The sequence below is a fragment of the Acinetobacter sp. YH12070 genome, from assembly GCF_013419625.1.
GTDB classification, from domain to species: domain Bacteria; phylum Pseudomonadota; class Gammaproteobacteria; order Pseudomonadales; family Moraxellaceae; genus Acinetobacter; species Acinetobacter amyesii.
On record NZ_VOZT01000009.1, the window covers coordinates 1 to 92,775 of the forward strand.

Below are 92,775 nucleotides of genomic sequence, written 5' to 3' on the forward strand. Positions count from 1 at the left end.
AAATATATATCGTTGGCAGAAGAAATTATTTAGACCAATTATCAAAAACTTCATTGATGACTTTATTCTCGATAAAAATCATCTGCTACCACAGAGAATCTATAAATGATAGTGCGTAAGTCCTATATAAGTTCAAGATATTTCTTTGAATTGTAAGGTGCTCTGAATGACTGTTCAGCTAAGGTTTTGTTTTTCTATTTAAGTTACTGAATTTATAATTAAATAAGGAGTTTTTTATAAGCATTCCTATTTTTTATTTTGCTAATACGAAACAACTGAATTAATCTTCGCGGATTAAGTTTGAGGTCAAAGTATGATTTCATGGTTTTTTATTGGTCTAGTTATCAGTATTTTGTTAACGCCAGGACCAACCAATACCTTACTCGCATCTTCGGGTATTCAAGTTGGGCTACGTAAATCATTCCGACTCATTCCAGCGGAAGCCTTTGGTTATCTTATTTCGATTAGCCTATGGGGTTTTTTCATTGGTAAAATTTCCGTACATCTCCCTTTACTGCCGATCATTTTGAAATTGTTTAGTGCCGGCTATATTCTATTTCTGGCTATGCGATTATGGCGTACAGCAACTGTCGCTGAAAATTTTAATCAAAAGGGCATTCGTGCACGCGAACTTTTTGTTGCGACGTTATTAAACCCCAAAGCATTATTATTCGCATCTGCGATTTTTCCTGCATTGGCTTGGCAAAATGCGCAGTATTATGTAGCTCACATGCTGATCTTTTTGTTGTTGATTGTTCCTATTGCATTCTTTTGGACCTTCCTTGGTTCAGTTTTGGCCTCGAATAAAATTAGTTGGCTCAATCAAGCCAATTTACAACGAACAGCATCTCTAGTCTTGGTCAGTTTCTCTATTCCACTGAGTTATTCTGCGATTTTAAAACTCTAAAATGATTTGAAAATGACTAAATCCGCTTAGTTCGGCAAAGCTTATTTTCATTAAGTCGGATTTCAGTTAAAGTACCACGCAATAATTGATTTAAGTTTTTGGATAGAGATAAATGGCTATTAAGTCTGATCGTTGGATTCGCGAAATGAGCGAAAAACACGGCATGATTGAACCGTATGCAGAAAACCAAGTCCGTTATGATGAAAATGGCGAAAAGCTTATTTCGTATGGCGTGTCGAGCTATGGTTATGACGTGCGCTGTGCTCGTGAATTTAAAGTCTTTACCAATGTTCATTCAGCAATTGTTGACCCTAAAAACTTTGACGATAAAAGCTTTATTGATATCGAATCAGACGTTTGTATCATTCCGCCAAACTCGTTTGCACTAGCACGTACAGTCGAATATTTCCGTATTCCACGTAATGTGTTAACCGTTTGTTTGGGTAAATCAACCTATGCTCGCTGCGGTATTATTGTCAATGTGACGCCTCTTGAACCAGAGTGGGAAGGTCACGTGACTTTAGAATTTTCGAATACAACCAACTTGCCTGCACGTATTTACGCGGGTGAAGGTGTCGCACAAATGTTGTTCTTTGAATCAGACGAAGTGTGTGAAACCTCTTATAAAGACCGTGGTGGTAAATACCAAGGTCAAACCGGTGTGACTTTACCGAAAGCTTAATCCTTCGGATTTAGTTTAAAAAAAGCGGGCGAATTAGCCCGCTTTTTTGTTGGGTCATTCATCGGAAAATAGACCATTCGGTGGGGAAGTTTTTGCAATTGAGTAATTATTCAGCATAATAAAAAGTTAAGTGACTGGTCTATCACAAGTCTCCATTTAAGGAATAAATGGACAATAACATCAAAGCCAGTTCTCAGGAATAAATATAAGAGAGATGCAGAGCATCTGATAAAAGGAAGGTCGAGATGACTCAATTCACCCAGGCTAAGTTATTCCGCCAGAGTTGCTTAGCAGCCGCAGTCAGCATGTTTGCTGCACCATCTGTTTATGCGCTTCAAGATTTATCAGATGAAGCACTTTCAGCCACAACGGGTGAAGGTGTTGCACTCACTTTAGAAAATTTCAAAATGGTCTTTCAAGGCCCAAATGACCGTTCTGCGGCTTCTAGTTATGCATCTGCTATGGTTGATCCCGGGAAAAATGATACAGGTTTTATTCGAATTATTCCTACAGGTGAAAACTATGAACAATTAGGCCAGCGTGCTTACGATAAAATCTATAAAGCTGCATATGTTGATGCCTATCAGCAAGGCCGAGTTACGGGCTATAACGGTGTTTATGACTCCACTTTCTTAAGTTCTAAAAGCACCTATGAGACCAATAATGCTACACGTATTACCAATGAAACCATAGCAACATATTCAACAGAATATCGTGGCCGATTAGTACAGTCTTATCTTGAATCACCAACGATGCAGGCATATTACAATCAGCGTTATGCAGATTATAAAGATGGTACTATTATTTCGGGCTTAGAAACTGATGGAACAACAAAGAATACGTTGACAGTAGGTCAGGATAATAAATCTAAAGAATATGCACTGCAAAATACGTATGAGATGATTGAGTTACTATACGGTAACAATAGTACGGGTAATTTACCGACCACTTCGACTTTTTATAAAAATTTTGTCTCAGGAAAAATTACCCGTTCAAATATCATAGATACAACAAAAAATGCTCAGTTGAATGCCAAAGCGGCAGAAACCCTCAATCAGTTGGCAACTGACTATGCCAAGCTTGAAGCTCAAAAGGCAAGCGATGCAGCATTAGCAACGGTGAAAAAAAATGCTGAGATTACAGCCAAACAAATTGCATCTACTGCAACCGTATCGAGCCTCAGATCGAAAGCAGATGTATTTATATATGGCTTAGCCCTGTCCAATAGTAAAGATAAAAATGGCAAAAGTTCATTAGCAACACGCTATACCGATCAAGGGTTTAATTGGGGTACAGCAGAAAACCCGTGGCTTTTTCATGCAGGAAATCAAGATGTTGAACAATTTGCGAAAGATAATAAGGGGAATGTTGGTTACTTAGCGATTGAGGCACCATTAAAGAAAATTGCAGCAGATGATGCATCTAACAACATCAAACTTGGTTTGTGGATGGATGTATTTTCACGGTCTTTGAATTCAAGCAATGTTGTTGATGCGATTACCGGTGCGCCGACCAGTGGCTTAGATAAAGACTATCGTTTACGTACTCAAATTGTTGCGAATGGTTTGAGTTTTAATGGTTCACAAGTTCGAATTTTTCAAACCCTAAAATCAACAAATACCAACTATAACCAAACTTTAGGTTTAGCCAGTTTAATTCGTATTAATACCAATGATCGTGCTGAGTCACTGAGTATCAATGATGGAGATTTGGATGCTCGCGGTATGCGTATCAGTACAGCTGCACGCTCCGAATTGGATGATGGAACAGCAGCGACACCAGCGATGGATCGTTCTGCAGCTCCAATCTTTCATGAAACTGAAGGTCTATATTTATATAGCCCAAATATCAATTTAGTTTTAGGAAATATGTATCAGCCCTTTATTGTGGGTTCAGAAGGTCGAAATATTATTTTGGAAGTGACACGTATTCCAAATGTACCTTCTATTTACAGTAAAATTTATACTTACTATACGGATATCGCTGGTAATACCACAGGTACATCGGGTTTAACTGCTGCAGACTTTAAAGGTTCAACCTGTAATGTCTATAGTTGTGGCACGGAGTTAAAAGCAAACTCTTCAGATGCGACAGCACTATATCAAGGGCGTAATGCAACACACAGTAGCATTGCGATCGGTACAGTAGAGCGCTTGCCTGGTAATCTGTTGAATGCAAAAAGTACGGATACTGCGACAGGTGTGGTGTTTAAAGGTGTCAATGGACAAAGCACGAATTTAGGATCTGTTGCCATAGATGGCGTATTGATTCAGCACTTAAAAATAAGAACAACAGGGCTGTAGGAGAAATCACATGTATAAAATTTTATGCGCTGTTGTTTGTGCTGCACTGACACAAACTCATGCAGGTTTAGTGTCTATGGATAATAGGGAACTTACCGCTGCAACCGGTCAAGGCGGTGCAGATCTCAGTTGGACGCTTTCATTAAACCATCAATACGCCAATGATATGTCAAAAAACAACATATCAAACATGGATGCGAATGGTAAAACAACGCAAGCATTTTATGGATATCAATGTTCATCCAATGAGTTTTGTCGCTTAGCACTTGCACCCAATAATCATGTGGATGCAAATGGTAATAAGAAATGGTTGGTGTTTAAACAGTTTCAAGGAACGTTACAGATCGATCAATTTTCACTAGATGGTGTGACGATTATCAATCGTGAAGGTAATCCACAAACGGCTATGCAGTTGACATTTTATGATGATAAGCCATTAAAAATTAGGAATTTAGGCTTTGCTACGTTGGCGGTGGAAACAGGTACGACAGGTAAGGAAGGTTATGAGAATACCAGTACTTATACGACCTATACCGAAAAGAAAGCTGATGGAACAACTTCAACTTTAGCTGTGCCTGATTTTGATCGTGGTTCAGAACAAGGATTTATGGGTGTTAATGTGCATGGCAACATGCACATGAGTGGAAAGTTAAACATCTTCAGTTTTAACTGCACTGGAAATGGTGCAGGTCGCTGTTAATCAGCTGTGACTGAATATAAGGATATAGTGATGAAAAAAATAACAACTTTGACGGCACTCGCAACCAGTATTTTACTTGCTCAACACACCTATGCTTTTGAAGCAATGACCGACGAAAGCTTGGGTGCAGTTACTGGCCAAGATGGTATTTCGATTACCCATGAAGTTTCTAGAGTCAAAGTCGATCAATTAAATTGGGTTGACCCAACCGACCAAAATAAGATGAAAATGGGTTTGCACAATGTACAAATAGATGGCGTTGGACAAAGTACCATTAGATCAAAATTAGATTTTGATGTGGGGACGACGGATGCAGGTGTAGGTATGCGTATTGCAGCCAGTGTCAGCCCATTTACGGCTGTTGCACAAAATATTATGCTGCTCTGTCAAGGTACGACGTGCCAAACGCCTGCGCAAAACTTAGGTTCACTTACGATTGCAACATCTTCACCTTTAAAAGTATTACTTGAAACCAGCAATGGTCTATTTAACCGTAATGATACGGCGTATATGGAATTTCAATTGCAAAATGCCAGTATTAGTCATGGTATGAATGGATATAGCGTAACCTTAAAGGACTTTAACTTTAACTTTGCTGGTTCAGGTTATATGTATGTTGCAGCTGATGAAGGCATTGTTCTCACCACAAAATCTACAGGGAGCAAAGATCATACGGTCAATTTGGGGCGGGTCAAGGACACATCAGATGTGCATAGCTCACGTAGCGATGCCACAAACCCCGGCGTTAATATCGATTTACGATACGGTACCGATGGTGGTGCACAGCGCAATTTAATTCGTATGGGAGCATCGGGTGCTGTCACTAATGCACGAGTGGCCTTAAACGCCAATCAAGAAGGAATCAAAGATTTTGGTCTAGCAACGAAAGCTTCAGGATATGAGTCTGTTGGTTCAGGTGGTTTACATTTAGGAGTGCGCGCGGATTTTACTTCAAAGGATGATCCGAGTCTTGTTGCAGGTCAAGCACCGACAACCTTAGAAATTGGCCATACGGGTATTGGTAGTTATGCCATTGAATTTTCTAATTTAACGTCTTTAGTTGCTGATAAAAATGCCTATATTGATTTTGGCGATATTTATATCAATACCATTCAAGCCAAAAGCCTTGATTTTCTGGTAAATGATAAATTAAAAGCGACATTAGGCTTAACCAATAATGTTTTAACCCAGAATCTGTCAAATCAAACGGCGGGTGGAAATTTTGCACTTGTGGCGATTCGTGGTATGGATTTTCAGTCCATCGCGCGTACCGCACGATTTATTTCTGATAACTCAATTGCTGCAATTGCAAGTAATGACAACAGTTGGGGGATTGGTATCCCGATTTATAATATGAATGCCAATGTTGCATTATCAGAGAAAAAATACAGTTATAAAAATGCGGCTGAAAAATCAGGTATTGGCTATAACCTTGTAATGAGCACAGATGGTTATGGTGTTGATAAAAAAACAGGAACACCAAGTACAACTTCCATTATTTTGATTGATGGTAAAAAAGGTATTAATGGTCAAGAAGTCAATTATTATGCAGGCTTACGAAACATCAATGCCCTTATTCAATCTGATGGTGTGATTGGTTATGAAAATGATGGCATCTATGTACGTGCAGATAATTTATTGATTGCAGCTAATGCCGAGTTAGCGATTGGTCAACTTCCGGGTTCAACCTATAACTGTGCGACTACAGCTTCTGCCAAATGTGGGACTACAGTACCTTTAGATAATTTCTCTAAACGTGATGATGTGTTGACGAATATTGCGTTTAAACTTGATGGTAAAGGTGAGCTATTTATAGTACCGGGCCTAAATGACAGTGCAGAAAATAATTATTTATCTTTTCGTGGAAGCTTTGAATTTAAAGCATTAACAGATGCTGAAAAGAAAGATCAAAAAGTTATGGGAAGCTATTTAAGTTTGATGAATGAAGATGTAAATGCCAGCGGTGTCGTTTCAGCTTCAAGTATCAATATTAATAAAATGCAGGGCGATCTAGGTTTTGATGCTCGAATTAAAATGAAACAAGATTCGGTAGAGTTTGATAATCAGGTGAAATTCAATCCAACCAATAATATGTCTAAAGCGTTTCGTGCAGAAGTATCGATGTTAACAAATGGCAATATGCAAAAGATGGCGGATATAGCCCTAACCGGTGGAACAATGCGAAGCACCATGGGGATTACTCCACGCTAATAATATTAAATCAATAACAAATAAATAAAATAACGAACAGGGAATTTGTTATGAAAAAGAAGTTAATCAGAGGTTTGATCTTCTCGACATTTGCGATGAGTAGCTTATCTCATGCAATGATGGCTTTAGATGATGAAAGCTTATCAAAAGTTGATGGTCAAGCATTACTCTCCATGGAATATACGCAGGGGTATAATTCTGTGGATGAGAGTGGACAAGCCGTAGACCAATCCAATGTCGGCTTTTATAAGCTTGGTTTAGAAGCTGAAATGGAGCTCAATGCCAATATTAAAAAGCTGCAATTGGGTTGTGGTGGTGCAAATGGCTCAGGTGCTTGTGATATTGATATCGATCATATTTCATTGAGTGGATTGCCTGTAAATAGCAATTATACGTCGGATGAACGTGCGGCAACTTCTGCTTTGTTGACCAATCCTTTTATCGAAATTGCAATTAAAGATCCCAAATCAGCTGCAACTCGTGAAGTGATGGGCTTTCGTCTGAGCGCTGAAAAAATTTCTGGGTTAATGACATTAGGTACAGAAAATAGTAATACACCCAATGGTATCAACACCTTTAGTGGGTATATGAAAACCAAAGCGTCTGCGGGTGTTGCAACAACTGCCGAGCGTGTGATGGACTATGCTTCTACGCAGCAATACATTGAAGGGGCTGTTAAGGGGACATTATTTGGTGCTGAAGTTGATCTACCGCTTCACTACAAATCAGATAATTATTCCTTTAATTTAAAATCAACCACAGCACCTTTTACAATTCCAGCCACTGTCGTGAGCGGGAATAGAATTAAGGATAATATTGCGGTATTAAAAGGCACAGGTACAGTTGATCGTCTAGATTTTAGTGGTCCATTAGAAGCTCAGATCTCTCTACTTGGGTTAAATATTAATTTGAATAAAGACGTAACAGGCTATCTTACTGGACTACAAACCGATATTACGGTAAATCAAAGTTTAGGTTTGATCCATGCACTTTATCTAAATAACCCTGCTTCGTTATCCTTACAAGCTCAAAAAATACTCTGGCCTGGTGCTGCAGTTGCAGCAGAAAGAGGTTGGTGGTTGGCGATGGAAGATGAGGTCGATTTGGGGAGTATTACACCTTCAGATAAAGTGGCGATTACGGATGAAGTGTTGAAACAAACGATCGCTGGAATTAACCATGACTTAAGTACCAATGTTCGTAATTGTGGAGATTTAATCTTTGGTTGTGTTGCAGGTTCGGCTTTAGATGTTAAAGAAATTAAAAACCCGTCATTAATTGATTTCCCATTAAACAATTTAAAACTTTCTGGACAGGAGTTTCGTTCTAACTGCTTCGGCGGGCTGAAATTCTGTTAAGGCTTAAAGTATTTAATATAAAAAAATCCCGCACTTAGCGGGATTTTTTTTATATTTAGCGCAAATTATTTTGCAATTTTCGCTAAAAGGTCTTCTTTACTGAGGTTGCTTGATTCTTCATCACGGCGACCTTTGTACTCAAATGTACCAGCATCCAAACCTTTCTCACCAATAACGATACGGTGTGGAATACCTGTTAACTCGATATCAGAGAATTTAACACCTGGACGTTCATTACGATCATCTAGAAGAACATCATAACCAGCAGCAGTTAATTCTGCATACAGTGCTTCAGCTGCTTCTAACGTGCGCGGTGATTTATGTGCATTCATTGGCACAATAGCAACTTCGAAAGGAGCAATTGCAGACGGCCAAATAATCCCTTTGTCATCGAAGTTTTGTTCAATTGCAGAAGCAACAACACGGGTTACACCAATACCATAGCAACCCATAGTCACAACGAGAGGTTTGCCGTCTTCACCTAAGACTTTACAGCCAAGTGCTTCAGAGTATTTTTGACCCAACTGGAAGATATGACCAACTTCGATACCACGTTTAATCAAGATTGTACCTTGACCGTCTGGAGAAGGGTCACCTTCAACAACATTACGAAGGTCATAAACTTCGGTGTATTGTGCATCACGTTCCCAGTTTACACCTACAGCATGTTTATCGACTTGGTTTGCACCAGCAACAAAGTCTGAAAGTACAGACGCTGCACGGTCAACAATAACTGTAATGCCTTTTTCGGTTAAGCCTTGAGGGCCACAGAAACCAGCCGTTAAACCTAAGTCAGCCAATTGTGCTTCAGTTGCAAAGGCCAATGGAGCAGCAATTAATGGGTGTTTTTCAGCTTTAATTTCATTCAGTTCATGGTCGCCACGTAGGAATAAGGCAACCACTGGCGCAGCTTTACCTTCTTCAGCAACACCTTGAACCAACAATGCTTTTACAGATTGAGCAGGTTTTGATTTAAGGAATTCAGAAACATCAGCTATGGTTTTTTGATTTGGTGTATCAATAATTTCAAGTGCTTTAGTCGGAGCAGCACGTTCACCAACTAGTACGGCTTCAGCCATTTCTACGTTAGCAGCATAATCTGACTCTGTAGAGAATGCGATGTCATCTTCACCGCTAGAAGCAAGTACGTGGAATTCATGAGAACCCGAACCACCAATTGAACCTGTATCCGCTTGAACTGGACGGAAATTTAAACCTAAACGCGTGAAAATCTTGCAGTAAGCTGCATACATGTTGTCATAGGTTTCTTGTAAAGAGGCTTGGTCAACATGGAAAGAATAGGCATCTTTCATGATGAATTCACGTGAACGCATCACACCGAAACGAGGGCGGATTTCGTCACGGAATTTGGTTTGTACTTGGTAGAAGTTTGCAGGCAATTGCTTATAGCTTTTCAACTCATTGCGAGCAAGATCTGTAATCACTTCTTCATGTGTAGGGCCAAGTACAAAGTCATTGTTATGACGGTCTTTAAAACGTAAAAGTTCTGGACCATATTGTACGAAACGACCTGATTCTTCCCATAAAGATGCAGGTTGAGTGACAGGCATCAGGACTTGAAGTGAACCAGCACGATCCATCTCTTCGCGGATAATCGCTTCAACTTTATTTAATACGCGAACGCCCATCGGCAGCCAAGTGTATAAACCTGAAGCCAATTTACGAATCATCCCGGCACGAAGCATAAGCTGATGTGAAATAACTTCAGCATCGTTTGGGGTTTCTCTTAACGTTGCAAATAAAAAGCGACTCGCGCGCATGGAAACTGTCCTAAAAAATTAAGCGTTAAAGTGGAGAGTATACAATAAAAAATGAGGTGAACATTTCCAAAGTCACCTCATTTTAGATTTTGTCATTATGACATGATTTTTTTAGCCTGACGTGCAAGGAAGTTTCGGAAATCATCCAAATAGGTAAAAATCACCGGCACAACCACAAGTGTTAGTAGGGTAGAGGTAATCACCCCGCCAATCACGGCATGTGCCATTGGTGCACTTTGTTCACCGCCTTCACCTAAACCAAGTGCAAGCGGAACCATACCCATCACCATTGCACTGGTGGTCATTAAAATGGGACGTAAACGGGTTTTACCTGCTTCAATAATCGCTTCATAACGATCTACACCATGATCCATGGCTTTTTTAATAAAGTCGATGAGTAGAATTGCGTTCTTTGTCACCAAGCCCATGAGCATAATAATCCCGATAATGGAAAAGAGGTTCATGGTTGAATTAAATAAGAATAGGGCTAAGAAAACTCCAATCAATGATAAGGGTAATGAAGCCATAATGGCTGCAGGGTGAATGAAGCTATTAAATTGTGAACCCAAAACAATATAAATAAATACAATAGAGAGGGTAATCGCTGTCATTGCATAACCTGCAGATTCAGCCATATCTTTATTGGCACCTTGCGTGACAAAACTATAACCCGGTGGCAAGTCGAAATTTTTCTCAATCTCATTGATTTCGGCACCAATATCACCCGCGGGACGACCTGCCGTGTTGGCTTCAACCATCACTTCACGTGCTAGATCACGACGGTTAATTTGTGAAGCACCGAGCGTTTCTTCAAAGCTAGCCACACTTGCCAATGGAACCAAGATAGGTAAGCCTACGGCATCGGTTTTTTGTGATGTGATGTACATGCTTTGAATGTCAGTTGGCAGACGACGCTGATCTTCAGTGAGTCGTAAATTTACATCATAGGTTTCGCCTTTATCATCCTTCCACGTTGTTACATTATCCCCCGCAAGAAGAGGGCGTAACACATTGGCGATCTGATTGACGGATAAACCTAAATCACTGGCTAAAACGCGATTTATATGTACACCTAGCGTCGGTTTAGGTTCTTTAAGCGAGCTTTCTAAGTCGACAATACCTTCGACTTTGGCAACTTCAACCAAGAATCGATCTGAAATGCGTTGTAACTCATCCAAGTCGGGGCCTTTAATCGAGATCATGACCGGCTTTTGACCGCCCGAAACTGTTTCATCAGCTGAGGCAATCGAGGTAATGGTAATACCTGCTATATGTTTTAAGCGGGTACGGAATTCATTGTTGAGATCCGTTAATGTTTGACTACGCTCCGTACGTGGTGAAACAGTGACACGAATGCTAGCATGGTTTTTACCCCGATCAGTGGCACTATTAATTGCACCATAAGTGGCTTTGACTTCTGGATGTTGGCGAATGATACGATCTACTTGCTTAAGCTTAGCCTGCGAATATTCAAGGGTTGCATCAACTGGTGTTTCAAATTTGATCCGAATTTCACCTTTGTCTGGTACGGGTACAAATTCAGTTCCGATCATTTTGGATAAAGCTAATGCGCCAAATAGAGACGCGACGGCGATTAAAAGGGTAATGAGCCTAAATTTTAAAGCAAGCTTGAGTAATTTTTCATAATGATGGCTTAGGTTGTCGAGCTTGCCCGAAATCCAGTTAAAAAAACGTTTGATTTTACCCGGCTTTTTATTTGGATCGTGGCGCTCTGCCCAGTGAGCAGACAACATGGGGTCAAGGGTGAAACTCACAAACATTGAAATCAGTACAGCGGTACTGACGGTTACACCAAATTGATAGAAGAAACGCCCAATAATGCCGCCCATAAATGCCACAGGTAAAAATACCGCGACAATGGTCAATGTTGTGGCCAATACAGCTAAACCAATTTCTTTTGTGCCGTCGAGTGCAGCGGTGACGTGGTCCTTGCCCATATCGGCATGGCGGACAATATTTTCGCGTACTACAATGGCATCATCAATCAGGAGACCGATACTCAGTGAGAGAGCCAGTAGGGTCATCATATTGATGGTAAAACCAAAAATCCAAACAAAGGTGAGGGTACCTAGTAGCGAAATCGGTAGGGTTAAACCTGTAATGGCTGTCGAACGAAATGAGCCGAGAAATAACAATACAATGAGTACCGCAAGTACTGCACCTTCAATAATCGTACGTGCCACGTCTTTAATGCTGCCACGAATACCTTTTGAAGAATCAACCACAATTTCTGCGGTCGTGCCTTGCGGCAATTGCTTTTGGATTTTACTTAAGGTTTTACGGGTATTATCAACAACCTCAATCACATTAGAGTCCGAACTTCTCAGAATGTCGACAGCGACGGCTGTTTTACCATTCAGATAAGCACTCGACTCCATTTCAGCTTGGCTATCTTCTATTTCGGCAATTTGTTTGAGATAAATCGGCGCGCCATTTTTATTGGCAACCACTAAATCTCCAAAAGAATTTGGGTGAATAACCCGAGATTTAATTTCGACCACCAATTCTGAGTTCTTTTGTTTTAAGGTTCCTCCCGGAACTTCAATATTTTCAGATTTTAGGGTGTTTATAACTTGATCGATCCCAATCCCGAAACTTTGTAATTTTTGCGGATTTACTTGTATTCGAATTTGTCGCTGCGCATCGCCCAATAAATTGACCGTACCTACACCGGGAACTGTTCTGAGCTGTGGCACAATCCGTTGATTGAGATAGGAACTCAAATCACGTAAAGACATGTCCTTCGATTCAAAAACAATCGACATAATCGCACTGGCAGTAGGGTCGTAGCGTTCTACAATCGGGTCATCAATTTCATCACGAAATTGTGCGGTTACTGGTGCAACTTTATCTCGAATATCTTGTGCAGCTACCGAGGATGAGACATCTAGATTAAATTCGACAATGACCGTGGATAAACCTTCACTGGACTGTGAAATCACTTGCTTGAGGCCAGAAATGGTATTGATCTGATCTTCAAGTTTCTTAGTGATTTCAGATTCGACAGACTCAGGAGAAGCACCTGGATAGTTGGTGTAGACCACAACAAAAGGGAAGTCGACATCAGGAAATTCCTCAACGCCCATACGTTGCCAAGAAGCGAGTCCTAGCACCATCAGACAGAACATCATCATGATGGTGAAAACAGGATATTTCACACTAATTCGGGTTAACCACATAACAACTGTCCTGCCTTATTCTTTTAATTTTGGCTGATACTTACATCTTGTTTGATATCTGAATCATTAAATTTAATTCGGCTGATCAGATCACTATTTTGTAAGCCCTGAACAATCGCGGTGTTATTGCTATAATTCTGATTCAAAATTTGTACAGGCACTTTGGCAATTTTATTTTGACGAATGACCCAGACATAAGGTTGGTCTTTTAGACTTTGAATGGTATCGAGTGGAATTTTTTGGCCTGAAATATTATCGGTACCTAAAATGTGACCTTCGACAAAAGCACCAATACTTAATGATGTAATGGTTTCATTTGGGGCTGCAAAAAATTCAATTTGACGACTAGCCTGATCGGCAATTGGTGAAATCCGACTGATTTGTGCTGTGAGTAAATTGCTATTGCCTTGGATGTTATATTCAATCTTTTGTCCAATTTTCAGCGCTGCTTGCTGATCACTTGGTAATTTGGCTTGAATTTCTAATTGGTCTGGATTGACGATTTCAAAAAGGGTTTGTCCGGCAGCAACCGTTTGTCCCGGTTCAACATCACGCTTGGTAATCACGCCTTGGATAGGGCTATAAATGGTGCCGTCTTGATTGGCTTTACGTGCAATATCGACATTGGCTTGTTGGGCGCGAACATTTTCCATTTGAGCTTGGTAATCGACACGACTTTGTTCAAACTCTACTTTGGAAATAAAGCCTTGATTTAGCAAGCGCTGTTTACGTTCCATCATCAGTTTAGCTTGATTGGCTTGAGCTTGCGTGGATGCGAGGTTCGCTTGAGATTGAGCAAGACGTGCTGCATTGTCTTGATTATTTAAATGCACTAACACTTGGCCTTTGCTGACACGTTGCCCGACCTCTGCATTAACATTGGTTGCAGTCGCAGTGACTTGGGCTTGAATACTGCTCTGATTGACCGCCCGAATGGTACCTGTAAAGGCAGTTTTTGAAATGGCGTTGCCTTGTTCGATCGTCACCAGATCTTGTTGAATTAATTCAATCTTATTTTCTGGTTTTACACTTTGCTGCGGATCTTCTTTTTGACATGCAGCCAAAGTCAGGCTTATGCAAAGCAGGCTAAGCTTTAAAAATGGGGATGATTGCTGTGCAGATTGCATAATGGTCCTTATATCAGCGGTCTACAAAAGCAATTGAATAACAAGTTTATTCCATCGCTTTTAAACGCGTAATAATTCTGTCGTATTCAGCTTCTGTATTTCGATAGCGAGTTTGTAACGATTGAATGTATTCTTTTTTCGCTACCATATTTTTTTGATTATTATCCAACATTGTTTTTAATTTTGCCGGAACGGTTTCACCTTTTCGAAAATGTTCACGTTCTTGGCGAACAAATAATACACGATCATTTTGTAATTGTTTTAATTGTTCTTGTTCAAACACGATCTGTTTACGTATACCAGTCAGTGCATCACGCTTTTTAATGGCCGCAGTTCGGCTATTGGTATAGGCTTTTTTAAGTTTGATATCTGAAGCTTGCTGACGTGCTTGGGCAGCACGCTGAGGAGCTTGTCTAACGTCCGCTTCAGCATTGTAGGGGCGGTTACGTTTAATCACTTGCATATTTTGATCAAGTGCTTCATAACCATAGCGGATGTGATTTGGTGTCACATTGGTACTGATGTTTGCTATGCCTTTACTGTCATAGTAACGATACCAAGTCGCCTTTTGTGGTTGCTGCGTATTGGTTGGTGCAGCAAATAAAAGCGGGGTATAAGCCAGTAAACAAGTCGTCAGAATGACTTTTTTTGAGAAATGTTTAAGGCCAATCAAGTGAATTTTTTTTGTAAACGGACTCAACCTTGTACTCCCCAGTTTAAAGTTGACTAAATTACTTATTTTAAAGTAATAATCTTGCTATAATATGCTTAATTAAGACAATTAAATACTATTCCAAGTTAAAAAAAAATCGTTGGTCATCGGAAAGTGTGAAGCAGTTAATAAAAACAAGAAATCTTGTGTGTTTGCGCAGAAAATGTTCGTTGAAAACGCAAGTAAAGATATGTTAAAAATGTTCACAACTTGTAAATAATAATGCTGCTAACTTAATTGTTTGTACATCCTCAATGGGTAGGGTCAATAAATGGACGATAAATTCCAAAATCTAAAAGTCATGGTAATTGATGATTCAAAAACCATTCGTCGTACGGCCGAAACGCTGCTTCAGCGTGAAGGATGTGAAGTAGTCACTGCTGTAGATGGTTTTGAAGCACTTTCAAAAATTGCAGATGCGAATCCAGATATCGTATTTGTCGATATTATGATGCCACGTCTTGATGGCTATCAAACTTGTGCCCTGATTAAAAACTCTCAAAATTATCAAAATATTCCTGTGATTATGCTTTCAAGTAAAGACGGTTTATTTGATCAGGCGAAGGGTCGTGTTGTGGGTTCGGATGAATACTTAACGAAGCCATTCAGTAAAGATGAATTGCTGAATGCAATCCGTAATCACGTTACAGCTTAATTAGATTTTTTATTTTTGGGGGAAAAAGCATGGCACGTATCCTAATCGTTGATGATTCACCAACAGAAACTTTCCGTTTTAAAGAAATTTTAGGTAAACACGGATTTGAAGTGATTGAAGCTTCAAATGGGGCAGATGGGGTGACAATGGCTCAAGCTGAGTTACCAGACTTGGTCTTAATGGATGTGGTAATGCCGGGTGTGAATGGTTTCCAAGCAACACGTCAAATTGCACGTGGTGCGACCACCAAACATATTCCGATTGTCATTGTAAGTACCAAAGATCAGGCAACTGACCGTGTTTGGGGTAAACGCCAAGGTGCTTCTGATTATCTAACTAAACCTGTAGACGAAAAACAATTAATTGATGTGATTAAGCAACACCTCAATGCAGGATAAAGCTCTATGGCAGCAAATGGATTTATCGAATTACTTCGAATCGCAAAACGAGGAAACAAAAATTATGTTTCCACTGAAAATGAAGTAAACCGATGGTCAGGCATTGCTTTTGAGATGATGGGGCAATATTACGTTGCTCCTTTAGGTGAAGTAGCTGAAGTGATCTACCCACCAAAATATACGCCAGTTCCCAATACCCAACCTTGGGTGATGGGATTAGCCAATATTCGGGGACGCTTACTTTCTTTGTCTGACCTAGCACAATATATAACCGGTCATCGAAGTAGTTTTTCACCCACTCAAAAAGTTTTATGTATTAGTCATAATGACCATTATGTCGGTTTGGTAGTCGATCAAGTTTTGGGTATTCAACACTTTAATAAGAAAAGTTATTTTTCTAAACATAATGAGTTGGATCGAAATTTACAGGAATATTGTCAGGGGTATTTCCACCAGCATAACCAGCAGTGGAATGTATTTCTCTTCAGTCGTTTACTGCAAAATCCAAAATACATGAACGCATCTATAAAATTTATAAATTAATTGTCGCGCACGAACGAAAGAAGGCGTAATCGGGGAGAAGCTGAATGGGCTTTAAACTTAAAAAGAAAAATACGGGTGAAAGCACCAGTGGTCGTAAAGGCGGTAATGCTTTTCTGGCAAAACTGCAATCACAGACAGATCAATTATCTCGAGTTTTTGGTGATAGTGAAAAATCCAAACCATTTATTTATGGTGCGATTGGTTCATTAGTACTGGCAACGATCATTTTATTATACCTATTCTATAGCGTTCCTCGCGGTAACCAATTGACGCAAAGTTTGGGTGAACTCCGTCTTCTTTCGCAAACAATTTCGCGTCAAGCAACTGAAGCAACAGCTTCGGGTACTGAAGATGCAATGAAAAAATTAATTGCTTCTCAAGATTCGTTCAAAGAAAACTTAGAAACTGTAAAAGATATTCATGCAAATACCGATGCGCTGAAATCTGTAGATACGCAGTGGGCTGAAGTTTCAAAAAGTATTGACTTGATTACTTCGCAACAAAAAATCATTAACAAGCTATATGACACGAACATCGCGATTGGTGAAACCATTCCGGGGATTCAGGCGGAATATAACTTGATGGTCGACCAAATGGCACGTCAAGACATGCCTTCGAACCAGGTGGTTATTGCGAAAAACCAAGTATTCATTGCGGAACGTATTTTACGTTCGATCAGTTCGGTGCTTTCAGGTTCTGATAGCTCACGTGAGTCTGCGGATGACTTCAGTGCCGATACTGAAACCTTCGGTTTGTACTTAAATGCTCAATTGGACGGTAGTGCAGAGCTCGGTGTACAGCGTATTGAAAGCCCTGAATTACGTGAATCACTTGAAGGTATTAAAGCCGAATATGACGACGTATTAAAATCAGCTTCAGCGACGATTTTGAAAAACTCAACGCAAATTGTGAACGTACGTAAAGCATCTTCACAAATTTTTGCTGAGTCAGACAATTTGTTGGGTAATTTAAATCAATTGTCTTCTAACACTGGTCTGAAAACCATTTTACCTGCGGTACTGTTGATTCTTGCATTAACTGCCTTCTTGATCTGTGTATTCAAACTTCTTTCTTTACGTGGTCAATCGGATAAATTCCGTGTAACCCGTCTTCAAGAAGAATATGACCGTAACCAGAACGCGATTTTACGTTTACTCGATGAAATTGCCGATCTTGCAGACGGTGACTTGCGTTCGTATGCGACGGTATCTGAAGACTTTACCGGTGCGATTGCCGACTCGATTAACTTCGCAATCGACCAATTACGTGACCTTGTATCGCGTATTACAGAAACTTCTCAAGAAGTTGCACAATATACGGCGAATACGCAGGGTATTACCAACCAGCTTGCAGAAGCATCTGAGCATCAGGCGCAAGAGATTGCTGGTGCATCTGCCGCGATTAACGAAATGGCAATGTCGATTGACCAAGTATCTTCGAACGCTGAAGAATCAGCTGTCGTAGCAGAACGTTCAGTACAAATTGCTGCAAACGGTGCAGATGTTGTAAACCGTTCAATTGAAGGTATGGACACGATTCGTGAGCAGATTCAAGAAACTTCAAAACGTATTAAACGTTTGGGTGAGTCTTCTCAAGAGATTGGTAACATTGTCGCACTGATTAACGATATTGCCGACCAAACGAACATCTTGGCATTAAACGCAGCAATTCAGGCGTCGATGGCGGGTGAGGCAGGTCGTGGTTTCGCCGTGGTAGCGGATGAGGTACAGCGTCTTGCGGAACGTTCAGCGTCTGCAACCAAACAGATTGAAGGCTTAGTAAAAACCATTCAAACGGATACTAACGAAGCCGTAATTTCGATGGAACAAACGACTTCGGAAGTTGTACGTGGTGCGAACTTGTCTAAAGATGCCGGCGTAGCACTGGATGAAATTCAGTTTGTATCGGGTAACTTGGCGAAACTGATTGCAAACATTTCGGATGCTGCAAAACTTCAGTCTGCTTCTGCAGGTCATATTGCGACAACGATGAACGTTGTACAAGAAATTACCTCGCAAACCACCAGTGCAACATTTGATACTGCACGTTCGGTATCTGAATTGGCGAACATGGCTGAATCATTACGTGAATCTGTATCTGACTTTAAACTCCCAGAGTAAGTCAGGCGCAAACCTGCAGTACCTTAGCTACGGCTAGGGTACTGCACCGATTACAGATAACACATCGATAAGGTGAACTTAACGTCACAGTTAAGTCTTAGGTGATGGTTACAATTAAGTTTGAGCAACCTTCTTGGTGGCAAAACATAAGAAGCCTTAGCTATGAAAGAAATATTAAAAAATTTAGTTGAAACAACTACGCTTCCTGAAGATAGTTATCTTGATCAAGATGCAGAAATTTTAGAGATTTTTGTTGAAGAAATAGAAGAAATCTTTGAAGAACTAGCGGGTTTATTTACAACTTGGTTGGAAAATCCACAAGATAAAGACACTTTAACGACGATTCGTCGTCATTTCCATACCCTGAAAGGTTCAGGTCGTATGGTCGGGGCAAAATCGGCGGGTGAATCTGCATGGGCAGTTGAAGATACGCTGAACCGTGTTATTGCGGGTTCAGTACAGTTAACGCCGACCGTTCAAAAGTTTGCACAAACAGTTTTAAATGTTTATCAATATAAGCTCTATCCACGGTTTAAAAATGTTGCCGAATTGGATGTTGACTTACGTCCATTGGTTTTAATGGGGCAACAATTACAACAAAATATTAGCCTTGAGCCTGCACTCGAAGAATTATTAAAACTGGCAGATCAATTAAAATCTGAAGATGCTGTCACTGGTTTAGAGCTGACTGAAGTTGAAACTACAGAACATGTGGAAGTAGTTGAAAGCACGATCGATGCAGTGGCCGAATCAGAAACAAATCTTGAGCAAGTGGATGCAGATGCATCACTGGTCGAAGAGACTGTGAGCATTTTTATTGAAGAAGCTGAAGAACATCTACAAACGATTGATCAGTTCCTCCAATCTGATGATAGTAAATCACAAGACTATAATGGCTTGATTCGCGCGCTACACACCTTACGTGGTAGTTCGTCGATGGCACAAATCGAAGAGATTTTTGAAGCCAGTTCAAAAGTTGAAAATTTATTCAAAACCTTATTGCAAGACGAAATCGTATCGAGCTCGAAAGAAACTGCTTTATTGATTCAATATGCTGAATTTGTTCGTGATTATTTACACGTGCTCCGTTCAGGGGATAAGGCAAATCTTGCGTCTATTTATGAAACCTTCAAAGCCGCTTGGGATGATTATGGTTTTGCAAGCCAAGATCAATTGGCGCCTGAAGATAATCCGCAAGGTTTGGTTTCTAAACTAATCGAATTAAATATTGATCAGTTATTAGATGCTGAATTTGAGTTTGATAAACGTGCTCTAGCTGAATTCCCAGACTATATTCAACAGCTCAGTCAACAAGCTTTAGAGTTGATTGAACATACGGATAATCGTGCGTCTGTTGGTATCCATGATTTCACGACTCAAATGCGTGCAGCGTATCAGTCTTTAATTGAAAAGCCTGAATTGCTCCATGCTGATTATGGCTATGAGTTATTTGCACAAGCGCATCAAGAATTCATTCACTTATTTGACACCTTAGCTGCGGGTCAGCGTGTGGTGTTAAGTGAAGAGGTTCAGCGTTTCTTAAATGAGCTAGCTGCATTTGTTCAACAAGACATTGAAGCAGTTGCAGCAACGACTACACAAGAAGCCAATATCGTTGCCGAACCTGTTGCCACTGCAGAAGATAAAGCCGCTGTTCCAAATACAACAGCAGTAGACTTTGCACAATTAAGTCAGCGTATCCAACTTGATCATCAACAGATGCAAGCGGCGGATGCGAATAATGACTTTGATGAAGATCTTTTAGGGATCTTTATTGAAGAGGCAGAAGAATTATTGGTGGGGATTGACCAAGACCTCAGTACTTGGACACGTGATCAGACCAATACTTCAGCTTTGAATAATTTAATGCGTTATTTGCATACCCTAAAAGGTGGTGCAAATATGATTGCCGCGTCTCATGTGGGTTTAATTTCGCATGAATTGGAGTCGATTTATGAGCGCATTATTCGTCAGCAAATTTCGATTACTCCTGCGTTAATTCAAATTATTCGCTTGGTGCAGGATGATATTTCAGATCGTATTCAAACCATTCGTGACCAAGGGATCGACTACCCAGCGAATAATGTGATCGATATTCTAAGGAATATTCAGTCAATTGTGGCAGGAGAACATTCAGAACCTGTTGCATTGGCTTCGGCTCCTATTTTAGCTGAAACTGAACAAGCAGCAGTAGAACCAGATGTATCGGTGTCAGAGCCGATGAATGTTGTTGAAGACACAGCAGAAGCAGTGGTTGAAGCTCAAACGACTGCTCACACTGAGTCCGCTGTTGAACATCTTGAACATGCGGTTGCTGATCATGTTGAGCATCCAGATGATGATCTACGTTCTGTCATGGAAGAAACCTTCCTTGAAGAGTCTGAGGAAATTCTTGAACAAGCCGTTCAATTATTAAATCAATGGACTGAACAACGTAGTGACCGTAACGTATTGCTTCAATTACAACGTGCTGCCCACAGTATTAAGGGTGGTGCGCGTATGGTTGAAAATGAACCTGTTGCCGCAATTGCGTATCAACTTGAGACGACGTTTGAGCATTTCGCGGTTCATCATTTCAACTCAAATGCATATGACGGCTTACTCAAAACGACGTTGGCATGGTTAAAAGAAGCGATCTTCAACCACGACTATAGTAATTTTGACAGCATCAAATTGAGCTTAGAGTCCATTCAATATGTGGATGTTACGGTTCAACTGCCAAACCGTGTTGCAGAATTGGAACAAGGTATCGTCAGCAAAGGCTTTGAATTTATTCAAGGTGATGGTGTTGAACCGCCATCGATGTTGGGTGAGTGGACTGAAGCCAATTCTTCTGATAACAGCAATGAGATGATTCGTATCTCGGCTGATCTCGTCGAGAAGATGATTGACTTATCAGGCGAAAACTCGATTAACCGTTCACGTATTGAAATGGACTTAGGTCAGCTAGGCAATACCTTGAATGAAATGGAGTTAGCAATTAAGCGACTTGCTGACCAGTTACGTCGAATGGATGGTGAGCTTGAGTCACAAATTATTGCCAAACATGGTTCTGAAAATTCACGCTATGCGGATTTCGACCCATTGGAGATGGACCAATATTCATCGATTAACCAATTGTCAAAATCTCTAGCCGAATCTGCGTCGGATTTGGTTGACTTCAAGAGTACTTTGGCAGAAAAAATCCGTGATGCGGAAGGTTTGTTATTACAACAATCACGTATTCAGTCAGAAATTCAAGAAAGTCTGATGCGTACCCGTTTGGTGCCATTTGATCGCTTGTTACCACGTTTACAACGTATTGTGCGTCAAACTTCTTCGACCTTGAACCGTCCTGCAGAATTGATTGTTCAAAATACAGAAGGTGAATTGGACCGTACGATCTTAGAGCGTTTGGTGACACCATTTGAACATATGCTGCGTAATGCGGTCGACCATGGTTTAGAAGATACTGCTGACCGTTTGGCTTTGAAAAAGCCAGAAGTGGGTAGCATCGTCTTGAACATTAGTCGTCAGGGTACCGATGTGCTGGTGTCTTTCAGTGATGATGGTAAAGGGATTGATGAAGCCAAGATTAAAGACAAAGCCTTAAAACTTGGTTTAATCAAAGCAGATCAGTTCCTCGATAAACAAGAAATCTTGCAATTGATCTTCCATCCAGGTTTCTCAACGGCACAAGCGGTAACGCAAATTTCGGGTCGTGGTGTTGGTCTGGATGTGGTGCAAAGTGAAATTAAAGCCTTGGGTGGTCATGTTTCCGTTGAGTCTGAGTTAGGTAAAGGGACGACCTTTACCATTCGTGTACCAACGACGGTAGCCGTCAGCGATGCCTTGATGGTGAAAGCCGGCGATCAACAATACGCAATTTCGTTAGCGCAAATTGAACGTATTGTCCGTATTGCACCGACGGCACTCGAAACTTACTTCAATAGTAAGGATGACGTGTTTAAAATTGACAACACCAATTACAAACTACGTTATCTATCAGAGTTTGTGGGTAATCAGCCAATTCCACGTTTAAATAATGTCGGTCATTCATTGCCTGTATTGCTAATAAAAGGCAACAGTGGTCAAACCATTGCTTTATTGGTCGATCAGTTGGTGGGTTCACGTTCTCAAATCGTGGTGAAACCAATTGGTCAACAATTTACCAGTGTGGCCGCGATTGCAGGTGCCACGATTCTAGGTGATGGTCATGTATGTTTGATTTTGGATGGGCAAAATATTGCACGTCAAATTCAAACTACGCAGCGTGTTAAACATTCAGCTGAACAGCGTGATTTGGGCCGTCAATCCAATGCACGTCGTTTAGTGATGATTGTCGATGACTCGGTGACAGTACGTAAGGTGACTTCACGCTTACTTGAACGTCAAGGTTATGACATCGTGACCGCGAAAGATGGTGTAGATGCAATTGAGCAGCTTGAAAATGTCCGTCCAGACTTGATGCTACTCGATATTGAAATGCCACGTATGGATGGTTTCGAAGTGACAAACTTAGTCCGTCACCATGACATTCACCGTGACTTGCCAATCATTATGATTACATCGCGTACAGGTGAAAAACATCGTGAGCGTGCATTTAGCTTAGGTGTGACTCACTATATGGGTAAACCATTCCAAGAAGCTGAATTGCTTGCCAATATTGAAGCTTTAATTGCAGAAAAGCAGGGGTAATCTATGAGCCAAAATACTGTTTCTCAGGTTGTCAGCGATAAAGTTGATCAGCAGGAACTGCAACATCTCATTACGGTTTCTACCGGTTTTATCGATGCTTATATCATTGATTGTCATGGTAAAGAGCCAATGTTGTTACCACAAAATATTGTTCTTTCAGCGCTCGATAGTGCAACCAATGTTCCTTTTGTTGAATGGCATGAATTGAAATTGCCTGTTTTCTCAGTCAATGATCCTGCAAAAAATCAGGGTGTGGCTTTGGTCATTGAAGGGGATGATGTTGGACAGCGTTTTGCACTGATGTGTAATGAGATGCCGAAAACCATTCGTTTGCGTATTTCTGAAGTGGTTGATGAAGAAAAAGCCGTGAAAGACGCCAATATTTTCCAATATGTACGCATGGCCGATCAGGTATTTCATATTCCAAATTTAGCCAATATTCAAAACAGCATTGGGCTTCAAGCGGCTTAATATTTGCAAAAACGAGATATAAAAAAAGGAACTCAATGGAGTTCCTTTTTTTGACTATGTGGGGAATATTTAAGCCAACAGGTTTTCTAAAATCTTTTCGTAAATTTCAGAAAGTGGCTCCAACTCTGCCACATTAACGTGTTCATTGATTTGGTGAATCGTAGCATTTAAAACACCCAGTTCAAGCACCTGTGCTCCTGTAGGCGCAATGAATCGACCATCAGAAGTACCACCACTGGTCGAAAGTTCAGTTTCAGTCCCAGTAACTTCTCGTATGGCATCACGTGCGGCATTTACTAACTCACCTACTGGGGTTAGGAATGGCAAACCAGATAACGTCCACGAGATGTCATATTCAACGCCATGACGATCTAAAATTTCCAAAGTACGTGCTTTGAGTTCATCTGCCGTTACTTCTGTTGAATAACGGAAGTTAAAGAGTAAATTCATCGTGCCCGGAACAACGTTGGTTGCGCCTGTACCGGCATTGATATTGGAAATTTGAAAAGATGTTGCGGGGAAGTATTCGTTGCCATTATCCCACACGGTATCGCAAAGTTCAGCCAGTGCCTTTGATGCTGTATGGATTGGATTGACTGCTAGATGTGGGTAAGCAACGTGCCCTTGTTTACCCTTAACCGTTAAATTGGCATTTAGCGAACCACGACGACCATTTTTAACAATATCGCCAAGTGTGTTGGTGCTAGATGGTTCACCCACCAAACACCAAGTCATTTTTTCATTACGCGCTTCTAAAGTTTCAACAACTTTGACAGTCCCGTTGATCGAAGGACCCTCTTCGTCAGAGGTAATAAGAAATGCAATCGAACCTTTATGATTTGGATGCTTTGCAACAAAACGTTCTGAAGCAACAACCATAGCTGCCAACGCGGTTTTCATATCTGCGCTGCCACGACCATACAGTTTACCGTCGCGAATTTCAGGAAGAAATGGGTCAGAACCCCATGCATCCAAGTTACCCGTAGGTACTACATCCGTATGACCTGCAAAGCAAAATACTGGTGCTTCAGTCCCTTTACGTGCCCAAAGATTATCTACATCATCAAAACGCATATTTTCAATGTTAAAGCCAATTTTGGCTAAACGATCCGCCATAATGTTCTGGCAGGTATGGTCAATCGGTGTCACCGACGGTTGGCGCAGTAGTTCTAGGCTGAGATCAAGAGTTGCTGTTGAGGTCATGCTAAATACAGAAGTCAAAAATGTCGCAATATAATAGGCGAATCGACAAGCGAAGGGAAATTTAGACGTGAAAAAACCCTATTTAAAAAATAGGGCTCTTTTATAAATTCTTGGGAAAGAAATTAATTGCGGCGAATTTCTTCCGAAGTTTTCTCAGCAGTATTGGTTACAGCATCTCCAGCTTTAGATACGTCTTTACCAACACCTTTTACTGTATTACAACCTGTCAGTACGAAAGCAACCATAAGTGATGCAGCTAAAATTTTTTTCATTGAATGTAATCTCCATTATGAAAGAATAATTTTTAGAAGACTAAATTATTCTGTTGTGAGATTTAGATTAAAAAATAGCCGTATCAAACAGTAGGTGGTTTTTACGGTGGTTGAGTAAATAAATGTAAATTTCTACTAAATGGTGCATTGAGTCTTAAATTGTTTGCGGCAAAACCAAGCGTGGCTGTCTATACATATAATAGCTTTCATCACTGTCTTTTTTATATAAACCATCTGTCCACCAATGTGCGGTTGCACTCGTCGGTTGCTGCTGCACGCAGATCCATTCATGTCGTTGTAGGCGATAATAGCCTTGACTCCTAGATGGAATGACATGTCCCCATTGACCTATTCTACGCGCAGGATTGACCCAGTTTGGTAATGTGCTGGTACGCTGAATAGGTAAATATAATTGACCCTTTAAAACGCAATAGCGTTGTTGAATCTGCTGCCCAAGTGCTTCATCAAATTGGAATTGTTTTTGGGTGAAATGATTGAGCTTTCGAGCCAAAGTATCACTACGATTTAAGCCATACCAATAAGGTAATTGAAAATCGCGCTCGGCTAGATAGTATTTTAAAGCCACTTCCCAATGTTCAACTTCACCACTTTCGGTATTTTTTAAAACAAAATCGAGTTCACCTACTGTACGAGGGCCGTCAATTTTTTGAATGCTATGTCCGAGTAACTGGTATGGATGGTATTGATGATCGAGGAGCCAAAACCACATAAACATTTCGAAACGTAAACCAAGACGAGTACTTTTTAATTTTTGTAAAAATTCTACTAATGCACTTGGGTGTTGTTCGAGTTGTTTTAAACGGGGTAGGTAGGCTTCAAAATGTTTTTGCCAAAGCTCGCTTGGATGAAAATGAAAGGGATAGCGGATTTCGAGTTCATAGGGAATTTGCTGCAGAATATTTGGGCTGGCAATACAGAAAGCCAATTGGCGAACTAAGGGCTGTTTAAATTGCAACCATGGCTCAAAATAAGACGACGTTGTCGGGGTTACAGCCATATTGAAACCTTTCGAATAATGCAGAATAACAACGGATAATTGTTAAAAACATCTTATACTACCTGAATTGAAAGTTCAGGGTAGCGGTATGAAGACGTTGTTTTGGCGAAGCTTAGTGGTTGTCTTTGTCATTTTAGGCTTTATAGGGGCTTTATTGCCGGGAATGCCCACGACAGTCTTCTTAATATTAGCAGCATGGGCAGCTTCAAAAGGCTGGCCACAAATGGATGCTTGGTTATTGAATCATCCTAAATACGGCCCAACCCTACGCGCTTGGCGCGAAAATGGCACCGTCCCCCGCAAAGCAAAATGGTTTGCATCGATCATGATGTTTGTGAGTGGTCTGATTATGCTTTTTACTTCTGCACCGATTGCCGTCAAGATTTTCACGGACTTAACCATGTTGATCGTTGGTATTTGGTTATGGACACGACCTGAGCCAAATCAGATGCGAACTTCAGAACAATCGCTGCAGACACAACCAGAAGATAAAGATAAGCAGAAAGAGCATGAGCATGTCTGAATATACCCAAGATCAAGCTGATATCCTGATTAACTTGAAAGATCAAACTTTAACATTGCCGAAGCTGAATAAGTTTTACTTAATTTCATCGGGTAAAAATGGCATTGGTGAGCAGGAAAATAGTGGTAAGACTCCACGAGGCTGGCATCAAGTTGCAGAAAAGTTTGGTGGACAACAACCTCAAAATGCAGTTTTTAAAGCACGTCAGTGGACTGGAGAGGTTTACGACGAGCAACTTGCCGCATCACATCCTGATCGGGATTGGATATTATCTCGAATATTATGGCTCAGTGGTTTGGAACCGGGCTTTAATGCAGGTGAGGGCTGTGATACTTATCAACGCTATATTTATATCCATGGCACACCAGATCGCGAGCCTATGGGCATACCGATGTCACATGGTTGTATTCGCATGCGAAACAGCGATGTTGTAGAACTTTATCAATTGATTCCATTAAATGCGCTAGTTTACATCACTGAACATTGAACACGTCGTTAAAAGCACAAGCCATGAAAGCCGAATTTCATGGCATCAAAACAAAGATTTGAAAAATTAAAGTGAGTTTGAAAGGCGTTTTTTTGTCAGAAGTAATGCTCGCAAACTAACAGAAAATCGTGTTTGAATGTATTTTGTACACTAGGTTGTTTTAGAATGCCAAATGTGTGGTGAATTAATCGTCGGTTTGCTGAATGATTAGTTATGAGTCCATCTGAAAAACTGTTTTTTATGTGAATGATGCAGAATATAAGTCCTATTTTTAGTAATAAATTTACAGGTTTATAGCTAAAAAATGTTCAAAAATACTGATTTTTCCGCAATATAACTTATTTTTTAATCACTCAAACAGAAAAAGTGGAAAAGAGTTAGAAAAGCGTTTGACAGACCGTGAGGATTCTCTATAATGCACCTCATCAAACGATGAACATGTTTTGAAAAGGGCGCTTAGCTCAGTTGGTAGAGCGTCTGCCTTACAAGCAGAATGTCGGCGGTTCGATCCCGTCAGCGCCCACCAAACCTTTTCAGCGTTAAGATATTTAGAGTGCAGCGGTAGTTCAGTTGGTTAGAATACCGGCCTGTCACGCCGGGGGTCGCGGGTTCGAGTCCCGTCCGCTGCGCCACTTTAAATCTTAATTCGTTTGAACCACAATAGCGACATTGTGTAAGTGCAGCGGTAGTTCAGTTGGTTAGAATACCGGCCTGTCACGCCGGGGGTCGCGGGTTCGAGTCCCGTCCGCTGCGCCATTTACATGATAGACCTTTTGAGGGCGCTTAGCTCAGTTGGTAGAGCGTCTGCCTTACAAGCAGAATGTCGGCGGTTCGATCCCGTCAGCGCCCACCATGTTTTTTGCGATGCAGCGGTAGTTCAGTTGGTTAGAATACCGGCCTGTCACGCCGGGGGTCGCGGGTTCGAGTCCCGTCCGCTGCGCCATTTCAAAGAATATAATTGTTGTACCCTTTAAGGGCGCTTAGCTCAGTTGGTAGAGCGTCTGCCTTACAAGCAGAATGTCGGCGGTTCGATCCCGTCAGCGCCCACCATATCTTTAAGATATAGGTTGTGTTTCGAAAGAAACTACGTGATGCAGCGGTAGTTCAGTTGGTTAGAATACCGGCCTGTCACGCCGGGGGTCGCGGGTTCGAGTCCCGTCCGCTGCGCCATTTATCTTAAAAATCTCTGTTCAAGAGAATGCCTTTAGAAAAATCTTCGATTTTTCTCTTGCGCTCAGACAAAGCTTCGCTTTGTTGCTCTTCGCTCAGGGCGCTTAGCTCAGTTGGTAGAGCGTCTGCCTTACAAGCAGAATGTCGGCGGTTCGATCCTGTCAGCGCCCACCATATTCTTCTATAGAAACTTCTTTCTCCAAAAGCTTGCCTAAATTTTCTGATTTACATAGAATCCGCTCTATAATAATTTTAATATTGTATGTGATCTATGAGAAATCCATATCAGCGCAAGGCAGCGTCTAAAACTCAAACTACAAATTACAATCCTCAAGAAACCTATAAACAATTTATTGAAAATATGGTCGCTCAAGGTGGCGTGATTGCGTTATATCAAGATGGTTGGGCACTTTGTGCGACACCTACTGGTCAACGTTCCTTTGCCATTTGGCAAAACCGAGGTTTGGCACGTTTATTAATTAAAGACAATTGGTCCAATTATGAAATTCAGGAAATTTCATTAAAAGACTTTATCGAAAAAGTCATTCCGTTTTTACGTAGCGAGAGTACTACGGTGTCTTTAGATTTGACCCCGGAAGGGCAAAATATTTTGGTTGCACCTGAAAAGATGCTGTTAGATATTAAAAATTATTTATATCAAGTCTATCAGCAGCGCCCAGAAATCTTTGAAAACCTTAAAATTCCTTTGCCACGTAGCATTCGTTTAAATTAATTGTTTATTTACAGCATAAAAGCCCTTGTTTACTGATCAAACAAGGGCTTTTTTTAATACTCATTGAGTACAAAACCGCTCAAAAAGGCAAAATATTCACGTAGCCAAGAATTGTAGCGGATGTACAGCGGTGTTGGCGCTGCAATGGTATACACCTGTGTATAGCCTAACTTTCGTGCAATTGCTTTTGCACGTGGCAGATGAAAGTTACTACTGGCAATCACAATGGGGGCATCAAGCGAAATCTGATGTCGTTTTAAAATCATTTTACTATTGATCAGATTGAGTTCTGTACTGGTACTTCTGCTTTCTTCATATATACGTGCCGCTGAAATGTCATAGTGTTGAAGTAAATAGCGCTTCATGACAGAAGATTCGGTCATTTTTTCATTAAAGCCTAAACCACCCGTCATGATCATGATGGCATTGGGCTGTTGCAAGGCATACGGTGCTGCGGCATCGAGACGCGCCTTTAAGGTCGGAGAAGGTTGACCATTTTCAATACCACTACCCAAAACGATGATGGCTTGGACGGAAGTAAATGGCTTGGATTGCTGGCTATTGAAGTGTAAATACGCAAAAAACAGCAAAAGGCTCAATAGCCAAAGCCAAAACAACCACCATGCAGCATGCCAGAGCCTTTCGAGTTTGGGAGATTGATCTAAAATATTGTGGATTTGCGTTGCAAATAGTCCCGATAAAAGAAAAATACACCCAATGACTAAGGGTAAAAGGATGCCTAAATGAATTTTATCTAATGTAAGTAACCAAATGGCATCTACGCAGAGCAGCAAGCCTACACAAAGCAGTAGTATTCTTTTCATTCAAAAAATTAAAGCAGTATCCGTATTTGGCCTAAGTATAGCGTGAAAAAAACCAGACACGAGGTCTGGTTTTGAGTTGGGACTATTTATTAGTAAACATCTTATTAGTAAACATCACGTCGGTAACGCCCAGCTTGACGCAGGTCAGCCACGACATCTTCACCTAGTATATCAATCAATGCGTGGTCAACGTCCGTTGCCATACCATTGATACTACCGCAAACGTATATCACGGCACCTTGTTCTACCCATGATTTTAATAGGGCCGCTTGATCACGTAGCTCATGATGCACATAGCGTTTCTCCGTTTGATCACGAGAGAAGGTGAGGTCTATGCGTTGTACTAAGCCTGTGTTTTGCCATGCTTCAATGATGTCTTGATAGAAGAAATCATGTGCGCGTTGGCGCTCACCAAAAATCAGCCAGTTTTGCGTATAGTCTTGACGAACGCGTGCATGTAATAAGCTGAGTAAACCAGCAATACCTGTACCGTTACCAATACAAATCACAGGACGATTATCGGCGATCAAATGGAATGATTCATTGGTACGAATACGCAGTTGTAGTGTGCTATTGATCGCTGCATGTTGTGTTAACCACCCTGAGCCTAAGCCGAGCTCACCATCCACATTGGATTGCTGACGTACCACTAAGCGTAATACTTGCTGACTTGGAATACTTGCAATGGAGTATTCACGAGTTGGAAGCGGTGGAAGCTGTTCGAGCAAATGATCAAGGTTGGCAAATGGTTCAATATCTGTATTTAGGTTACGATCCCATAATGCATCTTCAATGCGTTGCTGATTCGAATCAACCACTTGCTGACTTTGAATCTGGTACTTTTGCATGAAGTTTGCAATACGTTCAGCACTATTCCCCGGCTGAATCTCTGCAATATCACCCGCTTGCCAGTTGGCTTCATGTTGCGGTTTTAACTCAATATTAAATGCAGGGGCACCTAAACTGTTCGGGTTGAGTAGATCACGTTTGGTCAATGTCCATGCATCAAAAGTTTTTTCAATTTGCATGTGCTGAAGTTCAAGTTTAGTCGCTTTGGCTAAAGCGCTATTCCATGCTTGAATGGCTTGGGTGTCGCCATTATTGACTTCAATTGTGTCAAACAGGGGCTTTGCAGCATTACTTTGCATCCAACGATGAATCGCATGACCAAAGCTACAGAAAGTATCAGGATATTCTTCAGAACCTAAAGCTAATACGGCAAACTGAACATGACTCAAATCGAGGCTTTGTGTCATCAGTTTACGTTCAAAGCTTGAAGCGAGGTCAGGTGCTTCGCCAGTGCCATAAGTACTTGCAACAAATAAAACCTGAGTGGCTTGCGTTAAGTCATCAGCAGAAAGTTGCTGAACAGCTTTCACTGTGACGGGCTGACGAGCCTCTTGTAAGCTTGTTGCTGTACGCCATGCCAATTGTTCAGACTGACCTGTTTGTGATGCATAGCAAATTAACCAAGGCTGTGCGTTTGGGTCGATGGCAACAGGTGCTAAGCTTTGACGAGCTTGCTGTGTCAGTTTTTTCTGTTTACGACGTTTGAGATAGAGCATCCATCCTGTGACAAAGAACAGCGGCATCATGAGGGATGCAATAACCACAAAGAACTGATAAATCGGTCCGAAGAAACTACCACGATGCACAGGTAACATGCTGGTCATGATTTTTTCATTTAATTTTTTATCTTCGTATAACTCGATATCGGTGAGAGCAGACGTTTTGTAGTTATAAGTCGCTTTGTTGCGAGCACGTTCATGTTGAGGGACGGCATCCACAAAGTTAATTTCTAATTCACCATTGGCTTTTTTCGGAATATTAAAAGTGACACTTGAGTATTCACGACCAATATTTTGATTAAAGCCATTCCAACTTTGGGTAAGGGCAATATTCACTTGTTCTGGTTTTAGACCACGTTTTTCTCCGCGACCTTCAGCACCATGTTTGTTTTCTTGAGAGCCGTGTTCAGAGGGACTCGACGTTGCAGGGTTACTTTCAGAACGTGCTTGGTGTTCACCACGAGTTTGTCCTGCTTCAGTGGCTTGTTTTTCAGCGCTTTGCTTTGCACCCGCCTGTTCAGCAGATTGCCTATTCGGTTTTGGACCTTCTTGTAACTGGGGCTGTGGACGTTCAACGCCCATGACTTTAAACATGCCATTACGCCACCAATCATAAGACCAGTACAGACCTGTACATGCCAAAATGAGATAAAAAACAATCACCCATGTGCCGACGACTGCATGTAAATCCCATAGGAAATTACGTCCTTTGAGCTTTGGTTTAACTGCAAGCCATTGTTTTACAGAATGTCTTTTTGGCCAACGTAGATACAAACCACTCAATACAAAATAAATCAGCATGAGTGTACATGCGCCGGTAATTTGTTTACCAACAGGGCCAACAGTTAAATTACGGTGTAGCTGCTGTACAAACTGGAAGAACTTTTGACCTTTGATTTCAGGTAAAACTTCGGCTGTATAGGGGTTAACCATCATGTTATAGCCACGACGAGCACCTTCTTTGACAATATTCACGGTACTTGAGGCGGTAGCATCTGAGGCAATAGAGATGCTGTTAATTTTCATGTCAGGATCAGACTGACTAAAGTGCTGATAAAGCTCAGCAGGGGTTAGTTTAGGCTGCTGTTGAGCCTGAACCACATAACTGTCCTGATTGATTGCTTTAAGTATTTGCTGTTCATAGGAATAAATGGCACCTGTAACCCCCATGAGCGAGAGTATTAAGCCGGCACTAATCCCCAAGAACCAGTGAATCTGGAAAAGGGTTTTCTTAAACATGATGAATTTAATATTGATAAAAGGTTGCTGAATTGCGACAAATTATAAACGATGATTTAGTAGAGAATGTGGAAAAAGTAAGTAATATTCATTCTCATTATTGTAATTATCAATAATTATTCAAAAATTAAACAGATAAAAAAACCTCCAAAGAGAGGAGGCTTTTTATAAACAAATGTCTGTTAGGCTTAAATTGGTTTAGCAGGGCCTACAGTTTCATTTAAATGTTTACGAATGGTCGAAAATGGAAACTTCTTGCTATCCATACGTTTAGGCAAGATGTATGCGCCGTCTTGACCCTTTACTTTAAAGTTCAAAAGGATGAAGTCTTTGGTGTCATACCATTCATGAATGTCTTTCCAACCGACAGTCATCGTCCCCATGTTTGCGCCCATACGTTGCTGCATAGAGATCCCATGCGGCTGAACACCCATACGGATGCCTTTAATTTCTTGAACAGGGACTTCGTTCAGTTTGCGTTTCGCATACCATTCGATACCGAATTTACGCACAAGGAAGTAAATCACGACACAGACAATAGCTACCCAGCAAAATACTGTTGAATAGTTCTTAATAAAGATGAGGCCCAAGAGTGCCAGTGCAAGAATTGCACCCATAATTAGCCATGCTTTTTTGCCAATTTTGAAGTTACTGCGAGACAGAACAAGTTGAGCATAACGTTGTTCTTCTTCAGAAATTTCATAAGCCACTGGCTCTAGCGTGTAGGCGTATAAATTTTTTGCGGTCATAGTGAAAGTAACAGATTTAAAACTGTAAAAAGTTTAGCATTATTTATACCAATTCAGTGAGTATATTGTTCCAAAATCATCCAAATTATAGTGAAGCCAGTTCCGTCGATGCTTGATCATGCTCATGACTGAGATTTTGTTTCAATTGGCTAAATTGGTTCAACACGTTAAACATTAAGGATAGCTGTTGTAGCACAATCAAGGATTTTTGATCTTCCTCACTGTTTTGTGACAAACGCTGACGGATTTCTTGCAACATATTTTGCGCAGATAAGTCTGGAACTTCGTCACGCAGCAATGCACCTTGAATGTCATCCGTGGCTTTATCCAATAAGGTTAAGACTTGTTGATCTTGAATTTTTTCACGGTGTGCACCCAAGGCTGCGATATAACTAATAAAGGTATGATTGAGGCACAAAAACTCAAAGGCTAAAGCTTTTTGAGTCGGATCGGTATCGGGTTCGGTGGCTAAAGTGGAAATCAGTGAAGCCACTTCTGCATCGGTATTATGGGCTGCACGACGGACCACACGATAATTCAACCCGTTATTACGACCAGATTTGTATTGTTCAACCACTTCGGCCAAATAATCACACTGCGCTTGAATCGAACGGCTGATGGTTCGAGGCAGGCGACGGAATTTCCAATCTGGGAAAATGAAACTCACACCAAACCATGCCAAGGCACAACCAATGAGCGTGTCAATCATACGCGGCATAGCTGCGGCAAAACCCATGCCATCTAAGTTAAAGTTGATCAGCGCCAAAATGGTAATAAATGCAGTAGCTTGTGCATATTGCTTACTGCGTAATTCAAAAAACAGTACGCCACTTAAAATGAGCAGTAATAACTGACCTTCGACAGAAGGGACAAAATATAAAATCGCATAACCTAGAATAATCCCGACCAATGTGCCAATGATACGTAAATAGAGGCGGCGCTTGGTGGCGTTAAAGTTCGGCTGGCTGACAAACAGGGCGGTCAATAAAATCCAATAGCCATAACTGATATTGGTCACTTGGACAAAAATATAACCAATAAATAACACGGTCGATAAACGCACAGCATGACGGAACAGCACCGATTCAGGGCTCAAATGTTGTTTGAATCGAATGACGATGTCGTCCCAACCTTTTAAATCATCATCTTTTAAACGATTTTCAATCAGGGCTTGTCGGTCAATATAACGCTCGGTTTCGACATTACGTAATTGCGCATCGATGCCTTTTAGGTTTTGGTATAAAGCAAATAAAGAGTTGATCCAGACTTCATCGTATTTTTGTTCTTCACGCAGCTTTTCGAGTGACAATTTTAGATTGTGGAACGCATGTTTAAAACGTTGATTATGATGATAAGGTTTTCGCTGTAAGATACTGATACTCAAATCTTTACAAGCTTTACCTTGAATCGAAAGCACGCGTTGAAAGCGAAATAAAATATCACTATGTTCAAAAATACGGGTCAATTTTTGATAATCAATATGCGCGGAATCGGCACGTTCATGAATGTCTTGCGCGACAAAATAATATTGCAGGCTACGACGCGTATCTTTTTGTCCACGGTCACCTTTTAAACGCGTTAATAAGGCCGTTTTCATATCGTTGAAAATGCCAATTAATTTGCCATTTTCGAGCGATAGCTCAATCAAACTTTGCTGGTAACTTTCTGGTGTCATATCGACATCAAACAAGTTAGATTTTGCAAATAAGAAGTCACCTAGAGATGAATAGCTTTGCGCCAATTTGTCCTGAACTTGACGTACAGGAAACAGTAGAAAGCTCAAAGTCGAAAGCAGTCCATACCACATCGCACCGATGACCAATAAACCTGCTTGTGTATACCAATTTTCAAAAAGTTCGACCCCTAGCATGGAATACACGGAGATCACCAGACAGCCATAAGAAATAGTGGCATAGCGACGACCCAATGAACCCAAAAGAATCCAACCAATACAAGAAACGATCAGCCCCAATGCAAATAAAATCGGATGCGGGAACAACAGATAAATGGATACCGCAGTAACAAAGAACCCAATATAAGTATAAATTTGATTGAGCACGCGGACTGAAAAGCGGTCATCGATATCACTTAGACCTGCGGCAACCACACCCAAGGTGAGGGGAATGGTCATCAATTGCTGATCTAAAAAATATGGGACAAAGGCTGTTCCTGCGAAGGCAATGACCATGCGCAAGTTATACATAAAGGTCGTGTTATAGGTTGCTTGTTTCAGTCGTGCGAGCCAGGCGTTCAAAATTTTTCCTTTGCTAAAGCGATGGGGCAGTAAGCAATGTGTATCGTGTGAATTTTCACATTGAAGCCAAGAAATAATACTATGTGCAGTGTAAACTTGTCTGCAAAACTTGCTTGCGATAAATGAATTATTCTTATGAAAAGGGTCGAATCACAAAAGGAATTTTCTCAACGCTGGATTGTCTTGTTGGCGTTGCTCACTGCTTTAGGTCCACTTTCAATCGATATGTATTTACCGGCTTTGCCTCAAATGGCTGACGATTTTGGTGTCACAACCCAACAAGTAGCCAATAGTCTTCCAGCGTATTTCTTGGGTTTGGCGATTGGGCAGTTAATTTACGGGCCGGTCAGCGACCGCATTGGGCGTAAAACACCGCTATATTTCGGTTTGGTTTTATATATTTGTGCCAGTTTTCTGTGTGTCTTTGCCAATAGTGAATGGAGCTTGATCGCGGCTCGCGTTCTGCAAGCCTTGGGTGGCTGTGTCGGTGTGGTGATTGCTCGTGCCGCAATTCGTGATCGCTTAAGTATGCAAGCTTCTGCTCAAGCCTTTGCCAGTATGATGATCGTGACAACAATTGCACCAATCATTGCACCTACTTTAGGCGCATGGGTTTTGCAGGTGTTTGAATGGCAATACATATTTGCGGTATTGGTGCTTGTCGGTATTTTTTGTCTTTTCTGTGTACATTTTTTCTTTCAAGAAACCCTGCCCGTCGAGCGACGTTTAAACTTAAGTTTAAAGCAAGTCTTAGGTTTATATGGTGTGATTTTACAGGACGAAACTTTCCGTAAACCGATGCTCACAGGCTGTTTTTCTGGCGCAATTTTATTTTGTTATATCAGTGGCTCATCTGCCATTTTAATGGATGGTTATGGTCTGAGCCAACAGCAATTTGCTTATGTATTTGGTGCGAATGCTTTAGGGATTATGGTGTTTTCGACCCTCAACAAGAAACTTGCAAATCGACTGGATGTTCGCCATCGTTTGCAATTGGGTAATGCACTTCAATTGTGTGGTGTGCTGATCTTATTGGCGGCAGGATTATTTAATCTTTCCTCTATCATTGTTGTAATGTTGGGCATGTTCTTATGTGTTGCTTCAATCGGCTTCACTGGTCCAAATGCGATGGCATTGGCGATGTCTGAACAAGGCTCACGAGCTGGCACAGCCAGTGCAATCATGGGAAGTATGCAATTTGCCTGTGGTCTATTGGCCGGAGTGTTTTTGAACTTTTTAGTATGGTCAGCGCTAATCAATATGGCTCTGATTATGCTGCTATTTGTGGTTGTTGCAATGTTCACCATGCGTAGTTTAAAAGCTTCAGCCATGGGTTGAACTAAATGCAGGTGATGACGTTTAGCAGGTCTGACTTAAACGTCGGTCATCAACGTACGTGTATTATTGATCAAATATCCGCGTCACTCATTATAAATGTTCATCATTCATAACTTTCAATGAGGGCGCTATTTATCGCACCTTGAGCTCAATTGCTGTTTGCTCGAAATTTATCTCTAAACCATCATCCACTTGAAAATAAAAAGTGAAACGGTGGATCGCTGTTGTCCCACTCGAATGAAATAGAGCAACTGATAAATAAGTATTATTTGCATTAAACACAGTGCTTTATGCTGAATCACTATCTATCGAATGCCTCTATCGGTAATGTGTCGGATTTTATCGTTTTTATGACATACCTATAGAGTATGGATTTTTACCTTTAAGGTATGGGTGTTGAGCTTTTTTGCCATCTGAATCGGCTAAGTCTGAATTTTAACTAAATATTTCAGTCTATTTTCAGTGATGGATTCAGCGTTTTTGCTTTTTGCTTTCAAGTATTTCGTTATTAAGGGCTGCAAGTTGGGACTTTAATGCGACTAAAGCACGGATATGCAGCTTGAAATTTGTCCGCTCAAATAGGCGAATAACAAAGCGCCCAGAGTTAGGGCATACAACAATGACAGGACAATAGAGAGCTTAGGATGAAAACTCAAACTGTATTCCACCCAATGAAAACCCTTGTTGTTGCCATGAGTTTGGCTACGGTCTCAATGGCTCATGCAGGCAGCAATACTTCTGAAATTGAACAATTACGTGCAGAAGTCGCAGAACTAAAAAGTTTGATTAAAGCGCAGCAGCAAGTTCAACAACAGCAACAAACAGAGATTCAGCAAGTTAAAGCGCGTCCTGTTGCACCACCGCCACCAGCTACTCCAGCGGCAAGCTTGAAATCTAAAGCAGGTGCAGATGTAAATCTTTACGGTTTTGTTCGTGGTGATGCGAACTACATCATTGAAGGTGCGGATAACGACTTTAACAGCGTACATACATCAACTGGTGCGACAAAAGACAAATTGCGCGCGACTGCTAAAACAACGCGTTTTGGTTTAGATTTTACCGCACCAGTGGGTGGCGATAATAAAGTCGGCGGTAAAATTGAAGTCGACTTTGCAGATGCGAGTGGTTCAAATGATGGACTTCGCTTACGTCACGGTTACTTAACCTTTAACAACTGGTTATTTGGTCAAACGACATCTAACTTCTTATCTAGCCATGCACCAGAAATGATTGATTTCAATACAAACTTGGGTGGTGGTACTACACGTATTCCTCAAGTTCGTTATAACTACAAATTAGCTCCAGATACTCAATTATTTGTTTCTGCGGAAGAAGGGGATAGTAAAGGGACTGTTGCTGCAGATCCGACATATCGCCTTCCAAACTTAACTGCCAAAGTGACTCAAGGTTTTGCAGCAGGTAAAGGCACAGCTTCAGCTCGTGCATTGGTTGAAAACTACAAATCTAAAGTTGCGGATGATACAGAAACAGCTTGGGGTGTAGCAGCGGGTGCATCTTATGCAGTGACTGATCAATTGAAATTGAATGGTGATGTCTCGTATACAGAAGGCAACAGCAACTATTTATATGGTTCTAACTCGGCTTACTCTGTGGTAGATGGCAACATCGAGCAAAACAAATTCACTGCTGTACAAGTGGGTGCAACTTATAAGTTTAATGAAAAACTACGTTCGACTTTAGCTTACGGCGCGCTATTTGCGGATGATGGCAGCGCGTATGCGAAAGATGAATCTAACTCAAATGCGAATGAAGAAGCACAGCAAGCTTGGTTAAATGTGATTTATACACCAGTGAAACCAATTGATTTAGGTGTTGAATATGTGAATGGTAAACGTGAAGCGTTTACAGGGAAAACATATAAAGATAACCGCGTTGGCTTAATGGCTAAATATAGCTTCTAAGCTCAAATCATCGATCAGAATCGATCAAAAAAGCCTGACTTAGTTCAGGCTTTTTTGTTTAAACAGAGGATGTATTAACACAAATGAACTCACAGCACTAAACAGATAGATTCATTAAATCGCCTGAGTCATGATGTCGTACTGGTTAAAGCAGGCGTTGAACCACGTACAGTGTATAGATCACGCTTAAATCTTTAATATTTTATATTTTATATAGATAAAAAATACGAATGCATTTAAATAAAAACAATTGGATATAACTTTAAATTATAGAAAAATTAACTTTTTGTAATAAAAAGTACTGAAATTTTATTGTTCAGGCTGCATAATGTGCGACTTTTCAGAAATAGTGCGAAACAGTACAGACATACACAATGTTCTGTCATTAAATTTGCTTCATTTGAGGCTGTTTCTCAATTTAAAACTTTTAGCGATTTGTTAGTCATTTTGAGTTAATTTTTAAAGCTCAGACTTACTTATTTGAATCAGATGATGAATATTTTTCAAACTCTTTAGCTTGAGTCGTTGAATTGCATTATTGATTTGAAATTACAAAATGTAGTTGTATTTCAGACCATAAAGGCAGCTAATGCTGATAGAAGAGCTTTAAAAATATTCAAATAATTTTGGACAAATTATATGGAATTTAGTTTTAATGCGTTTTATACCTTAATCGCAGCGGTAATTGTGCTTTTGTTGGGACGGTTTCTTGTTAATCGTATTGGTTTTTTAGGCCGATATAACATTCCAGAGCCTGTTGCCGGTGGTTTAGTTGCAGCGATTATTTCTTTAGTAGTGCACAGTCTTTGGGGCTATAGCATTACAACGAGTAGTGAATTACAAACGAGTTTCATGCTGATTTTCTTTGCATCCATTGGTTTAAGTGCAAACTTTGCCAAATTAAAAGAGGGCGGAATCGGCTTGGTCATCTTTATAGTCGCTGTTGCTTCATTCATCATGGTGCAGAACCTCGTAGGTATCAGTCTTGCGACGGTGCTAGGTATTGACCCTCTGATTGGCTTGATTGCAGGTTCTATTACCCTTACTGGTGGTCATGGTACTGCAGGCGCATGGGGTGAAATTTTAGAAGTTCAACATGGCATTCAAGGTGCATTAGCCTTAGGTATGGCAAGTGCGACATTTGGTTTGATTATTGGCGGCATTATCGGTGGTCCACTGGCTAAGCTATTAATTAACCGCTATCAACTTGCAACGCCTCGTACTCATGAACAAATTGAAAAAAGTGATAACACTCCTCTAGCAGATATTAATTCAACAGAATATGTGCCGTTTGAATATCCGCATCGAGTTCGTCTCATTACAGCAGATAATGCGATTACCACATTAGGTTTATTTGCAGGGTGTTTAGCATTTGCGGACTTCATGACCGATTTTAGTAAAGGTACTGTATTTGAATTACCGACATTTGTTTGGGCACTGGCTGGTGGTGTAATTTTGCGAAATGTACTGGAAGGTATTTTCCGTGTACAAATTTTTGACCGCGCTATCGATGTATTTGGTAATGCATCTCTATCTTTGTATTTGGCGATGGCATTGTTGTCATTAAAGTTATGGCAATTGTCCGATCTCGCTGGCCCACTTGTAGTCATTTTGGGTGCACAAACGCTGACGATGGCTTTGTATGCTGCTTTTGTGACTTTCCGTGTCATGGGTAAAAACTACGATGCTGCTGTTTTATCAGCAGGTCACTGTGGTTTTGGTATGGGTGCAACCCCGACGGCTGTGGCAAATATGCAAGCGATTACAAATATGTATGGCCCTTCACATAAGGCATTCTTAATTGTACCGCTATGTGGTGCATTCTTTGTTGACTTAATTAATGCGACGGTTATTCAGTTAATTCTCAAATTTTTCGCTTAATTCTACAAAGGCTCTAAATTAGAGCCTTTGTTTTTTTGTATTCGCATTTTAGGTATTGATTAGGCTTTGTTGCATAAATATGTAAGCATCTGATTTAAATAAATTTAATTTTGGATCAAAAAATAATCAAAACCTTTAAAATCATATAGTTATGAAATCTTTGTGCAACAAAGCCTATTGATTATGGATGAACAATTAAATGCAACTCTCATGGGCTGGGTCAAAGTTTTTAATGATCCGCTTTGGGATTTCTTAGTCGTATTCTTAGTGGCTGTTGGTATTTTCTATACTTTAATCACTGGCGCAGTCCAGATTCGTCTATTTTTTCATAGTATTAAAGTGATGAAATCTAGCCGTAAAGAAGGCGATGATGAACATGGGATTACACCATTCCAAGCCTTTGTGACGGGACTGGCCAGTCGTGTCGGCGTAGGTAATGTCGCAGGTGTTGCAATTGCGATTGCGATTGGTGGGCCTGGTGCGGTGTTCTGGATGTGGTTTACCGCATTTTTAGGCATGAGTTCAGCATTTGTGGAATCTTCACTTGCACAGCTCTTTAAAGTGCGTGATACGCAAAATCAGCAATTCCGTGGTGGACCAGCGTATTACATTACACAAGGTTTAAAGCAAAAGTGGTTGGGTGTGGTTTTTGCCATCGCGCTGATTTCAACCTATGGTTTTGTCTTTAATGCGGTGCAAGCCAATGCGATTACAGGTGCGACCTCACATGCGTGGGGCTGGGATAAAGCCAACATCATTTTAGACTTAGGTGGTTTCGGTTTTGAAATCTCTTGGGTGGGCTTATTCTTGGTGCTCATAACTGCGCTGATTATTTTTGGCGGGATTAAACGGATCGCCAAAGTTGCAGAAAGATTTGTGCCCTTTATGGCTTTGCTTTATCTCGCAGTTGCTTTCTATGTTGCATTTGCTAACTTTGCGATTCTCCCAGATATTTTCCAGTTAATTTTCAGTAAAGCCTTTGAATTTGATGCAGCAGCAGGTGGTTTTTTCGGTGCCATGGTTTCTATGGCAATGATGCAAGGGATTAAACGTGGTTTATTCTCCAATGAAGCCGGTATGGGTTCTGCACCCAATGCTGCGGCAGCATCAGACGTTAAACACCCAGTCAATCAAGGCTTAGTTCAAATGCTCGGTGTATTTGTCGACACATTTGTGGTGTGTACCTGTACGGCCATCATTATTTTGGCGTCCGGTTTGTATGAAAATGCAGGCTTTGAAGGCGTTGCTTTGACGCAAATGGCGCTTGAGAGTCAGATTGGTGCTTGGGGAGATGACTTCCTTGCCATTATCTTGTTCTTATTCGCTTATTCTTCAGTAATCGGTAACTATGCTTATGCTGAAGGTAATGTACAGTTTATCAATAACAATCCTAAAGTGATGTTTATATTCCGCGTATTCGTCCTCATGATGGTGTACTTTGGTTCAATCATGAGTGTGCCCCTGATTTGGAACTTAGCAGACCTCTTCATGGGCGTGATGGCGAGTATTAACCTTTTTGCGATTTTATTGCTGACTCCATTCTTATTGATGTTGATGAAAGACTACACCTCACAGTTAAAACGTGGTGTAAAAGAGCCTGTGTTTAAAATGGATGAACATCCAAAATATAAGGATCGCGTTAATTCCGATATTTGGTAAAGTCAAAAATTAACTTTAAAAAGCTCCGTTGTCGGGGCTTTTTTTGCTAGATAAGAGCTTAAATCCTGATGTGGAAATTCTGCTAGACATTGAAATTTTGACAGCCAATGACTTTCTAGGTTGTATGTCAATATAATGTGCATCGGTCAGAGGCATTAACGAATAATAACAGTGACGTGAATGCGGACTGATTAGACTACTTTTTCTCTTCAAATCTCGAGTTGCATTTGGAATATCTCTCAATGAAAAGCATAACTGTTTTGATGACTGCATTCGCAATCAGCCTTGTGGGTTGTCAAAGTGTGGGCTCAAAAACGGTCAGCGCTGAAACAACCGCACAAATTCGGACTTATACAGCAGCACCTGCACAGGTGGCGAATAACCGCATTGACTTTAAAAAAGTGAAAAAGCAGGAAAAGCGTCCGATTGTTGCTTTGGTTTTAGGGAGTGGTGGGGCACGTGGTTATGCACACATTGGCGCCATTCAGATACTTGAACAGCAGGGAATACACCCAGATTTCATTGTTGGAACCAGTGCGGGTAGCATTGTGGGTTCAATCTATGCATCAGGTAAAAGTGCCAATGAGTTAAGAGATATCGCCTTAAATATGAAAGCCAATGATGTTCGAGAAATACGCTTGGACAAAAAAGGCTTTTTTGACGGTAAAAAAGTTGAAGATTATATCAATGAGCAAGTTGATGACGTGCCTTTAGAGTTGCTAAAAACCCCAATGTATGTGGTGGCAACCGAGTTAAAGAATGGCAAAAAAGTCGTGTTCAACTATGGCAATACGGGGCAGGCTGTTCGTGCTTCGGTGTCGATTCCAAGTATGTTCATTCCCACGATTATTGAAGACACAGAATATGTTGATGGCGGATTGGTCAGCCCTGTTCCTGTGGATGTTGCACGCGATTTAGGGGCAGATATTATTATTGCAGTAGATATTTTGGCACGACCTATTCATACCGAAACGTCTAATGTTTGGGGCTTGTTTAACCAAAATATCAATATTATGCAAAATCGTTTAGCTCAAGAAGAACTCAAGCGAGCAGACATTGTGATTCAACCTGATTTACGTGAAAAAGCACATATATTTGATGTAAAAGGTCGTGAAGCGACGATGCTTGCAGGTGAAGAGGCAACCTTAGAAAAACTTGGAGAGATTTCTCGGGTTTATGCTGAACATCAATATAGCAAGGGACATCATATTCCTTATTTAGCAGCCAAAGACTAGGTTGGTACGATTCGCAAATTTAAATGCATCCTGTTCACCTAGCAGGGTGCATTTTTATTTCAGCAAAGCATTTTAATTTTTGCTCTCAGCTTTTCCCATGCTCAATAGTATCTAGTAATCATTAATATCTTGGATGTTGATTGGTTTTAGGTCTTAATCAAAAGATTTGCCAAATATAAAAATCGTAATAATACGAAAATATACAGTTAATTATTTGAAATTAATTAAAAAAATCATATTAATTGGTTTTACGTAGGTTTTAAGAGTATATACCTATATTAGCGTTTTTATTCATGTGCTTACGTTTACCAATACTGTTGAAGTGTTTAGAATATCATCAGGTTATTAATACTTAAAACCAATAAATATTTTAAAGGTGGCTGTAGATGAAAACGCTTGATGTAGGACAAAAAGTAAAGCTTGCGATGATGGAAGAGAGCGTATTTATTGTCACTCATGTACATGTAGATAACTCTTACACGCTAGAAAGTACCAATGATGGTGGACAAAAAACCAGCTATGACAACGTATCTTTCGAGATGTTAAAAGTCTTAGAAGATTAAGTTTAATGCCGTGCTATGTTGAATCGATGAACAACGCGTTTTAATGAATATGTTTTAAATATAAAACACAGCATAGCTTGGATTAAAAAAAATTGATAGATAGCGCGATAACTACTTGTTTATCGGGTGTATATCGTTATCAATATATATTTTACTGAATGATGGTATGATCACTATAAATAATAATGATGGTTTTTTTGCCGATTTGAACATTTAATTTTGATTAAAATCTATATAATAATCACATTAATCATTGTTATATCACGAGTCTAGAGAAACAAGATGTCCCCATTAGATCAAATTGCGAATGCACTAGACGACCAGTCAGAATTATCGATGTCAGTTTTAATGACTCCTGACATGGCGAATTTTTCGGGTAATGTGCATGGTGGAACGATTCTAAAATTGTTAGACCAAGTCGCGTATGCTTGTGCAAGTCGCTATTCTGGTAGCTACGTGGTGACACTATCAGTCGATAAAGTAAATTTTAAAGAACCAATTCACGTGGGTGAGTTAGTGACTTTCCTTGCAAGTGTGAACCATGTAGGTCGTACTTCTATGGAAATTGGTATTCGTGTTGAAGCGCAGAACATTCAAAAACGTACAGTGCGTCATACCAATAGTTGCTATTTCACAATGGTCGCTGTTGATGATCAAGGTAAACCAAAACAAATTCCAGCATTGAATCTAGATAATGACTGGAAACGTTGTCGCTTCGAAGCTGCGGAACATCGTAAAGTGGCGCGTTTACAGGAAAATCATCATCCTTCTTGCAGTATTTATAAAAAGTCGACACAAAGCTAATCGCTTTGGTGGCTGAATATTTGAAAAGATCGCTTAAGCGATCTTTTTTTATGCTGAAATTCGTCTGGAGAGTGCAGTAGGGATTTGAATTCCGAGTGTGCGACTAAAGTTTTTTTCTTCAAAGCTTAGTTAAAGATAGTCATTCAGTCCAATACCGTTTAATATAAAACGATACGTAGCGTTTCGTTTTTTGAATTATGAGTGAAACTGAAAAAACTTCTCGGCGTAAGCAATGTATCTTACAAGCGGTCACAGATGCTTTGGCGGAAAGTGATTATCGAAGCATGACCATTGAAGACATTGCGGCTCGTGCAGGCGTGGGAAAATCGACGATTTACCGTTGGTGGAAGCATAAGTCCGATCTGGTTTTCGATGCTTTTAAAGCGCACACCGCGTCGGTGTTTGAACTCGATTTATCACAAAGTTTAGAGTTCAATCTAAATCAACAATTGCTCAAACTATCACGGGCTTTAAATCAGCACGTAGGTCGAGCATTGCTGGTTGTATTGGCGGAGCATCGTGAAGCAGCGGGTGAGTTTTTTAAACAGTATTTATTACCTCGACGAGAAGCCACACGTGAGCTGATTCAATTGGCCATTCAACGAGGAGAAATTCGCGCAGATTATCCTTTCGAACTCATGTTGGACATGTTGTACGGCCCGATTCATTATCAGATCATTTTCTTTAATACCCAGCCAGATGAAGACTATATCAAGCGACTGGTGCAGTTGGCGCTAAACCCGATTTTTATGCAGTCCCAAGCCACGCGTAGCAGCGAGACAATGACCTCATGATTACTCAACATCAGGCATCGCTATGGAACAAGTCTTTCGTTTTTTGTCTGTGTAATAACTTGTTTTTATTTAGCTATTACTTTGCACTGCTGACAATATTGCCCATTTATATTATGAAAGAATTGGGTGGTTCGATTCAGCAAGCGGGTATGGCTTTAACGCTGTTTTTGGTGTCATCCATTGCGATTCGTCCCTTTTCCGGCATGATCATTGAGCGTTTTGGTAAAGCCAATTCTGTACGTATTTCAGGCTTTATTTTTGTCGTTTTTGCGCTGAGTTATTTGTGGATTGACAGCATGTGGTCGTTGTTGGTCATTCGTTTTTTACATGGTTTTTGGTTCAGTATATTAACCACGGTCAATGTTCCCATCGTAAATGATTACATCCCAGATCATCGAAAAGGCGAAGGCATGGGTTACTTTGTCATGTCGACCAACTTAGGAGTGGTGATCGGGCCATTTTTAGCGCTGAGTATGATTCAATCCAGCAGTTTTAGTACCTTATTTGCAGTATTAGCCTTATTGGTTGCAGTGGGCTATATTTTTACGTGGTTAGTTCAAATACAAGAATACGTACAGCATAAATCAAGTGATCAAGCGAGCCAATCCGCAGCCATCCAATGGCGTGATGTGATTGAAACACGAGTACTTGCCATCAGTTTTGTGGCACTACTAACTGCGTTTGCATATTCGAGTGTGATGAGTTTTATCACCGCTTATGCAGAGTTGAAGCATTTACTCGCTTATACCAGTATCTTTTTTATTGTCTTTGCTGTGTCGATGTTGATCGTCCGTCCTTGGGTTGGCAAAGTTTATGATCGCAAAGGCCCGAGTGCAGTCATCTATCCATCCTTTATTTGCTTTGCCATTGGTTTGGTGATTGTGAGTTTTCTCACGAATCAATGGGTGCTTTGGATATCGGCCGTTTTTATGGGCATCGGCTACGGTTCAGTTTTCCCATGCCTGCAAACGGTCGCGATTCAAACGGTAGAAAAAGCCCGAATGGGACATGCAATATCCACCTTTTTTGCCTTGTTTGATATTGGCCTTGCTGTCGGTTCGGTCATTATGGGTGTGCTGATTGCATACTTTGGATTTCAGGCAACCTATTTATTTTGTGCAGTGATGGTGCTGTTCACTTTGTGGATGTATCGTCTATTCGTGGCAAACCAATTTAAACGCAGTGCTTTAGGAGCTGAATAATGGAATTACGACATCTACGATATTTTGTTGCGGTTGCCGAAGAGCTAAATTTTACCAAGGCTGCGCAGCGGATGTGTACAGTGCAACCTTCTTTAAGTCAGCAAATTAAAGACTTAGAACAGGAAGTTGGGGTGCAATTATTGATGCGAACCAACCGAAAAGTTGAACTGACTGCAGAAGGTCAGGCCTTTTTAAAAGAAGCGCGTTTGAGTTTAGAGCATGCTGAAAAAGCCATGATAGATGCGCGTCAAATTGCGAAGCTCAGTAAAGAACAACTGAATATCGGCTTTGTTCCTGTGGCTGAAATGAAGGTCTTTCCTTATATCATGCCAAATATTCGAGCTCAGTTTCCTGAGTTAAAAATTCATTTTCATAGTTTAATGGATGTCGATCAGATCAGTGCAGTACGTAAAGGAGAGATTGATATTGCCTTTACCCGTTATGTCGAAGAAAGCCCTGATATAGAATCTGTTCAGATTTTTACTGAGCCTTTGGCGTTGATTGTACCGAAAAATTCGCCTGTAGCAGAACAGCGGCATATCAGCATTAAAAACATGAATAATCAGGATTTTATTATTAGTGATGAACATTCATCACCTGAGCTATACCGAATTATTCAAGATTTCTTTAAGCAAAATAAACTGAATGTGAACTTGGTGCAGCATTCGACCAATATTTTGTTAAATGTCAATTTGGTCGGTATGGGTGTCGGTTGGAGTTTAGTACCGTCTTATGTGATTCCATTGCTCGGTGATAAAATATTGGTTAAAAGTACCGTTGAACCTTTGCCGACCATTGGTTTGTATGCGAGCTATCGAAAAGATCGTAAAAATGATGCAATCGAATTGATTTTAAAAGTCTTAAAAGAGCAGTTCTATATGGGCTTTTTCTAAGCTTTTACATATTGCCGTAAGATCTAAATAACTGATGTTACGCAGTAACATCAGAAGCGCAATTTGATTCAAATATAAAGTACGATACGCGGTAAGGTCATCCGCAAGTGTTTGAGACAGGACAACTTCTAATCAAAAAGTTTTTGCGATACTCTGAATAATTTGACGGTAGTGAACGAGTTTTGCGGTGAGGAGCATTGCTCCGCAAGATGGTTTCCTTGCGAAGCTTCGCTTCTCATTTTGCCGAATGAGAAACAATGTTTCGTAAGAGTACCTCTAGCCGAAGGCTAATCCCTTTATTCAATCCCTAGATATAAGACTTCGTCGAATAGACTTAAAAATGCAAAATTACTTTTACGTGTGTAACATCAGTTAAATAAAAAATTCTGAATTAATAGCTTCGGGATTTTTTTAGTTATCGTATTTTTAATCAAAGACTCAATGATACATAGCCTTTGTCACTCTGATTTATTTAAACCATTTTTGTAAATAGGGTTTCATCACGCGGTAGGCAATCAAACCGATGAGTATAATCAGATAGAGTGGCCAAATCGTAATGAGAACAACCAACAGGCTCAACACAAATTGCCACCCTTTTTGTATACCGTACCATGCTCTTTGCCAGAAACTATCGCCATTTAATTGCGCTACAGCATCAAGGTTAATATCGATATGTTCACGGACAGTGGCAGGTTGAATAAATCCAATCACAATCGTGCTATAGCGGACACGATCTTGAACTTCTAAGCGGGTCAGTCGTAAGATTTCATTGACTTGCGCAGTTGCAACATGGTCGGGCACGACCTGTGTTTGTGACATTTTTTCTTCGAGTAGTTTTAGCTCATAGCGTTTTGCCGAATATTGCTGACGGTTCAAAAAATGCATAAGCGGCAACAGTTGATTGACGAAATGTGCAGCTTTTTCACTTGGCACACGAATGATCATTTCCGCTTGCGGATTTACTTTTTCAAAAATTTTAATTTTGCCGTCAGTAATCGGGTAGGATTGACTCTCTTGCACTATAAAGTCGATATTTTTCTGTTCAATAAAACCGCCTAAACTTAGCGTGAGTTTTTCAATTTCTAAGGCAGTTTAACTACATCTTTCGACTCAAAACTGACATTGGCTTCTCGTACCATTTTACGGGAGGCTTCGGCTGGGTTGACCTGCTCATTTAAAATAGTTTCAGGTTTCTGTGTTGTTGCAGGCGTGGTAGAAGGCTCATTGGATGTGCTTTCCGCTGCTTAATCTTGCTGTGTACTGACTTGAGCAAGTTGTGCATCTGCGCTGGCTTCAGTTGCCATTTCTTCGGTTTTCTTGGAACAGCCTGAAATTAAAATCACCGTTAACATGACAATTAAATATTTATTTTTCATCGATGTAGAACTCAATTGTTTGATTATCAGAAAGTCTGGGTAAATATTTTTTGCTTTAAATATAAATTCAAATTTAGCGTAATTATTAGTCGGGCGTATTGTATCGGAAAGTGTTTAAAGCAGGGATGAACGCAACATAATTCTACATAAAGCCGCGTATAGTCATAGATTGAACAACAAGGATGAAAATAAGGATATCTACAATGAACCCAGCAATCCACGCTCACGCAGTAATACCATTCTGCCTTTATTAAAAGAATTAGACATCGAGTCAGAAGTTGACATTATTGAAGTGCCATATGAAGAGATGCATCAAGCGGCATATCTCAAGATTAACCCCATGGGCAAAGTTCCTTGCTTGGTCGATGGTACTGCCGTGATCAGTGAAACTGCAGCCATCTTTAGTTATTTAGCCGATAAATTCAGTGACAAAGGTTTAGCACCCGCCTTGGATAATCCAAAACGTGGTGAATATTTGAAATGGATGTTTTTCTGTCATGGTCCGCTGACTGAATATATGGACATGAAAAATGTCGGCATTAGCACAGAGTTGATGGATGAAAAACGTGGCAGTTTGAGTTTTGGTAATGAAAAAATACTTTTAGATTTTATTAAAACAGGGCTTGCGCAGGTCCAGCCATATCTGTTGGGGGATAAAATTAGCGCAGCAGATTTGTATTTAGCTTATTGGATGGTGTATGCAATTTCATTCAAAATATTGCCATATTTAGATGAATTTAAACCTTTTATTCAGCAGATTCAGCAACGTGAATCGGTAAAAGATGTGCATTGGTTTCAGTCGGTTTAACTTGGATGCTTATTTGATTGTTGGCTGAACGTGGTATTGCTATATGTCTATTCATATAACTCTTTCTTTGAGAATTAAAAAGAAAGAGTTTTAAATATCAATCACTAAGATGATAAAGCGATTTTAATTATTGCCTAGATAATGTATGGCATATATTGCGCTAAATTAAATAGACTCAATCGTTGTTGGGTCTATTTAAAAAATCATCGGCTTCATCATCAGATAGAGGTGGGCCTAAATCTCTTTCAAGTTTGGCATATATTTCAAGCAGTCTTTTTTGATGTGGATCCATATCTAAGGCACGATGCTGCTGATATGTTAATTGATCATCAATCCAATCATAATCCTGAATCGTAGACCCGGCGAAACTGGTTTTCAAATGGAGTTTGTAATAACCATAAAAGTTGTGTTTCTTGGTATCTAGACAGAGATAGGCGAAGGTAGACCAACCACTTTCGGGAAATTTAAGGCGAGTTCGGCAGGGCTTCTTTTCTAGTGTAAATGTGGGTGAATAGACTTGGCCTTTTAGAATGATATTTTTATCTTGACCAAAATATTGAGTTTGTAATGCAAATAAAGCAAGAATCACTGTGGTGAGAAAAAAGCTGGCAATGACTGCATAAAAAAATGAAATGTATAAATGGAAGGACAAAAAATTAGATTCTTCGTTTTTGTTCACATCTTTTTCTAAGCCTAATAAATAGCAATTCAAAGAAATAAGAAAACAGAGGCAAAAAACGAAAATAGCTAACCAACTATTGGCATGAAAATGATGTATCTCTACGAAAATGAGTGAACAGATAAAAATAAAGCCCAACAAACTATAAATGAATAATTTCTGAAATCTTTTTTGCATTTTGCGAAGCTTATAATTATGTATTGAACGATTATAGCATGCGATGTTTATAGTGATTATAGAAAAAATCACCATGCTTTATGCATGGTGATTTTTAATTCTTGCAGATCTATTTAGATTATTAAGCATGCAATTTTGCAAACAATTGTTGGCTCACGCTGTCTAAAGTTTGTGGAATTGCAATCGCTGCAACAAAACGGTCTGGGCGAAGAATCGTAACAGATTCAGTGGTTTTACCAAACCAACCACGAATATCGGTACCAATATCACCAATCGTAATCACATTGTCGTACTTGGTGCGATTTTCATTGCTAAGCTGAACAGCAGGCAATACTTGGATAAATTTAACGCCCAATTTTTGCCATTTTTTCATGGTCGCATCTGACAGACCCCATTTCGGATCGACGCCCCAAGCAATGATTGCAAAGTCGTTACCGATGACTTCATCAAGTAGGACTTTTTCACCAGATTCAAGTTGAACATGTGGCTGAATGAACATTTTACCTACAGGTGAGTCTTTAACACCGTTATTGATCAATGCACCGTCGTTGTACTTCGGCATTGGTTTGAAGCGCATTTCCAATAGATATTGCTTGATCGGTTTGATGTAATTGAGTGCATAGGCAATACCATCACGGACGAAACCTTGCCATTTTTTCGGTGGAGCAAGGACATGACCCGCCATTACAGAAAGATCAATCATCGCTTTTGCATGATCTTTACGTTCAACTTGGTACGTATCTAAAAGTGCAGGGCCAGCTTTACCTTGTACAACCATTGCAACTTTCCACGCAAGGTTGAATGCATCACGCATACCACTGTTATACCCTTGACCTTGCCATACTGGCATGATGTGCGCAGCATCACCTGCAAGTAAAATACGGTCTACACGGAATTTATCTGCAATACGCGCATTGTGGGTATAAACACGCTGACGAATCACTTCAATACCATCGGTCGTTGGAAGTACTTTCGACAAAAGTTTGGCAATGTTTTCAGGTTTGCTTAATTCTTCTTGAGTCTCCCCAGGCATCACCATAAATTCGAAACGACGAATACCGTGTGGAAGCGCAGCAGATACATAAGGACGCACAGGGTCACAGCATAGGTAAATGTGTGGCGTTGCGAGTGGGTCATTATTGATATCGATCACGATCCATTGGTTCGGTGCAGTTTTACCATCGAAGCCGATGTTGAGGGTACGACGTACCACTGAGTTACCACCATCACAAGCAATCAAATACTGCGCTTGAATTTTTTCAGCTTCACCGTCTTTATTTTGAATATTTAGCGTTACACCATTGGCATCTTGGCTAAAATCAGACAATTGACGAGAGAATAAAACATTTGTGGTTTCGTACTGTTTTAAACCTTGTAGTAGTACATTATCGACTTGCGGTTGAATAAAGGCATTACGACGTGAGAAACCAAATTCACGAGTGAGCGGTTGAATGTCAGCGAAACAACGACCTTTAGGGGTTAAGAAACGCATCGCGTGGTTCGGTGTTGTATGTGGTAATACTTGATCCACTAAACCTAATGATTGGATGGTACGTAATGATTCATCATCAATACCAATCGCACGTGGGTAGTCAATCAGGCTGTCCAGTTGTTCAATCACAGTGACATTGACGCCTTGCTTACTTAAGTAGTTTGCAATGGTTAAGCCGACAGGACCTGCGCCCAGAATGGCAACTTCCGTTGTGTAATTTGCTTTATTGCTCATGCGTAAACATCCAATCACTTCACATATGCCACTATTAAGTTCTAAACAGAGACTTTCAACAAGCTAGGCATAAGTCGAAACGATGAATCGAATTGTCGTGTTTTTTGCAGGGTTTTATTTTAAGTGGATGATATATATTTATTTATATGAAAATCATCAATCATTTTGAATGATTTATCGATCATTAAAATCTATTAATCAGTAGCTTTGAGCATAAAAAAGCCGAACCATTTTTCAATGATCCGGCGACTTTAATTCATTTAGCACAACATTCTATTAGTGAGGGATAAATGTTGAGCAGCAGACTAAATGAATTTAGCGTGTGGAGTACGCTATTCGTCTATTACTGAGCAGGTTGAGCTGGTGCAGAACCTTCAGCATTTGCTTCTGAAGCAGGTTGAGCAGCAGTACCTTCAGCAGCAGTTGTTTCAGTCGCTGGCTGTTCTTGAGTGCTAACCACTACTTTTTCTTGTTCAGGTGCTTCTTGTTTATCTTTGCTCGCAGCAAAACTTGTTGCAGCTGCAGCAGCTAGAGTAGAAGCAAGTAAAATTTGAGTTAATTTCATTTTGAGCATCCTTATATATTTTAGTAAGTCCTGAAAAGATCATCACGTCCATCAGGAGAGAACTCATGCTAAATTGAGAAAACCGAGTGATCAATGCGAGCAACAAAGTGAAACAGACTGGTTAACTGGATGAATACATAACCGTCCATCCTGTGTTTTAAATGTAAAAAAATATCGGAATCTTCATTTAACTTTGCAAGAAAAAATGACCAAATCGACTTCATGATTCATTCATTGTTTACATGATGATTACATCGAAGTCGTAATTAAGCTGAATCCAGAATTTTCACTAAAATCCAAATGTAAGGATTCTTTTCGATATGGCTATTTTTTTAAATATAAGAGTTAACTTTGCCAATAAAATGTGACCAGATATGTCATGCATTCATGCAAATGGAATAAATAGGCTGTTTAACAGCCAGATCATCATTCAATGCCTCGGATACTAGGCTAATCTATGCTTTAGGAAAATGAAGACGGAGAAATGAAGACTAGGCTTGCAGCATTTTTTTGAAATCATTATGGTAAAGGCCATCAATCATTGGCTATTTATTTGAGTGACTCACTTTTGAAATTAGTTTCTACCCACGGTGCGATTCCGGTTTATATTATTTCTGGCTTTTTAGGTGCGGGTAAAACCACAGTTTTACAGCAGTTATTAAAGCAAAAGCCAGCGGGCGAAACTTGGGCCGTACTGATGAATGAGTTTGGGCAAATTGGGGTCGATCAACAGATGTTGCCGCAAGATCAGGGCTTTGCGGTGAAGGAATTATTGGGTGGATGTCTATGTTGTAGCAGCCAACTGCCGATGCAAATTGCGTTGTCACGGTTATTGTCAGAGGTGAAACCCGACCGACTGTTTATTGAGCCGACAGGTTTGGGGCATCCGGGACAACTTTTGGAGCAATTGACTGAGCCACATTGGCATCCGCATTTAGCCATGCGAGCATTGGTGACCGTGGTCGATGGCTCACGCTTACATGATCAAGATTGGACTTCGCAAAACCTGTATGCCGATCAACTCAAAGTGGCACAAATCGTTGTGGTGTCTCATGTCGATTGTATGAGTGATGCCGATCAAGCTGGTTTGGAACGACTCAAACAAGCGTATTTACCGTATCAGCAGCAATGGATCAATGTCGTCAAAGGTGAATTAAAACTGGCAAATATTGATCTCGCCTATGTGGGAAGTCCGCGTAAAATTCAGCCTTTATTGGCGATGCAAAAGCAAACGTTGGTCGATGTACCCACAGAAATTAAACAGTTGCCTTATCATTATGTTGAATCCGCTCAGGGCTATAGTGTCGCAGGTTGGAAACTCCCAAAACGTTGGATTTTCGACTTTTTTGAGCTGTTAGATTTACTCTGTGAGCAGCAAGATTGGCTACGGATCAAAGGTATTTTTCAGACAGACCAAGGTTGGAAAACCTTTAACTTTAATCCTGATCAGTTTAATTATCAGTCGAGCGAGGAAAGTATCGATAATCGTGTCGAAATTATTTACCAAACTGAACGTGAATGGCTTGAATTTGAAGATCGCTTAATGCAGTGTCGTATCGATGCCGATAAAGCGGAGAAATAAGTAAATCAACGCAGCAAAAGCTTGCTAAATCTTATATGCTAAGCGCCAAATTTGAGGACTTTACCATGGCGCTAAAAGCTACAATTTATAAAGCAGATTTGAACATTGCCAATATGGATGTACACCAATATGGTGATTATCAATTGACGATGGCTTTGCATCCTTCTGAAACGATTGAACGTTTGATGGTACGTGTCTTGGCATATGCACGCTATGCAGATGAAGCATTAGAATTTACCAAAGATCTTTTCGAAACAGATGAACCAGCGCTGTGGGAAAAAGATTTAACAGGTCAATTGGTGAAATGGATTGAAGTCGGTTGCCCTGACGAAGACAAAGTCAAAAAAGCCAGTGCTCGTTGCTCACACGTTGCTGTGATTAGCTATGGTTCTTCAGTAGACGAATGGTATAAACGCAACAGCAAACTGAAAACCCTGAAGAATGTTGAAATTTGGCAATTATCTGAAGCGAGTACAGCTGCCATTCAAGAGTTATGCGAACGAACCATGTCTTTACAATTAAACGTAATGGATGGCGAATGGACTTTGATTGGTGATAAAGCTCAAGCGGTGATTGAATGGACACAATTGCAATAAGTTTATCATTTGATTTAACTCTTCATGATGGGTGTGAGTTTAGGCTTGCATCCTTATATATAACAATTTTTTAGTGAATACTATTCTGTTGATTTAAAAGTTGATTTGAAACTCAGTCGATCTAAAACCATCATAAAAATCTAATTTGGGGAAAATTTCCAGGCCTCAATTTATGTAATGCTCATGGATGAATCCTCTTTATTATCATTGTAAATAGCGTTGTTCTTACCGCATAAACGTCTTCATTCAATGAACGTTCAAACTTTTAGAGCGCTTTAAATTTTTTATTCGTTTCTTCCCAATGCATCTTAGTGATAACGGAATACTCCTAAATGTTTCAAGACATGTGAGCTTTACTAGTAAATGTTTATTTGCATGCTGATCTAAATCATTGTGTTCTCAACTTTGAATCGGTAAGTTCTAACGCATTCAAGGGCATCATGTTCAGACTGATTCTGTTTATAATAGTGCTTTATTTAGATTGCGGCATTTGAGGTTGAGAGCATGAGCACGGAATTAGAAATTATTGACTTAGTGGTAGGCGAAGGTAAAGAGGCGGTTAAAGGTGCTTTGATTACAACTCACTATACTGGTTGGTTAGAAGATGGTACTAAATTTGATTCATCATTGGATCGTGGTAATTATTTTGAAACGGTGATTGGTACTGGCCGTGTGATTAAAGGTTGGGATCAGGGCATCATGGGGATGAAAGTCGGTGGTAAACGTAAGTTAATCGTACCATCACATTTGGCTTATGGTGAGCGTAAAATGGGTAATGTAATTCCTGCCAATTCAAATCTTATTTTTGAGATTGAATTGTATGACGTAAAAACTCGCGATTAATAGATCAATAGTTTTAGATCAATGACATGGACGTTATTGATCAATTGGATAAAATAGATGTTGTTATTTTTGTCTTTTACCGTAGATTAGAATAATTACTCGAGTATAAACGCAGGAATCAAAGCCATTGTATTTACAGTTGCCTTGTACCAGATTGTTCTGGGTTTTTACCTTTATTATTTTTACACTGGCATTTACTGTATCGACTGTTCAAGCACAGTATGAAACTGCGCCTAAATCATTTTATTTAAAGCATCAAAACGAAGTTAACCAAATCTACTTCACAGAAGATACCAGTAGCCTATTGCAAGGCAAATGGTTGTTTTATCCAAATCAATTTTTAACGTCTCCAAGTTCAGTTCTGGTCGGTCAAACGGTCTATCTGCCTGCTTCATTTAAAGACATCACAGGGGACAGTAAAGGTTTTGGGACATTTACTGGACATTTCCAAATCCCCAAACAATTTATTGGCCGACGTATCGCGGTCTTGATTCCAAATCAGTACGGTGCGTATCGGGTATTTTTAAATGGTGATGTGATCGTCCGTTTGGGTGAAGTGGGACAAACTGAAGCAGAACAAAAAACGGAAAATGCTCCACGAATTGCCTATTTTGTGGCACAAGATGAATATTTTACTTTAACTATTCAGGCATCAAGTTTTAACAGTATGCATGGTGGGTTTGAAAACCCGATGCGCATTGGTATCGCCAAGACAGTAAACCGCCAATTCCAACAACAAATGATGAGTATTGGAATGGTGTCGGGCGCCGTCTTGGGTGTGGGACTATTTACGATCCTATTTTCTGTTTTCCGAGGTTTACGCGGTCGCAATAGCCGAAGTAACTTGGTGTTTGGCTTTTTTATTGTATTTTTAGCATTCCATAATTTATTTTCAGCACCTTATGCCTATACCACTTTTACCGATATCAATTGGTTGTGGGGCACGCGATTAGAATATTTATTTACTTATTTGGCATCGATTTTCTTTTTAAGTTATATCCACTTGCTCAGTCGTCGCTATTTATTTACCTTAAATTATCAGATCGCGATTTTGCTGTTGTCGTTGAATATTTCAGTGACTTTTGTTTCGACGCCTGAAATTTTTCAACCTTTGGCAACTTACAGTTTTGCCTATGTGATCGTTGTTCTAAGTAATTTTGCTTATGGTTTTTACGTAACACTGAAAAAGAAAGAACCGTATTCAAAATTAAATTTAATCGCGGTTATTTTCCTGTGCATTACCTTTTTAAACGACTTTTTACTGATGATGAATTTGATTGATTCAGTCAATTTATCGTTCATTTCAACCAGTTTGTATGCCTTGTTGATCATGTTTCAGCAATCGCACCATTATGCACAGCAGTCTATGCATACCGAGCAGTTAAATAATAGTTTACTTGAGCTAAACAGTTCACTCGATCAGAAAGTTAAAGAACGCACCTTACAGCTTCACGAGCTGAATACAAAATTAGAGCTACAAATTCGTATTGATGCCTTAACAGGGGCATTTAACCGCCGTGCATTGAATGCTGAAATTCAACGTTTATATTCAGAAGTCCGTTTTCATAGTCACCGAACGTTGGTCTTTGCCATGTTAGATGTCGATTATTTTAAAAATTATAATGACCACTATGGACATCTCAAAGGCGATGAGGTGTTACAGCAGATCGTGAAAACCATGCAAAATACCCTGCCAAGTTCAGCCTATGTGGCTCGCTACGGTGGAGAGGAGTTTGCCATATTGATGCATGATGTTCCGTATGCGATTGCCCAAGAGCAATTGCAATTGGTACTCGAAGCCATGCGTAATGAACAACTTGAACATGTTAATCGGGGTGATGAAAAAAATTACGTCACACTGAGTTTGGGCATGGCATGGATGGATAAGCAAAATGACTTCGAAAGTATCGAAGCTTTAATGAAACATGCAGACTATTATTTATATATGGCCAAACAGGCAGGACGCGATCAACTTAAGCCTTGATACCTAGTCGTAAACGGTTTAAAACTTTGTGGAGGTATCGCTAGTATTCTTTGCCAATCCTTATTTAGATTCATTTATCTTTAAATTCATCTATACAATCATCTTATTTGAAAATCTATCCCTCTACGAACTTTATCTCTCTACTAGCAGAGTTGTTTGACTAATTTAAGAGGTACATCAGCAGGCTCAAAATCCTGATGTGCGACAAAGCCATATTTTTGGTAAAAGGCGAGTGCCGTATGGGTACTTTCTAGACTGATCTCGGTAATATTCTTTTTCCGGACGCAGTGCATCATGTTTAATAATAACGCCTTACCAATGCCTTGGTACTGACGTTCAGGGCAAATATAGTTCAGTAAAATTTGTCCCTGATCACTGACTAAAATAAAGCCGACCACTCGATTGTCACTGACGTAGACCCAACTATCGTTGTAAAGCATCCACATTAAGATATTTGATTGATTTGCCTCCTCAAGCCAAGTTTGAATCACACTTTCATTACGTTGATGGTCCTGGATACATGAACGAATGCTGTTGTGAATCACGTTAATAATTTCGGGTATGTCCTGGATTTGTGCTTCACGTATCATAATTTTTTCTTTTTATAAAAAAACTCCAACAGCCTGCCATTTCAGAAGATATCGCCCTGTGCTTAAAGAGGCTTATTGTTGCGTTTTATGTTTTTTTGCTGCCATTGCGCCGTTGGGTTGGGTTTTTATTTCAAAATTGTTGCAAAATTTACAAATGTATATTTATAAATTAATCATTAAATATGGATAAATAACCACATAAATGCATCTAACTATACTGTTTTTAAAGTAATAATAGATCTTTTAGAAAAGTATACACACTTAATAATTTCAGCAGGTGTAATAGTTTGAAATAAATTAGCAAAGAAAATAGGCCAAATTTCAGCTTTAAAATAATTTTGTATGAATTTTAAACGTTATTGTGCGTTATATTAGTCCATAAAAATATTCGATGATTCAAGATGTGCATGCGCGTCATCGGCAGTAGGTTGTTATTATGGTTAATTTTCTCATTGTGATATGTATTCTGATCGCGTTGTCTGCAGCGGGCATTGTGGTCAAAAAAATCCTAAAAACAGAAAAATATCGTCAAAAATATACGCGCTACCAAGCACCAGAAAAATCGAACAGTATCTCTTTAGCATCGAATGATGATGCTATACGCCAAGTCGATCAGGTCATTGAAGTTGATGAATATGAACAGCAACTTTTTGATGATATTGCGGAAATTTTCTTTCAACAACAATACAAATTAGATTCGCTACAGGCAGCCGAGCAGTTACAAGAAGTCTTTTTACGTCGCATGCCAGTGAATTGTAAAACTCAAATTCGCCAATTAGATTTGAATGAATGGTCGATTTATTGGAATTTTTACAATCAATCACTCGAGTATTATTTAGGCCGATACGGTGAGTTTTATACACATGTCGACCGTTTTGGCGAAGAACATAAAATTGAATATCGCTATCAAGACTCCGCAAGTTGAAGCAAAATGCGATCTTGGACTAAATCGAGATAACTCAAATCATCGGTTATTCGGGCCATTAAAATAGCGCCTTCATAATCCGCCAAGCTGACTTTGGCAAGTTGAGCGGCGTGTTCGATGGTCATGCATCGCTTAAAAAACACTTCAAAGGCGAGTTGCCACTCCTGAAAGATGGACTGTAATTTTGCAAAAATCTCGGCAGGTAAATGTTGCCGCTCCATACTTAAGATCCCGACCAAACAGCCTAATCCACCTTGGCTAAAAAACTGGATGGCCTGTTGATGGATGTGCGAGAAAGCCTGTTGAGGTGATGCAGTGGATTGCTGTAATTGCTGAAAAATACTGTGCTGTAACTTTACATGCGTCAGGTTTAAAATTTCCATCAGCAAAGCGTCTTTATTCGGATAGTCATAATAAAACGCAGCTTTTGAAAGTCCACAGGCTTCAGCCAATTTCCCCATGCTGCAGCCCATATAGCCATAGCGTTTAAAGGCGTGTGCTGACTGTAGTAATAGATGTTCTGAGGTGTTTTTCCGTGGACGCATGTATCTCTCTATCCAAATAAATCACTATGATGTGTATAAAGTAAATTGGTTTAACCGACTAATAGTTCGTCAAACCTTCCAATGACTTCCTGCCATAAGGGTTCAGCACCTTTGCGGAAATATCCCATATGACCAATATGTTTTAGACCATAATCTTGCGCTTCAATATTGATATAGTGCATTGATGCTTGCGCATAATGTTGCATAAAAGCATGTCGTGAATTGGGTAATGCCCAGTCATCATCGAGCGCAGCGACCGCATAAATCGGCGTTTGAACTGCAGCATATTGTTGAGATAGCTCACTCAGCTCAGGGTCGGCAAAGAAATAGGTTGGGTTTTTACACCAACGACGCCATTGCTTATAGACATCGACAGGAAGGTCAGCGCCCATATTGAGTTTGCTCCAAGGCAAATACCCTTTGACGGCAACCATCGGCGGAAAAACGATATTCCACATCACATGAACCTTCATTTTTTCTTTAAAGGGCATATAGCCATGCCAACCTGCGCCAGTGCCAAAACAATACATGGCACGTATCTGATCATGATTTGAGGTGAGGCCTAGTGCTTGACCGCCATAGGAGTGTCCCACTAGAAAAGTTTCCTGACCGTGTTGTTGCATATAAGCTATGGCACCAGAAAGGTCATAACGTCCCCAGTCGAGGTAGGACATCTTAAAGCCTTTAAGTTTTGACGGTGCAGAACGTCCTATACCACGATAATCAAAAGTCAGTACTTGATAACCGAGTCCTGCGGCATACTCGGCAAAACGACGGTAAAATTGTTGAGGTACACCTGTAGCACTTGAAATAATAATATTGGCTTTAGCAGCAGAATTAGGCCGATATTCAACGCCTGAAAGCGTATAACCATCGGTTGCTGGGAAACTCACGGGTGTACTGTGTATTTCTTGCGTTGTTTGTTCTAAATCCGTTGGCATAATTTTTCTCTGAATAGGCAGGACGGAAAGGGTTTACTCAGTTTAAATAAAGGGTTATTTGCCCTGAAAATTGGCTGCGCGACGTTGTAGCATGGCCATCACACCTTCTTGTACATCTTGTGTTTTTAGTAGTGGTTGTAAATGCTGATCTAATTGAGCAAAGGCAGCATCGGCTCCCAAATGCACCCCTTGCTGTGCTGCAGCGAGTGTTGCCTGAACCGCCAGTGGTGCAGCCTGTGCAATTTGTTCTGCAAGTTCTATTGCACGAGATAAGGGCGCTTGGTCGGTGATTTCAGTCACCAAGTTCATGTCATATGCCGTTTGCGCATTGAAACGTTCACCTGTGAGTAAATAGCGCATGGCTTTATTCCAACCCGCTGCTTGCACAAAGCGAACTGTTGCGCCACCAAAGGGAAGAATGCCACGTTGCACTTCCATTTGAGCAAACTCCGTGTGACGCTGTGCGATCACGATATCGGCATTCAGCATGAGTTCAATACCCGCTGTAAAACAGAACCCTTGTACCGCGACCACAACTGGTTTTTTTCGTTGTCGTGAGTTGGTTCCCCACGGATTAATTTGCTGATCAGGAAAATTAAACAGTCCACTGCCAAGTTTTGGTTGTAGTTCGACCAGATCTAGACCTGCAGTAAAATGATCACCATGTGCAAAAATCACTGCACAGCGTAAATTTGGATCATCTTCATATTCAGTGAGTGCCAGTGAAAGGTCATGAATTAAATGACTGTCAAACGCATTTCGTTTATCTGCACGGTCCAAACCGATTAAATAAAGATGACCACGAATTTCTCGACTTACACGACCTTGTTGTTCTGACATTTGGATGATTCCTTCTGATTATTCTTTATGCATAGCTAAGTTTTTAAACGATTGTTAGAAAACTGTCAAAACTGATGCGTTCAAAACATCAAAATCATCGTCTGGTGGATGAGTGGTTTGATTTAAAATTTACAGAGTTGATATGAAATAGTGTGTGATATAGCTTGCCTTTGGGCTGATTTTTTCCATAATAGCTGCAGCTTTTTTAAGGCCCAATCAACCATGTCGAACTTAGAAATATTTGCAGTTATTATTAGCTTAATCGGGGTGAGTTTAACCATTAAGCGAAATATGTGGTGTTGGTGGTTTAACTTTGCAGCTTTTTTGCTGTATGCCTACTTGTTTTATACCTACAAACTTTATGGCGAAACCATTTTGCAGTTTTTCTTTGTGGTGGTGAACTTCTACGGTTTTTATCACTGGTTGAAGGGCAAACAACAAGATCATGACATCCGTATTGAACCGATTGCGACCAAACTCGTGATCTTTCAAATGCTCTTAGCAGCGGTGGGCGGTTTGATTTTTGGTTTAAGTTTGCACTATTTTACCGATGCAGCCGTACCGATTTTGGATGCACAATTGGCCGCGTTTAGCTTACTCGCAACGTATTGGACCAGCCGGAAACATATTGCTACTTGGGTGCTTTGGGTATTTGTCGATATTATCTATGTGGGTATGTTTATATACAAAGACCTGTATCTCACTGCGGCGTTGTATGCTGGTTTTGTGGGCTTGGCGGCATTTGGTTGGTGGCAATGGACACAAGTCAAAAATAAACAGCAGCAACAGGCGATGAAAGCTTTATAAGGATCATTGGGTGATGGCAAAGCTACTTTTAATAGCCGATTCCGAACCCGATGAATAAGTAAAGAGCGTGCAGAGTCATGATTATCGACTTTCAACTTGAGCAGCAACTGCGTTTTGATCGACAAGCTGGGTTTCTATTGCAGCAAAAAGCGAGCTTTTTTCAGTTTGAACAAATAGCAGATGTGTATAACGCTGAATGGCTCAATGCATTTCCACAAGGCACGCAATGTAGCATCAGCGGTTTGGATGATGGTGCAGATGAATACGGCATCCAAATCAGTTACAAACACCAAAGTATCTTGATTGATTATTCACAAGTAATCAAATTGGTACACCGTGATCGGGATGGTGTGGTGCATAGCATGCTTTTAAATTAATAAAATTTTTAAAATCAGCTCTTTAAAGATTCGTTTTAAAAAAGAAAAAAATAAGCGTAAGAAGAAATGAAAAGATATGGAACGTTATTAAAGCAATGACGCAACTTGACCCAAAAGATTCAACATTTAAAATTTTTAATCAGCTATGTTTCGAACTTTTTCATGATTATGGCTCGCACTGCACGTCTTTTGAACCAAGCGCTTTGATAAGTGCAAAACCAATGCAACAGCTTCCTGAACAAGCCAGCTTTGATATTGTAAGCCTCGACTTCGGTCATTGGTACGCAAAGTTGTCCTATGCAGGGATGTATTTAAAAATCGATGCGGGCTGGGAATTTCAGCTCGAGTTTAAAGATCAGCATGGGCAAATCTATTAAAAAGTCCTTTAAGGCAGAGTCCAATGAGTTGCAGTATGGCAATTCTGTTTTTTCAGCTTGGTTTCAGGTCAATGACAGCCATAACGCTTTTCGATTTAATTAAAAGCACAGTTTTAGCAACTGTAGACTGGGCGAAATAAAACAATAAAACCAATATTGACCTGAAGGATTACGAGAATGGCACATCAATTTACCGTCAATGCCACTATTCATGGCGTTTCAATTGAAGATTTTAAACGACTAGCCGCAGATATTAGCTTGCATGAAGCGGTGTGCAAACGCATACCGGGTGAAAATCTAGAAATTTTAGAATCAAAGAAAACAGGCGATATGTATACCTTAAAACGTGCGTATAACCTTGATGTAAATATTCCAGATATTGCCAAGAAATTTTTAAAAGATGCGTTTCGCTTAAAACGTACAGATATTAGTAATTTGGCGGCGTTAACGTCAGATGTCAAACTGGATCCAAACCTACCGCTCGAAGCCAGTTGCAAACGAAGTGTCAGTGGCGATGCGACACAAGTCAGTTTTAATTTGGACTGGACGGTGAAAGTCAAAGTTCCATTGATAGGTGGATTACTAGAAAAACATGCAGAAGGTGAAATTCGTCGTTTTAGTCAGCTTGAGATTGAAATTGTAGAAGATGAATTGCGTAAAAATTTAAAAGCCTGAATTGATTTGAAAGCGAGTTAAAAAAAGCGGTCATTGACCGCTTTTTTTTAGTGAGATGTTTTTTCAAAACGTTGACCATAAAGCATCGCAGTAAAGAAGGTCACCAAACAGACGGTCCAAATATAATACATGGCGCCAATGTTACTGTATAAACTCAACCATTGAACCAATGGCAAGGTGATACCACCAGCGATGGCATAGGCCAAATTGTATGAAAATGAAATGCCCGAGAAACGAATCTGTGCAGGGAACATTTTCACCATACTATAAGACACCATACCAACCGTGCCTGATGCCAAGCCGAGCAGCATATAGAGCGCAAACACGGTCGATGCCGCCACATGGCCCAAGCTGTTATAGAACACACCCGCGATTAGCGCGACAAGGAGGGAGCCGAACAATATCACTTTGCCCGCACCGAAGCGATCTGCCAAAAGACCTGCCAAGATACAACCGACCATTTGCATCACAATAGCGGCACTTTGCATTTTAAAGGCATCGGCACGCTCAAAACCAAAGGCGCCTGTGAGTAAATTTGGCATCGCTAAAATCAGCACAACAACACAGCCGGTTAAGAACCATGTAAACAGCATACCAATCACAACGCCTGTTTTGTGTTGTTGCAGCACTTGTTTTACTGGAAGCTCTTTAGCCAATTGTTTCTTTTCTTGCATGGCTTTAAATACAGGCGTTTCTTTTAAATAACTGCGGAGATAGAGCGCAACAAAACCAAAGATCCCGCCTAGAATAAATGGAATCCGCCATGCCCAGTCATGGATTTCTGACTCTGTAAATTGTAATGAAATAAACAAAGACATCAGTGCGCCCAATAGGATACCTAAAGATAAGCCAGCAGTGAGTAGGCCGTTGGCGATCCCAATTTTTTGCTCTGGCACATGCTCTGAAACAAAAGTCCATGCCGCAGGGATTTCACCACCAATCGCGATGCCTTGAATCACGCGCATCAGTAGGAGCAGAAGCGGTGCTGCATAGCCAATACTTTCAAAAGTCGGCATCACACCGATCATCAGTGTAGGCAGAGCCATGAGTAAAATAGACAAACTAAATAAACGCTTACGACCAATCAAATCGCCAAAATGCGCCATCACCACACCACCCAATGGGCGGAAAAAATATCCGGCTGCAAAAATACCGTAGGTATTCAGCATCGCCCAAAATGGACTGAGTCCAGTGGGGAAAAACAGTTCCGAAATAATTTTGGCATAAAACACATAAATAACGAAGTCATAAAACTCTAAAGCACCACCGAGTGATGACAGTCCGAGGGTACGTTTATCTTGACGAGTCAGGCGTGGCTGAGCTTCCATGCAAATATTTTCCAACAGCAAATAGCATGCGATGATTTTAGTGATTCAAATTTTTATTGAATAATCAAACTTTTTTGCCTTATTAAAAACTTATAGTTATGGAAATATCATTAAATAAGAACAAAATAATATAGATAAAGCCACGTTAATTTAAAAAGTGATAGGCAATGGGCGATGGTGTGCTTTAATTTTAAATGATAAATATCAATCATATAAAGATTTATGATCCGCTATTTTATTCAGTACTCTATATAAACCATAAAAGATTCAAAGCCATAGCACACTGTTGTTTTATACTCAGAACCGATAATAATGAACACAGCATCGTCATTATAGTCAACGTGATTTAAGTCAGTTAGACGAAAAAGGATAAAAACATGAGTCATATTGCTGCTGTTGCACAGCGTGGTGAAGCGATTTTGACGCTCACTGCCGCAGAGGTACAAGCATCTGAAATAGGTTCTGCATGGTTAACTGCACTGAGCGAAACACTTTATGCCACCATGCTTGAACGTCAAGGTGTAGGTATTGCCGCACCGCAAATTTATGTTTCTAAGCGGGTAATTATCGTGGCTTCACGTGCAAATTTACGCTATCCAGACGCGCCTGAAATGGAGGCGATCGTGATGGTCAATCCAGTGATTACATCTCGATCTACGACCACGGTTTTGGGTGAAGAAGGCTGCTTAAGTGTGCCGAATGCACGAGGACAAGTCCCGAGAGCCGAGCAAATTCACGTGCGATATTTGACCCTTCAAGGTGAAGTCAAAGAGAAAACCCTGAATGGCTTTCCTGCACGGATCGTACAACATGAGGTCGATCATCTGAACGGGATCTTATTCACCGAGCGTTTAGAATAATAAACTGTACTATTTCTAAAAGATAAAAGTGACCAATTGAGCTAAAAAAATAGCGGAAAAGTAATTTGAATAGTGGTGTAAGTGAAGTTTAAAGGCTTCAAAGGTTGCACTTTTAACTGTGAAAATAGGCTTTCTTTTTGAAGTTAAAACCTTGTATAACTAGCGAAATAATAAAATAAAAAAGAAGATTAATGGGGAAAAATTGGGGCAATGCTGTCTGTACGAAATGGGGCGTACAATGGCGTAAATTGAAGCATCTTTTATTTGAGTCGGACTATCTCATCATCAATTGGTCTGACTACGATAAAGGGCGTTTACTCCTCATCTTTGGCATGTTGAGTCAAGTCAGCGTGTTGAAGTGGTGCATCATGAATTTTTATTATTCGTCCAATCGGATCTGGTTTAATCCGAGTGCACTCAAGTTGAGGATCATGGTCGCTTGTATAGTCCTACTCAGTTATGGCGTATTGGCCGTACTCAGTCTTTATTTCAAAAAATATTTAAATTTCAGACTGTTTTTTAGCTATTTTGCGCCCGTCCTCTTTGGGATCGGCATGATCTATGGTGGCTATATGATCGGGATCTATAGTCCTGCCACCATGGCGGGGACGGTCAATCTGCTGATGGTCGGTTTGGTTTTTTATCGTCCTGCGATTATGCTCAGTATTACATTTCCGATCACACTGTTTATTGGCTACATTTGCTATCAAACTTCGATTGACCATCTAGAATATGCACCGATTTTCAGCCCAGCTTTAAAACAGAGTGAGTTTTACGACAACGCCTTTTGGCTCATGAGTATGGCGGAGTTGTATTTGCCCATATTGATCGTCAGTGCAGTATTTTTTCAGATTTTGCTTTTACAGTGGCGACACCGTGAACAAAAGATGGAAGTCCTCAGCCGTGTTGATGGCCTGACCAATGTGTTTAACCGTCGTTATGTCAGTCATGAACTTGATACGCTCAGCAAACAGACACGGCCTGAATTTGCAGTGGTTTTGCTTGATCTCGACCATTTTAAATTGATCAATGACCAATATGGACATGATGCAGGAGATGCCGTTTTACAACGTGTTGCTCAAATTTTAAATGACAATACTCGTGTACAAGATGTGGTTGGGCGTTATGGCGGTGAAGAATTCATTTTAATTCTAAAAAATCAGAGTTTAGAGCAGGCGATAGACGTGGCTGAACGCTGTCGATTGGCAATTTTTGAAGCTGAAACCATGATAGCCAACCAACATATGTTGAAGATTAGTGCAAGTTTTGGTGTAGCAACTGCGATCGAGGGGACACCGTCTGCTATGGTCACGCGTATGGCCGATCAAGCGCTGTATATGGCAAAGCAACAAGGTCGTAACCAAGTACGCAGCTTTCGTGAGTTAAACTTGGCAGAAGATTAAATAATTTAAATGATAGTTATGCAGCAATTACAATTTCAGCTCGGATTAGCGCAGCTCCACTTTCAGACCGAGCAAAAGAATATTCATTTTGATCATGGCTTAGCGGCGTGGGTACAAAAATGTGTCCGACATCAGCGCTTCGATGCTTTAGCGATTGAATATTTGATCTATGAAATTGAAGAAATTTTAGAACGATTACAGCTCGATTATCAGACGCAGCGCTATGCTCAGTCGAATGATGCGATGCTGCATATATTGGCGCAAACCTTTTTTGAACATGCGACCCACATTGACCGACAAAGCTTAGAACATGGCTTTAATGAAATGATTGAACATACGGTATATTATCAAAATCTATTTGGTGAGCAGGCAATCATTCAACTCAGTTATTTCGTTTTTATTCGAGAAATGATGCACCATTTGAATATACAGCACATACAGGTTTTAGCTCAGAACACATCTTCACCATAAGGACTTATACAGATGCAGCTCAATTTGTTATAAATAAAAAAGCACATAACAACAAAATAACCCTTATGAAAACGCCTGTTCCAAATTATTTACAGCATGTCCTCAATGCCTGCGATGCCAATCAGCACGGAGCTTTGGCAGATTATATTCCTGAGTTAGCCCATGCCAATCCGAATAGACTGGCTTTGGCACTGTCTACCGTAGATGGCACGATTTATTCTACGGGTGATGACGAAGTCGAGTTCACCATTCAGTCGATGTCTAAACCCTTTGCTTATGCCTTAGCGATTCGTCATCTTGGCTTAGACAGTGTTTTACAAAAAGTCGGTGTCGAGCCATCGGGAGAGGCGTTTAATCAAATTGCGCTCGATCCACAAAGCAATACCCCGAAAAAACCGATGATCAATTCGGGGGCAATCACCACACATTCACTTTTACCGCATGACGAACACAGCACCCGAGCTGAAAAACTCCGCGAATTTTTAAGTGAACTGGCAGGACATGAGGTGGTTGTTCGAGAAGAGTTGGGTCAATATTTACAACGGTTTGAGCGTTAATTGATAAAAATCCATTGTATGATTCATACAAGGTGCTCATAAGTTTAGTGCTTAGATCGGCTATAATTTTCTTTTTGCGTTAAATTTGCTTATGTCTTTTGAGCTAAAAGTCAGTCTACTCCCGAGTGCTGAAGCTTTATCCCCACAGCATAAAAAGCTGAATAAACTGATTGAGCAAATTGAACAGCAAAAGCTGGATTTAGCGCTTTGGCAAAATGCCAAAAGTGAAATTCAGAGTTATATTCAGTTAAAACTTGTGCCGATTTATCGTGATTTGCATGCGGTGTACTACCGACAACTTGCACAGCTTTGGTTGCACATACAGCAAGAAGACTTTGCCAAAGCAGATTTAGCACAGCTCGATGCCAAACTCACCAAATTGGCAAAGCAGCTTAAAAAATCCAATTACCTAAATACAGCCGAACTTGAAAAAGTCACTGAAGTAGATGCTTTTTATCAACAGCATGATGCGCATAATCAAAAGCCAAATAAAAAGGCCAAGTTAGCCCAAACTGAACAGAATAAAGCAGAACGCCATGTTGATATAGAACAAGAAACGACAGAAGAATATGAGTCTTATGAAGAATGGGACCGCGAACAATATCAACGTGAGAAAGAAGAGCATCAGCGTAAACGTCTAGCGCAAAAACGTGAGCAAGCTGAAAAGTTAGTAAACCAATCACTGAAAACCGTGTATTTAAAAATCACCGCCATGATTCACCCAGACCGTGAAGCTGACGAAACTAAAAAAGCTGAAAAAACTGAGTTGCTGCAAGTGGTGAATCAAGCCCATGAAGCACAGGATTTGTTTTATTTATTAAAGCTGCAATTACAGCTTGAAACCAATAAAGGCAAAAGCCCTAAAGCCTTAACGGATGAACATTTAAAGTTTTATCAAATGGCGCTAGAAGCACAAAGCCAACGCCTTGCCAGTCAGATTGATGACATTACAGATAGTTTTCACTGGACTGAAAAACCAAAGCCGAAAAATATGCAGGTGAAAGATGTGTATAAGGTGATTGATGGTGATGTTTCAGTGCTAAAAGAACAAGTGAAGTGGGAAAAAGAACGGCTGAAATATATGGAGAAGATGAAAGGGTTGGAAGTGTTGTTGGGGAATGGGGTGCTTTAGATTTTGCTTTTCTCCCACTCCCATTGGGATGAGAAGCACTGCTTCGCAAGGGGGTGAGGGTTGAAGTTATAATCAAAAATATTTAAAAGCACCTCTCCCTAGCCCTCTCCTAAAAGGAGAGGTAACGTTATCTATCGAATAGTTTTTGAAATTCACAATGGAAATTCTCTTTCCCTTATGGGAGAGGGCTGAGGTGAGGGTTTTAAGCAACAGCTTAAAGCTGAAATATGGGAAAAGAGAGTGGGTTGGAGGTGTTGTTGGAGAATAGAGCTTTGTAATTGAATAACGTTATATTAATATGGCTAAAAATTAGTAAAATTTTAAATGGTATTTTCTTTTGAAATTTTGGGGTAGAAAAGGAGTTCAATGGTTAGTTTACAAAAGGTAGCTTTTGAAAAAGTTCTTCAATTAGCATTCAAATACCCTTGGTTACAGCCAAAAACTGAAGCATTGAGTACATTATTGTTTGAAGATTGTGAAACTGAAGCTCAAACACAAGTAGTGATTGATATTTTAGCTGAACTAAAATATATAACGATGCACGAATATAATGAATGTGTTTGTAATTTAGCTCTAGATATTGCTACATCTCATCTAGATCCGGAAAAATCTTTTATCGTGGCAATGTCAGCAGATTCCACTGCTGACAGTGGTCAAAGTGTAATCTACGATTTAAAACTAGAATTGTCCAAACTAGAATGGACAGGTTATAGATCAGTAAATAGATATGATCAAGCACATAAAGTATATAAAGAATTTAAAAAAAGCAAAGGTGAACAAATAGTTGATTTAGTATTAATTGATAATTTTGTAGGAAGTGGCAGAACTGTAATTAATCGTGTTAAAAGAATTAAACAAATATTTGAAGACTCAGGTTTTCCTCTTCCTAATATATACGTGAAAGTCCTAATATCGACAGTTGGTGGAAGCCAGAGAATCATTAGTGAAAAGATCAATTTTGAATATTACTACTCGGTAAATGATAAAATTTTAGAAAAAATTTATGAGCCTCATCAAGTCGAAATGAAAAAAGAATTAATGAGGAGCTTAGAATCAAAGCTAGCTCCATTTTATAATGATAGACCATTACCTAGTCTAGGTTATGATGAGTCACAAGTTGCAATTTCAATCGAAAATAAAAACACACCAAATAATGTATTTCCAATCTTTTGGTGGAAATATTATTCAGATCAACGAATTAGAAACGTTATATTACATCGGGCTATGGATGATGCATGATGAAAAAAAATATATATTTAAAAAATGAGTTATTAAAAATTTTATTAGCTTCATCAAATCATACCTTACAAGCATTTACTCTGAATAAAAGATTGGGACTAGCATCTAATGTTTTTTTTGATTTGATATTTGAACTGGAGAAGGAAGGATTAATACATATTGATGGGGTGTTTATCAAATTACTTGAACAAGGCATCGTATATATATTGTCAATAATGAATGTTGAGAAAAAAAATAAAAGTAAGATACCAAATAGATTTTTATCTGATAGTACATTGAAAATTAATGAATTTTATATTCCAAAGAGGAGTTTACTTTAGTGTATAGTCGGTTATACTTATTGAGCCTGTAAGGATTAGTATTTTGAAGCGAGTCGCTTCTAATGTTAACGGGTCTTTGACCTATACTCTCTATTAAATCAAAGATTTAATAGAGAGGGGGCGAACAGCTGCTGCTGATTCGCGTAAGAAAATAAGATTTCTTTTGATTGCTATCAAAATAAACTTCTTTTCTTACATAGCAAGTAATTTAAGGTAATCCTTACAGGTCTATTATGACAAAACATATTGCTAAAAATTGGACTAAATATTTTGAAGATATTGGTCTTAAAGATGAATATATAGAAGAATATTCAGAAGTAATAAAAAAACTGGTAGGGAATAATGTACCTGTTATTTTTGAAATAGAACATTTATCTAAATTGGTTGGGATAAATGTTTCTACTCTGTATTCAATGATTTTTTCAACTGAAAAATTTTATAGATCATTTGATATTCTTCAAAAAAATGGAGAAAATCGTCGTATTACCACACCTTTTAAATCATTAAAGAAAGTCCAAAAATGGATATACCAAAGTATATTGAAGCAAGGTTATATTCATAAGTCTGCTCATGGTTTCGTTGAAAAAAAATCCATTATTACTAATGCTAGTGTTCATAAAAGTTCCAAGGTGTTTTTACAGTTAGATATTCGAAAATTCTTTCCCTCTATTCCTTTAAGTTGGGTAATTAATTATTTTCATAAATTGGGATATTCAAAAAAATTATCTTTTTATTTGGCTAAGTTGTGTTGCTATAAGGAGAGTTTGGCACAGGGAGCTCCTACAAGCCCAGCATTATCAAACTTAATTTTCTTTGGTCTTGATAAAAAATTAAACAATTACGCCATTAAAAATAATATTCTCTATACTAGATATGCAGATGATATGGTTTTTTCAGGTACGGAAATTTCTTTAAATTTTAAGAACTTCTGTATTTTTTTAATAAAAAAATATGGTTTTAAAGTTAATTCAGAAAAGACAAGGTTAAAAATTAATGTTAATCAGAATATTATAACTGGAGTACAAATTAAAAATAATAATATTTTTGCACCTAAAAAATATAAAAGAGAGTTAATTCAAGACTTATATTATATTAAAAAATTTGGACTAATTTCTCATGTTTCAAAAAAAAGAATCAAAGACCCTAATTACGTATATTCTTTATTGGGAAAAATAAATTTTGTACTTAGTATTGAACCTGAAAATTTAGAATTTATAAACTATAAGAATATATTAAAAAATATCATCGAATAAAAAATCCCCTCACGAAGAGGGGATTTTTTTGAACCAAACTAACAACACATTAAAGCGCTGCAATTTGCTCCATATTCGCTTTAATCTTCGCTAACTGATCAGCAAATTCAGCAAGTTTCACTTTCTCGCCTTCAACCACAGCCGCAGGCGCTTTCGCGACAAAACCTTCATTGCCAAGTTTAGTCGCAATTTGGTCATGCTGTTTTTGAACCTTGTCTAAGTCTTTCTGTAAACGACCTAATTCCGCTTTAGGGTCAATTAAACCCTTCATTGGAACGAATACAGACACGTGACCCACTACAGAAGAAGAAGACAATGGCGGTTGTTCAGCATCAGCCAAGAAGGTAATGCTTTCAACTTTAGCCAATGCTTTGAACAACGGTTCAATACGTGCGATTTGTGCTTTTTCAGCATCAGTGGTGTTTTGAAGAAGTACAGGCAACAAACGCGCATTACCTAGACCCATTTCACCACGGATGTTACGTACCGCACCAATCAAACCTTGCAGCCATTGCATATCTGCTTCAGCTTGTTCGTTGATTTTCGCTTCATCTGCAACAGGGTACTGAGCCAACATGATTGTTTCGCCAGAAATGTTCAGTTTCGGCGCAAGCGTTTGCCAAATTTCTTCTGTAAGGTACGGCATCAATGGATGAGCCAAACGTAAAGACGCTTCCATTACTGCAAGCAATACACGACGAACTTCAGCTTTACGCTCAACTGATACGTTTTCATCATTTAGAACAGGCTTAGTCAGCTCTACATACCAGTCACAGTATTCATTCCAAATGAACTCGTAAATCGCTTGTGCAGCCAAGTCTAAACGGTAAGTCGCAAATGCTGTTTGCACCGCTTGTTCCGCTTTTTGCAGACGGCTCACGATCCATTGTTCAGGCAATTCCCAAAGGTCTTGATGTACTTCTTGACCAATCACTTGCTCTTCGCAGTTCATCATCACGAAACGGGTAGCGTTCCAGATTTTGTTGGCAAAGTTACGGTAACCTTCAACACGTTTCATGTCGAACTTAATGTCACGGCCAGTGTTCGCAAGCGCACAGAAAGTGAAACGAACCGCATCTGTACCGTAAGACTGAATGCCTTCAGGGAATTCTTTACGGGTAGATTTTTCAATCTTCGCTGCTTGTTTCGGGTTCATCAAACCAGTCGTACGTTTTTGTACTAAAGTTTCAAGATCCACGCCGTCAATCAAATCTAATGGGTCAAGCACGTTGCCCTTAGATTTAGACATTTTCTGACCTTCGCCATCACGTACCAAACCGTGAACGTACACTGTTTTGAACGGAACTTGCGGTGTGCCATCTTCATTTTTCATGAAGTGCATGGTCATCATGATCATGCGGGCAACCCAGAAGAAGATGATGTCAAAGCCAGTCACAAGCACATCAGTCGGGTGGAAAGTATTTAAGAAATAGTTTTCTTTATCTTTCGCCGCGTCGCCAGTCCAACCTAAAGTAGAGAATGTCCAAAGACCAGAAGAGAACCATGTATCAAGCACGTCTTCGTCTTGTTTCAATTCAACTTCAGGCGCAATGCCGTTTTTCGCACGAACTTCAGCTTCGTCACGGCCTACAAATACGTTACCTTCAGCATCGTACCAAGCTGGAATACGGTGACCCCACCACAATTGACGTGAGATACACCAGTCTTGAATGTTATTCATCCAAGCCATGTACATGTTGCTGTATTGCTCAGGGACAAACTTAATTTGACCGTCTTGAACCGCTTTAATTGCAGGCTCGGCAAGCGGTGCAATTTTCACATACCATTGGTCAGTCAATAATGGCTCAACGATTACGCCTGAACGGTCACCGCGAGGTGGCTTAAGTGTGTAAGGTTGAATTTGCGCTAACCAGCCTTCAGCTTCAGCTTGAGCAACCAATTGTTTACGTGCAGCAAAACGCTCTAAACCAATGTAGTCCGCAGGTGCAGGAATGGTTTTAGAAATTTGCTCGCCCGCTTTGGCGATATATTCAAAATCGCTCAACACTTCCGCATTTTTGTTGAAGATGTTGATGATAGGAAGTTCACAGCGTTTGCCCACTTCATAGTCATTGAAGTCGTGCGCAGGGGTGATTTTCACACAGCCTGTACCAAATTCTTTGTCTACATATTCGTCTTTAACGATTGGAACAGCACGGCCTGTGATTGGCAGGATAATGTTCTTGCCAACAAGCGCTGCATAGCGTTCATCATCAAGCGCAACCGCAACAGCGGTATCGCCAAGCAATGTTTCAGGACGTGTTGTCGCCACAACAATGTGATCTTTGCCGTCATGGGTACGAAGTGACTTATCTTCAAAGAAATATTTGAAGTGCCAAAGTGAACCTGCTTCTTCTTTATCAGACTCAACTTCTAAGTCAGAAAGGGCAGTTTGTAGTTTAGGGTCCCAGTTTACAAGGCGTTTACCACGGTAAATTAAGCCTTCTTCATGCAGCTTAACAAACACTTCTTTAACCGCGTTAGAAAGACCTTCGTCCATGGTGAAGCGTTCACGTGACCAGTCTACAGATGAGCCTAGTCGACGAATTTGACGGGTAATGTTGCCGCCAGATTGTTCTTTCCATTCCCACACTTTTTCGATGAACTTTTCACGACCAAGGTCGTGACGGCTAATGCCTTCTGCGCCCAATTGACGTTCAACAACCATTTGCGTTGCGATACCTGCATGGTCGGTACCCGGCTGCCAAAGGGTGTTTTTGCCAGACATACGGTTATAACGAGTCAACGCATCCATAATGGCATTGTTGAAACCATGACCCATGTGCAAGCTACCGGTGACGTTTGGCGGCGGAATCATAATACAGAATGAATCACCTTTTTGAGATGGCTTGAAGTAGCCTCTCTCTTCCCAAGTCTTGTACCATTTTTTTTCGATCTCGGTCGGATCGTAGGTCGTAGCAATATTTTGCGCTGAATCAGTCATAGTCTAAACAGATCAAAAGTGGATAAAAAATTAGATCTATTGTAGCAAAAAAAATGGTGAATTAGGGATGTTGGGCGAATGTTAACTTTTAGGATTTGGCAGTAAATAAAAGAGTCCGTATGATAGGACCTAAGATAAGAAGTATCCATTGATCCCAAAACTAAGATAAAAGGAGCAATATCAAATGACTTATTTTATTTCTTTAAAGATTCAACCTACGACATATCAACGTTTTGAGACGATTCATCAAAAACTCAATGCAGGTGAAACAAAAAGTCAGTCCAAAGCCTTAGGGGATAATTTAGCGGATATTGCATGTGAAATTTTAGATCAAGTTTTTGGCCAAATGGCGCGCATGAATAAGTCTGGAGACAATGAATCCGAAAAAATTATTCAGCAAATACGTGAAACGACCCGTAAATATATGCCGTGGTCGGTGTCTTTTTTCGGCAATGACCGCCTTGTACCGATGGTGAATTATTTATATGGACGTTTTTACAGCGAAGATGGTCAGCATTTTATGCATTACCCGATCGATGCCTCTTTAGCCACCGACTTGCTTGCCTATGTCAGTCAAATGAAAGAAGGGCAGAATCAATATGTCCCACTCGCATTGAAGGCATTTACACAAGTGGTCGATGCCGGGGTGACGCATTTGGTGCGTGAACCGAAAAAAATGCTGAAATTTAATATGGTGGTGGATAAAACTTTAACCGGTGTCATCAATCTCACCACGCAACTCGGATATAAACGCTTCGATAAACTCGGCAAAATTTATGATGCACGGTCGATGAGTCAGTATTTTGACCATTTTATGGTGTTTTTGAACAATGAGCCTGTATTACATAAAGCATAAAATACATATAAATGAATAAATTAGTTATTTAAAAGGATGTCAAAATGGCAAAACGTGATGATTTGAACGGAAAAGTGGTATGGATTACTGGGGCATCTTCAGGTTTGGGTGAAGCTTTAGCAAAAGAATGTGCTTTGCAAGGGGCGCAGGTCATTTTGACCGCACGTCGTTTTGAAGAGTTGGAAAAAGTCCGGGTTTCATTATTACATCCAGATCAGCATCTTTCAGTGTGTGCAGACATTACCAATGAAGAACAAGTTCGCCACGCTTATGAACAAGTCCTTGCGAATAAAGGCCGAATTGATTGGTTAATCAATAATGCGGGATTGAGTCAGCGTGCATTGATTACGGATACGACTATGCAAACTGAACGTGCCATCATGGAAGTAGATTATTTTTCGCAAGTCTATTTAACCAAAACCGTTTTACCGACATTTTTAGCACAAAAGTCTGGTCGAATTGCTTTTGTTTCAAGTGTTGCAGGCTTATTAGGGACACAGTACCGCGCGACCTATTCTGCTGCAAAAGCTGCCATTCATATGTGGGCGAACAGTCTACGTGCGGAAGTTGCGGATCAAGGGGTGGGCGTATCGGTGATATTCCCCGGATTTGTCAAAACCAATGTTTCATTTAATGCACTCAATGGTGCAGGAAAACCACAAGGGCATCAGGATGAAGCTATTGGAAATGGTCTAGAAGCCAATGAGTTTGCCGAAACAGTAGTGCAATCTTTGCAAAGAGGGGAAGAATACATCGTGGTGGGTGGTTCTAAAGAAAAGCTCGGTGTTTGGGTGTCACGTTTATCACCGACAACGTTATATAAAATGATTCGTAAAACCAAAGTGAAGTAAGTTTTATCAAGTTTAAATTGTTTAAAAGTCACTCTTAACAGTGACTTTTTTAATGAGTATCGAGATTATAAGAAATGAAAAAGAATAATTTTAACAAATGGGGAATAGCCATCATTTTGTGCGCAATCATTGGCGCAATCGGTACAGTGGCTTATTTTTATTTTAAACAGAAAACTCAAAAAATTGAGCACAACTCAACACTCGAAAAGCCTGAAAAAGAAATAGGAACTGTATCAGAACCAGTTACTGAATCTGTTGAGATTGAACCTAATGTTGAAGCGGCGAGTGCAGAAGTTGTTATGCGAGAACCAAATGAGGGGTGGTTACCGATCGAAGCACTGTTTGATGAAAAAGGATTATTGAAGTCTGAGTATTACAGTCAAAATCCTCAAGATTCAGATGTTGATAAATTACCTTATAGCTCGAATAAAATTGGTGATTTTAAATGGCGAGCTGAATTTCATCCTGTTGATGATTTTAAAGGCGATCAGGCTAGATTCAAAGATCAATGTTTTGGATATTGTGTTTTAGTGAAAGGTAAGTTGCTGACCAGTGTTGAATCGACTGTATTTACGGGCGCATTTATTGCGAAAGATCATTTGATCGAAGTGATTGCACATAAGGGGAGTGGCGCATATATGCCTGTCAACTATAGCTTTATCAAAATCGATAAAGCTGGTAATGCAGAGTTAATCTCAGATGATCATAATTCTTACAAAGATCAATTGGCTCGTATCAATCATTCGGGACTCGAGATTGACTTAAAACCATTTAGAAAACTTCAATATTTTCTTTTAATGAATGAAAATGGTTTAAATGTGTCGATGCAAAAACCCAATAAGGTGGATGTCGAACCGACTCAGTGTAAAGAGTATTACGAAGGAACATTAGAGGCATGTCCAACTTTATATGGATGTAAAGCTGACATTGTGGTGCAAGATCTGGCACGTGCTTATGCTGGAGATGTTGCATTTAGTTATCATGATCCAAATATTGATGAAAAGAAATTTAATGAAGTTTGCTTTAAAGTTTGTCGCAATGAAAATGTGAGTTATGAAGAGTTTGAAAACACATTGTGTAAAGTAAATTAAATAGTAAAAATGAATTGGGGAGAAGTAGAGAGATCAGATGTCTCTCTTTTGAATTGCTGTTCCATACGCAAAGACTTCGACCATGCCGCCTTGCATACCCAACTCAGTGGTGCTTAAACGCAGGCCCATAATTTGCGTTGCGCCCATCTTTTCAGCTTCTTGCTTTAAACGCACCACGGCTTCACGACGTGCCCGATCGACAATGCTTTCATAACTGGTTAAACGTCCGCCAAAGAAGTTCTGAATATTGGCAATCACATATTTAAAATAATCATGTGAAATCACACATTACTTGAAATCAGTTGTCCGAAATGTTCAGTAGTTTTAAAACGGTTGTTGTCTATTTGAATATGCGATAAACGTTTTTCTTGAGCTTCGAGTTCTTTGAGATGCTTTTGTTCGATATGGCGACCGAAGCCCCAACCAATACAAAAGAGCACCACAAAGATCAGGACTTTAAAAATAAAGGCATCCATGACTTAGTCCTGAGTTGGAAATGGGTCTGGTAGTTTTGCTGAGTTGGCTTCTACGCGAACTGCCGTGCCATATACAAATAATTCAGAGGCGCCTTGAGCAATATTTGAGGTTGAAAAACGGATGCCGACGACTGCATTCGCGCCTAAGGCACGTGCTTTATCAATCATACGGCTCATAGCTTCTTGACGGGATTCTTCGAGTAGTTCTGTATAACCTTTGAGTTCACCACCCACGATATTTTTTAGGCCAGCCATAAAGTCACGACCAACATGTTTACTGCGGACAGTACTGCCATAAACGACATCAAGTTGTTGTGTAATGGTATGACCCGGAACAGATTCAAGATTACTTAAAAGCATTTTTAGTTATCAATATAAAAAGGTGAATTGAAGATAGGAAACTCTTCAGCAAAAAGCAATATCTTCATTTTTATTTTGTAGCTCCGATCTAAAAATGAAAAAGCCCACCGAAGTGAGCTTTTCAAATATAACTGGCTAGGCTAAATCAAATTATTGTTTTGATGCTGCTTTACGTTCGGCAGTAGAAGGTTGGTATTGCACAGCATCAGAAGTGTTGGCTTTGATACCACCACCAAGTGTTTTATACAATTCAACTTGATTGTTGAGATTTGCTTGTTCAAGCAACAACAAACCTTGCTCAGCTGCATAAGATGCACGCTGCGCATCAAGTACAGTTAAGTAGCTATCAATACCAGCACGGAAGCGGGCATTTGACAGTTTGTACGTTGTGTTGGTTGCATCAACTAAACGGCGCTGTGCTGCAATACGGTCACCAATGTTTTGGCGAACTGCAAGCACATCATTCACTTCACGGAAAGCTGACTGAACTGATTTTTCATAATCAGACAATGCAATTTTCTGGTCAGTTTCAGAAACTTTAATATTTGCCTGACGTGTACCCCAGTCGAAAATTGGAATATCTAGGCTAGGGCCAGCAGACCATACAAAGTTGCCTGATTTAAATAGATCACCTAAGTCCGTTGAAGCATAACCCGCTGAACCTGTCAGACTAATCGTAGGGAACAGACGTGCTTTAGCTGCACCAATGTTCGCACCAGCAGCAGACAGTTTATATTCAGCTGCACGTACATCTGGACGGTTGTTCAACAAGTCACTTGGAATACCTGAACCAATGGTATTGGTCGAAGTAATTCGACTGACACGTTGGTTCGGCAGCAAGTTCGCAGGCACTTGTTGACCCACTAATAGATTCAATAAGTTTTGCGCTTGAGCAATTTGAGTCTTGTAGTTTGCAACATCATTACGTGCAGTTTCTACAGAAATTTGAGCCTGACGAACAGGAACTTCACTGTCAATACCGACATCAAAACGCTTTTTGTTCAGGTTGTAAGATTCAAGCTGAGCCTTTAAGGTTTGATCCGCAAGCTTCAAGTTTGAGTTAGCGTATGCATAGTTTAACCATGCTTGAGCCACTTGACCGATCAACGCAATTTGTGTTGCATCACGGGCACTTGCAGTTGCAAGGTAACTGTCTAAAGCATTGTCTTTTAAGCTACGTACACGACCCCAAAAATCAAGTTCATAGGCAGTGACACCTAAACCGACATTATAAGAGGTGATAGGCTTTTGTGTATTCAACGTGTCTTGACGAAGTACACTACCACTTGCACCAATGGTTGGTAATTGACCATTGGCAGTGATTTGATACTGTTGCTGTGCACGTTCAATATTTAAAGCAGCCGTACGTAGGTCACGGTTATTGGCTAAAGCTAAGTCAAGAACTTGTACCAGACGTTGGTCAGCAAAGAAATCTTTATATCCTTGTTCAGCAACAGAAGTACCAGAAGCACTTGCTGTGTAGCTTTCGGGGATATTGGTCTGAACAACCGGCTCTGGACCACGCATGCTTTGGCAGGCAGCCAAAGCAAGCGCAAGTGAAGAAACCGCAATGCTACGACCTGCAATAGACCATACATTTTGCATCACGATAAATGCTCCTGATTATTTTGTTGTTTTGGTTTGTACTTAAAGATACTTCGGATCCATACGTAGAACACAGGAATAAAGAAGATACCAAGTAGGGTAGAACTGATTACGCCACCCAATACACCATAACCTACAGAGTGCTGGCTACCTGCACCTGCACCCGAAGAAAGGGCAAGCGGAAGTACACCAAAACCAAAGGCTAAAGTGGTCATGATAATTGGACGTAGACGCATTTTAGCGGCATGCAATGTTGCGTCAAACAGATCTTCACCTTTTTCTTGAAGTTCTTTGGCGAATTCTACGATCAAGATCGCATTCTTCGCGGACAAACCAATGACGGCAATAATAGCCACCTGGAAGTAAATGTTATTCGCCAAGTTTGGATTTTTGAAGAACACCATTCCAAGGAAAGTCAGTAATAACGCACCCAATACACCTAATGGTACAACCAGTAATACTGAGAACGGAATAGACCAGCTTTCATACAAGGCAGCAAGACATAGGAAGACGATTAACAATGAAAGTGCGTATAGGAATGGTGCTTGTGCGCCAGACTCACGTTCTTCTAGAGATAAACCAGTCCATTCATAGTCAAAGCCTTGAACGCCCATCGAAGGAAGTTTTTGTACAATTTCTTCCATCGCTTTCATCGCGTCGCCCGAACTTACACCCACACCCGGTGAACCTTGAATGTTCACAGATGCGATACCGTTATAACGTTCAAGACGTGGTGAACCATAAGTCCATTCACCAGTAGCGAAGGTCGAGAATGGAACCATTGTGCCTTGGTTGTTACGGACATACCACTGGCTCAGGTCTTCAGGCATCATACGTGCCGCAGCTTCACCTTGTACATAGACTTTCTTCACACGACCACGGTCAACGAAGTCATTGATGTAAGAACCACCCCATGCCATACCCATTGTGGTATTGATTTCAGCAATGCTCACACCCATTGCACCAGCTTGAGCTTGGTCAATCGTGATTTTGTACTGTGGCGTATCTTCTTGACCGTTAGGACGAACACCCATGAGGCGTTTATCTTGAGCAGCCATACCGAGCACCATATTACGGGCATCGATAAGTTGTTGATGAGTTTGACCTGCAGAAGCTTTTAACTGCAAGTTGAAGCCGGCAGTTACACCCAATTCAGGCATTGCTGGTAATTGGATTGGCATGATGTATGAAGCATCCTTCACGATCATGTTCAATGCCATACCACGTTGAATAATCGCACCCACTTGAGATTCAGGTGATGTACGGTCTTCCCAATCTTTTAACTTGATGAATGCAAGACCTGCGTTTTGACCTACACCTGTGAACGAGAAACCGGCAACACTGAATACAGAATCGACATATTTTTCTTCGTTTTTCAGGAAGTAATCGGTCATTGCAGTGACAGTTTTATCCGTACGCTCAAGTGAGGCATTCGGTGGTAACTGTACCAGTGTCATTACAACACCTTGGTCTTCTTCAGGTAAGAATGATGAAGGTAACTTTTGGAATAAAAGCACTAATAACCCGATTACAACTGCATAAATCACACCAGAGAAAATCTTGTGGTGTGTCATGAAGTTCACGCCGCCTTGGTATTTATGCGCAACTTTATCAAAAGAGCTGTTAAACCAACGGAAGAAACGGGCAAAGATATTGTTGCTTTCAGGTTTGTTTGGATCATGTTGTTTCAACATGGTCGCACATAGGGCAGGGGTAAAGGTCAATGCTACAATCAATGACAGAATCATTGCTGTTACCAGCGTGATTGAGAACTGACGATAAATTACACCTGTCGTACCACCGAAGAATGCCATCGGCACGAATACAGCGGTTAACACAGAGGTAATACCGATTAAGGCACCCGAGATCTGTTTCATTGAGATTTCAGTTGCAGTCACTGGGTCAAGATGATCTTCAACCATGACACGTTCAACGTTCTCTACGACAACAATAGCATCATCCACGAGGAGACCAATCGCCAGTACCATCGCGAACATGGTGAGTGTGTTGATCGAGAAACCAAACATGTTAATGACAGCAAAAGTACCCAATACCACTACAGGTACAGCCAATGTCGGAATAATCGTTGCGCGCCAGTTCTGTAAGAATAAGAACATCACAAAGAATACAAGAATCACGGCTTCTACAAGGGTATGTACAACACTTTCAATCGATAACTTAATGAATGGAGTCGTATCAAATGCAAGCGTGTCTTTTAAACCTTCAGGGTAGTTTGGACGTAGTTCTTTTAAACGTGCTTCAACAGCTTCGGCTGTATCTAATGCGTTTGCACCAGTTGCTAGTTTGATCGCTACACCACCAGCAGGTTTGTTGTTGAACTTAGAGTCGAACTGATAGTTGTCAGCACCTAATTCAACACGTGCAACATCACCTAAACGTACCTGAGCACCATCACTACTGTTACGCAGGAAAATGTTTTTAAACTGCTCTGGTGTTTGCAACAAACTTTGTGCTGTAACTGTCGCGTTCAGTACTTGACCTTCAGTTGCAGGCGCACCACCTAACTGACCAACAGCAACCTGAGCATTCTGTGTACGGATAGCCGCAGCCACATCACTCGGTGTAACTTTCAGGTTTGCCATTTTGGCTGGATCTAGCCAAATACGCATCGCATAAGAACCACCGAATACTTGGACTTCACCTACACCTGCCACACGGCTGAGAGGTTCAGAAATATTCGAGTTTACATAGTCCTTAATGTCGTCCGCAGTCAACTTACCCGATGGTGAGTGGAATGCTACAACTTGTAGGAAGCTTGCGCCAGATTTGGTGACTTTTACACCTTGACGTTGTACGTCTTCAGGTAATAGCGCTGTCGCAGACTGGAGTTTGTTTTGGACTTGAACTTGGGCGATATCTGGATCGATCCCTTGTTCAAAGTTCAATGTAATAGATGCCTGACCGTTACCCGCACTGTTTGACGAAATATAACGTAAACCATCCAAACCATTCATTTGTTGTTCAATGATTTGGGTTACGGTGTTTTCAACTGTTTCTGCAGATGCACCAGGGTAAGTCGCAGAGATTGAAACCGTTGGCGGCGCAATGGTCGGATACTGTGCAATTGGCATATTTGATAGCGTGAGTACACCCGCTAGCATAATTACCAATGCAATCACCCATGCAAAAATGGGGCGATGAATAAAGAATTGAGCCATTCAGTCTACTCCCTATGCGTTTGAAGTAGCTTTTTGTTCAGTTTTAGGCGCTGCTTGTTCTGCGGCTTTAGCGTTTGGCTTTGCTGCAGCAGGTTGTTGCGCACCTTGAGGTGCAGCAGCCTGAGGTTGATACGGTTTGGCTACAACTTGTTGCTCTGGCTTAACTTTCGCAATACCGTCAACAATCACTTTATCGCCAGTGTTTAAGCCTTGAGTCACGATCCAATTCGAACCTTGCGTACCAACAGTGGTTACAGGACGAGATTCAACAGCACCTTTTGCATTCACAATCATTGCCATTGCTTGACCTGTAGGGGTACGCGTAATGGCAGCTTGTGGAATCAGGTAAGCGTTTGGAATCACACCTTGAACGATGCGAGCATTGGCAAACATACCCGGAAGTAATAAATGATTCGGGTTAGAAAAAACAGCACGAAGTGTAACCGTACCTGTATCTGGGTTTACACTCGCATCAGAAAATGCAAGACGACCTTCAATAGGGTATTCGCTACCATCTTCAAGACGTAATTTCACTTTGGTGTTATTACTGCTGTCTAAGTTGCCTTTGCTTAACTGTTGGCGTAGACGAAGAAGTTCAGCACTTGATTGGTTAATGTCAACGTACATTGGATCAAGACGTTGAATTGTGACTAATGGATCAGCCTGAGATGCAGTAACTAAAGCACCCGCTGTCACTGTTGAACGGTTGGTTTGACCTGAAATTGGCGCACGTACAGTTGAATAACCTAAATTAATTTCTGCATTTTTAAGTTCTGCCTGAGATGCCGCAACATCTGCTTCAGCCAGTTTAACTTGAGCAACAATATCATCGTATTCTTGTTTTGAAATCGCATTTGAGCCAACAAGCTGACGGTAACGACCTTCTTTAACACGTAACACGTTTAAGTTAGCTTGTTGACGTGTTAAAGCAGCACGAGCACTGTCAGCTGAAGCACGGTTTGTACGCGAGTCGATCTCGTACAAGGCTTGTCCTTCGCGAACATAGCTGCCTTCTGCAAATAGACGTTTCAGTACTACACCACTGGTTTGTGGACGTACTTCTGAAATTTCATAGGCAGATGTACGGCCAGAAAGTTCAACAGATTGTTCAACGCTTTGCGGTTGGGCAACAATGACACCGACTTCAGTTGGTGGCATTTGCTGTGCAGCAGCAGCTTGCTGTGCATCTTTAGGATCTTTGCTACAACCAACAAGTGCAATACTTGTTGCCAATGCGCAAGCAGTCAGGGCAGGAGCCCAAAGCTTTGCAGACATCATTGTTCCACCTCAATTAGATATTTATCTAAATTATTCATTTGTTTACGCTTTACTGATTTTGATGTAACTCAAATAAAGTAGCGCGATCCAAATAAAACTTATGCTCCAACCGGATAAGACATCTGTCGGAAAATGAACCCCAACATATACTCGCGAAACACCCATACACAGCATCCATAACAATGCCAAAATGGTGATCAAGCGATGTTGAGCATGTTGTCGGTAAATCAAGATCATAAGACACGCAAGCGATGCAGCATAACAACTGTGTGCACTTGGGAATGAACTCCCGTAAGACGCTACAAGATGGTACATTTCTGGGGGACGCGGTCTGGTGAACGTAAATTTAAGCAACCATGCAAGGCCGATACTTCCAAAGATCCCTATACTGATAAAAACAATCTCTGTGTATTTTTTATACCACGCAAAGTGTAAACTCCATAGCGTGGTGAAAAATAATACAAAAGGCATGCCCCCTAGCGCGGAAAGTCCGATGGCAATTTGATTAAAAACAGCAATACGGTGCTGACTCATCCATTCCACGATATTTAAATCTAATAGATTTAAATAGCTAGAATAAAGTGACAACACACTGATAATTAATGCAAAAAAACCAACAAACAGTAGCGTTCGTGGCATATTTTATTCCTTGTCATTTTAACCGGTTTGAGCTCGGTTAATTAATGGACTAAAGTGTACTCATCAGTACACTTTATTTCAAGTATGTGTAAATCATACTGATTTTATTTTTTGTGTTCATTTACATCTTACTAAAATAAAACACAAATCTGCTAATGATTGTTCTTACTGGCTTGTGTGCCATCTTCAACTTCAAGTGGGGCTTTCGGTGGCCAGAAAAAGTCACTTGGTCGCGTTAGAAAATGAGTCATCACCAATTTAGCCAGTGGTTTCCATTGTTCAAATCTTACGCGACGTGCCCGTAGTGCCACAATAATGGTTAACGTGAAACTGACGAATAAGTTAGTCAGACCGATCAGAATAACTCCTAAGAATGACACAATGATTAAGCCAATGTCTGGTGAACCATTAATATTGATGAGGCCTTGAATGAAGTTGGCTGAGGCGAAGGCGATATGGCGAATATCTAAAGGTAAACCAAAAATAAATCCAATCGTTCCCATACTGCCCAGCATGATCCCGAATAAGAAGTTACCTGCTAAAGCACCTAAGTTTCGCTCAATGTAAGCGGCAAGCTTATCCAGTCTCTCTTGACCCATGATGCGTTTTAACTTTGGATGTGCTTGAATCCGTGGTCCAACTTTGCGATAGATCGCCATGTTGTCAAAGTATCCAGCAAGCAAACCTGATAAAAACAAACATACCCCAGCAATCGCAGCATGTGGCACAGCCAATGAGGTAAATGGATTGAGGTCGTGTAAGGTTTTAGCTGCTTTTGCATGATTCATTAATGGCTCATGTAAAGCCATGTCCCAACTTAAGGCGATCAATGCTGCAACAGGAATCGCAATACTGATGTTGCCTAAGATTGCAATAAACTGGGTTCGAATGATGTTAATAATTAGCGCGGCAAGTTCGGCAATCTGCGCCATTTTCGAGCCTTTACGATGCTGAACCGTCGAGGCAAGGGCGGCAGCTGTCATCGCAGGCTGTTTAGTGGCAACAGTAAAATGTAAGACATGAATCAGCATAAAGCCGAAAGAGTAGTTCAGACTATATGAAATGGCTTGCATGAGCGGTGCCATGCTGACACGGGCCATCAGCACTTTTAAAGTTGCCATACATGCAATGATCACACCGGCACCTGCCGCAGATCGGTACATGCTCATAAAGCCTTGTTTGTCCGTACTTACATAGTGTTCGCCAGTTTTACTTGCGTTTTCGGTGACTTGTAGGGCAACCAATTCACTATTGGTGGCGAGCAAATCGCGCACACTGCGTTCGTTATAAATCGCTGACGTCACATCACTGAGTAAACTACCCATAGAAACATAGCGGACATCATCTTCTTCAACAATCAGGTTGAGTAAGATTTCTAAGCGATCTAAACACTGTTCTAAAAGCGACAATAAGTAAGTCAGGCTGACACTTACGCCAATTCGTTTGGTCGCACGCCGAATCTTCAGCACCACATCACGACATTGTTCCAGCATTACCAACGCTTGAGAAGCATCTGGCGGTAGCACAGCACTCATTTCTTCAGCACTTTGATGGAGCTTTTTATACTGCTGAATAAAATCATTTATTTCACGGTTTTGCACCAAAAAAGGTGATTCATATTCGGTCAGTTCAGGCTGTGCATTAATAAATTCAGGATATAAGCCAATACCACTCACCCGATAGGACAAAACGGTAATGGCTTTAATTAACTCACGGCGAATTTTCTTTTTTTCTTCCTGATTGCTATGACCTTGATTAAATAGTCGAAATAGCTGCATCCATTGCTGATCATCAATACTGTCCAGCCAATATTTGTCGCTATGACGATAAAAAACTCGACGGACTAAATCTTGTAATTGAGTTTCGTCATTGATCAGAGGAAGAAAATGTGCGCCAAGCCGTTGGAACAGTTGTCCCCAGAAACCATCGAGAGACAAAATACCTGTGTCCGCATATAAACTGGTTTGTTTATATCGGCTAATGAGTTTTAGGACAAAACTTTGCAAGGTAGAGGCTGCATCTGGCGTGATGAGTAAAGCTTGGATGAAAGCCTGAAATTTTTTCTTAATTTCGTCAGTATTTTTTGTATCTTCTGGTCGAATTCGGTTGACCAATTCGATCAGCAAGTTTTCATCCAGCACAGCCCGAGGGGTATCGAGCTGTTGCTGCATGGTCAAAAAGATATCATTGAGTTTTATATGCATAGGCAAGGGGAATTACGATGAATATTGTTAATTATTGAATTCGGTGTAATGCCAAGTTTGCGAGGTTGATTAAAGCTTGACGATATTCAGTATCTGGTAGCGCTGCTAAAGCGGCTAGTGCTGCCTCAGTTTCTTCAGTCGCTCGTTGGCTACAATAATCAAGTGCCCCAGAGCTTTGTACAATCTGAATAACACGCTCTAAATCTGCCGTACCACCTGTGGCAATACTGCGGCGAATAATGTCATGTTCTTCGCCAGTTGTATTCTTTAAGGCAGAGATTAAAGGTAAAGTTGGTTTACCTTCCATCAAATCATCACCAATATTTTTACCTAATGTTTCAGCATCTGAGGTGTAATCTAAAATATCGTCAATAATTTGAAAGGCATTTCCAAAGTGTCCGGCAAATTTTCTAAGCGGTTCACGGTACTCTGGTGTACCAGTCAGAATCGCTGCACCTTCGGTAGCGAGCTCAAATAAACGTGATGTTTTGCCGTGAATAATATCTAAGTAGGTTTGTTCAGTAGTTTCGGGTTGGTGTTGTGATTGAAGTTGTAAAACTTCACCTTCAGCAATTTCACAGGTACCCGTTGAAAAGTCTTTGAGTAATGCTTTGCTGTCTAGATCCACCAATAAATCAAAAGCGCGAGAAATCAAAAAATCACCCACAAGTACGGCAGTTTGATTATTCCATGTCGCATTTGCTGTTGGGCGGCCACGGCGTAAACCCGATTCATCTACTACGTCGTCATGTACCAAGGTTGCGGTATGTAGCATTTCAATAATTGCTGCAAGTTTACGGTGTTTTTCTAAATCTTCTGCACCACAAGCTTTTGCTGCAAGTAAGCACATAATTGGACGCATGCGTTTACCGCCTGCTTCAACCACATGTTTACTGACTGCCATGACCAAGGCAACTTTAGATGTGATCCCTTCATTAATAAATTTGTCCATCGCAGCAAAGTCAGTGGCAACAGGCGCGAGAATATCTTGCTTAAAGTCGATGGTCATATGAAGAGAAACCTCAATAATTTTTGAATTACAGACGTAGTGTAGCAATTTGTTATATGAATAACAGATAAGAACTTACTCAATTGACTTAATCTTAAGTGATTTTTTTCATCAAGCGGAAGTATTGTACTTATTTTTTAACAGACTTTTATCTTTAGCATGTTGTTTGAACAGCATGTTGTTGATGTCAGTCCAGTGTATATTAGCGAATTGTTGCTAAAAATCTATGTCAAACCCTGCCAAAAGCATGATAAGTGAAATAGAGCACTCATTTTAATGGTTTTAATGACACTGTTTATATAATAAACGCATACTCATCTAATATTTTACGGAAATGACTTGTTGTTTTTCGGGTTATCCCTTAAAATCTTTGCCTTTGCAAAACCCCAGTGACGATCGTTTTAAGATCGGTATATCCCTTTACCGGCACGACAACACGGGCATGTTTGGAGTACTTAAATGTACGCAGTAATCCAAAGCGGTGGTAAACAACACCGTGTAGTTGAGGGTGAAACCCTTAAAGTAGAATTATTGAAAGCTGAAACTGGCTCAACTGTTACTTTTGATGACGTGTTGATGCTTGTTAACGGTGACAGCATTCAAATTGGTGCACCAGTAGTAGCTGGCGCTAAAGTAACTGCTGAAGTAGTTAGCCATGGTCGTCACGACAAAATCCGCATCATCAAAATGCGTCGTCGTAAACACTATCGTAAACAACAAGGTCACCGTCAATGGTTCACTGAGTTGAAAATTACAGCTATTTCAGGCTAATTACGAGGAGTAAGTAGACATGGCAACTAAAAAAGCCGGTGGTTCGACTAAAAACGGTCGTGACTCGAACCCAAAAATGTTGGGTGTTAAAATCTACGGCGGTCAATCTGTGACTGCTGGTAACATCATCGTTCGTCAACGTGGTACTGAATTCCACGCTGGTGTAAATGTAGGTATGGGCCGTGACCATACTTTATTTGCAACCGCTGACGGCGTTGTGAAATTCGAAGTGAAAGGCCAATTCGGTCGTCGCTACGTATCTGTTGAAGCGTAAGCTTTAATAGAAAAAAAACCCGCATTTTTGCGGGTTTTTTTTCGTCTGAATAAAATATGAGGTATTTTTTAGATTGTTACAAATAGTGTATAAATCAATAAATCACCATAAATAGTGATTTAAATCACAAAATATAAAGAGCGTAATAGAGGAGTACAAATACAAAAAAGGATAAGGACATGAATAAAATATTGAATACAGTTTTTATCGGTGCTGACTATCAGAAAAGGAATTGTCCTGATAAAAGCCAACAAATTGCATTTTAAAAGACACTACAACTTGGTGAAATAACTTCAATCGCTATTAAAGTTGTACCAAAATTACTAGCTGTGAGTATTTTACTTTCTTAGGTTCAATTGTATGGACTGGTGGGAGTGGCTCGTCATATCCTGAGCATACTTGTAATCGTTGCAATAGTGGTATTCCTGGGCCAGTAGGGCCAATGGGACCTCAAGGTCCTGCTGGTGAGACAGGAGCAACAGGTGCACAGGGTGAGACTGGAGCTAAAGGTGACAAAGGCGATACGGGTGCTACTGGAGCTAAAGGCGATACTGGAGCAACGGGCGCTACAGGTGCGACTGGAGCTAAAGGTGACAAAGGCGATACTGGAGCAGTAGGTGCTACAGGTGCGACCGGGGCTAAGGGTGACAAAGGCGATACTGGTGCAACTGGAGCTAAAGGTGACAAAGGCGATACTGGAGCAGTAGGTGCTACAGGTGCGACCGGGGCTAAGGGTGACAAAGGCGATACTGGTGCAACTGGAGCTAAAGGTGATACTGGCGCAGTAGGTGCTACAGGTGCTACAGGTGCAACCGGAGCTAAGGGTGACAAAGGTGACAAAGGCGCTACAGGTGCAACTGGTAAAGATGGACTCAATGGCCGAGACGGAATCGATGGTAAGGATGGTTTGAACGGTCTGAATGGAAGCAATGGTCTAGATGGTGCAAGTGCTTATCAAGTTGCGGTGAGCAATGGTTATGAAGGCAATGAAGACCAATGGTTAGAAAGTCTACGTGGTGCAGTTGGCGCACAAGGGCTAACAGGTGAAAATGGTTTCAGTGCATATGAACTTGCGATAAAAAATGGATTTGTCGGTACTGAAGTGGACTGGTTATTGAGCTTAAAAGGAACAGATCCGTACATTAAAATTCAATCAAATGTTGCCAATACAGCACCTAAACCAACTGCGAATGGACAAGATGCGATTGCAGTCGGTGCCGGTAATAAAGCTGATGGTAATCAGTCTATTGCCCTCGGTGTAAACAATACCGTCAATGGTGATGGCTCTGGTGCAGTAGGTTCAAATAATACAGTCACAGGTAATAATACCTATGTGATTGGTAACAATATCAACACATCGGCAAATAATGCTGTTGTACTAGGCAATGGTTCAAGCTCTAATCGCAATAATACGGTTTCTGTTGGCTCGGCTGGTGCAGAGCGGCAAATTATTCATGTGGCAGCTGGTACGGCAGACACCGATGCGGTGAATGTGAAACAAATGCGTCAAGCAGATCTAGAAGTGCTAAATAGTTCAAAAGCATATACAGATCAGCATGGGGCAAATGTACTCAATCAAGCTAATAGTTATACCAACCAACGTGTGAATGAATTGAACCATAATTTCAATAAATTTAAAGATAATGTTTACGGTGCTGTTGCTTCAAGTATTGCAATCGCCTCCTTACCGCAACCCACAGATGCTGGATACAACATGTTTAGCGTAGATATGGGGACTTGGGAAGGTTCACAAGGCTATGCAGTTGGTTTTAGTGGAGTGACTGAAAGCAATAAATATGTGTATAAATTGGCTGCAACAGGGAACTCTGAAGGTGACTTTGGCGCTGGTGCATCGATCGGTTGGCAATGGAAATAACTCAATATTGGATTATTAAAATTGCTAAATCGTTGTTTAACTATTTGAAAGGCATTTGAATCAAATCAAGTGCCTTTTTATTTTATAGGACTTACGCACTATCATTTATAGATTCTCTGTGGTAGCAGATGATTTTTATCGAGAATAAAGTCATCAATGAAGTTTTTGATAATTGGTCTAAATAATTTCTTCTGCCAACGATATATATTT

77 protein-coding genes, 8 tRNA genes and 4 pseudogenes are annotated in these 92,775 nt (G+C 40.3%); 58 read left to right on the forward strand and 31 right to left on the reverse strand.

Features of this window, described 5'->3' with window-relative positions:
• The 7 genes and pseudogenes from FTU17_RS03790 to FTU17_RS03820 all read left to right on the forward strand — a co-directional run.
• Positions 1–109 (forward strand): annotated as a pseudogene (locus tag FTU17_RS03790) (IS701 family transposase); the annotation flags it as partial.
• Positions 110–313: 204 nt separating this feature from the next.
• Positions 314–907 (forward strand): LysE family translocator, encoded by a 594-nt coding sequence (locus FTU17_RS03795; RefSeq protein ID WP_180134730.1) that lies wholly within the window; start codon positions 314–316, stop codon positions 905–907.
• A 112-nt stretch (positions 908–1,019) separates the two neighbouring features.
• Complete coding sequence (gene dcd, locus FTU17_RS03800; protein WP_005008040.1) at positions 1,020–1,589, forward strand: dCTP deaminase; 570 nt, start codon at positions 1,020–1,022, stop codon at positions 1,587–1,589.
• Between the two features lie 245 nt (positions 1,590–1,834).
• Positions 1,835–3,892, forward strand: a complete 2,058-nt coding sequence (locus tag FTU17_RS03805; RefSeq protein WP_180134731.1) for a hypothetical protein — start codon at positions 1,835–1,837, stop codon at positions 3,890–3,892.
• Positions 3,893–3,902: 10 nt separating this feature from the next.
• Complete coding sequence (locus FTU17_RS03810; RefSeq protein ID WP_180134732.1) at positions 3,903–4,592, forward strand: hypothetical protein; 690 nt, start codon at positions 3,903–3,905, stop codon at positions 4,590–4,592.
• 30 nt (positions 4,593–4,622) lie between these two features.
• On the forward strand, positions 4,623–6,803 hold the full coding sequence (locus FTU17_RS03815; RefSeq protein ID WP_180134733.1) for a DUF6160 family protein: 2,181 nt from the start codon (positions 4,623–4,625) through the stop codon (positions 6,801–6,803).
• Positions 6,804–6,853: 50 nt separating this feature from the next.
• Complete coding sequence (locus FTU17_RS03820; RefSeq protein WP_180009837.1) at positions 6,854–8,161, forward strand: hypothetical protein; 1,308 nt, start codon at positions 6,854–6,856, stop codon at positions 8,159–8,161.
• Between the two features lie 65 nt (positions 8,162–8,226).
• Here the strand turns inward: FTU17_RS03820 and FTU17_RS03825 are convergent, their stop codons facing one another.
• From FTU17_RS03825 to FTU17_RS03840, 4 genes are all read right to left on the reverse strand, one after another.
• Positions 8,227–9,942, reverse strand: coding sequence for a proline--tRNA ligase (locus FTU17_RS03825; RefSeq protein WP_180048961.1), 1,716 nt, complete (start codon positions 9,940–9,942; stop codon positions 8,227–8,229).
• 95 nt (positions 9,943–10,037) lie between these two features.
• A complete protein-coding gene (locus FTU17_RS03830) occupies positions 10,038–13,142 on the reverse strand; it encodes an efflux RND transporter permease subunit (protein ID WP_180134734.1) in 3,105 nt (1,034 codons plus the stop codon).
• Positions 13,143–13,165: 23 nt separating this feature from the next.
• The gene (locus tag FTU17_RS03835; RefSeq protein WP_180074110.1) at positions 13,166–14,269 is read right to left on the reverse strand and encodes an efflux RND transporter periplasmic adaptor subunit; all 1,104 of its coding nucleotides are present in this window, start codon (positions 14,267–14,269) and stop codon (positions 13,166–13,168) included.
• Between the two features lie 46 nt (positions 14,270–14,315).
• Positions 14,316–14,909, reverse strand: coding sequence for a hypothetical protein (locus FTU17_RS03840; protein ID WP_373683064.1), 594 nt, complete (start codon positions 14,907–14,909; stop codon positions 14,316–14,318).
• Between the two features lie 343 nt (positions 14,910–15,252).
• Between FTU17_RS03840 and pilG the strand changes: the two genes are divergently transcribed.
• The 6 genes from pilG (at position 15,253) to FTU17_RS03870 (ending at position 23,845) form a co-directional block, all read left to right on the forward strand.
• Complete coding sequence (pilG, locus tag FTU17_RS03845) at positions 15,253–15,636, forward strand: twitching motility response regulator PilG (protein ID WP_078191060.1); 384 nt, start codon at positions 15,253–15,255, stop codon at positions 15,634–15,636.
• A gap of 29 nt (positions 15,637–15,665) precedes the next feature.
• Entirely contained in the window at positions 15,666–16,034 is a 369-nt protein-coding gene (locus FTU17_RS03850) for a response regulator (protein ID WP_078191059.1), read from the forward strand.
• Positions 16,035–16,040: 6 nt separating this feature from the next.
• Positions 16,041–16,577, forward strand: a complete 537-nt coding sequence (locus FTU17_RS03855) for a chemotaxis protein CheW (RefSeq protein ID WP_078191058.1) — start codon at positions 16,041–16,043, stop codon at positions 16,575–16,577.
• 44 nt (positions 16,578–16,621) lie between these two features.
• Positions 16,622–18,697: a methyl-accepting chemotaxis protein gene (locus FTU17_RS03860; RefSeq protein ID WP_180134735.1), complete on the forward strand. Its 2,076-nt coding sequence runs from the start codon at positions 16,622–16,624 to the stop codon at positions 18,695–18,697.
• A gap of 162 nt (positions 18,698–18,859) precedes the next feature.
• On the forward strand, positions 18,860–23,374 hold the full coding sequence (locus tag FTU17_RS03865; protein ID WP_180134736.1) for an Hpt domain-containing protein: 4,515 nt from the start codon (positions 18,860–18,862) through the stop codon (positions 23,372–23,374).
• Positions 23,375–23,377: 3 nt separating this feature from the next.
• Positions 23,378–23,845 carry a hypothetical protein gene (locus FTU17_RS03870; RefSeq protein WP_180063259.1) on the forward strand — a complete coding sequence of 156 codons (468 nt, stop codon included), beginning with the start codon at positions 23,378–23,380 and terminating at the stop codon, positions 23,843–23,845.
• Positions 23,846–23,914: 69 nt separating this feature from the next.
• On the opposite strand, the gene dapE is transcribed toward FTU17_RS03870, so the two are convergent.
• From dapE to FTU17_RS03885, 3 genes are all read right to left on the reverse strand, one after another.
• Positions 23,915–25,048 carry a succinyl-diaminopimelate desuccinylase gene (gene dapE / locus FTU17_RS03875; protein WP_180134737.1) on the reverse strand — a complete coding sequence of 378 codons (1,134 nt, stop codon included), beginning with the start codon at positions 25,046–25,048 and terminating at the stop codon, positions 23,915–23,917.
• Between the two features lie 122 nt (positions 25,049–25,170).
• Positions 25,171–25,320, reverse strand: coding sequence for an entericidin A/B family lipoprotein (locus FTU17_RS03880; RefSeq protein WP_078191053.1), 150 nt, complete (start codon positions 25,318–25,320; stop codon positions 25,171–25,173).
• 154 nt (positions 25,321–25,474) lie between these two features.
• Positions 25,475–26,338 (reverse strand): DUF1853 family protein, encoded by an 864-nt coding sequence (locus tag FTU17_RS03885; RefSeq protein WP_180134738.1) that lies wholly within the window; start codon positions 26,336–26,338, stop codon positions 25,475–25,477.
• Between the two features lie 88 nt (positions 26,339–26,426).
• On the opposite strand from FTU17_RS03885, the gene FTU17_RS03890 reads away from it, so the two are divergent.
• The 11 genes from FTU17_RS03890 (at position 26,427) to FTU17_RS03940 (ending at position 29,251) form a co-directional block, all read left to right on the forward strand.
• Complete coding sequence (locus tag FTU17_RS03890) at positions 26,427–26,861, forward strand: YbaN family protein (RefSeq protein WP_180134739.1); 435 nt, start codon at positions 26,427–26,429, stop codon at positions 26,859–26,861.
• Positions 26,854–27,348: a cell wall-recycling L,D-carboxypeptidase ElsL gene (gene elsL, locus FTU17_RS03895; protein ID WP_078192250.1), complete on the forward strand. Its 495-nt coding sequence runs from the start codon at positions 26,854–26,856 to the stop codon at positions 27,346–27,348. The genes FTU17_RS03890 and elsL overlap by 8 nt, the downstream gene beginning before the upstream one ends.
• A 450-nt stretch (positions 27,349–27,798) precedes the next feature.
• Positions 27,799–27,874: transfer RNA gene (locus FTU17_RS03900), tRNA-Val, on the forward strand.
• A gap of 29 nt (positions 27,875–27,903) precedes the next feature.
• Positions 27,904–27,980: transfer RNA gene (locus FTU17_RS03905), tRNA-Asp, on the forward strand.
• Between the two features lie 47 nt (positions 27,981–28,027).
• Positions 28,028–28,104 (forward strand) — tRNA-Asp (locus FTU17_RS03910).
• A 21-nt stretch (positions 28,105–28,125) separates the two neighbouring features.
• Positions 28,126–28,201: transfer RNA gene (locus FTU17_RS03915), tRNA-Val, on the forward strand.
• Positions 28,202–28,214: 13 nt separating this feature from the next.
• Positions 28,215–28,291 (forward strand) — tRNA-Asp (locus FTU17_RS03920).
• Positions 28,292–28,322: 31 nt separating this feature from the next.
• A tRNA-Val gene (locus tag FTU17_RS03925) sits at positions 28,323–28,398 on the forward strand.
• A gap of 43 nt (positions 28,399–28,441) precedes the next feature.
• Positions 28,442–28,518: transfer RNA gene (locus FTU17_RS03930), tRNA-Asp, on the forward strand.
• Between the two features lie 98 nt (positions 28,519–28,616).
• Positions 28,617–28,692, forward strand: a tRNA-Val gene (locus FTU17_RS03935).
• 97 nt (positions 28,693–28,789) lie between these two features.
• Positions 28,790–29,251 carry a DUF2750 domain-containing protein gene (locus FTU17_RS03940; RefSeq protein ID WP_078191441.1) on the forward strand — a complete coding sequence of 154 codons (462 nt, stop codon included), beginning with the start codon at positions 28,790–28,792 and terminating at the stop codon, positions 29,249–29,251.
• Positions 29,252–29,304: 53 nt separating this feature from the next.
• On the opposite strand, the gene FTU17_RS03945 is transcribed toward FTU17_RS03940, so the two are convergent.
• The 4 genes from FTU17_RS03945 to yccS all read right to left on the reverse strand — a co-directional run bounded on the left by FTU17_RS03945 (position 29,305) and on the right by yccS (position 35,885).
• Positions 29,305–30,075 (reverse strand): YdcF family protein, encoded by a 771-nt coding sequence (locus FTU17_RS03945; RefSeq protein ID WP_180134740.1) that lies wholly within the window; start codon positions 30,073–30,075, stop codon positions 29,305–29,307.
• A 104-nt stretch (positions 30,076–30,179) separates the two neighbouring features.
• Positions 30,180–32,882: a sulfite reductase flavoprotein subunit alpha gene (locus FTU17_RS03950; RefSeq protein ID WP_180074111.1), complete on the reverse strand. Its 2,703-nt coding sequence runs from the start codon at positions 32,880–32,882 to the stop codon at positions 30,180–30,182.
• A 188-nt stretch (positions 32,883–33,070) separates the two neighbouring features.
• Positions 33,071–33,631: a YcxB family protein gene (locus tag FTU17_RS03955; protein ID WP_180004995.1), complete on the reverse strand. Its 561-nt coding sequence runs from the start codon at positions 33,629–33,631 to the stop codon at positions 33,071–33,073.
• Positions 33,632–33,716: 85 nt separating this feature from the next.
• Positions 33,717–35,885 carry a YccS family putative transporter gene (yccS, locus tag FTU17_RS03960; protein WP_180023177.1) on the reverse strand — a complete coding sequence of 723 codons (2,169 nt, stop codon included), beginning with the start codon at positions 35,883–35,885 and terminating at the stop codon, positions 33,717–33,719.
• A 135-nt stretch (positions 35,886–36,020) separates the two neighbouring features.
• On the opposite strand from yccS, the gene FTU17_RS03965 reads away from it, so the two are divergent.
• The 10 genes from FTU17_RS03965 to FTU17_RS04010 all read left to right on the forward strand — a co-directional run bounded on the left by FTU17_RS03965 (position 36,021) and on the right by FTU17_RS04010 (position 48,176).
• Positions 36,021–37,223, forward strand: a complete 1,203-nt coding sequence (locus FTU17_RS03965; protein WP_180134741.1) for a multidrug effflux MFS transporter — start codon at positions 36,021–36,023, stop codon at positions 37,221–37,223.
• A gap of 644 nt (positions 37,224–37,867) precedes the next feature.
• A complete protein-coding gene (locus FTU17_RS03970) occupies positions 37,868–39,145 on the forward strand; it encodes a DcaP family trimeric outer membrane transporter (RefSeq protein WP_180063252.1) in 1,278 nt (425 codons plus the stop codon).
• Positions 39,146–39,784: 639 nt separating this feature from the next.
• Complete coding sequence (gene gltS, locus FTU17_RS03975; protein WP_168379287.1) at positions 39,785–41,026, forward strand: sodium/glutamate symporter; 1,242 nt, start codon at positions 39,785–39,787, stop codon at positions 41,024–41,026.
• A gap of 183 nt (positions 41,027–41,209) precedes the next feature.
• A complete protein-coding gene (locus FTU17_RS03980) occupies positions 41,210–42,685 on the forward strand; it encodes a sodium:alanine symporter family protein (protein WP_180005303.1) in 1,476 nt (491 codons plus the stop codon).
• Between the two features lie 242 nt (positions 42,686–42,927).
• The gene (locus FTU17_RS03985; protein WP_180005304.1) at positions 42,928–43,920 is read left to right on the forward strand and encodes a patatin-like phospholipase family protein; all 993 of its coding nucleotides are present in this window, start codon (positions 42,928–42,930) and stop codon (positions 43,918–43,920) included.
• Between the two features lie 386 nt (positions 43,921–44,306).
• The gene (locus tag FTU17_RS03990) at positions 44,307–44,483 is read left to right on the forward strand and encodes a hypothetical protein (RefSeq protein ID WP_171262670.1); all 177 of its coding nucleotides are present in this window, start codon (positions 44,307–44,309) and stop codon (positions 44,481–44,483) included.
• Positions 44,484–44,765: 282 nt separating this feature from the next.
• Positions 44,766–45,287 carry an acyl-CoA thioesterase gene (locus tag FTU17_RS03995; protein WP_078191431.1) on the forward strand — a complete coding sequence of 174 codons (522 nt, stop codon included), beginning with the start codon at positions 44,766–44,768 and terminating at the stop codon, positions 45,285–45,287.
• 197 nt (positions 45,288–45,484) lie between these two features.
• The gene (locus FTU17_RS04000; RefSeq protein WP_111885574.1) at positions 45,485–46,081 is read left to right on the forward strand and encodes a TetR/AcrR family transcriptional regulator; all 597 of its coding nucleotides are present in this window, start codon (positions 45,485–45,487) and stop codon (positions 46,079–46,081) included.
• Complete coding sequence (locus FTU17_RS04005; RefSeq protein ID WP_180005305.1) at positions 46,078–47,283, forward strand: MFS transporter; 1,206 nt, start codon at positions 46,078–46,080, stop codon at positions 47,281–47,283. Before FTU17_RS04000 ends, FTU17_RS04005 begins: the two co-directional genes overlap by 4 nt.
• Positions 47,283–48,176 (forward strand): LysR substrate-binding domain-containing protein, encoded by an 894-nt coding sequence (locus tag FTU17_RS04010; RefSeq protein WP_078192238.1) that lies wholly within the window; start codon positions 47,283–47,285, stop codon positions 48,174–48,176. Before FTU17_RS04005 ends, FTU17_RS04010 begins: the two co-directional genes overlap by 1 nt.
• A gap of 468 nt (positions 48,177–48,644) precedes the next feature.
• On the opposite strand, the gene FTU17_RS17430 is transcribed toward FTU17_RS04010, so the two are convergent.
• Together FTU17_RS17430 and FTU17_RS17435 are read right to left on the reverse strand one after the other, a co-directional pair.
• Positions 48,645–49,196 (reverse strand): DUF4349 domain-containing protein, encoded by a 552-nt coding sequence (locus FTU17_RS17430; RefSeq protein WP_257223135.1) that lies wholly within the window; start codon positions 49,194–49,196, stop codon positions 48,645–48,647.
• 224 nt (positions 49,197–49,420) lie between these two features.
• Positions 49,421–49,552 carry a hypothetical protein gene (locus FTU17_RS17435; protein WP_257227357.1) on the reverse strand — a complete coding sequence of 44 codons (132 nt, stop codon included), beginning with the start codon at positions 49,550–49,552 and terminating at the stop codon, positions 49,421–49,423.
• A 169-nt stretch (positions 49,553–49,721) separates the two neighbouring features.
• Here FTU17_RS17435 and FTU17_RS04020 point away from each other — a divergent pair, with 169 nt between their 5' ends.
• A complete protein-coding gene (locus FTU17_RS04020; RefSeq protein ID WP_218955525.1) occupies positions 49,722–50,360 on the forward strand; it encodes a glutathione S-transferase family protein in 639 nt (212 codons plus the stop codon).
• A 175-nt stretch (positions 50,361–50,535) separates the two neighbouring features.
• Here the strand turns inward: FTU17_RS04020 and FTU17_RS04025 are convergent, their stop codons facing one another.
• The 3 genes from FTU17_RS04025 to FTU17_RS04035 form a co-directional block, all read right to left on the reverse strand.
• A complete protein-coding gene (locus tag FTU17_RS04025; RefSeq protein WP_180134742.1) occupies positions 50,536–51,216 on the reverse strand; it encodes a hypothetical protein in 681 nt (226 codons plus the stop codon).
• Positions 51,217–51,337: 121 nt separating this feature from the next.
• Positions 51,338–52,942, reverse strand: a complete 1,605-nt coding sequence (locus tag FTU17_RS04030) for a bifunctional 3-(3-hydroxy-phenyl)propionate/3-hydroxycinnamic acid hydroxylase (protein ID WP_078192235.1) — start codon at positions 52,940–52,942, stop codon at positions 51,338–51,340.
• Positions 52,943–53,285: 343 nt separating this feature from the next.
• A complete protein-coding gene (locus FTU17_RS04035; protein ID WP_078191424.1) occupies positions 53,286–53,507 on the reverse strand; it encodes a hypothetical protein in 222 nt (73 codons plus the stop codon).
• Positions 53,508–54,075: 568 nt separating this feature from the next.
• On the opposite strand from FTU17_RS04035, the gene FTU17_RS04040 reads away from it, so the two are divergent.
• From FTU17_RS04040 to FTU17_RS04055, 4 genes are all read left to right on the forward strand, one after another.
• Complete coding sequence (locus FTU17_RS04040; RefSeq protein WP_180134743.1) at positions 54,076–55,089, forward strand: GTP-binding protein; 1,014 nt, start codon at positions 54,076–54,078, stop codon at positions 55,087–55,089.
• A gap of 65 nt (positions 55,090–55,154) precedes the next feature.
• The gene (locus FTU17_RS04045; protein WP_180134744.1) at positions 55,155–55,685 is read left to right on the forward strand and encodes a YaeQ family protein; all 531 of its coding nucleotides are present in this window, start codon (positions 55,155–55,157) and stop codon (positions 55,683–55,685) included.
• Between the two features lie 504 nt (positions 55,686–56,189).
• On the forward strand, positions 56,190–56,528 hold the full coding sequence (locus tag FTU17_RS04050) for an FKBP-type peptidyl-prolyl cis-trans isomerase (RefSeq protein ID WP_078191421.1): 339 nt from the start codon (positions 56,190–56,192) through the stop codon (positions 56,526–56,528).
• Positions 56,529–56,715: 187 nt separating this feature from the next.
• On the forward strand, positions 56,716–58,512 hold the full coding sequence (locus FTU17_RS04055; RefSeq protein ID WP_180134756.1) for a diguanylate cyclase: 1,797 nt from the start codon (positions 56,716–56,718) through the stop codon (positions 58,510–58,512).
• 143 nt (positions 58,513–58,655) lie between these two features.
• On the opposite strand, the gene FTU17_RS04060 is transcribed toward FTU17_RS04055, so the two are convergent.
• Positions 58,656–59,102, reverse strand: coding sequence for a GNAT family N-acetyltransferase (locus FTU17_RS04060; RefSeq protein ID WP_180005311.1), 447 nt, complete (start codon positions 59,100–59,102; stop codon positions 58,656–58,658).
• 436 nt (positions 59,103–59,538) lie between these two features.
• On the opposite strand from FTU17_RS04060, the gene FTU17_RS04065 reads away from it, so the two are divergent.
• Positions 59,539–60,027 (forward strand): hypothetical protein, encoded by a 489-nt coding sequence (locus FTU17_RS04065; protein WP_168379275.1) that lies wholly within the window; start codon positions 59,539–59,541, stop codon positions 60,025–60,027.
• On the opposite strand, the gene FTU17_RS04070 is transcribed toward FTU17_RS04065, so the two are convergent.
• From FTU17_RS04070 to FTU17_RS04080, 3 genes are read right to left on the reverse strand one after another with little or no spacing between them, the layout of a single operon-like run.
• Complete coding sequence (locus tag FTU17_RS04070) at positions 60,009–60,572, reverse strand: TetR/AcrR family transcriptional regulator (protein ID WP_180005312.1); 564 nt, start codon at positions 60,570–60,572, stop codon at positions 60,009–60,011. The two genes, FTU17_RS04065 and FTU17_RS04070, sit on opposite strands and share 19 nt — an antisense overlap.
• Before the next feature lie 50 nt (positions 60,573–60,622).
• Positions 60,623–61,513 carry an alpha/beta fold hydrolase gene (locus FTU17_RS04075; protein WP_180005313.1) on the reverse strand — a complete coding sequence of 297 codons (891 nt, stop codon included), beginning with the start codon at positions 61,511–61,513 and terminating at the stop codon, positions 60,623–60,625.
• A gap of 54 nt (positions 61,514–61,567) precedes the next feature.
• Entirely contained in the window at positions 61,568–62,353 is a 786-nt protein-coding gene (locus tag FTU17_RS04080; protein ID WP_180007551.1) for a crotonase/enoyl-CoA hydratase family protein, read from the reverse strand.
• A 222-nt stretch (positions 62,354–62,575) separates the two neighbouring features.
• Between FTU17_RS04080 and pnuC the strand changes: the two genes are divergently transcribed.
• The 4 genes from pnuC to FTU17_RS04100 all read left to right on the forward strand — a co-directional run bounded on the left by pnuC (position 62,576) and on the right by FTU17_RS04100 (position 64,589).
• The gene (gene pnuC, locus FTU17_RS04085; protein WP_180005315.1) at positions 62,576–63,160 is read left to right on the forward strand and encodes a nicotinamide riboside transporter PnuC; all 585 of its coding nucleotides are present in this window, start codon (positions 62,576–62,578) and stop codon (positions 63,158–63,160) included.
• A gap of 77 nt (positions 63,161–63,237) precedes the next feature.
• Complete coding sequence (locus tag FTU17_RS04090) at positions 63,238–63,537, forward strand: hypothetical protein (protein ID WP_180005316.1); 300 nt, start codon at positions 63,238–63,240, stop codon at positions 63,535–63,537.
• Between the two features lie 221 nt (positions 63,538–63,758).
• Positions 63,759–63,914, forward strand: a complete 156-nt coding sequence (locus FTU17_RS04095; protein ID WP_180005317.1) for a hypothetical protein — start codon at positions 63,759–63,761, stop codon at positions 63,912–63,914.
• A gap of 177 nt (positions 63,915–64,091) precedes the next feature.
• A complete protein-coding gene (locus FTU17_RS04100) occupies positions 64,092–64,589 on the forward strand; it encodes a DUF2505 family protein (protein ID WP_180005318.1) in 498 nt (165 codons plus the stop codon).
• Positions 64,590–64,636: 47 nt separating this feature from the next.
• Here the strand turns inward: FTU17_RS04100 and FTU17_RS04105 are convergent, their stop codons facing one another.
• Positions 64,637–65,917, reverse strand: coding sequence for an MFS transporter (locus tag FTU17_RS04105; protein ID WP_180134745.1), 1,281 nt, complete (start codon positions 65,915–65,917; stop codon positions 64,637–64,639).
• Between the two features lie 377 nt (positions 65,918–66,294).
• Between FTU17_RS04105 and def the strand changes: the two genes are divergently transcribed.
• The 8 genes and pseudogenes from def to FTU17_RS04145 all read left to right on the forward strand — a co-directional run bounded on the left by def (position 66,295) and on the right by FTU17_RS04145 (position 73,152).
• Positions 66,295–66,777 carry a peptide deformylase gene (gene def / locus FTU17_RS04110; protein ID WP_180063236.1) on the forward strand — a complete coding sequence of 161 codons (483 nt, stop codon included), beginning with the start codon at positions 66,295–66,297 and terminating at the stop codon, positions 66,775–66,777.
• A 191-nt stretch (positions 66,778–66,968) separates the two neighbouring features.
• The gene (locus FTU17_RS04115) at positions 66,969–68,180 is read left to right on the forward strand and encodes a GGDEF domain-containing protein (RefSeq protein ID WP_180134746.1); all 1,212 of its coding nucleotides are present in this window, start codon (positions 66,969–66,971) and stop codon (positions 68,178–68,180) included.
• Positions 68,181–68,198: 18 nt separating this feature from the next.
• Positions 68,199–68,651: a hypothetical protein gene (locus tag FTU17_RS04120; protein WP_180134747.1), complete on the forward strand. Its 453-nt coding sequence runs from the start codon at positions 68,199–68,201 to the stop codon at positions 68,649–68,651.
• Positions 68,652–68,716: 65 nt separating this feature from the next.
• Positions 68,717–69,178: pseudogene (locus FTU17_RS04125) on the forward strand (glutaminase); the annotation flags it as partial.
• Positions 69,179–69,299: 121 nt separating this feature from the next.
• The gene (locus FTU17_RS04130) at positions 69,300–70,340 is read left to right on the forward strand and encodes a molecular chaperone DnaJ (RefSeq protein WP_180134749.1); all 1,041 of its coding nucleotides are present in this window, start codon (positions 69,300–69,302) and stop codon (positions 70,338–70,340) included.
• Between the two features lie 366 nt (positions 70,341–70,706).
• Positions 70,707–71,579, forward strand: coding sequence for a hypothetical protein (locus tag FTU17_RS04135; protein ID WP_180076719.1), 873 nt, complete (start codon positions 70,707–70,709; stop codon positions 71,577–71,579).
• Entirely contained in the window at positions 71,576–71,899 is a 324-nt protein-coding gene (locus tag FTU17_RS04140) for a hypothetical protein (RefSeq protein ID WP_257227358.1), read from the forward strand. Before FTU17_RS04135 ends, FTU17_RS04140 begins: the two co-directional genes overlap by 4 nt.
• 233 nt (positions 71,900–72,132) lie before the next feature.
• Complete coding sequence (locus FTU17_RS04145) at positions 72,133–73,152, forward strand: reverse transcriptase domain-containing protein (protein WP_180076720.1); 1,020 nt, start codon at positions 72,133–72,135, stop codon at positions 73,150–73,152.
• 49 nt (positions 73,153–73,201) lie between these two features.
• On the opposite strand, the gene FTU17_RS04150 is transcribed toward FTU17_RS04145, so the two are convergent.
• Positions 73,202–76,096, reverse strand: coding sequence for a valine--tRNA ligase (locus FTU17_RS04150; RefSeq protein WP_180134750.1), 2,895 nt, complete (start codon positions 76,094–76,096; stop codon positions 73,202–73,204).
• 184 nt (positions 76,097–76,280) lie between these two features.
• Here FTU17_RS04150 and FTU17_RS04155 point away from each other — a divergent pair, with 184 nt between their 5' ends.
• The 3 genes from FTU17_RS04155 to FTU17_RS04165 all read left to right on the forward strand — a co-directional run bounded on the left by FTU17_RS04155 (position 76,281) and on the right by FTU17_RS04165 (position 78,894).
• Positions 76,281–76,952 carry a hypothetical protein gene (locus tag FTU17_RS04155; RefSeq protein WP_180134751.1) on the forward strand — a complete coding sequence of 224 codons (672 nt, stop codon included), beginning with the start codon at positions 76,281–76,283 and terminating at the stop codon, positions 76,950–76,952.
• A gap of 44 nt (positions 76,953–76,996) precedes the next feature.
• Positions 76,997–77,803: an SDR family oxidoreductase gene (locus FTU17_RS04160; RefSeq protein WP_180039525.1), complete on the forward strand. Its 807-nt coding sequence runs from the start codon at positions 76,997–76,999 to the stop codon at positions 77,801–77,803.
• A gap of 74 nt (positions 77,804–77,877) precedes the next feature.
• Positions 77,878–78,894: a hypothetical protein gene (locus FTU17_RS04165; RefSeq protein ID WP_180039527.1), complete on the forward strand. Its 1,017-nt coding sequence runs from the start codon at positions 77,878–77,880 to the stop codon at positions 78,892–78,894.
• A 33-nt stretch (positions 78,895–78,927) separates the two neighbouring features.
• Here the strand turns inward: FTU17_RS04165 and FTU17_RS04170 are convergent.
• The 8 genes and pseudogenes from FTU17_RS04170 to sdsA form a co-directional block, all read right to left on the reverse strand.
• Positions 78,928–79,370: pseudogene (locus tag FTU17_RS04170) on the reverse strand (YbjQ family protein).
• Between the two features lie 3 nt (positions 79,371–79,373).
• Positions 79,374–79,730 carry a YbjQ family protein gene (locus FTU17_RS04175; protein WP_078192212.1) on the reverse strand — a complete coding sequence of 119 codons (357 nt, stop codon included), beginning with the start codon at positions 79,728–79,730 and terminating at the stop codon, positions 79,374–79,376.
• 150 nt (positions 79,731–79,880) lie between these two features.
• A complete protein-coding gene (adeK, locus tag FTU17_RS04180; RefSeq protein WP_180134757.1) occupies positions 79,881–81,335 on the reverse strand; it encodes a multidrug efflux RND transporter AdeIJK outer membrane channel subunit AdeK in 1,455 nt (484 codons plus the stop codon).
• Entirely contained in the window at positions 81,335–84,514 is a 3,180-nt protein-coding gene (locus tag FTU17_RS04185; RefSeq protein WP_180005072.1) for an efflux RND transporter permease subunit, read from the reverse strand. The genes adeK and FTU17_RS04185 overlap by 1 nt, the downstream gene beginning before the upstream one ends.
• Positions 84,515–84,526: 12 nt before the next feature.
• Positions 84,527–85,792, reverse strand: a complete 1,266-nt coding sequence (locus FTU17_RS04190; protein WP_180134752.1) for an efflux RND transporter periplasmic adaptor subunit — start codon at positions 85,790–85,792, stop codon at positions 84,527–84,529.
• Between the two features lie 42 nt (positions 85,793–85,834).
• Complete coding sequence (locus FTU17_RS04195) at positions 85,835–86,431, reverse strand: phosphatase PAP2 family protein (RefSeq protein WP_180134753.1); 597 nt, start codon at positions 86,429–86,431, stop codon at positions 85,835–85,837.
• 152 nt (positions 86,432–86,583) lie between these two features.
• On the reverse strand, positions 86,584–88,635 hold the full coding sequence (locus FTU17_RS04200; protein ID WP_180117796.1) for a site-specific recombinase: 2,052 nt from the start codon (positions 88,633–88,635) through the stop codon (positions 86,584–86,586).
• 31 nt (positions 88,636–88,666) lie between these two features.
• Positions 88,667–89,644 carry an All-trans-nonaprenyl-diphosphate synthase gene (sdsA, locus tag FTU17_RS04205; protein WP_180134754.1) on the reverse strand — a complete coding sequence of 326 codons (978 nt, stop codon included), beginning with the start codon at positions 89,642–89,644 and terminating at the stop codon, positions 88,667–88,669.
• 459 nt (positions 89,645–90,103) lie between these two features.
• On the opposite strand from sdsA, the gene rplU reads away from it, so the two are divergent.
• The 3 genes from rplU (at position 90,104) to FTU17_RS17650 (ending at position 92,565) form a co-directional block, all read left to right on the forward strand.
• Positions 90,104–90,415 carry a 50S ribosomal protein L21 gene (rplU, locus tag FTU17_RS04210; protein WP_078191390.1) on the forward strand — a complete coding sequence of 104 codons (312 nt, stop codon included), beginning with the start codon at positions 90,104–90,106 and terminating at the stop codon, positions 90,413–90,415.
• A gap of 19 nt (positions 90,416–90,434) precedes the next feature.
• On the forward strand, positions 90,435–90,689 hold the full coding sequence (gene rpmA, locus FTU17_RS04215; RefSeq protein ID WP_067764378.1) for a 50S ribosomal protein L27: 255 nt from the start codon (positions 90,435–90,437) through the stop codon (positions 90,687–90,689).
• Between the two features lie 442 nt (positions 90,690–91,131).
• Positions 91,132–92,565 (forward strand): YadA-like family protein, encoded by a 1,434-nt coding sequence (locus FTU17_RS17650; protein ID WP_306670312.1) that lies wholly within the window; start codon positions 91,132–91,134, stop codon positions 92,563–92,565.
• 101 nt (positions 92,566–92,666) lie between these two features.
• Here the strand turns inward: FTU17_RS17650 and FTU17_RS04235 are convergent.
• A pseudogene (locus FTU17_RS04235) lies at positions 92,667–92,775 on the reverse strand (IS701 family transposase); the annotation flags it as partial.

Bases quoted from the DNA above. Each gene is read 5' to 3' on its own strand.
- FTU17_RS03970 (WP_180063252.1), top strand. From the start codon at position 37,868: ATGAAAACTCAAACTGTATTCCACCCAATGAAAACCCTTGTTGTTGCC.
- FTU17_RS03860 (WP_180134735.1), top strand. From the start codon at position 16,622: ATGGGCTTTAAACTTAAAAAGAAAAATACGGGTGAAAGCACCAGTGGT.
- FTU17_RS04105 (WP_180134745.1), bottom strand. From the start codon at position 65,917: ATGGAAGCTCAGCCACGCCTGACTCGTCAAGATAAACGTACCCTCGGA.
- FTU17_RS03865 (WP_180134736.1), top strand. From the start codon at position 18,860: ATGAAAGAAATATTAAAAAATTTAGTTGAAACAACTACGCTTCCTGAA.
- pilG (WP_078191060.1), top strand. From the start codon at position 15,253: ATGGACGATAAATTCCAAAATCTAAAAGTCATGGTAATTGATGATTCA.
- FTU17_RS04005 (WP_180005305.1), top strand. From the start codon at position 46,078: ATGATTACTCAACATCAGGCATCGCTATGGAACAAGTCTTTCGTTTTT.
- FTU17_RS04195 (WP_180134753.1), bottom strand. From the start codon at position 86,431: ATGCCACGAACGCTACTGTTTGTTGGTTTTTTTGCATTAATTATCAGT.
- FTU17_RS03805 (WP_180134731.1), top strand. From the start codon at position 1,835: ATGACTCAATTCACCCAGGCTAAGTTATTCCGCCAGAGTTGCTTAGCA.
- FTU17_RS04135 (WP_180076719.1), top strand. From the start codon at position 70,707: ATGGTTAGTTTACAAAAGGTAGCTTTTGAAAAAGTTCTTCAATTAGCA.
- FTU17_RS17650 (WP_306670312.1), top strand. From the start codon at position 91,132: ATGGGACCTCAAGGTCCTGCTGGTGAGACAGGAGCAACAGGTGCACAG.
- FTU17_RS04200 (WP_180117796.1), bottom strand. From the start codon at position 88,635: ATGCATATAAAACTCAATGATATCTTTTTGACCATGCAGCAACAGCTC.
- FTU17_RS04120 (WP_180134747.1), top strand. From the start codon at position 68,199: ATGCAGCAATTACAATTTCAGCTCGGATTAGCGCAGCTCCACTTTCAG.
- FTU17_RS04030 (WP_078192235.1), bottom strand. From the start codon at position 52,942: ATGAGCAATAAAGCAAATTACACAACGGAAGTTGCCATTCTGGGCGCA.
- FTU17_RS04190 (WP_180134752.1), bottom strand. From the start codon at position 85,792: ATGATGTCTGCAAAGCTTTGGGCTCCTGCCCTGACTGCTTGCGCATTG.
- FTU17_RS04070 (WP_180005312.1), bottom strand. From the start codon at position 60,572: ATGCGTCCACGGAAAAACACCTCAGAACATCTATTACTACAGTCAGCA.
- FTU17_RS03965 (WP_180134741.1), top strand. From the start codon at position 36,021: ATGAAAAGGGTCGAATCACAAAAGGAATTTTCTCAACGCTGGATTGTC.
- FTU17_RS04100 (WP_180005318.1), top strand. From the start codon at position 64,092: ATGGCACATCAATTTACCGTCAATGCCACTATTCATGGCGTTTCAATT.
- FTU17_RS04035 (WP_078191424.1), bottom strand. From the start codon at position 53,507: ATGAAATTAACTCAAATTTTACTTGCTTCTACTCTAGCTGCTGCAGCT.
- def (WP_180063236.1), top strand. From the start codon at position 66,295: ATGAGTCATATTGCTGCTGTTGCACAGCGTGGTGAAGCGATTTTGACG.
- FTU17_RS03810 (WP_180134732.1), top strand. From the start codon at position 3,903: ATGTATAAAATTTTATGCGCTGTTGTTTGTGCTGCACTGACACAAACT.
- FTU17_RS03985 (WP_180005304.1), top strand. From the start codon at position 42,928: ATGAAAAGCATAACTGTTTTGATGACTGCATTCGCAATCAGCCTTGTG.
- FTU17_RS03795 (WP_180134730.1), top strand. From the start codon at position 314: ATGATTTCATGGTTTTTTATTGGTCTAGTTATCAGTATTTTGTTAACG.
- FTU17_RS04090 (WP_180005316.1), top strand. From the start codon at position 63,238: ATGATTATCGACTTTCAACTTGAGCAGCAACTGCGTTTTGATCGACAA.
- FTU17_RS03980 (WP_180005303.1), top strand. From the start codon at position 41,210: ATGGATGAACAATTAAATGCAACTCTCATGGGCTGGGTCAAAGTTTTT.
- FTU17_RS04010 (WP_078192238.1), top strand. From the start codon at position 47,283: ATGGAATTACGACATCTACGATATTTTGTTGCGGTTGCCGAAGAGCTA.
- FTU17_RS04155 (WP_180134751.1), top strand. From the start codon at position 76,281: ATGACTTATTTTATTTCTTTAAAGATTCAACCTACGACATATCAACGT.
- FTU17_RS04130 (WP_180134749.1), top strand. From the start codon at position 69,300: ATGTCTTTTGAGCTAAAAGTCAGTCTACTCCCGAGTGCTGAAGCTTTA.
- FTU17_RS04050 (WP_078191421.1), top strand. From the start codon at position 56,190: ATGAGCACGGAATTAGAAATTATTGACTTAGTGGTAGGCGAAGGTAAA.
- sdsA (WP_180134754.1), bottom strand. From the start codon at position 89,644: ATGACCATCGACTTTAAGCAAGATATTCTCGCGCCTGTTGCCACTGAC.
- FTU17_RS04140 (WP_257227358.1), top strand. From the start codon at position 71,576: ATGATGAAAAAAAATATATATTTAAAAAATGAGTTATTAAAAATTTTA.
- rplU (WP_078191390.1), top strand. From the start codon at position 90,104: ATGTACGCAGTAATCCAAAGCGGTGGTAAACAACACCGTGTAGTTGAG.
- FTU17_RS03950 (WP_180074111.1), bottom strand. From the start codon at position 32,882: ATGTTTAAGAAAACCCTTTTCCAGATTCACTGGTTCTTGGGGATTAGT.
- dcd (WP_005008040.1), top strand. From the start codon at position 1,020: ATGGCTATTAAGTCTGATCGTTGGATTCGCGAAATGAGCGAAAAACAC.
- pnuC (WP_180005315.1), top strand. From the start codon at position 62,576: ATGTCGAACTTAGAAATATTTGCAGTTATTATTAGCTTAATCGGGGTG.
- FTU17_RS04025 (WP_180134742.1), bottom strand. From the start codon at position 51,216: ATGCAAAAAAGATTTCAGAAATTATTCATTTATAGTTTGTTGGGCTTT.
- FTU17_RS04160 (WP_180039525.1), top strand. From the start codon at position 76,997: ATGGCAAAACGTGATGATTTGAACGGAAAAGTGGTATGGATTACTGGG.
- FTU17_RS03880 (WP_078191053.1), bottom strand. From the start codon at position 25,320: ATGAAAAAAATTTTAGCTGCATCACTTATGGTTGCTTTCGTACTGACA.
- FTU17_RS03945 (WP_180134740.1), bottom strand. From the start codon at position 30,075: ATGAAAAGAATACTACTGCTTTGTGTAGGCTTGCTGCTCTGCGTAGAT.
- FTU17_RS03835 (WP_180074110.1), bottom strand. From the start codon at position 14,269: ATGCAATCTGCACAGCAATCATCCCCATTTTTAAAGCTTAGCCTGCTT.
- FTU17_RS03825 (WP_180048961.1), bottom strand. From the start codon at position 9,942: ATGCGCGCGAGTCGCTTTTTATTTGCAACGTTAAGAGAAACCCCAAAC.
- FTU17_RS04045 (WP_180134744.1), top strand. From the start codon at position 55,155: ATGGCGCTAAAAGCTACAATTTATAAAGCAGATTTGAACATTGCCAAT.
- FTU17_RS04060 (WP_180005311.1), bottom strand. From the start codon at position 59,102: ATGATACGTGAAGCACAAATCCAGGACATACCCGAAATTATTAACGTG.
- gltS (WP_168379287.1), top strand. From the start codon at position 39,785: ATGGAATTTAGTTTTAATGCGTTTTATACCTTAATCGCAGCGGTAATT.
- FTU17_RS03855 (WP_078191058.1), top strand. From the start codon at position 16,041: ATGGCAGCAAATGGATTTATCGAATTACTTCGAATCGCAAAACGAGGA.
- FTU17_RS04185 (WP_180005072.1), bottom strand. From the start codon at position 84,514: ATGGCTCAATTCTTTATTCATCGCCCCATTTTTGCATGGGTGATTGCA.
- elsL (WP_078192250.1), top strand. From the start codon at position 26,854: ATGTCTGAATATACCCAAGATCAAGCTGATATCCTGATTAACTTGAAA.
- FTU17_RS04150 (WP_180134750.1), bottom strand. From the start codon at position 76,096: ATGACTGATTCAGCGCAAAATATTGCTACGACCTACGATCCGACCGAG.
- FTU17_RS04000 (WP_111885574.1), top strand. From the start codon at position 45,485: ATGAGTGAAACTGAAAAAACTTCTCGGCGTAAGCAATGTATCTTACAA.
- rpmA (WP_067764378.1), top strand. From the start codon at position 90,435: ATGGCAACTAAAAAAGCCGGTGGTTCGACTAAAAACGGTCGTGACTCG.
- dapE (WP_180134737.1), bottom strand. From the start codon at position 25,048: ATGACCTCAACAGCAACTCTTGATCTCAGCCTAGAACTACTGCGCCAA.
- FTU17_RS03890 (WP_180134739.1), top strand. From the start codon at position 26,427: ATGAAGACGTTGTTTTGGCGAAGCTTAGTGGTTGTCTTTGTCATTTTA.
- FTU17_RS03870 (WP_180063259.1), top strand. From the start codon at position 23,378: ATGAGCCAAAATACTGTTTCTCAGGTTGTCAGCGATAAAGTTGATCAG.
- FTU17_RS03820 (WP_180009837.1), top strand. From the start codon at position 6,854: ATGAAAAAGAAGTTAATCAGAGGTTTGATCTTCTCGACATTTGCGATG.
- FTU17_RS03995 (WP_078191431.1), top strand. From the start codon at position 44,766: ATGTCCCCATTAGATCAAATTGCGAATGCACTAGACGACCAGTCAGAA.
- FTU17_RS04075 (WP_180005313.1), bottom strand. From the start codon at position 61,513: ATGCCAACGGATTTAGAACAAACAACGCAAGAAATACACAGTACACCC.
- FTU17_RS17435 (WP_257227357.1), bottom strand. From the start codon at position 49,552: ATGAAAAATAAATATTTAATTGTCATGTTAACGGTGATTTTAATTTCA.
- FTU17_RS04065 (WP_168379275.1), top strand. From the start codon at position 59,539: ATGGTTAATTTTCTCATTGTGATATGTATTCTGATCGCGTTGTCTGCA.
- FTU17_RS03885 (WP_180134738.1), bottom strand. From the start codon at position 26,338: ATGGCTGTAACCCCGACAACGTCGTCTTATTTTGAGCCATGGTTGCAA.
- FTU17_RS04175 (WP_078192212.1), bottom strand. From the start codon at position 79,730: ATGCTTTTAAGTAATCTTGAATCTGTTCCGGGTCATACCATTACACAA.
- FTU17_RS03850 (WP_078191059.1), top strand. From the start codon at position 15,666: ATGGCACGTATCCTAATCGTTGATGATTCACCAACAGAAACTTTCCGT.
- FTU17_RS04080 (WP_180007551.1), bottom strand. From the start codon at position 62,353: ATGTCAGAACAACAAGGTCGTGTAAGTCGAGAAATTCGTGGTCATCTT.
- FTU17_RS04095 (WP_180005317.1), top strand. From the start codon at position 63,759: ATGCAACAGCTTCCTGAACAAGCCAGCTTTGATATTGTAAGCCTCGAC.
- FTU17_RS03815 (WP_180134733.1), top strand. From the start codon at position 4,623: ATGAAAAAAATAACAACTTTGACGGCACTCGCAACCAGTATTTTACTT.
- FTU17_RS04145 (WP_180076720.1), top strand. From the start codon at position 72,133: ATGACAAAACATATTGCTAAAAATTGGACTAAATATTTTGAAGATATT.
- FTU17_RS03990 (WP_171262670.1), top strand. From the start codon at position 44,307: ATGAAAACGCTTGATGTAGGACAAAAAGTAAAGCTTGCGATGATGGAA.
- FTU17_RS03830 (WP_180134734.1), bottom strand. From the start codon at position 13,142: ATGTGGTTAACCCGAATTAGTGTGAAATATCCTGTTTTCACCATCATG.
- FTU17_RS03940 (WP_078191441.1), top strand. From the start codon at position 28,790: ATGAGAAATCCATATCAGCGCAAGGCAGCGTCTAAAACTCAAACTACA.
- FTU17_RS04115 (WP_180134746.1), top strand. From the start codon at position 66,969: ATGGGGAAAAATTGGGGCAATGCTGTCTGTACGAAATGGGGCGTACAA.
- adeK (WP_180134757.1), bottom strand. From the start codon at position 81,335: ATGCAAAATGTATGGTCTATTGCAGGTCGTAGCATTGCGGTTTCTTCA.
- FTU17_RS03955 (WP_180004995.1), bottom strand. From the start codon at position 33,631: ATGACCGCAAAAAATTTATACGCCTACACGCTAGAGCCAGTGGCTTAT.
- FTU17_RS04165 (WP_180039527.1), top strand. From the start codon at position 77,878: ATGAAAAAGAATAATTTTAACAAATGGGGAATAGCCATCATTTTGTGC.